98 protein-coding genes and 1 tRNA gene (2 of these 99 cut by a window edge) are annotated in these 115343 nt (G+C 53.7%); 36 read left to right on the top strand and 63 right to left on the bottom strand.

What is annotated here, in order from left to right:
- Positions 1 to 800, top strand: partial view of a 4-hydroxyphenylacetate catabolism regulatory protein HpaA gene (hpaA, locus tag BFW38_RS00760; protein ID WP_068996671.1) — the 3' portion only. Its footprint begins 100 nt before the window's first position; only the last 800 of its 900 coding nucleotides appear in the window; the start codon falls outside the window, past its left edge; the stop codon is at positions 798 to 800.
- Positions 801 to 849: 49 nt separating this feature from the next.
- On the opposite strand, the gene BFW38_RS00765 is transcribed toward hpaA, so the two are convergent.
- The 4 genes from BFW38_RS00765 to BFW38_RS00780 all read right to left on the bottom strand — a co-directional run bounded on the left by BFW38_RS00765 (position 850) and on the right by BFW38_RS00780 (position 4554).
- The gene (locus BFW38_RS00765) at positions 850 to 1650 is read right to left on the bottom strand and encodes an FAA hydrolase family protein (protein ID WP_068996672.1); all 801 of its coding nucleotides are present in this window, start codon (positions 1648 to 1650) and stop codon (positions 850 to 852) included.
- Complete coding sequence (locus tag BFW38_RS00770; protein ID WP_068996673.1) at positions 1637 to 2527, bottom strand: fumarylacetoacetate hydrolase family protein; 891 nt, start codon at positions 2525 to 2527, stop codon at positions 1637 to 1639. The genes BFW38_RS00765 and BFW38_RS00770 overlap by 14 nt, the downstream gene beginning before the upstream one ends.
- A 104-nt stretch (positions 2528 to 2631) precedes the next feature.
- Complete coding sequence (hpaE, locus tag BFW38_RS00775) at positions 2632 to 4140, bottom strand: 5-carboxymethyl-2-hydroxymuconate semialdehyde dehydrogenase (protein WP_068996674.1); 1509 nt, start codon at positions 4138 to 4140, stop codon at positions 2632 to 2634.
- A gap of 27 nt (positions 4141 to 4167) precedes the next feature.
- Positions 4168 to 4554, bottom strand: coding sequence for a 5-carboxymethyl-2-hydroxymuconate Delta-isomerase (locus tag BFW38_RS00780; protein WP_068996675.1), 387 nt, complete (start codon positions 4552 to 4554; stop codon positions 4168 to 4170).
- A gap of 489 nt (positions 4555 to 5043) precedes the next feature.
- On the opposite strand from BFW38_RS00780, the gene BFW38_RS00790 reads away from it, so the two are divergent.
- The 8 genes from BFW38_RS00790 (at position 5044) to BFW38_RS00825 (ending at position 16622) form a co-directional block, all read left to right on the top strand.
- Entirely contained in the window at positions 5044 to 6921 is a 1878-nt protein-coding gene (locus BFW38_RS00790; RefSeq protein WP_068996677.1) for an FAD-binding monooxygenase, read from the top strand.
- A gap of 249 nt (positions 6922 to 7170) precedes the next feature.
- Positions 7171 to 10197: a cytochrome P450 gene (locus BFW38_RS00795; protein WP_068996678.1), complete on the top strand. Its 3027-nt coding sequence runs from the start codon at positions 7171 to 7173 to the stop codon at positions 10195 to 10197.
- 80 nt (positions 10198 to 10277) lie between these two features.
- On the top strand, positions 10278 to 11360 hold the full coding sequence (locus BFW38_RS00800) for a TRAP transporter substrate-binding protein (RefSeq protein ID WP_245686043.1): 1083 nt from the start codon (positions 10278 to 10280) through the stop codon (positions 11358 to 11360).
- Positions 11361 to 11408: 48 nt separating this feature from the next.
- Positions 11409 to 11723, top strand: coding sequence for a TRAP transporter small permease (locus BFW38_RS00805; protein ID WP_068996679.1), 315 nt, complete (start codon positions 11409 to 11411; stop codon positions 11721 to 11723).
- 12 nt (positions 11724 to 11735) lie between these two features.
- The gene (locus BFW38_RS00810; protein WP_068996680.1) at positions 11736 to 11915 is read left to right on the top strand and encodes a hypothetical protein; all 180 of its coding nucleotides are present in this window, start codon (positions 11736 to 11738) and stop codon (positions 11913 to 11915) included.
- The gene (locus tag BFW38_RS00815) at positions 11915 to 13231 is read left to right on the top strand and encodes a TRAP transporter large permease (RefSeq protein WP_068996681.1); all 1317 of its coding nucleotides are present in this window, start codon (positions 11915 to 11917) and stop codon (positions 13229 to 13231) included. The genes BFW38_RS00810 and BFW38_RS00815 overlap by 1 nt, the downstream gene beginning before the upstream one ends.
- A gap of 248 nt (positions 13232 to 13479) precedes the next feature.
- Positions 13480 to 14820 carry an alginate export family protein gene (locus BFW38_RS00820; protein WP_139116529.1) on the top strand — a complete coding sequence of 447 codons (1341 nt, stop codon included), beginning with the start codon at positions 13480 to 13482 and terminating at the stop codon, positions 14818 to 14820.
- Between the two features lie 317 nt (positions 14821 to 15137).
- Positions 15138 to 16622: an aldehyde dehydrogenase family protein gene (locus BFW38_RS00825; protein WP_068996682.1), complete on the top strand. Its 1485-nt coding sequence runs from the start codon at positions 15138 to 15140 to the stop codon at positions 16620 to 16622.
- A gap of 211 nt (positions 16623 to 16833) precedes the next feature.
- On the opposite strand, the gene feaR is transcribed toward BFW38_RS00825, so the two are convergent.
- A complete protein-coding gene (feaR, locus tag BFW38_RS00830) occupies positions 16834 to 17772 on the bottom strand; it encodes a transcriptional regulator FeaR (RefSeq protein ID WP_068996683.1) in 939 nt (312 codons plus the stop codon).
- Positions 17773 to 17973: 201 nt separating this feature from the next.
- Between feaR and BFW38_RS00835 the strand changes: the two genes are divergently transcribed.
- Positions 17974 to 18903, top strand: a complete 930-nt coding sequence (locus tag BFW38_RS00835; RefSeq protein WP_068996684.1) for a helix-turn-helix domain-containing protein — start codon at positions 17974 to 17976, stop codon at positions 18901 to 18903.
- Positions 18904 to 18932: 29 nt separating this feature from the next.
- Here the strand turns inward: BFW38_RS00835 and BFW38_RS00840 are convergent, their stop codons facing one another.
- The 4 genes from BFW38_RS00840 to BFW38_RS00855 form a co-directional block, all read right to left on the bottom strand.
- Positions 18933 to 20222 (bottom strand): NAD(P)/FAD-dependent oxidoreductase, encoded by a 1290-nt coding sequence (locus BFW38_RS00840; RefSeq protein ID WP_068996685.1) that lies wholly within the window; start codon positions 20220 to 20222, stop codon positions 18933 to 18935.
- Between the two features lie 91 nt (positions 20223 to 20313).
- Complete coding sequence (locus BFW38_RS00845; RefSeq protein WP_068996686.1) at positions 20314 to 20739, bottom strand: Rid family hydrolase; 426 nt, start codon at positions 20737 to 20739, stop codon at positions 20314 to 20316.
- An 82-nt stretch (positions 20740 to 20821) separates the two neighbouring features.
- Positions 20822 to 21958 carry an ornithine cyclodeaminase family protein gene (locus BFW38_RS00850; protein ID WP_068996687.1) on the bottom strand — a complete coding sequence of 379 codons (1137 nt, stop codon included), beginning with the start codon at positions 21956 to 21958 and terminating at the stop codon, positions 20822 to 20824.
- Positions 21959 to 22260: 302 nt separating this feature from the next.
- Positions 22261 to 23181, bottom strand: a complete 921-nt coding sequence (locus BFW38_RS00855; protein ID WP_068996688.1) for a LysR family transcriptional regulator — start codon at positions 23179 to 23181, stop codon at positions 22261 to 22263.
- Positions 23182 to 23317: 136 nt separating this feature from the next.
- Here BFW38_RS00855 and BFW38_RS00860 point away from each other — a divergent pair, with 136 nt between their 5' ends.
- On the top strand, positions 23318 to 24058 hold the full coding sequence (locus tag BFW38_RS00860; protein ID WP_068996689.1) for an SDR family NAD(P)-dependent oxidoreductase: 741 nt from the start codon (positions 23318 to 23320) through the stop codon (positions 24056 to 24058).
- Between the two features lie 40 nt (positions 24059 to 24098).
- Here the strand turns inward: BFW38_RS00860 and BFW38_RS00865 are convergent, their stop codons facing one another.
- A complete protein-coding gene (locus BFW38_RS00865) occupies positions 24099 to 24575 on the bottom strand; it encodes a LabA-like NYN domain-containing protein (protein WP_068996690.1) in 477 nt (158 codons plus the stop codon).
- Between the two features lie 258 nt (positions 24576 to 24833).
- Here BFW38_RS00865 and acuR point away from each other — a divergent pair, with 258 nt between their 5' ends.
- The 5 genes from acuR to BFW38_RS17895 all read left to right on the top strand — a co-directional run bounded on the left by acuR (position 24834) and on the right by BFW38_RS17895 (position 29269).
- Entirely contained in the window at positions 24834 to 25478 is a 645-nt protein-coding gene (gene acuR / locus BFW38_RS00870) for an acrylate utilization transcriptional regulator AcuR (protein WP_175400910.1), read from the top strand.
- Positions 25479 to 25551: 73 nt separating this feature from the next.
- Positions 25552 to 26535 carry an acrylyl-CoA reductase (NADPH) gene (gene acuI / locus BFW38_RS00875; RefSeq protein WP_068996691.1) on the top strand — a complete coding sequence of 328 codons (984 nt, stop codon included), beginning with the start codon at positions 25552 to 25554 and terminating at the stop codon, positions 26533 to 26535.
- 163 nt (positions 26536 to 26698) lie between these two features.
- The gene (locus BFW38_RS00880) at positions 26699 to 28120 is read left to right on the top strand and encodes an MFS transporter (RefSeq protein ID WP_068996692.1); all 1422 of its coding nucleotides are present in this window, start codon (positions 26699 to 26701) and stop codon (positions 28118 to 28120) included.
- Between the two features lie 19 nt (positions 28121 to 28139).
- Positions 28140 to 28940, top strand: coding sequence for an SAM-dependent methyltransferase (locus tag BFW38_RS00885; protein WP_068996693.1), 801 nt, complete (start codon positions 28140 to 28142; stop codon positions 28938 to 28940).
- 164 nt (positions 28941 to 29104) lie between these two features.
- Entirely contained in the window at positions 29105 to 29269 is a 165-nt protein-coding gene (locus BFW38_RS17895; protein WP_175400911.1) for a hypothetical protein, read from the top strand.
- Positions 29270 to 29517: 248 nt separating this feature from the next.
- On the opposite strand, the gene BFW38_RS17900 is transcribed toward BFW38_RS17895, so the two are convergent.
- The 9 genes from BFW38_RS17900 to guaB all read right to left on the bottom strand — a co-directional run bounded on the left by BFW38_RS17900 (position 29518) and on the right by guaB (position 42903).
- Entirely contained in the window at positions 29518 to 29658 is a 141-nt protein-coding gene (locus BFW38_RS17900) for a hypothetical protein (RefSeq protein WP_175400912.1), read from the bottom strand.
- A 22-nt stretch (positions 29659 to 29680) separates the two neighbouring features.
- Positions 29681 to 32833 (bottom strand): type I restriction endonuclease subunit R, encoded by a 3153-nt coding sequence (locus BFW38_RS00890; protein ID WP_068996694.1) that lies wholly within the window; start codon positions 32831 to 32833, stop codon positions 29681 to 29683.
- 22 nt (positions 32834 to 32855) lie between these two features.
- Positions 32856 to 34970 carry an RNA-binding domain-containing protein gene (locus BFW38_RS00895; protein ID WP_068996695.1) on the bottom strand — a complete coding sequence of 705 codons (2115 nt, stop codon included), beginning with the start codon at positions 34968 to 34970 and terminating at the stop codon, positions 32856 to 32858.
- Positions 34963 to 36453 carry a restriction endonuclease subunit S domain-containing protein gene (locus BFW38_RS00900; protein WP_068996696.1) on the bottom strand — a complete coding sequence of 497 codons (1491 nt, stop codon included), beginning with the start codon at positions 36451 to 36453 and terminating at the stop codon, positions 34963 to 34965. Before BFW38_RS00900 ends, BFW38_RS00895 begins: the two co-directional genes overlap by 8 nt.
- Entirely contained in the window at positions 36443 to 38161 is a 1719-nt protein-coding gene (locus tag BFW38_RS00905; protein ID WP_068996697.1) for a class I SAM-dependent DNA methyltransferase, read from the bottom strand. The genes BFW38_RS00900 and BFW38_RS00905 overlap by 11 nt, the downstream gene beginning before the upstream one ends.
- 508 nt (positions 38162 to 38669) lie before the next feature.
- A complete protein-coding gene (locus BFW38_RS00915) occupies positions 38670 to 39086 on the bottom strand; it encodes a type II toxin-antitoxin system VapC family toxin (protein WP_068996699.1) in 417 nt (138 codons plus the stop codon).
- Positions 39083 to 39337 carry a FitA-like ribbon-helix-helix domain-containing protein gene (locus BFW38_RS00920; protein WP_068996700.1) on the bottom strand — a complete coding sequence of 85 codons (255 nt, stop codon included), beginning with the start codon at positions 39335 to 39337 and terminating at the stop codon, positions 39083 to 39085. The genes BFW38_RS00915 and BFW38_RS00920 overlap by 4 nt, the downstream gene beginning before the upstream one ends.
- Positions 39338 to 39746: 409 nt before the next feature.
- Positions 39747 to 41321: a glutamine-hydrolyzing GMP synthase gene (gene guaA, locus BFW38_RS00925; RefSeq protein ID WP_068996701.1), complete on the bottom strand. Its 1575-nt coding sequence runs from the start codon at positions 41319 to 41321 to the stop codon at positions 39747 to 39749.
- A 112-nt stretch (positions 41322 to 41433) separates the two neighbouring features.
- Positions 41434 to 42903: an IMP dehydrogenase gene (gene guaB / locus BFW38_RS00930; protein ID WP_068996702.1), complete on the bottom strand. Its 1470-nt coding sequence runs from the start codon at positions 42901 to 42903 to the stop codon at positions 41434 to 41436.
- A 261-nt stretch (positions 42904 to 43164) separates the two neighbouring features.
- Between guaB and xseA the strand changes: the two genes are divergently transcribed.
- The gene (xseA, locus tag BFW38_RS00935) at positions 43165 to 44637 is read left to right on the top strand and encodes an exodeoxyribonuclease VII large subunit (protein WP_084004369.1); all 1473 of its coding nucleotides are present in this window, start codon (positions 43165 to 43167) and stop codon (positions 44635 to 44637) included.
- A complete protein-coding gene (locus BFW38_RS00940) occupies positions 44612 to 45517 on the top strand; it encodes a peptidoglycan DD-metalloendopeptidase family protein (protein ID WP_084004370.1) in 906 nt (301 codons plus the stop codon). The genes xseA and BFW38_RS00940 overlap by 26 nt, the downstream gene beginning before the upstream one ends.
- A 45-nt stretch (positions 45518 to 45562) precedes the next feature.
- Here the strand turns inward: BFW38_RS00940 and der are convergent, their stop codons facing one another.
- The 14 genes from der to BFW38_RS01010 all read right to left on the bottom strand — a co-directional run bounded on the left by der (position 45563) and on the right by BFW38_RS01010 (position 60091).
- Entirely contained in the window at positions 45563 to 47056 is a 1494-nt protein-coding gene (gene der, locus BFW38_RS00945) for a ribosome biogenesis GTPase Der (protein WP_068996705.1), read from the bottom strand.
- A gap of 131 nt (positions 47057 to 47187) precedes the next feature.
- Positions 47188 to 48342 (bottom strand): outer membrane protein assembly factor BamB, encoded by a 1155-nt coding sequence (gene bamB, locus BFW38_RS00950; RefSeq protein ID WP_068996706.1) that lies wholly within the window; start codon positions 48340 to 48342, stop codon positions 47188 to 47190.
- Entirely contained in the window at positions 48342 to 48995 is a 654-nt protein-coding gene (locus BFW38_RS00955) for a YfgM family protein (protein ID WP_068996707.1), read from the bottom strand. Before BFW38_RS00955 ends, bamB begins: the two co-directional genes overlap by 1 nt.
- Positions 48996 to 49093: 98 nt before the next feature.
- Entirely contained in the window at positions 49094 to 50377 is a 1284-nt protein-coding gene (hisS, locus tag BFW38_RS00960; RefSeq protein WP_084004371.1) for a histidine--tRNA ligase, read from the bottom strand.
- Between the two features lie 62 nt (positions 50378 to 50439).
- Positions 50440 to 51555 carry a flavodoxin-dependent (E)-4-hydroxy-3-methylbut-2-enyl-diphosphate synthase gene (gene ispG, locus BFW38_RS00965; RefSeq protein ID WP_068996708.1) on the bottom strand — a complete coding sequence of 372 codons (1116 nt, stop codon included), beginning with the start codon at positions 51553 to 51555 and terminating at the stop codon, positions 50440 to 50442.
- Between the two features lie 131 nt (positions 51556 to 51686).
- Positions 51687 to 52772, bottom strand: coding sequence for a RodZ domain-containing protein (locus tag BFW38_RS00970; RefSeq protein ID WP_068996709.1), 1086 nt, complete (start codon positions 52770 to 52772; stop codon positions 51687 to 51689).
- Complete coding sequence (locus BFW38_RS00975) at positions 52765 to 53559, bottom strand: tetratricopeptide repeat protein (RefSeq protein WP_084004373.1); 795 nt, start codon at positions 53557 to 53559, stop codon at positions 52765 to 52767. Before BFW38_RS00975 ends, BFW38_RS00970 begins: the two co-directional genes overlap by 8 nt.
- Positions 53560 to 53562: 3 nt before the next feature.
- The gene (gene rlmN / locus BFW38_RS00980; protein ID WP_068996711.1) at positions 53563 to 54729 is read right to left on the bottom strand and encodes a dual-specificity RNA methyltransferase RlmN; all 1167 of its coding nucleotides are present in this window, start codon (positions 54727 to 54729) and stop codon (positions 53563 to 53565) included.
- A gap of 171 nt (positions 54730 to 54900) precedes the next feature.
- On the bottom strand, positions 54901 to 55329 hold the full coding sequence (ndk, locus tag BFW38_RS00985; RefSeq protein ID WP_068996712.1) for a nucleoside-diphosphate kinase: 429 nt from the start codon (positions 55327 to 55329) through the stop codon (positions 54901 to 54903).
- A 347-nt stretch (positions 55330 to 55676) separates the two neighbouring features.
- Positions 55677 to 56045, bottom strand: a complete 369-nt coding sequence (locus tag BFW38_RS00990) for a HesB/IscA family protein (RefSeq protein WP_068996713.1) — start codon at positions 56043 to 56045, stop codon at positions 55677 to 55679.
- A 74-nt stretch (positions 56046 to 56119) separates the two neighbouring features.
- Positions 56120 to 57277: an aminotransferase class V-fold PLP-dependent enzyme gene (locus BFW38_RS00995; protein WP_084004374.1), complete on the bottom strand. Its 1158-nt coding sequence runs from the start codon at positions 57275 to 57277 to the stop codon at positions 56120 to 56122.
- Positions 57278 to 57523: 246 nt separating this feature from the next.
- On the bottom strand, positions 57524 to 58000 hold the full coding sequence (gene iscR / locus BFW38_RS01000) for a Fe-S cluster assembly transcriptional regulator IscR (protein WP_068996714.1): 477 nt from the start codon (positions 57998 to 58000) through the stop codon (positions 57524 to 57526).
- Between the two features lie 104 nt (positions 58001 to 58104).
- Positions 58105 to 59115 carry a serine O-acetyltransferase gene (gene cysE / locus BFW38_RS01005; protein WP_084004375.1) on the bottom strand — a complete coding sequence of 337 codons (1011 nt, stop codon included), beginning with the start codon at positions 59113 to 59115 and terminating at the stop codon, positions 58105 to 58107.
- Between the two features lie 163 nt (positions 59116 to 59278).
- Positions 59279 to 60091, bottom strand: coding sequence for an RNA methyltransferase (locus BFW38_RS01010; RefSeq protein WP_068996715.1), 813 nt, complete (start codon positions 60089 to 60091; stop codon positions 59279 to 59281).
- A gap of 202 nt (positions 60092 to 60293) precedes the next feature.
- Between BFW38_RS01010 and BFW38_RS01015 the strand changes: the two genes are divergently transcribed.
- A complete protein-coding gene (locus BFW38_RS01015; RefSeq protein WP_069000119.1) occupies positions 60294 to 61076 on the top strand; it encodes an inositol monophosphatase family protein in 783 nt (260 codons plus the stop codon).
- A gap of 175 nt (positions 61077 to 61251) precedes the next feature.
- Here BFW38_RS01015 and secF read toward each other — a convergent pair whose 3' ends face one another.
- The 5 genes from secF to queA all read right to left on the bottom strand — a co-directional run bounded on the left by secF (position 61252) and on the right by queA (position 66915).
- Entirely contained in the window at positions 61252 to 62175 is a 924-nt protein-coding gene (gene secF, locus BFW38_RS01020; protein WP_068996716.1) for a protein translocase subunit SecF, read from the bottom strand.
- Between the two features lie 15 nt (positions 62176 to 62190).
- Positions 62191 to 64041 carry a protein translocase subunit SecD gene (gene secD, locus BFW38_RS01025; RefSeq protein ID WP_068996717.1) on the bottom strand — a complete coding sequence of 617 codons (1851 nt, stop codon included), beginning with the start codon at positions 64039 to 64041 and terminating at the stop codon, positions 62191 to 62193.
- A gap of 80 nt (positions 64042 to 64121) precedes the next feature.
- Positions 64122 to 64460: a preprotein translocase subunit YajC gene (gene yajC / locus BFW38_RS01030; protein WP_068996718.1), complete on the bottom strand. Its 339-nt coding sequence runs from the start codon at positions 64458 to 64460 to the stop codon at positions 64122 to 64124.
- Between the two features lie 252 nt (positions 64461 to 64712).
- Positions 64713 to 65831, bottom strand: a complete 1119-nt coding sequence (tgt, locus tag BFW38_RS01035) for a tRNA guanosine(34) transglycosylase Tgt (protein ID WP_069000120.1) — start codon at positions 65829 to 65831, stop codon at positions 64713 to 64715.
- Positions 65832 to 65838: 7 nt separating this feature from the next.
- Entirely contained in the window at positions 65839 to 66915 is a 1077-nt protein-coding gene (gene queA / locus BFW38_RS01040; protein ID WP_068996719.1) for a tRNA preQ1(34) S-adenosylmethionine ribosyltransferase-isomerase QueA, read from the bottom strand.
- A gap of 103 nt (positions 66916 to 67018) precedes the next feature.
- Between queA and BFW38_RS01045 the strand changes: the two genes are divergently transcribed.
- Positions 67019 to 67105, top strand: a tRNA-Leu gene (locus BFW38_RS01045).
- A 789-nt stretch (positions 67106 to 67894) separates the two neighbouring features.
- Positions 67895 to 68668, top strand: coding sequence for an RIO1 family regulatory kinase/ATPase domain-containing protein (locus BFW38_RS01050; RefSeq protein ID WP_068996720.1), 774 nt, complete (start codon positions 67895 to 67897; stop codon positions 68666 to 68668).
- Between the two features lie 43 nt (positions 68669 to 68711).
- Here the strand turns inward: BFW38_RS01050 and BFW38_RS01055 are convergent, their stop codons facing one another.
- A complete protein-coding gene (locus BFW38_RS01055) occupies positions 68712 to 69290 on the bottom strand; it encodes an HAD family hydrolase (protein WP_068996721.1) in 579 nt (192 codons plus the stop codon).
- A 398-nt stretch (positions 69291 to 69688) separates the two neighbouring features.
- On the opposite strand from BFW38_RS01055, the gene BFW38_RS01060 reads away from it, so the two are divergent.
- Positions 69689 to 70513, top strand: a complete 825-nt coding sequence (locus tag BFW38_RS01060; protein ID WP_068996722.1) for a hypothetical protein — start codon at positions 69689 to 69691, stop codon at positions 70511 to 70513.
- Positions 70514 to 70694: 181 nt separating this feature from the next.
- On the opposite strand, the gene BFW38_RS01065 is transcribed toward BFW38_RS01060, so the two are convergent.
- The 3 genes from BFW38_RS01065 to lptF are packed head-to-tail and all read right to left on the bottom strand — an operon-like array spanning position 70695 to position 73360.
- Positions 70695 to 71156 carry an RDD family protein gene (locus tag BFW38_RS01065; protein WP_068996723.1) on the bottom strand — a complete coding sequence of 154 codons (462 nt, stop codon included), beginning with the start codon at positions 71154 to 71156 and terminating at the stop codon, positions 70695 to 70697.
- A gap of 21 nt (positions 71157 to 71177) precedes the next feature.
- The gene (gene lptG, locus BFW38_RS01070; protein WP_068996724.1) at positions 71178 to 72254 is read right to left on the bottom strand and encodes an LPS export ABC transporter permease LptG; all 1077 of its coding nucleotides are present in this window, start codon (positions 72252 to 72254) and stop codon (positions 71178 to 71180) included.
- Positions 72251 to 73360, bottom strand: a complete 1110-nt coding sequence (gene lptF, locus BFW38_RS01075; RefSeq protein WP_084004377.1) for an LPS export ABC transporter permease LptF — start codon at positions 73358 to 73360, stop codon at positions 72251 to 72253. The genes lptG and lptF overlap by 4 nt, the downstream gene beginning before the upstream one ends.
- Positions 73361 to 73563: 203 nt before the next feature.
- On the opposite strand from lptF, the gene BFW38_RS01080 reads away from it, so the two are divergent.
- Together BFW38_RS01080 and BFW38_RS01085 are read left to right on the top strand one after the other, a co-directional pair.
- Positions 73564 to 75081, top strand: coding sequence for a leucyl aminopeptidase (locus BFW38_RS01080; RefSeq protein ID WP_068996725.1), 1518 nt, complete (start codon positions 73564 to 73566; stop codon positions 75079 to 75081).
- 152 nt (positions 75082 to 75233) lie between these two features.
- On the top strand, positions 75234 to 75659 hold the full coding sequence (locus BFW38_RS01085) for a DNA polymerase III subunit chi (protein WP_068996726.1): 426 nt from the start codon (positions 75234 to 75236) through the stop codon (positions 75657 to 75659).
- A 27-nt stretch (positions 75660 to 75686) separates the two neighbouring features.
- On the opposite strand, the gene BFW38_RS01090 is transcribed toward BFW38_RS01085, so the two are convergent.
- Positions 75687 to 76766 (bottom strand): HD domain-containing phosphohydrolase, encoded by a 1080-nt coding sequence (locus BFW38_RS01090; protein WP_068996727.1) that lies wholly within the window; start codon positions 76764 to 76766, stop codon positions 75687 to 75689.
- On the bottom strand, positions 76714 to 79632 hold the full coding sequence (locus BFW38_RS01095) for a sensor histidine kinase (RefSeq protein WP_068996728.1): 2919 nt from the start codon (positions 79630 to 79632) through the stop codon (positions 76714 to 76716). The genes BFW38_RS01090 and BFW38_RS01095 overlap by 53 nt, the downstream gene beginning before the upstream one ends.
- Positions 79633 to 80061: 429 nt before the next feature.
- Between BFW38_RS01095 and BFW38_RS01100 the strand changes: the two genes are divergently transcribed.
- From BFW38_RS01100 to BFW38_RS17905, 3 genes are all read left to right on the top strand, one after another.
- A complete protein-coding gene (locus BFW38_RS01100) occupies positions 80062 to 82917 on the top strand; it encodes a valine--tRNA ligase (RefSeq protein ID WP_069000122.1) in 2856 nt (951 codons plus the stop codon).
- Between the two features lie 151 nt (positions 82918 to 83068).
- Positions 83069 to 83680: a YitT family protein gene (locus BFW38_RS01105; RefSeq protein WP_068996729.1), complete on the top strand. Its 612-nt coding sequence runs from the start codon at positions 83069 to 83071 to the stop codon at positions 83678 to 83680.
- A gap of 306 nt (positions 83681 to 83986) precedes the next feature.
- Positions 83987 to 84148, top strand: a complete 162-nt coding sequence (locus BFW38_RS17905; RefSeq protein ID WP_175400913.1) for a hypothetical protein — start codon at positions 83987 to 83989, stop codon at positions 84146 to 84148.
- Between the two features lie 222 nt (positions 84149 to 84370).
- Here BFW38_RS17905 and BFW38_RS01110 read toward each other — a convergent pair whose 3' ends face one another.
- A complete protein-coding gene (locus BFW38_RS01110) occupies positions 84371 to 84574 on the bottom strand; it encodes a cold-shock protein (protein WP_068996730.1) in 204 nt (67 codons plus the stop codon).
- A 453-nt stretch (positions 84575 to 85027) separates the two neighbouring features.
- On the opposite strand from BFW38_RS01110, the gene BFW38_RS01115 reads away from it, so the two are divergent.
- The gene (locus BFW38_RS01115) at positions 85028 to 85846 is read left to right on the top strand and encodes a TraX family protein (RefSeq protein ID WP_084004379.1); all 819 of its coding nucleotides are present in this window, start codon (positions 85028 to 85030) and stop codon (positions 85844 to 85846) included.
- On the opposite strand, the gene BFW38_RS17575 is transcribed toward BFW38_RS01115, so the two are convergent.
- The 3 genes from BFW38_RS17575 to ilvD form a co-directional block, all read right to left on the bottom strand.
- On the bottom strand, positions 85750 to 86610 hold the full coding sequence (locus BFW38_RS17575; protein WP_139116530.1) for an alpha/beta fold hydrolase: 861 nt from the start codon (positions 86608 to 86610) through the stop codon (positions 85750 to 85752). The genes BFW38_RS01115 and BFW38_RS17575 overlap by 97 nt on opposite strands.
- The gene (locus tag BFW38_RS01130) at positions 86607 to 87266 is read right to left on the bottom strand and encodes a hypothetical protein (protein WP_068996733.1); all 660 of its coding nucleotides are present in this window, start codon (positions 87264 to 87266) and stop codon (positions 86607 to 86609) included. The genes BFW38_RS17575 and BFW38_RS01130 overlap by 4 nt, the downstream gene beginning before the upstream one ends.
- A gap of 124 nt (positions 87267 to 87390) precedes the next feature.
- Positions 87391 to 89229, bottom strand: coding sequence for a dihydroxy-acid dehydratase (ilvD, locus tag BFW38_RS01135; RefSeq protein ID WP_068996734.1), 1839 nt, complete (start codon positions 89227 to 89229; stop codon positions 87391 to 87393).
- A 779-nt stretch (positions 89230 to 90008) separates the two neighbouring features.
- On the opposite strand from ilvD, the gene BFW38_RS01140 reads away from it, so the two are divergent.
- The 3 genes from BFW38_RS01140 (at position 90009) to BFW38_RS01150 (ending at position 93785) form a co-directional block, all read left to right on the top strand.
- On the top strand, positions 90009 to 90491 hold the full coding sequence (locus BFW38_RS01140; RefSeq protein ID WP_068996735.1) for a DUF3015 family protein: 483 nt from the start codon (positions 90009 to 90011) through the stop codon (positions 90489 to 90491).
- Between the two features lie 381 nt (positions 90492 to 90872).
- Positions 90873 to 92768, top strand: a complete 1896-nt coding sequence (locus BFW38_RS01145) for an Lnb N-terminal periplasmic domain-containing protein (protein WP_139116531.1) — start codon at positions 90873 to 90875, stop codon at positions 92766 to 92768.
- Between the two features lie 93 nt (positions 92769 to 92861).
- The gene (locus tag BFW38_RS01150; protein ID WP_139116532.1) at positions 92862 to 93785 is read left to right on the top strand and encodes an alpha/beta hydrolase; all 924 of its coding nucleotides are present in this window, start codon (positions 92862 to 92864) and stop codon (positions 93783 to 93785) included.
- Positions 93786 to 93899: 114 nt separating this feature from the next.
- On the opposite strand, the gene BFW38_RS01155 is transcribed toward BFW38_RS01150, so the two are convergent.
- From BFW38_RS01155 to BFW38_RS01195, 9 genes are all read right to left on the bottom strand, one after another.
- The gene (locus tag BFW38_RS01155; protein WP_068996737.1) at positions 93900 to 94529 is read right to left on the bottom strand and encodes an outer membrane beta-barrel protein; all 630 of its coding nucleotides are present in this window, start codon (positions 94527 to 94529) and stop codon (positions 93900 to 93902) included.
- A 274-nt stretch (positions 94530 to 94803) separates the two neighbouring features.
- Entirely contained in the window at positions 94804 to 95466 is a 663-nt protein-coding gene (locus BFW38_RS01160; protein ID WP_068996738.1) for a TIGR04211 family SH3 domain-containing protein, read from the bottom strand.
- A gap of 34 nt (positions 95467 to 95500) precedes the next feature.
- Positions 95501 to 96850, bottom strand: coding sequence for a sigma 54-interacting transcriptional regulator (locus tag BFW38_RS01165; RefSeq protein WP_068996739.1), 1350 nt, complete (start codon positions 96848 to 96850; stop codon positions 95501 to 95503).
- Between the two features lie 64 nt (positions 96851 to 96914).
- Positions 96915 to 97478 (bottom strand): hypothetical protein, encoded by a 564-nt coding sequence (locus BFW38_RS01170; protein ID WP_139116533.1) that lies wholly within the window; start codon positions 97476 to 97478, stop codon positions 96915 to 96917.
- 48 nt (positions 97479 to 97526) lie between these two features.
- Complete coding sequence (locus BFW38_RS01175) at positions 97527 to 99008, bottom strand: sensor histidine kinase (RefSeq protein WP_139116534.1); 1482 nt, start codon at positions 99006 to 99008, stop codon at positions 97527 to 97529.
- Positions 99009 to 99662: 654 nt separating this feature from the next.
- Positions 99663 to 100979 carry an amino-acid N-acetyltransferase gene (gene argA / locus BFW38_RS01180; protein WP_068996742.1) on the bottom strand — a complete coding sequence of 439 codons (1317 nt, stop codon included), beginning with the start codon at positions 100977 to 100979 and terminating at the stop codon, positions 99663 to 99665.
- Between the two features lie 147 nt (positions 100980 to 101126).
- Positions 101127 to 102902, bottom strand: a complete 1776-nt coding sequence (locus tag BFW38_RS01185; protein ID WP_068996743.1) for a hypothetical protein — start codon at positions 102900 to 102902, stop codon at positions 101127 to 101129.
- Between the two features lie 129 nt (positions 102903 to 103031).
- The gene (locus tag BFW38_RS01190) at positions 103032 to 104309 is read right to left on the bottom strand and encodes an inorganic phosphate transporter (protein ID WP_068996744.1); all 1278 of its coding nucleotides are present in this window, start codon (positions 104307 to 104309) and stop codon (positions 103032 to 103034) included.
- A gap of 42 nt (positions 104310 to 104351) precedes the next feature.
- Entirely contained in the window at positions 104352 to 105032 is a 681-nt protein-coding gene (locus tag BFW38_RS01195) for a TIGR00153 family protein (protein ID WP_068996745.1), read from the bottom strand.
- 212 nt (positions 105033 to 105244) lie between these two features.
- Between BFW38_RS01195 and BFW38_RS01200 the strand changes: the two genes are divergently transcribed.
- Both BFW38_RS01200 and BFW38_RS01205 read left to right on the top strand, forming a co-directional pair.
- Positions 105245 to 106768, top strand: a complete 1524-nt coding sequence (locus BFW38_RS01200) for a CYTH domain-containing protein (RefSeq protein ID WP_068996746.1) — start codon at positions 105245 to 105247, stop codon at positions 106766 to 106768.
- Positions 106768 to 107589 carry an ion transporter gene (locus tag BFW38_RS01205; RefSeq protein ID WP_068996747.1) on the top strand — a complete coding sequence of 274 codons (822 nt, stop codon included), beginning with the start codon at positions 106768 to 106770 and terminating at the stop codon, positions 107587 to 107589. Before BFW38_RS01200 ends, BFW38_RS01205 begins: the two co-directional genes overlap by 1 nt.
- Before the next feature lie 78 nt (positions 107590 to 107667).
- Here BFW38_RS01205 and BFW38_RS01210 read toward each other — a convergent pair whose 3' ends face one another.
- On the bottom strand, positions 107668 to 108069 hold the full coding sequence (locus tag BFW38_RS01210) for a flagellar basal body-associated FliL family protein (protein ID WP_068996748.1): 402 nt from the start codon (positions 108067 to 108069) through the stop codon (positions 107668 to 107670).
- Positions 108070 to 108262: 193 nt separating this feature from the next.
- Between BFW38_RS01210 and BFW38_RS01215 the strand changes: the two genes are divergently transcribed.
- Complete coding sequence (locus BFW38_RS01215; protein ID WP_342668829.1) at positions 108263 to 108754, top strand: disulfide bond formation protein B; 492 nt, start codon at positions 108263 to 108265, stop codon at positions 108752 to 108754.
- A 134-nt stretch (positions 108755 to 108888) separates the two neighbouring features.
- Here BFW38_RS01215 and slmA read toward each other — a convergent pair whose 3' ends face one another.
- From slmA to coaBC, 5 genes are all read right to left on the bottom strand, one after another.
- Positions 108889 to 109512 carry a nucleoid occlusion factor SlmA gene (gene slmA / locus BFW38_RS01220; protein ID WP_068996749.1) on the bottom strand — a complete coding sequence of 208 codons (624 nt, stop codon included), beginning with the start codon at positions 109510 to 109512 and terminating at the stop codon, positions 108889 to 108891.
- Between the two features lie 201 nt (positions 109513 to 109713).
- A complete protein-coding gene (gene argB / locus BFW38_RS01225; protein WP_068996750.1) occupies positions 109714 to 110646 on the bottom strand; it encodes an acetylglutamate kinase in 933 nt (310 codons plus the stop codon).
- Positions 110647 to 110741: 95 nt separating this feature from the next.
- Positions 110742 to 112136, bottom strand: coding sequence for a phosphomannomutase/phosphoglucomutase (locus BFW38_RS01230; RefSeq protein WP_068996751.1), 1395 nt, complete (start codon positions 112134 to 112136; stop codon positions 110742 to 110744).
- Between the two features lie 148 nt (positions 112137 to 112284).
- Positions 112285 to 112746: a dUTP diphosphatase gene (gene dut, locus BFW38_RS01235; protein WP_068996752.1), complete on the bottom strand. Its 462-nt coding sequence runs from the start codon at positions 112744 to 112746 to the stop codon at positions 112285 to 112287.
- Positions 112747 to 112816: 70 nt separating this feature from the next.
- A complete protein-coding gene (coaBC, locus tag BFW38_RS01240) occupies positions 112817 to 114151 on the bottom strand; it encodes a bifunctional phosphopantothenoylcysteine decarboxylase/phosphopantothenate--cysteine ligase CoaBC (protein ID WP_068996753.1) in 1335 nt (444 codons plus the stop codon).
- A 147-nt stretch (positions 114152 to 114298) separates the two neighbouring features.
- Here coaBC and radC point away from each other — a divergent pair, with 147 nt between their 5' ends.
- Positions 114299 to 114973 (top strand): RadC family protein, encoded by a 675-nt coding sequence (gene radC, locus BFW38_RS01245; protein WP_068996754.1) that lies wholly within the window; start codon positions 114299 to 114301, stop codon positions 114971 to 114973.
- A gap of 193 nt (positions 114974 to 115166) precedes the next feature.
- Positions 115167 to 115343, top strand: the 5' portion of a protein-coding gene (rpmB, locus tag BFW38_RS01250) for a 50S ribosomal protein L28 (protein ID WP_068996755.1). It continues 60 nt past the right edge of the window; the window shows 177 of its 237 coding nt (coding positions 1–177); it begins with the start codon at positions 115167 to 115169; the stop codon falls past the right edge of the window.

Raw genomic sequence — 115343 nt, forward strand, 5'->3', positions numbered from 1 at the left:
ATTTCTATGGCCGCAACATGCCCGTGCATCATCACGACCGCTTCTTTCAAGTGCACTATGTCAAACGTGGCATGGTGCGGGTTTATCTGGATGAACGGCAGTTTCACCAGCAAGGCCCGCTGTTTTTCCTGACACCGCCGACCGTGCCGCACTCTTTTACCACGGAGGAGGGCAGTGACGGTCATGTTCTGACGGTCCGTCAGCAGCTGGTGTGGTCGCTGCTTGAGGAGCTGCCTGAGCTGGGCGATGCCTCGATGGTGGCGCCTGTCTGTGTCGCGACTGGCCGCGTGAGCGAGGCGTCGCGGCTTGATGTCAACCGCATCGAGCGGCTGTTTGATGAATTGCGTCTTGAATTCGAAGCCGACCGCCCGGGCCGTGAAGTGACGCTGATGATGTTGACGCGGCTGATTTTTGTGAGCCTGTTTCGGCTGTCGGCCAGTTCTCTGACCGCTCAGAGCGTGCGTCACGATGAGCTGTCGCTGTTTCATCGCTTCAATCTGGAGGTCGAGGCCCACTACACTGAGCACTGGACGCTGACCGACTATGCGCGTGCGCTCAACGTCACTGAAGCGCGTCTTAACAGTGTCTGCCGTCGTATCGCTGGCGTACCCAGCAAACGCGTGGTGCACGACCGTGTGATGCAGGAGGCACGACGACTTCTGACCTTCACTCGAATGGGCGTCAATGAGATCGGTTATCGGCTCGGGTTTCAGGATCCGGGCTATTTCTGTCGCTTCTTTGCACGTCATGCCAACACCACTCCCTCAAGTTACCGTCGAGCCCAGCCTGGCCATCGATAGCGGGCCTATTATCGATAGTGGACCTATTGCTCGACAGCGGGCCTGTTGCCTAGTCGAACGTCAACGATACGGTGCCGAACGCGCCGTAGTCTGCTTCGATCCGGCTGCCGGATGGGCATTCCACCGGGCCGATAAAAGAACCCGATAAAATCACTTGGCCGGCCTCAATGCGCTGGCCATAGGTGGCCATCCGCCGCGCCAGCCACACCAGCCCTGTGACCGGGTCGTCCAGTACGCCAGCGCCCAGGCCGGTGGCGACCACGTCGTCGTTGTGTTTGACAATGGCGCCGACCCAGCGTAGATCGAGTGCGTTCGGGTCGTGGCGCGCTGTCCCGAGCACGATGCCGGCATTGGCGGCGTTATCGGACACGGTGTCGAAGATCACCCGAGATTGGCCGGTCTCGGTGTCTTTTCGAACGATACGGGTGTCGAGGATCTCAAGGGCTGGCGTCACGTATTCGGTCGCGGCCAGCACCGCTTCGCGGGTGACCTCGCCCTCAAGCGGTGTCTTCATCACAAAAGCGATCTCGGCTTCGATGCGGGGGGCGATGAAGTGACCCTTCGGAATGACCGCACTCGTGTCATAGCGCATATAGTCGTAGAGCACACCGCTGTCCGGGGTGTCGATGCCGAGCGCGTCCTGCATCACTTTGGAGGTCAGCCCGATCTTCCAGCCGAGAATGGCGTGATCCTGGGTTTTGCGCGTCATCTGGGCTGTCTGGATCGCATAAGCATCGTCTAGCGTCATGTCCGGGTAGCGTTTGGACAGCAGCCCGATCTGCTTGCGGGTCGCTTCTGCCTCCAGCAGCGCCTCGGCGGCTTCAGCGATCTGGGTCTCAGTCAGTGCCATGTCGTTCGTCCTCCACACCGTTGATCAAGGTGCCAATGCCGTCGGCCTCGATCTCGATCACATCGCCCGGTTTGAGCCAGATCGGTGGATCGAAACGGGCCCCGGCGCCGGTAGGCGTACCGCAGACGATCACATCGCCTGGGACCAGGGTGGTGAAGGTCGAGACGTAATTCACGATGTAGCGGAAGTCGAATATCATCCGTGAGGTGCGGTCGTGCTGGCGTACCTCGCCGTTGACGCGGGTGGTCAGTTCGATGTCATCGAGCTGTTCGGCACGTTTGAACGGCACCAGCCACGGACCGATAGCACCGGTGGCGTCGAAGTTCTTGCCTTGGGTGACATTGAATTTGGCGTGGCGGACCCAGTCTCGAATCGTGCCCTCGTTGCACAGCGTCAGCGCGGCGATGTGCTCATAGGCCTTCTCGCGCGCAATCCGGCGGCCGCCCTTGCCAATGACGATGGTGATTTCGCCTTCGTAATCGAGCTGTTCGCTCTCCGGCGGGCGCACGATGTTCTCGTGATGACCGACGAAGCTGCGCGGAAAGCGGATGAACAACGACGGTTTGCTGGGCGCTGTTTGGCCGTCCTTGTACTCTTCGTTGCGCGAGGGGAAGTTGACGCCGACGCAGATCAGTTTTTCCGGGTGAGCGATGGGGATCAGGTAGGTCACGTCTTCTTCGCGGTAGCTTGGACTGCGGCCTTCGGCAACACTTAAAAGCTCATCCATGGCGCCCGCCTCAATGACTTCTTTAAGGCCCTTGAAGCGGCTGCCGAATTCGGGGGTTAGATCGACAATACCGTGATCGGTGACGACACCGAAGCGATCGGCGCCGTTGGCACGAAAGGACGCAAGGCGCGGGGGAAGAGGGGTACTCATAAGCATTCTCCTGACGACCCGAGTGATCTCGGGCCCTTTGAATCATGGGGTGATGCCTGCGGCGGATCGTTCAGGCCGCAGCGCATCGCGCTGTTCACCAGCGGTTAGCCGAGTTTCGGCACTGGGTGCACCTTACGTGGGAAGGAGACATTGACCGTCTCCATATAGAAATCGAACGACCAGTCGCCACCATCGCGGCCGATACCCGATGACTTCACGCCACCAAAGGGCGATTCCAGGTGGCGCACGTTTTCTGAGTTGACCCAGATCATGCCCGCTTCCAGCGCGTCGGTTAGGCGCATGGCGCGGTCGAGGTCATTGGTCCAGAGATATGCGGCCAAGCCGTACTGGGTGTCATTGGCTAAGCGCAATGCCTCTTCTTCATCCTTGAACGGAATGGCCGTGAGCACCGGGCCAAAGATCTCTTCTTGGGCGATGGTCATGTCGTTGCGTGCGTGAGTGAACAGGGTCGGGCGTACGAAGCAGCCTGCCTCACCGACTTTTTCACCCCCCGCGGCGATGGTCGCGCCCTCTTCGCGTGCCTTGGCGAAGTAGGACAGCACCTTCTGTTCGTGTTCGGGGTGGATCAGTGGGCCGACCACGGTTTCTGGGTCCAGCGGATGGCCGACTTTGACGCCGTTGGCGACTTCGGCGACGCGGCGGGTGACCTCGTCATAAATGCGCTCGTGCACCAGCAGGCGTGAGGACGATGTGCAACGCTCGCCGTTGAGCGAGTAAATCATGAAGGTGGCGGCGTTAACGGCGCGGTCGATGTCAGCGTCATCGAACACAATGACTGGATTCTTGCCGCCTAGCTCGAAGTGGAAGCGTTTCAGCGTCGGCGCGGCTTGGGCCATGATCAGCTGGCCGGTATGGCTTTCACCGACGAAGGCGATGGCCTTGATGCCAGGGTGTTCGGTCAGGGCCTTGCCCGCGCCTTCGCCCATGCCGTTGACGAGGTTCAACACGCCCTTGGGCAAACCGGCTTCCTCGGCGATCTCGACCAGTAGCTTGGCGGTCATTGGTGAGAACTCCGCCGGCTTGTGGACCACCGTGCAGCCCGAGGCCAGCGCCGGAGCAATCTTCCAGGTCGAGAGCATGAACGGCGTGTTCCAGGGAGTGATCACGCCGACCGGCCCCAATGGGCGTTTGGAGGTGACGTTCATCTGGGTGTCGTTGCGTAGTGCTTGGCCGTCTTCGGCTTGCGGAGCGCGGTCGGCAAAGAAGCGGAAATTGGCCGCGCCGCGAATCGCCGCCTTGGACATGAAGCGCAGTGATTGACCGGTGTCCATGCACTCAGTGAAGGCAATTTCTTCGGCACGCGCTTCGATCGCTTCGGCCACCTTGATCAGAATCGCACGACGCTCTTTGCCTGGTGTCTTGCTCCAGCTCTTGAACGCTTTTTCGGCGGCCTTGACGGCGCGGTCGATATCGCTGGCGTCACCATGAGCGACGTTGGCCAGTGGCGCCAGATCCACCGGCGACAGCGTCTCGAAGGTCTTGCCGGAGTCAGCGGCGACTGATTCACCGTTGATGTGGTTCAAGACGCCTTGCTCACGAAACCGCTGCATGTACTGCTGTGCGCGGTCGATGTTGTCGTTCAATTGACTCATCAAGCATCCTCCTGAAGGGATATAGGTTCACTGTTGGGAAAGTCGTGCGTGGATGGGCGTGTCTTTCCAGCTCAATACGGCGTCGATTTCGCGGATTTCCAGCGAGAGGGCGAAATGTGGTGTGGCCAGCGGGTCCGTCAGCACCTTCTGGACGGCAGCAAATAGCGCGTCACCGGCCGCTTTGAGATCACGCTGGGCGCGTCCGCTGCCGACACTCAACGTCATGGCCAGAAAGTCGTTTTGAGGATGGTCGTCGGCCACGATGCAATGATCGGCGGCAAAAGCGCGGATCCGAATCCCTGCCGTCGGAAAAAGTACGGATGCCACCATCACCTGATGGGCAGCGCGACAAACCTCTTGAATATCGACGCGCTGCTCGAGACTGGATGAGTATTCAATATGTAAATGGGGCACGTCGTTCTCCTGAGTCGTTTGAAGCCTTTGGTCGTCTGAAGCTGTTGATCACCTGAACCTGTTGATCACCTGAATCGTGATGTGGGCAAACGGCCAAAATTTCATTTCATTAATATATTAATCATATGTGGGGCGACTCCTGTCAAGCATTCTCATCTCATCATTTAGATGGGGGTGACATTGCAGTCTGTGACACCTAGTTGACTGTGTTAGACAATGGCTTGAATAAATTATTTATAGATTAACGAAATAATAAGTCGATTAGGGCATAAGCCGACCAAGGTAGGGGCTATATTGATGAAAAGTACAATTAAGTCGCTGTAAAACACATCCTCATTGATCTCTTGGGTCTGCAGCATGAAAAGGGTGAGGGCTTGAGGTCGTGTCGTTAGGCGTGAGCACTTTGTGTATTGCACTTCATTTGTGCCGCTTTGTGCCGCCGGGCCTGATTCAGTCCGTTTCGATTCAAACAATAATGAGGAGTCAGTCATGCAATTCCATCATCACGGCTATGTATCCGGCGATCCCCGTGTTCAACCCGCGCTCGGCGAAGGGCTTGATCGCCCTGAGACGTTGCCCGACGAGGTTGATGTGCTGATTGTAGGGACTGGGCCTGCCGGTATGATCATGGCCGCTCAGCTGGCGCAGTTTCCGCATATTCGTACTCGCATTATTGAGCGCCGAGCGGGCCGGCTCGAAATCGGTCATGCCGATGGTATTCAGGCGCGTAGCGTTGAAACGTTTCAGGCGTTCGGTTTTGCCGACCGGATCACCGCCGAGGCGTATCGGATCACCGAAATGGCCTTCTGGAAGCCAGACCCGGCGCGCCCGGAACACATTATGCGCGTGGCACGTACACCGGATGACCCTGAAGGCATCAGCGAGTTTCCCCATTTGATCGTCAACCAGGCGCGGGTGCTCGACTATTTGGCTGAGTCCGCTGCCAATGGCCCGGCACGCATACGCCCAGACTTCGGCATCGAATTCCAGGGGCTTGAGGTCGAGGGCTCGGGTGATTACCCCGTGCGCGTCTCACTCAAGCATGTGGCCGGGCCGGAAAGCGGCCGCGAGCGCACGATCCGCGCCCAATATGTCGTCGGTTGCGATGGTGCGCATAGCGGGGTGCGCCGCGCGATTGGCTGTACGTTAAGTGGCGACCAAGCCAATCATGCCTGGGGCGTGATGGATGTGATGGCCAAGACCGACTTTCCGGATATTCGCACCAAATGCGCCATTCAATCCCACGCCGGGGGCAGCATTCTGCTGATTCCTCGTGAGGGTGGGCATCTGTTTCGAATGTACGTCGATCTCGGCGAAGTGCCGGCCGACGGCACAAACGAGGTGCGCAATACCTCCATCGAGCAGATCATCGCCAAGGCCAATGCGATTCTCACGCCTTATACACTGGATGTACGCAATGTTGCTTGGCACAGTGTCTACGAAGTGGGGCACCGTCTTACCGACCGCTTCGACGATGTCGAAACCCCAGACTCTGGCCGCTTGCCCCGTGTGTTTATCACCGGTGATGCCTGTCATACCCATAGCGCCAAGGCAGGCCAGGGGATGAACGTTTCAATGCAAGATGGCTTTAATTTGGGCTGGAAGCTCGGCCACGTTTTGTCGGGACGCAGTCCCGCTACGCTGCTCTCCACTTATTCTGCCGAACGCCAGGTGGTGGCCAGGAACCTGATCGACTTCGATAAGCAGTGGTCGACGATGATGGCCAAGCGCCCGGAAGAGTTCGACACCCCTGATGAACTGGAGGCTTTCTATACCCGCACTATTGAGTTTCCCGCGGGCTTTATGACCGAGTATGAGCCGTCGCTGATTACCAATGACACTGATTACCAAGCCTTGGCGACGGGCTTCCCCGTGGGCAAACGCTTCAAGTCTGCGTGGGTTTCGAGGGTGTGCGATGGTAATCCGTTGCAGCTAGGCCACCAGGCCACAGCAGACGGCCGTTGGCGTCTCTACGTCTTTGCCGATGCTGCGCCCGGCCAAGCGGATTCGGCGACTCAGCGGCTTGCCGACTGGCTGGTGCAGGCGGCTGACTCGCCCCTCAATGCCCCCCAGCTCGGCGGTGCCTGGGTCGATGGGTTCGATATCAAAGTGATTTATCCAACGCCTCATGAGGAGGTCTCGATCACGGCGGTGCCTTCCGTGTTCACCCCAGACGTCGGTCCGTTTGCGTTGACCGATCTCGAAAACGTGTTCGGTGTGATCCCCAGTGATTCCATTTTCACGGCTCGTGGTATCGCGCGTGAAGGTGCTGTGGTCGTGGTCCGTCCCGATCAGTATGTGGCCGATGTGTTGGCGCTTTCCGATACCCCTCGTCTTGGCGCGTTCTTTAAGCGTTTGCAGGCATAGCGCGACCTTCCTTTTATTCATGTTTTTTATGAAAAATACAATGCTGAATCAGCCGACCCGCATAAGCGGGTCGGCTGATTCAGCTAAAAAAGCGGTTTCTTTACACAAAGTATAATAGTTAATTTATTAATAATTGGCGCAAAGTATATACATTAACTTATTAATGACTGATTTTTTTAATGGGTCGCCCATGCGTTAACTCTCGATCGATGACTTTTATTGAGCCGCTGTCCTTCTTCCGGAGATCGTATGAATCACGCCAATCCTTCTCGACCAGCTCCAGTCGCGGACTGGATCGATATCAAGACGCTCTACCACGACCCCTATCCGATCTACGAACGTCTGCGTCGTGAAGGAGGGGTTCACTGGGTACCCAGTGTCAATCGCTATCTAATCACCAGCTACGAGGCCGTGATCGCCACCGAACATGATCAGGAAACCTTCTCTGCCAACGAGCACGATTCGTTGCAGATCCGTGCCATGGGCCATTCGATGTTGCGCCGCGACGATCCTGAGCACTACCGCGAGCGTCGCCAGTGGCAGAGTGTGTTCAAGCCGAGTGTGGTCAAGAACGTCTGGACCCAGGCTTTCCATGAAAAGGCTCGGGAACAGCTTTCCAAACTTGTCGATAAGGAGTCGGGTGCGGATTTGATCTGGGATTTTGCGGCGCCTTTTGCGGCGGAGTGTTTGAAGGAGCTCCTTGGGCTCCACAACGTTTCGTCGGAGGATATGCAGCGCTGGTCACAGACGCTGATCGACGCCACCGGCAATTACGCCAACGATCCGGATGTTTGGGCTGCCGGCAAGCGTTCGTTTGACGAGGTCGATATCGCGCTCGATGAAATGCTCGAGTGGCACCGGCATAACCGCGACCATTCGCTGATATCGTCACTGCTTTCCTCGCCTGAGGAGCAGATGCCGATAGAGAAGATCCGCGCCAACATCAAGATGAGCATCGGTGGCGGGCTCAATGAGCCACGCGATGCGCTAGGCGTGGCGGCCTGGGCGATGCTGACCCACCCTGATCAACGCCGGGCCGCCGAGCGTGACCCGAGCCTCTGGTCGACGGTGTTCGATGAATCCATCCGTTGGATCGCGCCGATTGGGCTGTACTCGCGCCAAACGACTCAAAAGACTGTGCTGGCCGGTGTCGAGCTGCCCAAAGGTGCCCGCTTGGGTATTTGCATTTTGTCGGCTAACCGCGACGAGTCGGTATGGGAGCGCGCGGATGAGTTCGATATCTACCGCGAGGTCAAGCCTCATTTGGCCTTCAGCAAGGGCACCCACGTCTGTCTTGGTGCGCGGGCGGCGCGAGCCCAGATCGCCGACGTCGCCTTACCGCTATTATTCAACCACCTGAAAGGGCTACGAGTTCATCCTGATCGCGAGCCCACCATTGGCGGCTGGGTATTCCGAGGCATGCTCTCTCTGCCGGTCACTTGGGAGAGCGTCGTTCCCTTCAAGGGCAGCGGCGCTGACGCGGCCGCCTCTGCCATTACCTGCGAGGCTGAGGCAACGCACCACATCGCCATCGTTGGCTCGGGCCCGGCGGGCTGTTTCACGGCGAAAGAAATCCAGCGCTGCATGCGTGGTGCCCATATCGATCTGATCGATCGCTTGCCGGTACCTTACGGGCTCTTGCGCTACGGCGTGGCCGGCGACCATCAGGGCACCAAGGCCGTTTCGCGCCAGTTCGACCGGCTGTTCGATTCGCCTAAAGTACGCTTCATTGGCAATACCACTATCGGCGATCAGATCTCCTTCGAGGCGCTGCGCGCGGACTACGACGCTGTGGTCGTCGCCTCCGGAGTGTGTGCAGATCGTCGACTCCACATTAACGGTGAAGACCTGACCGGTGTGTTCGGTGCAGGCGGCATTACTCGACGGCTGAACGGTCACCCGTACGAAACGACCACCCCGACGTTAGGTCGGCGCGTGGCGATTATCGGCCAAGGCAACGTGGCCATCGATGTGCTTCGGCTATTGTCGATTGGATCAGAAGAACTCAAAGGCAGCGACATCGACGCCGCCGTTCATGAAGCGCTGACTCGTGACATCGACACGCTGCATATTATCGGCCGCTCGAGTGCCGAGAAGGCCCGCTTCGACCCGGTCATGATTCGCGAGCTGGGCCGCTTTGCGAGCATCGAACATCGTCTCCATGGCGTCGATCTCGACCGCGTGCCGGAAGGCAAGGATGCGCGGTTGGACGCGTTACGCACATTGCCAGGCGCCTACCAGGTTAAGGTTGAGGGCGCGCCATCCATGACGGTCGAATGGTGGTTCGAAGCCACCCCTGAGCAGATCAATGGACAGGGCAAAGTCGAAGGCGTTTCCTTGGGCCTCGGCGGCGAAACAATCTCGCTGGCGGTGGACTCGGTGATTACTGCCATCGGCTTCGTTCCCGATCCAGAAGATGTCATATCCAAAGCGCTGGCCCAGCTTCCCCGGGCCTCTGACACCGGGCGCGTGGAGGCGGGGCTTTATCTGGCCGGATGGTTGCGTCGTGGTGCCAGGGGCACGATTCCCGATCAGCGTACCGATGCTCGGGCGTTAGCGGGTGTGATCAGCGGTGACATCGCCGCCGGTGAGGTGACGTGTACTCGCAGTGGGATGACGCCTCCTGTGGATGCGACCGATATTGACGGCTGGTGGCGCATCGATCACCAGGAGCGCGATCAAACCGCGCCGGACCGGGTGCGTACCAAACTGACTACGCTCGAAGCGCTGCTCGAGTCAGCGCGGGACGAGTCGATCGTGTTCGAGCGTCGCACTCAAGGTGTGGTCGGTGACGGCAAAAGCCTAGGCGATTTGTCCGTGAGTGTACTGTTCGGCACCGAGTCGGGTAACGCCGAACTGGTGGCCGAGGAAATCGGGCAGATGCTTGACGGCCGCTGCGCGGTGGACGTGGCCGACCTGGGCGATGTCGACCCACACGCTCTCGATCCTAACCGGCTCTATCTGATTGTCTGCTCGACCTACGGTGACGGCGATGTGCCGGGCGGAGCGAACAACTTTTATCAGACGCTTCGCGATGGCGCCCCGGATATTTCCGGCATTCGCTTTGCGAGCTTGGCACTGGGTGATAGCAGCTACGCCCGCACCTACTCCCGTGGCGGCGAGCTACTTACCGAGGCGATGGTGGCCTGTGGCGCAATACGTATCGGCGAGTTCGGCCGCCATGATGCCAGCGGCCCGCTGATGGCCTCTGAGGTCGCACTGGATTGGGCCGAGGGGGTACTGAGTTTGGTGTTGAGCGAAGACCCGGCAACCTGAGCCCCGCGACGGGTTGAATCCTTCATTTTCATTCATCGCCCGAGGGCAAGACTTAAATCTAAAGCACCATGAGAGGGACAATGATCATTATGAAAACAATAATAAAACATGCTCCTGGCCGACTTCAGCGGCTACTCTTGGCCAACATCATCACCTTGCTCTGCGGGCTTGTAAGCGCTCAAGCCCTGGCCGCGACGACGCTGCGCATCACTCATTTTTTGCCCTCGGTGGCCAGTGTTCAACGCGGTGTTCTTGAGCCCTGGTGCGCCGATCTGGAAGCACGCGCCGAGCACACGATCCGCTGCCAGATCTATCCCGCCATGCAGCTGGGGGGAATCCCTTCGCAGTTGCCCGATATGGTGCGCAACGGTGTGGTCGACATTGCCTGGACGGCACTGGGCTACTCTGCCGGACGCTTTCCACGCAGCGAGGCGCTGGAACTACCTTTTATGCTGCCGGCTGGCGGTGTGACGGCTAGTCAGATCGCCTGGGACTTCGTCCAGGGCCCGGCGCGAGACGACTTTGCCGACTATCACGTGCTGGCCGTGCATAGCGATGGCGGCGCTGTTTTCCATTCTCGCCCTCGTGCCATTCACGGTATTGACGATATGGTCGGGTTGAAGCTTCGCGCGCCGACCCGAATGGCCTCGCGGCTGATCGATGCACTCGGCGCTTCGGCGGTGAGCATGCCGCCGGGCCAGATTGCCGATACGCTGGCCAAGGGCGTGATCGATGGCGCCTCGGCGGGCTGGGAGGTGGTGCCGCCGACCAAGCTCGACGAAGTCACTCACTACCACACTGAGTCGGCATCGGATCAAGCCACACCGACGGTAACCGTGCTGGCCTTTTTAATGAACAAGCAACGTTATGAGCAGCTGCCCGCGCAAGCCCGCGAGGCGCTGGATTCGCTCAGCGGTGAAACCCTCTCGCGCCGCTTTGGTCGTGCCTGGGACAACGCCATCGTGCCGGTGCGTATGCGGCTTGAAAACGACCCCGAGCAAACGGTTATTGCCCTGGACAATGCCGCTTACGAGGCCATGCGAGACGCCTCGCAAGGCGTGACGGATGACTGGATGGCCTCTTCTGCGGGCGACATTGACCGAGCCGCGTTGGTGGATTCGCTGCGCGCGATCGTGGATCGCTACGTCAATCTACGCCATTAAACGCTGCGCGATTACCGCTACGATCACTGTGACCAGGGAGAGCCACCCATGATTCAACCTTTTTTAAAACGACTCTCAGCAGGGCTTGCGCTTATGGGCGGCTTGCTGTTGTTGGGCGCCATCACATTGTCACTTTTCTCTATGGTGGGGCGTCGGCTCTGGGCGACGCCCATCACCGGCGATATGGAGCTGTTGCAGATGACTATGGCGGTTGCCGTGGCCTGTTTTCTACCGTTATGTGAAATCAACGACCGCCATATCCGCGTCGATATCATCGCCTCAGCACTGCCTGCGAGGGTCAATCGGGGACTGCTGGCGATCTCGCATCTGGTGTTGGCCGTCGTCAGCGCGCTTCTGCTATAGCGCACAGCACTGATGACCGAAGACAGCTTTCTTTATCACGCGCAAAGCGTTCAGCTGGGGTTGCCCGAAGGCGCTTTTCAGGTCGCCATGCTGCCAGGGCTTGCGCTCATGAGCCTGTGTGCGCTGTATCAGAGCCTGCATCATCTGACCCACGATGAGGCCACGATCCTGACTGATGAGGAGGGCATCTGATGGAAGGACTGACGATGGGGGCTGTGGCACTCGGAGGTATGCTGGCGCTGCTGGGATGCAGACTGCACGTTGGCGTGGCGATGATGATGGCTGGAGCCCTGTGCTATTGGCTGGTTTATGACGGCGATACCCACGCGCTGTTGTATACGTTGAACAATCTCGTATATGCGCGGTTTTCGAGCTATGACCTCGCTGTCATTCCTATCTTCGTGCTGATGGGGCAGTTTGCCATTCATGGCGGGCTCTCGGCGACCCTCTTTCAAGCCAGCGCCAAGTGGATTGGACATTGGCGCGGTGGCCTTGCGATGTCGGCGGCGGGGGCTTGTGCTGGGTTTGGCGCCATCTGCGGCTCATCGCTGGCCACCGCGACCACCATGAGTCAGGTGGCCCTGCCTGAGCTCGAACGCCATCGCTACAGCAAACGCCTCGCCACGGGGACCATCGCGGCGGCCGGGACACTAGGTATTCTGATCCCGCCCTCGGTGCCGTTGATCGTTTACGCCGTACTGACCAATTCGTCGATCACCACGCTGTTCATGGCGGCCGTCTTGCCGGGGCTGCTCGCTGTGGCAGGCTACTTCGTGGTGATTCGGCTGCTGGCCGTGCGCGCCATGGGCGGTGTCGAGGCCTCTCCGCGCTACAGTTGGGCCGAGCGGTGGGCAAGTTTGCGCGATATTGCGCCGGTTCTGGTGATCTTCTTCGTGGTGATCTTTGGCCTCTACGGGGGCTGGGCGAATCTGACCGAGGCGGCGTCACTCGGCGCAGCGGCCTGCGGGGTCTATGCCATGTGGCAGGGGATGCGCTGGCCCGGGCTTGCCAAAAGTTTGCTGGGCACCGCTGAGGCCAGTGCGATGATTTACCTCGTCGTCATCGGCGCTGATCTACTCAACAGCGGGCTGGCTTTGGGGCAAATGCCCACTGCGCTGGCTGACTGGGTCTTGGGTAGTGGACTCGCGCCACTGGCGATTCTCATGGTGGTGTTGGCGATCTATCTGGTGCTTGGGTGCATGATGGATTCGCTGTCGATGATTTTGCTGACGATTCCGATCTTCTTCCCGATCATCATGCAGCTTGAGCTGTTCGGGCTGACTGGGCCGGAGAAGGCGATCTGGTTCGGTATCGTCGCCTTGATGGTGGTCGAGATCGGCCTGATCACGCCCCCCATGGGGATGAATCTGTTCATCGTGCAGAAGTACAGTCAGGGCGCGACGTTGGGTACCGTTAGCCGGGGCATCCTGCCCTTTCTCGGTGCCGACATGGTGCGCATCGCCATCGTCGTGTTCGTCCCGGCGCTGTCGCTGGTATGGCTCGGCTAAGTGACGCGCCCAGGGATGGACGCTTGATCGTCATCGTCGAGCCGTTCGAAAGTGTTCGGCTGGACGAAGAGGAACATTTGGATTAAGCGGATAGCGGCAGTGTCAGACAGGTTTTCGTCAAAGGGAGGCAAGAGCGACGGGTGGAGGCTCGCTAGCCTGTGAATAGAGACCGTACAGCTTGTGCGTGCGGTCCATTATCACGGGTTCTAAAAACAAGCATAACGACAATAACAATGGACGATGACTTCATGACTCACTTGCCCTCTCGACCGATGCTGTCAGCACTTGCTACAGGCACGTTTGTTTCGCTCGCCTTGTGTGGAAACGCTTCTGCAGTTGAGCTTCACAAGTCAGCGGATACGACCCTCAACCTCAATGTCAACGGTGTCGCCGGGGCATTTCACAGCCAGAAAGGTTATGCCCAGTCGGAAACGGCGAAGGCGGAAGGCCGTGACTGGCAGGAAGGCTTCATTACCTACGGTATTGACCTGACGCATACGCTGTCGCCCAAGGCAGGGTCGCTTTATGCCGATGTGGCCTGGACCTCCAGTGGTACTTGGGGGCAGGGCGATGCGGCAGGCTTTACCACTGGCGATGAGCGTCATACCCATATTGAGCATTTATTCGCTGGCTGGAAGTCTGGTGAGCTGATTCCGGCGTTTGGCACTGACGGGCTCGATGTGTCGGTGGGTCGGCAATATATTCAGATCGGCGACGGGTTCCTGATTGCCGGTGACGCGCTCAATTTCGGTGAGGGCGTCTTAGGCGGAGATTTAGATAGAGGCGGGGCTTACTATCTGGCCGCGCGGCAGTCCTTTGACAACACCGCCGTCATTCGACTCGGCGGCGACCAGGGCTGGCGGGGTGACTTGATGTGGTTGAAATCTGACAACCCGGCACAGGCCAAACCTGAGATGGCGGTCGGCACGTTTGAGCATGTCACCGATGATGCCACACTTGGGGCCACCTACATTAAGGTGCTCGATACCGATCGTGACTTCGCGTTTCTTTATCCCGACCGGGAAGATACCCAGGTCTATAGCCTCTATGGTCACGGCAATGCGGGAATCAAAAACCTGTTCCTATCCGGCCAGTATGCTTGGCAGGAAAAAGGCGACGATAGCGATGAAAACGCTTGGTATCTGGAGGCTGGCTGGACCTTTGACGAAGTCGCCGGATCACCCTACATCAGCTATCGCTTCAGCCGTTATTCCGACGGCTATGACCCACTGCTTTACGGCAACGGCCGTGCGCTCGGTACCTGGTTCCAAGGTGAAGTAGCGGCTAACTACGCTGGGCCGTTTTCCACGAATGCACGCATTCATCAGGTCACACTGTCGGTCACGCCGAGCGAACAATTCAACATCGGTCTGCTGATGTACCGCTTCGATACGCTGAATACCGACTCAGGTCATCTCGATGGTCACGAGATTGATCTCTACGGCAGTTGGACAATCAACGATCACTGGTGGGTGATGCCGCTTTTGGGTCGTTATGATCCTGATCAATCGACTTCTGGCGGCGGTTCACAGCTCGGTGACAGTAGCGCCAACTATTATACCCAGCTGCTGGTTGGATTTAACTTTTAGCGCTTGGTCAACGCTGTCTGTTGATCGTGAGCGTCTTTTGGCAGGCGGCGTTTTGGGCAGACGGCGTTTTGGGCAGACGGCGTTTTGGGCAGACAAAGTCATGCTCCTGGCAGACACGCACAAGCCGTTGGGGGCTTGGCGCATTAGCCTGAACCGCAGACAACGCTTTTCAGTACAGAACCCTTTTCCGGCGTCGAGCTTTTGTGCACTGTCGTTTGTACTCTATAGAGAGCACTTACAGAGCCTACAGAGAGACTCTGCTGGGAGATCCCTCAGTGCCGCATGACTCGACGTTTCGCAAGCGCAGGAGATCGTTTATGAGTCAGGATGCTGTATCACAGGCGGTAGAAGACTTTTTAGCAAGGGCGACAGGCTCGTTCATTGACGGTGCTTTCTTAAAAGAAGGCGCCTCCCGTAATGTGCTTGATCCCTCTACCGGTCAACCGCTGACCCAAGTGGCCGAAGGTGATATCACCCTTGCCAATAGTGCGGTCGCATTAACCCAACAGAGCTTCGAGGATGGTCGTTGGCGCAATATGACGTCGGCGGCGCGTGAACGGATTTTATTGCGCTTTGCCGATCTTGTGGAAGCCCATGCCGATGAGCTGGCTCGGATTGAAACGCTCAATCAGGGTAAGTCGATCAACATTGCCCGGGGTGTTGATGTTGGTTTCTCGATCGATTTTATTCGCTATATGGCGGGCTGGACCACCAAGCTCGAAGGCCGTACTCGTGACGTCTCCATCGGGATGCCAGAAGGCGCCAAGTTTAACGTCTACACACTGCGTCAGCCGATCGGTGTCGTCGCCGCTATCGTGCCATGGAACTTTCCCATGATGATTGCGCTCTGGAAGGTCGTTCCAGCGCTGGCCGCAGGATGCTCTGTCGTGCTGAAACCCGCCTCCGAAACGCCGCTCAGCGTGCTGCGTCTGGCCGAGCTGGCCATCAAGGCAGGTGTACCGAAGGGGGTGTTCAACGTGGTCTTGGGGCCGGGCTCTACGGTCGGCACCTGTCTGTCCGAACACCCGGATGTCAATAAAGTCACATTTACCGGTAGTACTGAGATTGGTAAGCAGATTGGTCATGCCGCGGTCGAGCATATGGCGCACTTTTCGTTGGAACTGGGCGGCAAGAATCCGATGCTGGTACTCGAAGATGCCGATGTTGAGAAAGCCGTTAATGGGGCCCTCATGGGGGGGCTGCTCAACCAGGGACAGGTCTGCGCCGCGGCATCACGTTTCTATGTGCATCGTCGCTTGCATGATCGTTTCTGCGAGCTGTTGGCCAAGGCGATCGATACCATGCAGGCAGGTCCTGGCATCGACCCCGAGGCGCAGGTGAATCCCTTGGTGTCTAAGCGTCAGCAGCAGAGCGTGCAGGGCTATATCGATCGCGCACGTGCTCAAGGTGCCCAAGTGCATGTTGGCAACCCGGTACCGGCCGAAGGCTTTTATGTGTCGCCCACCTTGGTCAGCGGCGCGACCCATGACATGGAAATCGCTCGGGAAGAAGTGTTCGGCCCTGTCTTGACGGTGATCGCTTTCGATGATGACGAAGAAGCACTGAAGATGGTCAATGATAGCGACTTTGGTCTGGCCGCAAGCCTTTGGACTGAGAGCTTGTCCAAAACCATGGCGATGACGCCACGCATTGAGGCTGGCACTGTCTGGGTGAACACTCACGTGACGCTCGATCCGGCGATGCCGTTCGGTGGGCTCAAGATGTCGGGTATCGGCAAGGAGTTTGGCCCGGAAGCGGTCAATGCCTACACCGAACTCAAGTCAATTTGCATCGCTTACTGACCGAGTGCTCGATTTAACTAACAGGCTATTGCTTCAGTTAACAGGGCTATTGCTTCAGCTAACAGCGTACTCGAGCCTGCCAGTGAACACTGGGCCTGGCTCGAGTAGGTTGCGTTCACTGATGGTCTGAACTGAGTTCGCCTCTGGGCATGGTGGCCTTGCCATTGTTTGCTTTGAGCCATTGTTTGCTTTGAGCCATTGTTTGCTTTGATCAGACGGCATATGCCAAGCGCATTCGGCGATATTCCCGGGGTGAGCTTGCAAACTCGCGTTTGAAGGCGCGGCTGAAGTGGGCCGAATCAGTAAAGCCCCATTTGTAAGCAATCTGGGTGATCGAGCGTTTGGCCAGCGTCGGGCTTGATAATTCCTCGGCACAGCGGGTCAACCGGCGACGTTGAACGTAGCGGCAGACGGTTTCACCGTGTTGTTCGAACAGGCGATAGAGCTGGCGCACCGACATGTGAAAGACTTCCGCTAGACGTTCTGGGCTGATGTTCTCTTCATGTAGATGCTGATCGATAAATTGTTGAATACAAACGAAAAGCGTGCCGTCAGCCTGTGCCATGAATGAGGGTGAGAGCGCCTGATGCTGATGGATCGCGGGTAACAGGGCGACCAATGACTCGGGGATACCGCCTTCGCACTCACCCGCAGTCGCGAGCGGCTCGGTCACCATCCGATTGACGACCAATTGCAGAATCTGGCTACTGGCACAGTCCGCAGTGATTTTCATGAACGGAATCGAAGTATCGCCGAAGCGATCGGCGACTTCGCTGCGACAGAGATGCAGGGAGTCATGTTCGATCAGGCCATGGGGAATGATGTCGCAGGCCTTGACTGAATCCATCAGCGCCATCTCGCCCGGACGTAATGTGATGGCCTCATCGTTTTGAACCAGTGTCGCATGACCTTGTTTTTGCACCACTAGGAAGCAGTGGCGGTCCTCATGGTGGCGTTGGGCACGACAACTCGTCATCTTTTCTGCGTTGGTGACGATGTTGGCAATATCGATCCCGCCATTAGATCGCATTGAAATGCTGCCTTGAAAGTTGCGCCGGTCTCGGGGGATTGAGTCGAAATCGCCACATGTTTGCCGTAGGGCGCCAAGCCAGACATCGAAAGGCAGCGAGGTTGCATTTTGAGTTAGCATTGGGTCACCATATTTATTAATATTTTAATGACTTGGTCGACACTAAAGAAAAATATACCTGGGCACCACTATCCATTGGTCAAGCATTCAGTGGTCAAACATCCATTGATCAAGCATTCCCTGGTGAGCCCCTGTATTGATGACAATAATGAATGCAATTCCCACGCCATGAGGCGATCGATGTGTGGGAAGGAGTCAACCATGACGATTATGTTGCACCGCTGCTCTGATGCTGCCGATCACGCCAATCGTTTAGAGGGCTGGCAGCAGGAGTCAAGCCAGATTGAGGCGGGCGCTTTTGTTGGCGAGATTGTTGATGTTGCCAGCCATGAAGTGCGTCTCTTTCGGGAAAGTGCCAATTTGGGGATACACCAGCAGATGCATTTTCCCGAATCGCAGTGGCACCTTGTTACGCCGATACGTTGGTCCAACAACGGGCTGTTTAGTCCTGATGTTGTGACTGTACTGCCAAGCTGTGATCAGTTTTGGAGTGTGGCGCCGTCGAACTACGACTTGCTGGTGGCTTCAATTGATCGGGAGCGTCATGCGTGGCTCAGCCGCGATGAGCATCGGTTGCGGCGGCTCGAGGTACCGCGCGGGTTTGTCACTCAAGTCCGTGGACAGTGGCAGGGGATGACCGATTATCTGCGCCAGCGCCCCGCCCATGAGCTGATGACACCTGCGCTTAAGCAATCTCTGGTGCGCCAGATTGCGGACAGTATCGAACTGCTGTTGAATGAGTGTGAATTGGCTTTGGAGCCGGACATTAGCAATTATCGGACACGACGCTATATTGTCGACCGCTGCCAAGCCATGATCCGCAGCCAGCCCGAGGCGCCACCTTCGTTAATGGCGTTGTGTGCTCAGTTGAAAATTTCACGGCGTACGCTTCAATACAGTTTTCAGACCGAAGTGGGGCAGTCACCGGTCCATTACCTGCGTGCGTTGCGGCTCAACGCTGTGCGCCGGAACCTTCTACAAAACCCGACGCAGCGTCTGGCTGACGTTGCCGCCAGCCAAGGTTTTTTTCATCAAAGTTATTTTTGCCGCGAATACCGACGTCTTTTTCAAGAATTGCCTTCCGCCACTCGCGACCGGGCGCTCAAAGCGATCCGGTCTGAGGTGGCTTGATTAAAAAGCGTGGTGTCGCCTGCGTGATCTCAGAAGCGGCCAAACCGATAGGGATGGGGATCGATAATCGGCTTGTTGTTCATGACCAGATCTGCAGCAAGTTGACCGGCGGCTGGTGAGGTGCCGAAGCCGTGACCAGAGAAGCCGGTCGCCAGTGTCAGGCCCGGCACGTTGGGGACGGCATCAATGACCGGATTCGAATCTGGCGTGATGTCGATCATCCCCGCCCATGATTCTTCGATCGTCATGTTCTGGAACACCGGCCAAGCGGCGGACAAATTACGATACGCCTCTTGATTGAGCCCTTCGTTGATGGGCGGGTCGATGGTACGCACCTGTTCAAAGGGTGATGGACCATTTTTCCAGTGTCTTGATTGCATCAGATCCCGCCAGAAGTGTTTGCCCAACGAAATTCGCAATAACCCTCGTTGTGAGCGGAGCGCGCTCAGATACTTGGCGCCGATTTTCAGGTGATCGAGCGTCAGTGGGGCGTCCAGCGCGCCGCGCTGGGTCACGATAAACCCGCCATCCTTGTGTTTTCTGAACGAGAAGTCCGGTCCGCCGACGGCGGCGTCAGTGGGGCCGTTCATGGCGCCGGTACGAAAGACTGACAGCACCAACGGCAAGGTCGGTAGGGAGATGCCGATGTTGCCCAGGAATCGTCGGGAGCCCATACCGCCGGCTAACAATACTTGGTCGCAGCGGATCTCGCCGCGTTCGGTCACTACGCCGCTCACTTTGCCACCAGAGCGTGTGATATTACGTACGGCGCAGTGCTCGATAATGACCGCACCGCGAGTCATAGCGGCTTGGGCGATGGCACTGGAGGCCAGCGTCGGCTCGGCGTAGCCATCGGAGGGTGTGAAAAGGGCGCCAGCCCAATGCCCTTGGCCACCGGGCACCTGAGCCTCAATTTCGCGGGCACTCAAAATTCTCGAATCCAATGAGAGACTCGAAACTGAGTCAAGCCAGGCTTGATGCTCGGCCAGCTGTTCTGGTGTGCGAGAGAGAAACATGATGCCCGATTGACGGTAGCCTACGTCGCAGCCGGTGCGCTCAGCCATGGCGGCCCAAAGCCGGTCAGACGCCAGTGCCAGCGGGACATCCTCGCCATGTCGGTTGGTTTTCCGGATCCACCCCAAGTTACGGGATGACTGTTCTCCGGCGATGCGTCCCTTTTCTAGCACGGTGACGGCGACGCCGCGCTCAGCGAGTGTCAGTGCGGCGGTTAGACCGATGATTCCACCACCAATAATGACGACGGTGGTTGAGGTAGGACAGTCGGTTGAAGTCTCGATGGGAGCGATTGTGGGTGCCATGAACGCGTCCTGATGAGTCGGTGACCCAAGGCAATACGATCGGGTTGAGCGGTCGCACTACCTTGACTCGAATTAAGGGACGAACTCCGCCTCACTGAACAGAGGTGTCAATCCGTGTGGTTTCGGCGCGTCCGGCGCCGCGGTAGGCGGTCACTTCCAGCTCGACCTTATAGATTTCAGAGCCTAGCGGTGGGCAGGTCACGGTAATGACGGGATCGATCCCCCGCATCGTTTCACCGAACAGTGTCATGACGGTTTCGGTATCGGCTGGATTCTGGATAAAGATCTTCGCCGACACGACGTCGGATAGATCACTGTCGACGGCGGCCAGGCCCCGTTCAATGTTGGCGAACACCTGCTTCAACTGCTCACTGACGTCATCAGCAATGGTCTGAGTGTCTGGGTTACGCCCGGCGGTATTGGACACAAGAATCCAGTTGTCGACGGCCACTACGCGGGAGTAGCTGGCGTGTTCTTCGAATTTGGAACCGGTTTTAACTTTGGTGATCGTCGTCATGGTAGAACGCTCGTGTTGAAGTCAATGAGAAACGGAGGGCACCGGCGCTAGTCCCGATGCCCGAAAAAAGGCGCCGTGACGCTTACTTGAGCGCGGGCTCATCCCACAGATTGAGTGACACGCCGATGCCCTGTTCCACGGCCTTGCGGTAGACGACGGTGGCCCAGGCAACGTCTTCCACGGGCATACCGCCCACCGACATCATGATGATTTCGTCATCGCTTTGACGTCCTGGACTGTCGCCGGAGACGATCGCGCCAAGATCTTCGAGCGCACTGGCTTCCAGCGTACCGGCATGGACCATGTCCATAAACTTCACGCCGACCAGCGGAATGCAGTTGTGGGCGGGCTTGGGGACTTCTTCGTACCAAGCTTCGTAGAGGCCTGTGTTATCAAGTACCTTGCGAACGTCAGGGGCTTCCATACCCGCATCGAAGTTGCACGGTGCGGGCATGGCCATAAACGCCCCAGGTTTGACCCACTCGCGCTTGACCACCGGGTATTGATCAGGATTGCCGACTTCGCCGGAGGCGCAGTAGGTCACGATGTCGGAGCCGCGTACCACGGCTTCTTCGGTGTCGACGATCTCGACGCTGACCTGCGGGTAGTGCTCGCTTGCCCACTCGACAAAGCCGTTGATGTTCTTTTCGCTGCGGCCTTTGAGCTTGATGGTGTCGATGTCAGGGCAGACCGCCATGAACGCCGCCACGCTGGTGCGCCCCATCACGCCCGGGCCCAGCAGGCCAATGACGCGGGAATCTTTGCGCGCCAGGTGACGCGCGCCGACGCCTGGTACCGCACCGGTGCGGTAGGCCGACAGCAGGTTGGCTGACATGTACGCCAGCGGTGCGGCAGTGTCGGGGTCTGTCAGCGTGAACATCAGAATCGAGCGAGGCAGGCCCTTTTCGCGGTTGGCGATGTTGGAGCCGTACCATTTCACGCCGGAGGTGCAGAAGCTGCCGCCGAGGTAGGCCGGCATCGCCATCATACGGCGATCCGCCGTCGGCTTTGGCATCGTCGGGAAGGGCGACTCTTCCGGGAACATGATCATCGCGCCGTGCGAGTCATTGTTTGGCCCGGCCATGCGGTAATCGCCGGTATGGAGCAGGTTGAAGACCTCTTCCATGGTGTCCACGCAGGCGGCCATATCGGTCACACCCGCACGGATCATGTCTTGCTCGGAGAGGTAGATGAAATCGATTTTTGTATTATTGTTCATTGTTAGGCTCTCGATGCGTAGCTTTCGATGTGTAGCTCTCGATAAATGCGTATTCGAATGCAACACAGTTTATAGTGCGTATCGGCACGCACAGGTGTTAGCACAGATCGGCAATTCGGTCTGAATATCGGTCGATAGCGACAATCGTCGCCCCTCTTTTCACCATGCTTTCGATTGGAGTCGCCATGCTTTCCATTGGAGTTGCCATGCTTTCGATTGGAAAAGCAGGGTCATCTCCGGTTATGGATGGGGCTTTGTTTGGCTTTCACGCGGGCCTTGTCAGCTTTGATCCGGTCGCCAGATCAAAGCGCCGATCCCTGGCTGATGGGGCTTGGTGTTTGCCGTAAAAAATTGAGTAATGCTTTAAAGGCTGGCGGGTGTTGGTGGTGACTGGGGTAATACATAAAAAAGCCGGGGAAGGGGGGAGTCCAATCGGCTAATAGCTGGACCAGTTGGCCTGAATCGATCAACTCGTCCACTTGATGGGCAAACTGATAAGCCACTCCCGTTCCGGCCACGGCTAAGGTCGGCAGCATGGCGGGCTCATCGACAATGATCGGCCCCGTCACGGTGACTTCTCGATGGTCTGTGCCGTGCTCAAATTCCCACCGATATGGTGAAGCATCACTTGGATTGCGATAACACAAGCAGCGGTGAGCCAATAAATCAGCGGGATGCTCGGGGGTTCCATAGTGGGCGAGGTAGCTCGGGGAGGCCACGACTTTCATTTCCAGATCGCCACTGATCGGTACGGCAATCATATCCTGGTGTAACTTTTCACCCAGCCGGATCCCCCCATCAAAGCCTTGGTCGACGACATCGACTAACTGATCTTGCACAACCACATCGACCTGTACCTCGGGATATTGCTGTAGAAAATCGGCGAGGATAGGTGCGAGATACTGGGTCGCTGCAATGCGTGATGCATTCAGTCGAATCCGGCCGGAAACACGCCCCACGGCAGCTGCCGCTTCGGTTTCGACATCTTCCAGTACCGATAAGGCCGGGGCGATCCGTTGATACAGTCGTTGCCCAGCCTCCGTCACCGACACGCTCCGAGTGGTGCGATTAAACAGTCTTAAGCCCAGGCGAGTTTCCAGCGTTTTCACAATTTGGCTCAGGGACGAAGCCGGTAACCCGAGATGGGCTGCGGCACGGGTAAAACTGCCATGTTCTACAACCGCACAAAAGGCTTTGAACTGATAGAGCTGGCGGCCACGCATTTATGTCTCCTTTTCAACATAGTTCATGTTCATTATGGCGTATAAAACTTATAGCCCCTAGCCGTTACAGTGAGGTCATCTCGAATCGTTTCCACACCGAGAAGGTCATCAACCTCAACGAGGAAAAGGCATTGTTATGAACCGTTTTGAAGGCAAACGTATCTTGATTACTGGCGCCACCCGAGGCGTTGGGCGGGCAGGGGCGCTTAGAATGGCGGCTGAGGGCGGCGAAATTATTGCGACCGGGCGGGATGCGGCTGAACTTGATCGGCTGCGCCAATCCCTGCCTAGCCATGCCACTGTGCTGCACAATGATGCTGCTGACCCCGCTGCGGCTGAAGCGTTAGCGATGCAAGTTGCCCAAATCGGCCCTTTAGATGGCCTTTGGTTGAATGCCGGGTTTGCTTGTGTGGGGGAGATTGATGCGGTGACGTCGGAAAGTTTTGATCACTTGATGAATGCCAATCTTAAAGGACCTGTGCTGCAAATGGCGGCGCTTAAACAGCATCTGAAAAGCGGGGCCTCAGTTGTCTTGACCAGCTCGACATCCACTTATGAAGGCGCGGCTGCGGCAAGCCTTTATACCGCAGCTAAAGGTGCGCTTGTCGCTGTTGCTCGATGCTGGGCCAGTGCATTGGGGCCAGAACAGATCCGTGTGAATACCCTTGTGCCCGGCCCCATTGATACCGGATTTCGCGACTTTATGCCCGCTGACTTTCGCGCTGATTTTGAAACCGGTGTCCTGAGCCGGTTGGCGCTGCCGCGCATAGGCACTGCTGAAGAAGCCGCGGCCGTTGCCGCCTTCCTGCTTTCTGATGATGCGGCTTTTGTGACCGGTAGCCAATATGCGGTGGATGGTGGTTTGACCATGATCTAGTGATGTCGGGCGGGGATCTAGCGGGAGGTCACTGACCTTGTCACCCTAACAACAGCTCACTTTCGATGGGGTTAAATTGGCTGGCCGCGTGAATCAGTGACTGGGCGGTTAATTTAGGCACGCCGTAAACCTCCACACGTTTGCCGTGGACTTCACGAATCTTGCGGGCCAGCAAGTCGAAGTCGCCATCGCCAGAGGCCAGCACGACCACATCGGCTTGCGCCGCATACTCAATGGCGTCGAGGGTGATGCCGACATCCCAATCGCCTTTGGCCGAGCCATCGGCGCGCTGGATGAATGGCTTCAGTTTGACTTCAAAGCCAATCGTGCGCAGCGTATTTTGAAACCCTCGTTGTTTAGCATCGCCTCGGTCGATGGCATAGCAGCGTGCGGCCAGCACTTCTCGACCCGCGGTGACTTTGGTCCAGAAACGACGGTAATTGAACTGCTTGCCGTAAGCATCGCGCACGGTGTAATAGATATTCTGAGTGTCGACGAAAATCGCGACGGTGGTCATGGATTACGTTCCCGTAGTGGTCGGTCATGGCCGATTGATCGTCGGTTGTGATTGAGTCGTATTTGAGTGCTTGAGCTCAGTGCCTTTAGCTTGCCCCGCAGCGGTTGTCGAGACAAGAGCTTTGTTTCCTCTGCACGATAGGCGATACGACGTGAGGCTTCTTTCTCGTTCGCGGCTGCGGACAGGTCAGCTGATCAGCAAGGAATTAAGAGGATATCGCGAATTTGACATTATAGACGGTCGGTCTAATATGTGACTATGATTAATTCTAAGCCCAGACGCGGTCGCCCTCCCAAGGTTGCGCGCAGTTTTGATGACACTCGTGAAGCACTGCTGCAATGCGGTATGGAAGTACTGACGGAGCAGGGGTTTGCCTCTACCGGTATCGATGCCGTGCTGAAACGCGTTGGCGTTCCCAAGGGTTCTTTCTATCACTATTTCGACAGCAAGGAGGCTTTCGTCCAAGAGGTGATCAAATGCTATGCCGACTACTTCGCGCGTAAGCTGGATCGCTGGTTGCTGGACGAGAAAGTGCCGCCCCTGCAGCGTATTAGCAACTTTATCGAAGATGCTAAGACAGGCATGACAAAACACCAGTTTCGTCGCGGATGCCTAGTCGGTAACTTGGGGCAAGATGTCGCTGTTCTGCCCGCTGCTTTTCGCCAACAGCTGGAGAGCATTTTGCTCGACTGGCAAAAACGACTCGCCCAATGCTTGACTCAAGCCGATGATCAAGGGCAGCTCCGGGAGGGGAGCCACTGTGATGCGCTGGCTGCTTTTTTCTGGGTGGGCTGGGAAGGCGCCGTACTGCGCGCAAAACTGGTTCAGAATACACAACCGCTTGATACATTTGCGGCCGGTTTTTGGGCCGCTGCGACAACGCCATCATGTGTTAACGGGTGATGTTGAACTCGTGAATTTTATCGAGTTATTTTTTTAATTATTTATAGACGATCGGTCTAAAAAGGAGGCGCTTATGTTTAAGGCAGTGTTGATTGATAAGAGTGAAGACAACTATCAAACGAGTCTGACCGAGCTGGACGATACTCAACTCCCTGAGGGGGACGTGACGGTTAAAGTGGACTACAGCACCTTGAACTATAAGGATGCACTTGCCATCACTGGCCGCAGCCCGATCGTCCGAAAATTTCCGCTGGTGCCGGGGATCGATCTCGCTGGCACTGTCGAAGCCAGTAGCCATAAAAGCTATAAAGCGGGAGATCGCGTATTACTCAATGGCTGGGGTGTGGGTGAAAGTTATTGGGGCGGGCTGTCTCAGAAAGCTCGGCTGAACGGTGACTGGTTGATTCCAATGCCCGATCAATTGAGCTCGCGTCAGGCCATGGCCATCGGGACTGCGGGTTACACCGCCATGCTCTGTTTGTTGGCCTTGGAACGTCACGGCGTGTCCCCAAGTCATGGTGAGGTCCTCGTGACCGGTGCCAATGGAGGCGTCGGGAGTTTCGCCATTGCGTTGTTGGCCGATCTAGGTTATTCGGTGACAGCCTCAACGGGCCGTCTTGATGAAGCGGATTATCTGAAGCGCCTGGGGGCTACTACGATTATTGATCGAGCAGAACTGAGTGGTCCTGGTCGTCCTTTGGCCAAGGAACGGTGGGCGGGTGCGATTGACTCTGTGGGCAGCCATACTCTAGCCAATGTGTGTGCTAGTACGCGTGCCGATGGTGCTGTGGCGGCTTGTGGTCTTGCCCAAGGGATGGATTTTCCGGCGACCGTCGCGCCCTTCATCTTGCGCGGCGTGAGCTTGCTGGGTATCAACAGTGTGACCCGCCCCTATGAAGAACGGATCACCGCTTGGCAACGCCTGTGCTCTGATTTGGACCTGGCTCGACTGGATGAGATCACACGAGAGGTTGCGCTTAGTGAGGTCATCGATGCTGCCGATGAGCTGCTCAACGGCAAAGTGCGAGGACGCCTGGTCGTCGATGTGAATCGCTGAACCCTCAATACCGCGCTCAATATGCTCCGGGGAAGAAGGGATTGCTCTGACATTGCCTCTTCCCTGTAGTGCATAGGTCACTGTAATGAAATTCAGGCTTGACTTGAAGTCGACTTGAAGTTGCATAGTCGTTGGCAACTTCACTTCAATCAGGATCAAGCCCATGAAAGCAGTGGCTCACCCGTTGGATAATCAATTGGCTTTAGTCGCACTGGCTGGCTCCATGCTACTGGCCTCACTTGGGATCAGCGTCACAACAGTGGCACTGCCAACGCTGGCTTCGGTTTTCTCAGCATCGATACAGCAGGTGCAGTGGGTCGTGCTCGCCTACCTGGTATCGCTGACGGTGGCTATCGTCTCCGTAGGGCGTATGGGGGATCTGTACGGAAATCGTCGTGTACTGCTTTCTGGCCTGTTGCTTTTCACCTTGGCCACGGTCGTTTGTGTGGTCGCTCCGAACCTAGGTTGGCTCGTTGCGGGCCGGGTGGGACAAGGTTTGGCTGCTGCAGTCCTGATGGCATTGCCAATGTCGCTTACCAAAGGCCTGGTCGCCAAGGAGCGTATGGGGACGGTGATGGGGTTGCTGGGCACTATGTCGGCAATCGGTACGGCGCTGGGGCCTTCGCTCGGAGGGGGGTTAATTGACCTGCTGGGTTGGCGTTCGATCTTTGTTTTGTTATGCCTGTGCGCACTGGGTGTGATGTTCATTGTGGTGGTGGGCATCCCCAAGGAAAAAGGATCGACTACCGCGACAGTCCGTATGGATTCAGTCCGTATGGATTGGGCGGGCAACCTATGGTTGTGCTTGGCGCTGTTGCTTTTCGCGATGTCTGCCACCGGGGGACAAATGGGCATGGCGCTCCCGATCTGGGGGCTACTGATCTTGGCCGCCATTGCGCTGGCAGTGTTTGTCGGCGTCGAGAGGCGAGCCGACCATCCGTTGGTGCCCTTGGCCTTGCTCGGTCGCCGAACGCTTGCCTCTTCGTTGATCATGAATCTCATTGTCAGCGCCATCATGATGTCAACGCTGATAGTCGGCCCCTTCTACCTGGTGTATGGCTTGGGATTGAGCGAACTGATGACCGGCATTGTGATGGCCTTAGGCCCTGCTGCTGCGGCGCTATCGGGTATCCCCGCAGGCCAACTCACTGACCGGTTTGGCCCTGATCGAACTCTACTTACGGGGCTGGTGCTGGCAACAGGGGGATTGATCAGCTTCGCACTGCTGCCTATTCGAATCGGGGTGCCCGGCTATGTGATGGCGCTCATATTGACAACGCCAGGCTTTCAACTGTTCTTGGCCGCCAACAACACCGCCATGATGGCCGATGCGCCAGACACGCAACGGGGCATGATCTCCGGCCTACTGGGTCTGTCGCGTCACTTGGGTTTTATGACCGGTGCATCACTGATGCCACTGCTTTTTGCCTCACTGTTGGGTGATCAGGGTGTGACCTTAAGTACTTCCTTTGCCATTGGTGAAGCCTTCACCTTTACCTTTCTTTTGGCAGCAGCCTCGCTCGGATTTGCCATGGTGGCCTTCTTCATGGGGAAGAAGCGCCCAATATCCATGTCGATTTCATGAACTCATCAAGGAGAGCATCATGACTGACACAAGCTCACACCCTCTTGCAACTCAAGTGGTTGGTGAACCTCTGCCTACCTACCTCAGCGGTCAATTCCATCTCGTCAGCACGGGTATCGGCGATGCAGGCAACATTACCGTGAACGCCCAGGAGGTGCTCCGCCGCGCCGATGTTGTCTTTGGAACCTCTCGTTTGCTGGAGACCTTTGCGGATCTCCTCAAGGGCAAGGCGCTTCACGATGCCGGACATGGCCTCTTTATGGATTTGGTCCGCAGAGACACGCCAGCCGAGCACGCCGACGCGATGGAAGCCGAAGTGAGGCAAATCATTCGTCACGCCGCGGCGCAAGGCAAGCGCATCGCTGTGATTGACTATGGTGACAGCATGATTTTTGGACCGCAGGCTGGCTTCATCCAAGAGTTCCGCGACCTCAACCCGATCGTCATCCCGGGCGTATCGAGCTTCAACGCCGCCAACGCGGCTTTAGCATGCGATCTCATGAGCGGCAGCGCGAGCCGGTCAGTCATACTCTCATCTGCTTTTGATGCCCTCAACGACGATGCCGACACCCTACAGCGCCAAGCGCAAACCGGTGCCACCCTGGTCTTTTTTACGATGCGATCACAGTTCGAATCATTGATCGAGCGCTTGAAGCGTGTACTGCCTGGCGACACCCCCCTCGCAGTCGTCTGCCACGCTGGCCGAAGTGAACAGCACACCGCCGTGCGTGCAACTTTAGACACCGCTGTCGCTGCACTCGAAGGGCAGAAACTGCCATTCGAACACCTCGTTTACGTGGGTGACTTCTTGATGGATTGAGAGGAGAGGAAAACACCGACGCCGAATCCTCCTGGCACCGGGTAATCCTCGCGCTGTAACCGATGCGCTGGAGGGCCGCGGGTGATCAGGGCCGAACGACAGACACGATAGAATAGCGAGGCCGCTGCTATAATCATGTTTTTGGAATTCTGAGGGGCCTTGTGATGGTTCGTAAAACCTCAACCGGCAAAGTCACTGTGTCACGCGAGCGTATTTTGCGCGCCGCGGCCAGCTCAAGTGCGATTGAAACCGGAGAGCGTACCTCTGTGATCGAGCAACGTCTCAAGCGCCGCTCGCGTCGTTTTGCTAAGTTGCCCCTGGCTTTCTGAGGCATTTTGTAGGCTACCGCTCCCCCTTACTGCGCCTCCAAAACATCTTGAACCAAGCGCTTAATGTACTGATAGTCACCATCCCGACCGGTCTGAATCGCTTTAAAATAGTCATCTTTATGCTCATTCCGAAGGCCGTAATCCAGTGGTTGAGCCCACGCTTTTACGCATATAACGTCCAGCGCCCTCACTGCCTGCCACCACGTAACGCTTCATCAATAGTCCTGCCGGAATGCTTTTGACATAGCTTATACTTGTGGATGTACCACGAAACCATCGGCGACTTCTCGGCCTGTGGCTTGTGCCCCACGCTCGTTCAGGTAAAGCGTGGGCGTGTCGTCAGTAAGGAAGACGCGGATAGACGTTGGGCGGACCTGAGGCGATGTCATACACACTCCAAAACGGTGATGATCAGGATGACCATTGATTCGACAGCAGCTCGGCCTGCCGGAGAATCAACTCGATGACTTCGGACGATTTGTCCGGTGGGTATTTGTAGCGCTGCAGCGTTCGGCGTACCAGAATCCGCAGCTTGGCACGCACGCTTTCGCGCACCTGCCAATCGACGGTGGTCGAGCCGCGCAGCTTGTGGGTGACTTCAACCGCCAGTGCCCGCAACTTATCGTCACCCAGCTCTCGTACCGCGCTTTCGTTGGTGATCAAAGCGTCGTAAAACGCGATCTCGTCGGGGTTCAGGCCCAGCGCCTCGTCGCGCTCCATATCGGCCTTGAACTGCTTGGCCATGGCGATCAGTTCTTCGATCACCTGGGCCGTTTCGATGCCGCGGTTGTTGTACTTGCGCAGCGTCTCCTGAAGGCGATCAGAGTACTTTTTCTCCTGCACGGCGTTAGTGCGCGTTTTGGCCTTGATGTCATCCTTGAGCAGTTTCTCCAACAGCTCAACAGCCAGGTTGCGATACGGCATCTGGCGCACGTCTTCGAGAAACTCATCGGAGAGCAGCCCGATATTGGGCTTGTCTAGCCCGCAGAGCGCGAACACATCCGTCACATCGTCGGCCACCACAGCGTTATCGAGGATCTGCTTGAGCGCGGAGTTCTTCTGCTCCTCGCTCAGCGAGCGGTTTGTGCTGGTGTGCTTGACCAGCGCCGCCTTGATCGCCGAGAGAAACGCAATTTCTTTGTGCAGCGCCTTGGCTTCATCCAGCGTGCTGCAAAGCGAGTACGCCTTGGTGAGCTGCAGCACGGTATCGAGAAAGCGCTTTTTGCCATCGTCCAGGCTCAGAATATAGTTGGCCGCTGGCGGCAGCAGTTTATGCGGCGCCTCTTCAAAGCCGCTGTAGTCGAAGCCATCGCGGTTGGCGCCCTTGGCCAACATTCCATGGATGATATCGAGCTTCTCTTCCAGCACCGCGAAGGCTTCCTCGGCGCTGTAGGTGGGCTGGCCCTTGCCGCGGGAGTCGGTGTAGGTCTTGAGCGCGTTTTTCAGCTCGTTGGCGATGCCGATGTAATCTACCACCAGCCCGCCCGGCTTATCCTTGAACACCCGGTTCACCCGGGCGATGGCCTGCATCAGGTTGTGCCCCTTCATGGGCTTGTCGACGTACATGGTATGGCAGCACGGCGCGTCGAAGCCGGTCAGCCACATATCGCGCACGATCACCAGCTTCAGTGAATCAGCCGGGTTCTTGAAGCGCTTCTCCAGCCGTTTCTTGGTTTTCTTGTTATAGATGTGGGGCGTTAGCAGCGGGCTGTCGGCGGCCGAGCCGGTCATGATGACCTTGATCGCGCCCTTTTCCGGATCGTCGTCGTGCCACTCGGGGCGCAGTTTGACGATTTCGTTATAGAGCTGCGCGCAGATGCTACGGCTCATGGCAACGATCATCGCCTTGCCCTCGACGATCTCGTTGCGCGTCTCGAAGTGCTCGACAAGATCCGCTGCGATGCGCTGCAAACGTGGCTCGGTGCCCATCAGCTTTTCGAGGCGGCTCCACTCGCCCTTGGTGCGCTCCCGCGCGCCGGTATCCTCTTCGTCCTCGATGACCTCGTCGACCTGCTCGGAGAGCCGGTTGATCTCGTCGCGGTTGATATCGAGCCGCGCCAGGCGGGATTCGTAAAAGATGGGTACAGTGGCTCCATCGTCCACGGCGTCCTGGATGTCGTAGATCGAGACGTAATCGCCGAAGACGGCTCGGGTATCCTTGTCTTCATTGGCAATCGGCGTGCCGGTAAAGCCGATGAACGAGGCGTTGGGCAGCGCATCGCGCATATGCTTGGCGAAGCCGAATTTATAGGTGCCATCCTGCTTGAGCGTGGCTTTCAGGCCGTACTGGCTGCGGTGGGCCTCGTCCGAAATCACCACGATATTGTGGCGGTCATTGAGGCTCGGGTGGTCGCGCTCGTCGTCTAGCAGGGCAAACTTCTGCACCGTGGTGAAAAGGATACCGCCAGATTCACGCTCGGCGAGCTTCTGGCGCAGGCTCTCGCGGTCTTCGGCCTGGATTGGGTCCTGCTTGAGCAGGTCGCGGGCGCTGCTGAAGGTGCCAAACAGCTGACCGTCCAGATCGTTACGGTCGGTCACCACAATCAGCGTCGGGTTGTGCATCGCCGGTTGCTGCAACAGCTTACCTGCATAGCAGACCATCGAAATGCTTTTGCCTGAGCCTTGGGTATGCCACACCACCCCGGCCTTCTTGCTGCCGGGTGTGACCTCGTCACCGTAAGTCGCGCGTTTCTCGCCCACGCCTGCCGCAGGCGCTTCAGCGGCGATCACTGTCGCCTTCACCGCCTCGCGTACGGCGTGGAACTGGTGATACCCGGCGATCTTCTTGATCACCCGCTCGGCGTCGGTCTCGAACAGCACGAAGTAGCGCAGATAATCGAGAAACAGCGCCCGGTCGAAAAAGCCGCGCACCAAAGTTTCCAACTGCCACTCCAGCAGCGGCTTATCGTCTTCATCCTTGATGGTGCGCCACGGCATGAAGCGCTCCTGATCCGCCGTCAGCGACCCCACCCGCGCGGTGTAGCCATCACTGATGATGAGCGCTTCGTTGGTGACGAACAGATCAGGGGTTTCCGTCTTGTAGGTCTGCAGCTGATTGAAGGCACCGGAGATATCGGCGGTTTCGCTGCTCGGGCTTTTCAGCTCGATCACCGCCAGCGGCAGGCCGTTGATAAAGCAGACAATATCAGGTCTACGGGGCTGCTTGCTGCCCTGAATCGTGAACTGATTGATGGCGCGGAAACGGTTGGTTTTGAGGCGCTCGAAATCGATCAGAAAAGCGTGGTCATACACGACCTTGTCATCGCGCTTGTACTGCACCGGCACACCATTGAGCAGCCACTGATGGAAGGTACGGTTACTGAGCACCAGATCAGGGCTTTGCGGTTTACTGACCTGCGCCACGGCTTGTTGCACGGCGTCATCCGGCAGCTGCGGATTGAGCGTTCTAATGGCCTTTTCGAGATCACCGGGCAGCAATACCTGCTGGTAATCGTCGCGCTCCGGCGTGGCGCCATCGTGGGCGATGTTCGGCCCGTGTGCAGTTTCCCAGCCGTTTTCGGCGAACCATTCAAGGCAGAGCTGCTCCAGTTGATCTTCGGTCATTCATGGCACCTTCGACGGCATCTCAAAGGTCGCGACTTGATGCCCGCGTCATATACGCCTGCATCATGTGAGTCGGAACTTGAGGAAAAGCTTGAATCAGTAGTCGGTTCTGAAGCATTTTCTTCAGATACTGATTGCGTAATGTATCCGGTTCTCTTTTTACTAGTTCAGCCAGGCACGCGCGCGTGATGTAGTGGCCACTGCACAAGTCCAGAAGAACCTTTTCGAACTCCTCGGGGGCTACCCGTTTTTTCTGACGCGGGAAGCGGGCCATGTATTCCAGTTCATTTCTGAAAGCGGGAGACAACTTTTCAAGGTCATGGATCATTGGCGCTGGAAGGTCAGGCGTCAGCAACCGCCCGTATTCATCGTAGTGTTCGTGATCTACGTTGGTCTCGTTACCTACAGAGCTCTCCGTACTATCTACGGAGCTTGCTTCGTTATCTACGGAGCTTGCTTCGTTATCTAAAGAGCTCGCCGCGTTATCTACGAAGCTTGCTTCGTTATCTACAGAGCTGGCGTCGAAAGAGGGTGATGCAGAATTTTGAGCGCAATCAGCGGTCCCGTATTCGCTGTCGTGATCTTCTACCAGTGTGGATGCCACGACGCCGCCAAACACCTGCTCTGGTGTAGGCAAGCTTTCCCCCGGCAATTGGTAGACCGTGCCACGGCCATGCCCGGTAGGGGTCAAGAAGTCCTGTTTTGCCAACTGTTGCAACGTCGCGGTTACATCACGGGCATGCTGCGTAGTGATTTCACAAATTCTGGTATGCGTGATGACTTGCTCTGTGACGGCCGTCGCCAGAATCAGTCTTTCAAATTTGGAAAGACGCAGAAAAGTCTCGCCAAATATCCCGCTCAGCTGATCCAGCACTCCCTCGGGGAATAGCTCCAGCATTCTCAGTTCCAGGAGCGTCTGCTGAGGCTCCAGCTTTTGATAGAGCGCCGGGCGCCGCCAATGGCGCCAGTCCCAACCGCTGTAAATCTTAGGTAATCCTGAACCTGCGCGCTCCCCAAGACCGATCATCAAAAACATCTGGTGCATGATTCTGTTACGGCAATCCGACAAACCGCCTCGCACAGCGTCTTCCTGCGGAATGCGCATATCACCAGGGTTACGGAATCCGAACATATCCGGGCGCTTGACGACCAATACCGGTACGTTACCCGAATAATCGGCGTGCACCAGTGTATTAATAAGGGCTTCTCGAATGGCCTCGTGGACGGGCGTATCTTCCCGACGCTGCCCTTCCGAGAGTTTGAAAGGCACCTTGAGGTCTTCAGTCAGCTTTCGGTAAACACGTCGATAAAAGTCAAACAGGTTACCTGACCAGCTGCCATCCGGTACCAGACGGTCCACCCAGCGAAGCTCCGTCTTGGCCTCGGGTCGCTCCTGGTAGTCCACAAAATAGTGCGGGGCGGCTTCCTGAATGGCTGGCCAGCACCCAAACATGAGCAGCCCCGCCAGTGTCAGCCCTTCTTCTCCCGTTGAGCGGTCTTTCCGCCAGCCGCGCAGCTTTTGCAAGAAGGTTTTGTCGTCGAGTTCGAGGTAAGGGTGGCCCGGCTTGGCATCCATGAGCATCTGGCGGTAGACACGCAAACTATCCGGCTCGATGTCCTCCATACCGAACCCCTGCAAAATACGGGCGTCGCGTTCGTCCTCGGCCTGCTCGGCCAGCATTCGCCGCACCACCTCACTGCTTTGCAACTGATCGGTACTGTTAAGGCGCCGGTACGTTCCAACCAGAGGGTTGCCCTTGATAAAAACAGGCTTGTTTTTGCGGGTGGCCACCGGTACGTGAACCTGAACCAGCGTTTTTCCGTCAATTTGCAGCGTCTTTACATACTGACTCTGCAAGATATTGGCGCTGGCTTTTTGAGGGTTGTTAAGCCCGGTCCACAACTCATCAATGACTTTCTGGGGATCAGCGACCCCCGCCAGCTCGAAACGATGCCCCGACTTTTCGGCCACGCCAAGGAGAATATCGCCACCCTGCGTATTGGCGAACGCGCTATAGGTTTCCCAGAAATCCTTGGGTAGCGCACCCTTACCATCACGCCCCTGAGCCAGCTTGCACTCGACATCCACGCTTTCACGCAGCGCAATGATGTCTTCCAGCGAGGCGATCTCAAGCATCGGCCACCTCGGCCATTCGCGCTTCGGCGTCGGAAATTGTCAGCTCGCCGGAGAGGAGTTTGGTGAGGAGGGTGTCGCGTAATTCGGCTAGTTTTTGAGACTGGTTAATATTTTTAGCTTGTGCGGTGAAAAGTGGTTGCGCTTGGCGCGCGTAACGAAGTGCCAATGCTTCGCAAGGTGCCACCACGTCCATTCTTGCAACCTGCTTGGGCTGTGCCCTTTGTCTACTGCCTGTAGAACCAGTGACGCTGGCTATAACGCCTTCCTGAAAAGGGGAGGAGGAGATCACTCCAGCGATGAAAGCTCTTAGCTCCTCAGACTTTGGGACAAACTGCATAAACTCTGTTGAACAAATAGCAGACTCGTTATCCAGAGGCTCGGGCCACCATACCCGAGAGGTGCCCGGGTTGAGCTTTGAGATAAGAACGGAAGTCTTTTTAACTTTATATTTTCCACTTTTAATGCTTATACCTGCATCCAAAGCGGGCGCTTTTCCTGCATCAAAGGCCGGAATGCTGTAATGCTCCCATATCTTTTCTGGGTTATCTGAAGGCTTAATAGAGCTGGAATCTAACTTGGCGAGTTTATCGAACGGTGTTACTTCCCACCCCTCCGGTATCTCCCCCAGCTCACTCGCCTGCATCGCCGAGGGAAACAGCGCGGCAGTTTCATACAGCTCGTTGTAGCGCTTGGGGTCTGCCACGCGCAGAGCATCCAGCTTATCCACCGTCTTGCCTGAAATCACCTGCATCGCGGCGCGGTTCATGTAAGATTCCAGATCACCCAACGCGGGCGACTGGTCAAACTCGGCGGCGTAGCAGACGGGGGAGGCGGGTTCATTCTCCGGCTGGAGCGCCTGCCAGCGCTGGCGCGCGGCGATCTTGGCCTTGACCGGCTCGAAATCAACAAACCAGCTTTTGAAGAGGGCCTGGGCCATCTCCTCGAGGGTTTGGTTGATTTGGTGGTTGAGAGTGACCTTTTCCTCAACTGCTTCAAGCACTGCCACCAAATTTTCCCTAGCCGGAGTTAACTTAGGCACAGGATATGAGAGAAAGTCCTCCCTACTTAAAGAGAGATTGGTTGTCCCCATAGCTCTAGCACGACAGTAGGCTTTGTATTGAGGAGAACGAAGAACCCAGTAAAGGTAGTTTTTTGGCGCATCATTTTCTTTGAAAACCAGCTTTACCGTATCTTGAGTCATGCGCCCTAAGGAGATTCTGTCGGGAACGCGTGCGACAGAGCCTAGGAGATCTCCAGACTGGGTAACATCCTTTAAAGACACATAAATGTCGCCTGGATAAACTAGAAGCTTTTCCGAAGTATGGCCGCCGTAAGTTCTTAATTTATCATCACGAAAACCTCCCTCCCGTGCGATCGACGCAAGCCCCAAAAGATACGGCCCAGGCTGATCAAGAAGGGCACTTTTGTATGTGTTTCCACGCTGAAGAGTCACAAAGTCATCGATACATTGATCAGATGCCATAACCCAGCCCCCCAAGATTCCGTTTGATCTCTGCTTCCAGCCGGTCACTTTCCTCGAACTGGTCTTTCAGTTGCGCGGTCAGTCGCGCCATCTTGTCGGCAAAGGGCTCGTCGTCCTCTTCCTGCGCGGCGGCGCCCACGTAGCGACCCGGCGTCAGCACGAAGTCGTGCTTCTCGATGGCGGCGAGATCTTTTGAGGCACAGAAACCGGGGACGTTTTCAAAGGCGTCGGTGCGCTGCCAGGTATGGAAGGTATCGGAGATCCTGGCGATATCTTCACGGGTGAAATCGCGCAGTACGCGGTCGCGCATGTAGCCCTGCTGGCGGGCGTCAATAAATAGCACTTCGCCTTTACGTCGACGTTTCTCGACGCCGTTGGGGGAGAGACCGCCGGTCTTGTCGCGGGTCAGAAACCAGATGCAGGCGGGAATCTGGGTGTTGGTAAAGAGCTGGCCCGGCAGGGCGACGATGCACTCGACGAGATCCTGTTCGACCAGGCGGCGGCGAATCTCGCCCTCACCGCCGCTGTTGGAACTCATTGAGCCGTTGGCGAGCAGCAGTGCCATGCTGCCCACCGGGGCGAGGTGGTGCAGCATGTGCTGCAGCCAGGCGAAGTTGGCATTGCCCTTGGGTGGGGTGCCGTACTGCCAGCGTACATCCTCGGCCAGCGATTGGTGCCACCAGTCCTTGACGTTGAACGGCGGGTTGGCCATGACGAAGTCGGCGCGCAGGTCGGGGTGTTGGTCATCGAGGAAGCTGTCGGCGTTTTTCTTGCCGAAGTTGAAGTCGATGCCGCGAATGGCCATGTTCATGGCCGCCAACCGCCAGGTGGTGGGGTTGGATTCCTGCCCATAGATAGAAACGTGTTTTTTCTGCTCGGCAGGGTCGTAGTGGTGCTCGCGGGCGTGCTCTTCGATGAACTTGTCCGATGAAACAAAAAAGCCGCCGGACCCCATCGCCGGGTCATACACCCGGCCTTTGTAGGGCTCCAGCATCTCGACGATCAGCGAGACGATGCTTTTGGGCGTGTAGTACTGCCCGCCCTGCTTGCCTTCGGCCAGGGCGAACTGGCCGAGGAAATACTCGTAAACATGGCCGAGAATGTCCTTGCTGCGCAAGCTGAGCGGCTCGCCATCGAGCGTCGGCTGGGTAAAGGAGGTGTCCGAGAAGGAGTTGATCAGCCCGATCAGCTTGTCGTTATCGACCTGGAAGCGGCTGATGCCTTCCAGTACGCCCTTGAGCTTGTCGTTGCTTTTCTCGATGGCCTCCAGGGCGTTGTCGATCAGCCAGCCGACCGAGCGCAGGCGCACGTCTTCGCCCTTGCTGTTCTGCCATAGCACCGAGCCGGTGGGCAGTGCTGCTTTTTCTTTCAGCGTGCTCCAGCGCGACTCTTTCGGCACCCAGAACACGTTGGCCTCGCGGTAGTAGTCAAGAATTTCCAGCTCATCATTGAGCGCCTGCTCATACTCGGCGTCGCTGTCGAAATCCTCGCGCGGCAGGGAGTAGATGTTGTCGTCGGCATCGTTCTTGAACAGTTCGAGCAGCTCGCGTTGGCGCTCTTCAAACGCATCGGAGACGTACTTCAAAAAGATCAGCCCCAGCACCACGTGCTTGTAGTTGGCGGCGTCCAGGTTGTTACGCAGCTTGTCCGCGGCTTTCCAGAGCTTCTCATCCAGTTCGTGCAAAAATTGTTGTTCAACGCTTGGCATGAATTACTGACTCCCGTTCAATCATGTCGTTATGTTACTGCAGTGCTGTATGTGGTGCCATGAGTCAGGGGCGCGAGTGAATCGATAAAAGGTTAATGGCCCCATTATTGGGCCCGTTTCTCGGCATGTACGGCCTGCCATACTTAAACCGCCAGAAAAGAGGTATAAAACAGAAAGCCCGCTCATAAGCGGGCCAGGGGGATGCGGCTGCTCAGTGCCCGTATGGCGTTGTGAATTCGATCCACGAGTATCGACACCGTGCCTTGGAACAACCGGAAATTGCTGCCTATATAGCCTAGGAGCTCTTCTCTTAAGTCGTCAGAATCAATACGCAGTATCCTGCCCAGCCCTTCGAATCCTTGGGTCTCTAAGTCATCCAACGCTGCAACATATTCTTTGGCTCTCCGTCTTTCCTGTCTCAGGAGAGCCCGGCGTCCAGACCAGCGCGACACCGTTCAAACGCGTGGCCTCTTTGGTTAAACATCGGTGTTATTGTCCCGGGGAACGGTTAGGATTCCCAAGGGTTAATTACGTCTACATTGGCCGCTTCAAAGGGGGCCATGTCGCAGGATGCAACCTGGTAGCCTTGTGATGCAGCAATGGCAGCAATGTAGCCATCCGGTACAGGGAAACCACGCCCAGCGGTTCTGGCGGTTACGGCCAGATCGGCGTACTTGCGGGCCGCATCCGTGTCAAAGGGCAATATTCGCTCCCTGAACAACTGCATAAGGCCGTCTAGGGTCTCGCTTAGCAGGTCCTTGCGCTTCCCATTCGGCAGCGCCGCAATGTCAAACAACAGTTCAGCCAGCGTCACGCTGGATAGATACAGCGTTTCGGCTGACTGCTGATTAAGCCAGGCTCTCACGGCTGGATCTGGTTCGGGCTTCATCGCCTCGGAAACGACGTTGGTATCCAGAACGATCATTCAAACCTCATAGGCTCAGCCGGTGTTTTGTCGCGCACCTGCTCGAAGACTGCAAAGTCTTCATTGGTCAGCCCAACCTTACGGCCCAGCTCAGCCAAGGCGTCCCCCATTTTGAGGCGAGTTTCTGGCCGCGTGGCCTCTTCCAGGATGGCCCGCACCTCAGCCTCAGCGCTGCGGTGATGCCGCTTGGCCCGCGCTTTCAGTGCATTGTGTACTTCGTCAGGAATGCTCCTGATGGTCATCATGCCCATAGCTTTAACCTCCTATTGCATGTGATAGGCGCTTGTGCGCTCTATATGCATTCAATATAACAAAATGAATGCATTGAGCAAGTTTGACCAGCGTCAGCCGGTAGCGGTGATTTTCAACCCCGTTGTCCAAATGACGGCCTCTAAGCCGCCTGTTTATGACGCTCAACTTCCTTCAGATTGCCAGGGTTGAGCGGTACTGAACCGGGGACCTCCCAATTTCGGGTTTTGCTCGATCAACCCGTTTTGGAATATCGCTACTTTGTCGGCAATGGCTTTCATCTTCGGGCCTTGTGCGTTGTTATGCAGCCATAACGACAAAAGTGATGACTAACATGACCATAAAAAATGCCAGTCAGAAACTGACTGGCATCTTAGTGAGTTGGAAAGCTTAATCGCTATCTAGCGAGCCCTACTCCCACTCAATCGTTGCAGGCGGTTTGCTGCTGACGTCGTAGGTGACGCGGGAGACGTGTTCGATTTCGTTGATGATGCGGTTGGAGACTTTTTCCAACAGGTCGTAGGGCAGGTGGGCCCAACGGGCGGTCATGAAGTCGATGGTTTCAACGGCGCGTAGGGCGATGACCCATTCGTAGCGACGGCCGTCGCCGACGACGCCAACGGATTTCACCGGTAGGAAGACGGCGAAGGCTTGGCTGGTTTTGTGGTACCAGTCGGCGTTATGCAGTTCTTCTATGAAGATGGCGTCGGCTTCACGCAGGATGTCGGCGTATTCTTTTTTCACTTCGCCGAGAATGCGTACGCCCAGGCCGGGCCCCGGGAAGGGGTGACGGTAGACCATGTCGTAGGGGAGGCCGAGTTCGAGGCCGATTTTGCGCACTTCGTCTTTGAAGAGTTCACGCAGGGGCTCGACCAAGTCCATTTTCATGTCGTCAGGGAGGCCACCGACATTGTGGTGAGATTTGATGACGTGGGCTTTGCCGGTTTTGGAGGCGGCGGATTCGATGACATCCGGGTAGATGGTGCCTTGGGCCAGGAAGTCGACATCGGTCAGTTTGACGGCTTCGGCATCGAAGACGTCGATAAAGGTATTGCCGATGACTTTACGTTTGGCTTCCGGGTCGTCGATACCGTTGAGACGGCTGATGAAGAGGTCTTCAGCGTCAACACGGATGACTTTGACGCCCATGTTCTGAGCGAACATTTCCATCACCTGGTCGCCTTCGTTTTTCCGCAGCAGGCCGTTATCGACGAATACGCAGGTCAGTTGATCGCCAATGGCTTTGTGCAGCAGGGCAGCAACAACGGAGGAGTCAACTCCCCCTGAGAGGCCTAGCAGTACTTTGCGGTCGCCCACTTGTGCTTGTACGCGAGCGGATAAGTCTTCGATGATGCGGGCTGGTGTCCAGAGGGCTTCACAGCCACACATGTCACGCACAAAGCGTTCCAGCAGGCGCATGCCCTGCAGCGTATGGGTGACTTCGGGGTGGAATTGAACGCCATAGAATTGCTTCTCGACGCAAGCCATGGCGGCAATCGGGCAGCTTGGCGTGGAGGCAATGACTTCAAAGCCTTCAGGAATACGGGCCACTTTGTCGCCGTGGCTCATCCAGACATCCAGCAGGGCTTTGCCGTTGTCGCCCATGTGATCTTTGATGTCTTTAAATAACGGCGAGGTGGGCTCTACTTCGATTTGCGCGTAACCAAACTCACGCTTCTGGGAGCCTTCAACGGCGCCGCCCAGTTGTTCAGACATGGTTTGCATGCCGTAGCAGATGCCTAAAATCGGCAGCCCCATTTCGAAAATACCCTGAGGCGCGCGGGGAGAGCCGAGTTCGGTGACTGATTCTGGGCCGCCGGCCAGGATAATACCTTTGGGATTGAATTCGCGGATTTCCGCTTCGCTCATATCAAAGGCGCGGATTTCAGAAAAAACACCCAGCTCACGAACACGGCGGGCAATCAGCTGTGTATATTGAGAGCCAAAATCAAGAATCAAAATCTTATGCGCGTGAATATCGGTCATGAGAGGTCTCGCTGCCAGTCAGGGCCTAAAATGGCGGTTTAAAAAACGGTGTAACGTTCAAAAAACAACGGGAGGCCTTGTGCGGCCTCCCGTATCTGATCACCGACCCAATTTAGCTGCCCCGGTAGTTGGGCGCTTCTTTGGTGATCTGGACGTCATGGACGTGTGATTCTCGCATCCCGGCGCCGGTCACTTTGACGAAACTGGGCTTGGTGCGCATTTCGTTGATATCCCGGCAACCCGTGTAGCCCATGGAGGCGCGTAAGCCGCCCATCAGCTGGTGGACGATCGCGCCCATGCTGCCTTTGTAAGGTACGCGGCCTTCGATGCCTTCCGGAACCAGCTTTTCAACGCCTTCGTCTTTGTCCTGGAAGTAACGGTCAGAAGAGCCTTGCGTTTGGGACATAGCACCCATGGAGCCCATGCCACGATAAGCTTTATAAGTTCGGCCTTGATACAGTTCAACTTCACCAGGGGCTTCTTCAGTACCGGCCAGCAGGCTGCCGACCATGACCACATTGGCCCCTGCGACAATGGCTTTGGCTAAATCGCCGGAGAAGCGAATACCGCCGTCAGCGATCATCGGAATGCCATAAGGTTTGATAGCCTCAGAGACATTGGAGATGGCTGTGATCTGCGGTACACCGACACCGGCGACGATACGTGTGGTGCAGATTGAGCCCGGGCCAATGCCCACTTTGACCGCATCAGCCCCGGCTTCTGCCAGCGCAACAGCGGCATCAGCAGTGGCGATATTGCCGCCGATAACTTGAATCTGTGGGTAGTTTTCTTTCACCCAGCGCACGCGGTCGATGACGCCTTTGGAGTGACCGTGGGCCGTGTCGACGACGATAACGTCAACGCCGGCTTCGGCCAGAGCGGCGACGCGCTCGGGGGTTTCCGGCCCAGTACCGACTGCTGCGCCGACTAATAGGCGGCCATCTTCATCTTTGGCGGCATTGGGGTAGGTTTTGGCTTTTTCGAGGTCGCGGAAAGTCACCAAGCCTTGCAGCGTGAAGTTGTCATCGACCATCAGCATTTTTTCAACGCGATGCTCGTACAACTTGGCTTTGATGGCTTTCAGTGGGGTACCGATACGGCTGGTGATCAGCTTGTCTTCAGGCGTCATGATCGCCGCAACGGTGTCACCGGCATCAGGCTTGACGCGTAGATCTCGGCCGGTCACGATGCCGACCAGTTTGCCGTTTTCAACCACAGGGAAGCCCGAAAAGCCGTACTCTCGGGACATCGCCATGATTTCATGAATCTTGGCATCGGAGGACACCGTCACGGGGTCTTTTACAACAACGGATTCATGTTTTTTGACCTTGCGAACTTCTGCGGCTTGTTGTGCCACTGTCATGCTTTTATGGATGATGCCGATGCCACCTTCTTGGGCCATGGCAATGGCCAGGCGCGCTTCAGTGACGGTATCCATTGCAGCAGAAATGACAGGCAGATTTAATTCGATATTTCGTGTCAGGCGGGTTTTTAACGAGACTTCTTTGGGGAGAACTTCGGAATAACCCGGAATTAGAAGCACGTCATCGAAGGTGAGGGCTTCTTCAACAATACGCAACATAGCAAGTGGCCTGCGAAGTTTGGATCGGGAAGGAGAGAAAAGATTAATCCCCTATTTTAACTGTCTTCAGGTTTTGCGTAAACTGCCGAAAGCGTGTCTTGCGTAAGCCCGTGTCTTGCGTAAGCCCGTGTCTTGCGTAAGCCCGTGTCTTGCGTAAGCCCGTGTCTTGCGCCAACAACTCATACCGGTTTGAAGTGAGCGTATGGGCATCCTCATGGTGATGGTGCTGTTTAACCTGCTGATAAGCTGAGCCTCTTCTTTATGTCTGCTTCTACTCCTCTTGCGCCTCATGAACGTTCCAGCCTTGAGCGTCCGTTATCTGTCTCACAATTAATGGGACGCTTGAACCGCCTTTTGGAGTTAAAAGTTCCTTCTTTTTGGGTTGAAGGCGAGGTGACGGATTTTAAAGCCATGCGCTCGGGCCATTGGTATTTTGCGCTGAAAGATGAACGGTCACGTATTCAGTGTGTGATGTTTCGAGGGCGTAATCAGTTATTGCCGCGGCCGTTGCGTGAAGGGGATTTAGTGCGTGCTTCGGCCCAGGCCGGGATCTATGAGCCTCGTGGCCAGCTCCAAGTAGTGATTGAAGGTATCGAATTGTCGGGAGATGGGGCTTTACTGGCCGCTTTGGAAGCCCTCAAGCAGAAACTGGCTGGCGAAGGTTTATTTGACCCCGCGCGGCGTCGGCCGTTACCGCCTTGTCCTCAGGTCATTGGGGTGGTGACGTCGGCTCAGGCGGCGGCACTCCGCGATATTCTACATGTGTTGGAACGGCGTTGGCCGGTGGCTGAGGTTCGGGTTTTTCCAGCCCAGGTTCAAGGGGAGGAGGCGCCGGTTGAGTTACGCCGCGCTTTGGCCTTGGCCCAGCGTGAGGAGGCGGGGCAGGCTTGTGATGTGCTGATTTTGGCGCGAGGGGGTGGGTCTTTAGCCGATTTACAGGCGTTTAATGATGAGTGGTTGGCCCGCATGGTCGCCGCTTGTCGTATTCCTATTGTGACGGGCGTGGGCCATGAAACGGATACGACGCTGGTGGATTACGCGGCCGATCTGCGGGCCCCAACGCCGTCGGCCGCCGCTGAAGCAGTCTCGCCTAGTCGGGATGAGTATCTGAGCCGGTTGCAGTATGCCGCTGGACGTTTGCAACAGGCGGTCGCGCGGGGTTTGCAGCAGCGGATACAGCGTCTGGATGAGCTCAGTCGGCGATTTAGCAATCCTTTGGATCGACAAGGCCCGCAACAACAGCGTTTACAACAGCTATCACGGCGTTTGATGTCGGCGGGTCAGCGTTATTTAGTGTTGGAGCAGCAGCGCTTGGGGCAGCTTCAACAGCGCCTGGAAGCGGCGAACCCTGTACGCTATTTACAGCATGCGGAACAACAGTTGATAGGGTTGCAAGCGCGGTTATGGCGTCATTCGCCTGAACGGCAGGTGCAACAAGGGCAAGCGGCGTTGACGCAGCTGTCACAACGATTGGCGCGTGCGATCACGCAATGTTGTGATCAGCGCCAGATGCATTTAGCTCACCTGGGGCAGCGCTTACATCTGGTGAGCCCGCTGGCCACCTTAGGTCGTGGCTATGCGCTGGTTCAGGATGATCAGCAGCGTATTGTGCAAACGGCAGGTGCTGTTCAAGTGGGCGATCAATTAACGGTCCGTTTGGGCGAAGGAGGGTTGAGCTGCTGTGTGGAAGATACTTGGGAGTCGTTGGATGATGAGTATAAGGTTTCCCCTTAATCATAACGGGGCCTTCCGGTCAGTGTTGAGGCGCCGTCTGTTCGGCCGTCTGTTCGGCCGCCTGTTCTTGTGTTTGCTGGCTATGGGCGCGGGGTCCGCTGTCGCGGATGGGTTTAGACCTGAACAAGGGCGTTATCCCGGGGGTGTGGCCATCATTGAGGTGCCTCAGCATAGTCAATCGGCCCCTTTGGTGACGTTTCAAGGCAAACGTTTGTATACCCAACGCACGCCAGCGGGTGATTGGGAAGCTTGGGTGGGGCTGCCGTTATCACTTCAACCGGGTGACTATCAGGTGGATTGGGCGGTGAAGGCGGGCAGTTTGCCGCTGCGCTTTACCGTTGAGCCGAAACAGTATCGTGAGCAGCGTTTAAACGTCGATCGCAAACATGTGGATTTATCCGCTGAAAATTTGGCGCGTTATCAACGAGAAAAGCCAGAAATACTCGGCGCTTTGGATGGTTGGCGGCCGACCCAGACGCCATTAGGCGAACAGGCTTTTGTGCCGGTGATGGGGGAGCGCAGTGATAGCTTTGGGTTTCGCCGTATTTTTAATGGTGAGGCTCGTAAACCACATTCTGGGATGGATATTGCCGCGCCAAAAGGCATGCCGGTGTATAGCCTCTTGCCGGGTCGAGTGGCGGCCATTGGGGATTATTTCTTCAATGGTAAGACAGTCATTCTCGATCACGGTCAAGGGTTGACCAGTTTGTATTGCCACTTGTCGTCGATTGAGGATCTGCGTATTGGCCAGACGTTGCCGGGCGGGACCCCGTTGGGAGAGGTGGGGGCGACCGGGCGTGTTACCGGACCTCATTTACACCTGACGGTGTCGCTCAATGGGGCCCGTGTCAACCCGGCGCTTTTTTTGCCGAAACCGTAATGTTGCCCAAGCCGTAATGCACCTGGGCTGATGACTTGAACGCGTTTAGCGGCGTTTACGACGCTCATCACGAGCTTCTTTGGTTTTACGCAGCTGGCGTGCTTTAGCGGCTTCGCGGCTATCTTTGTGGTTAGGATCGAAGGGGTTTTCGCCGCTGCGGAATTCAAAACGCATCGGTGTGCCTCGAACCTTGAGCACCTTGCGGAAGGTGTTCATCAGATAACGTTTGTAGTTATCCGGCAATCGGTTGGTCTGATTGCCGTGCACCACAATGATGGGCGGGTTAACCCCGCCTTGGTGAGCGTAACGCAGTTTAATTCGACGGCCTTGAGTGACGGGTGGCTGGTGTTCGGCCACGGCATCAATCAGGAGGTTGGTCAGGCGGTTGGTTGACCAGTGCGTGGTCGCTGAGGCGTAAGCCTTTTCGATCGACTTGAAGACATTGCCGACCCCGGTGCCGTGAAGGGCCGAGATGAAATGTATGTCAGCATAGTCGACAAAGCCTAGGCGGCGTTCGATGTCTTGCTTGATCGCCTGTTTGTCATCCTGGGTCATGCCATCCCATTTATTGATCGCTAAGACCAGGGCGCGGCCGGATTCGAGCACGAAATCGAGCAGGTGTAGATCCTGTTCGACCAAGCCGGTGCGGGCATCCATCACCATCACCGCCACGTTACATTCGCGAATCGATTGCAGCGTTTTGACGATAGAGAATTTTTCTGCGGTTTCGCTGACATTCTTGCGACGACGAATACCCGCTGTATCCACTAGGGTGTAGCCTTTGCCGTTACGCTCAAAGGGAATGCTAATGGCATCTCGTGTTGTGCCCGGTTGGTCAAAGACGACGACGCGCTCTTCGCCCAAAATTCGATTGACCAGGGTGGACTTGCCCACATTCGGGCGCCCGATTACGCCGATTTTTAGGTCGCGAGCGGGGCGTTGATCGGATTCAGTGCCATCGCTTTCCTGTTCCGTACCTTCCTGTTCCGTACCTTCCTGTTCGGCGTCTTCAGGGTGTGCTAACAGTGCCGCATCATCATCTTCTTCACTGTCGACGGCTTCCAACAGGTCGCTGATCATGCCGGTGACGCCACGGTTATGGGCGGCGGCAATCTGGTAGGGGGCATTCATGGCTAGGCTGTAGAATTCGGCCAGTGCCATATCCGGGTCTAGGCCGTCTAGTTTATTGACGACGAGGTGGGCTTGCTTACCATTTTGGCGCAGGTAGGTTGCGATGGATTCATCCGCAGCCGTGAGCCCGGCACGAGCATCGACCAGAAACAGTACGATATCGGCTTCATCAATCGCCAGTAGTGATTGACGTGCCATGGCGGCATCAATGCCGGTTTCATCTCCGCTGATACCGCCGGTATCAATCAGGATATAAGGTTTGCCGCCAACGCGTCCCTGGCCATATTGGCGGTCGCGGGTTAGGCCCGGGAAGTCCGCCACCAGGGCATCCCGGGATCGGGTAAGGCGGTTGAATAAAGTGGACTTGCCCACATTGGGGCGGCCGACCAAGGCAATTACAGGGATCATGATAGCGCTGTGTACTCTGTGGGGGCGCTCACGCGCGCCCGTCAATGAAATAAGAATAGGGTCAGGTTGATCTAACCGACACAGGGCCGGTCAGTGACCAGCCCTGTTATCTACGGTCATACCCGTATCTATTAATTATCGCGTATTGGGTGTAGTTCAAACAAGCCAAGATCACCACGAACGGAGTTGAAAATAACGCTTTTCCCATCCGTTACGGGGGGCGCTTTGACGCCGTCATAGTCGAATGCCGTTTGACCAACAATCTCACCGGTTTTGGGATCAATCGCGTGAATATAACCTTCTTCATCAGCGACGACGATATAGCCATTGACCAAGGCCGGTGAGGTCAAGTTACGACCAAATAAACCTTCTTGCTGCCATAGCGTATTGCCTCCAGAAAGTGACAAGGCCCGGATACGGCTGGCTTCATCAATCACAATCACTTCGCGACCGACAATGACCGGTGAGCGGTAGCTGGAGAGCTTTTTCTCCCAGCGACTGCGACCGCTGTATGGGTCTAGCGCCATGACATTGCCTTGGAAGCTGGTTGCAACCAAAGCACTGCCTTGCATCGCCGGTTGTCCATCGATATCGACCAATCGTTCGATATCGGTACGGCCTTGGGGTACAGCGATGGTGGCGCGCCAACGCACTTGACCGGTGCGATTGTCCAGCGCCACCAATTGCCCATCGGCAAAGCCCACATAGGTCATGGTGGCGGTGACGACCGGTGTACTGGTGCCACGCAGTGTCAGCAAGGGCTCGTTATGATCATATTGCCAGCGGACTCGACCATCAATCCGTGAGAGGGCTTGTACATGCCCATCACTGGTGTACTGAATGATCTGGTCATCGCGGATAATGGGCGGGCTCAGTGCTTCACTGGAGAGCTGGTGACGCCAGCGCTCGTTTCCGGTTTGGGCATCCAGGGCAACCAGTTCACCATTTTGCGTCGGTATCAGCACCAGCCGACTATCAGCGGCTGGGCTGGCACTGGCTCCTGCGTCAAGCGTCTTCCACCAGAGCGCTTTATCTTCTTTTAAATCGAAAGCTTGTACATAACCTTCAAGGTCAACGCTATAAAGGTGATGACCTTGTAATGCAGGTGCTAGCTGGTAGCCTCGCCATTTCTGACCAAAGCCGCCACTATCACTCCACGTTTGATCAATCTCAACCGTGCCTTTGTCATCTGGCAGCGGTGCTGGGGGATATTCGGGCTCAGGAATGCCGCTACAACCGGTGAGCCATAAAAGGCCTGTTAACCCCAGAATTGGCGCCAGACGCATCAGGCATCTCCCTGGGAACCGAGGTTATCAATTTTCATCTGGAGCGTGGGGTCACTCTGCCCTTGCTCGCGAGATGCCGTGAGCGCTTTATTGTAAGCTGCTCGGGCTTCTTCTTCTTTGCCGGTGGCGACAAGAAGATCACCTTTCAGCGCATCGTATTCGGCTTCAAAGCTGCCCGTCTCAACGCCGTTCAAGAGCGCCAGAGCTTCATCGGGTTTTGCTTGGGCTTTGAGTACCCGGGCCAAGCGTAAACGAGCGACCAGCTGGATCGTATCGACCTGACTATGCTTGAGCGCATGGCGCAGGTAGCCGGTGGCCGCGGCATAGTCCTTCTGTTCAACAGCAATACGTGCAGCAAATAAATCCGCATAGTCGGCATAGATGCTGCCGTCATATTCACCGGTCAGTTTCTCGACTAGGGCGTTGGCTTCTTTATTGCGTTGATCGCTGGCGGGCTGCTGAATGACGGTTGTCAGTTGTTGATACAGCGCCGACGCGGCTTCGGCACGCTGGGTATTATAAGTTTCCCAGGCTTTCCAGCCGCCAATACCGGCCACGGCAATCGTGATACCGGCAATCAGCGATTTGCCGTTGCTTTGCCACCAATGTTTAAACGCTTCTAGCTGTTCTTCTTCGCTGCGCAGATCTGCCACTTATGCCTCCGCTGGGGGCGTCTGGTCACGCCCCGGTATCGACTGAGCTGAATGAAAGCGATGGCCATGCGATCTGATCGTCATGGCCGGATGGGCTTTCAAAGTGCAGTGTTTTCTTTTAGATAAGACGCGAGATCTCCTAAAGCGACGGAGACTTGGTCGCGCGCCTCACGCAAATATTTGATACTGACCTGTCCCTGAGCCACTTCATCTTCACCCAGCAGCAGCGCGATGGCGGCGCCAGATCGATCCGCTTTTTTCATCTGGGATTTGAAACTACCGCCACCACAATGGGTTTGTAGCCGCAGTTCTGGGAGCTCGCTACGTAAGCGCTCGGCTAACAGCAAGGCTTGATGGTCAATATCCTGACCCACGGCCAGCAGATAAACATCAATGTGTTGGTCTAAGGTGGCGGGGAACGCTTCGAGCGTCTCCAATAGTAGGATCAAGCGTTCCACCCCCATGGCAAAGCCGACGGCGGGAGTGGGTTTGCCTCCAAGCTGTTCAACCAGGCCATCATAGCGGCCACCGGCACAGACGGTGCCTTGGGCGCCCAGTGCTGTGGTGGTCCATTCAAAGACCGTTTTACCGTAATAATCCAGGCCACGCACCAGTGTCGGATTGACAACATAGTCAACGCCAGCATCATCGAGCATCGCTTTTAAGCGGTTAAAGTGCTCAAGACTTTCGGCGTCTATATAGTCATAAAAGCTCGGTGCGCCTTGCAGGACCTGACGCGTGCTTTCGTCTTTGCTATCCAGAATACGTAACGGGTTGCTGCTCAGTCGACGACGGCTGTCATCATCTAACTGATCCAGATGTTGTTCCAAATAGGCAACCAGTGCTGTCCGGTAGGCTTGACGAGCCTCACTAGAGCCAAGTGTGTTGAGCTCCAGAGTGAGGTGCGACAGGATTCCTAGTTGGCGCCACAGGCGAGCGCTCAGAAGGATGAGCTCGGCATCAATATCCGGGCCCGTCATGCCAAAAGTTTCAACCCCAATTTGATGGAATTGGCGGTAGCGTCCTTTTTGCGGGCGTTCATGTCGGAACATGGGCCCCATGTAATAAAGCCGCTGTTGTTGGTTGTAGGTCAGGCCATGTTCTTCACAGGCGCGCACACAGCCTGCCGTGCCTTCGGGGCGCAATGTCAGGCTATCGCCGTTGCGGTCTTCGAAGGTATACATTTCCTTTTCGACAATATCGGTGACTTCACCGATTGAGCGTTTGAACAATGCGGTTTGTTCAACAATCGGCATGCGAATTTCGCGATAGCCATAGCTGTTGAGCAGTTGTTTGACGGTACCTTCAAAATATTGCCAGCGGGCTGATACATCCGGGAGGATGTCGTTCATTCCGCGAATGGCTTGTATCTTCTGTGCCACGAGTGGATATCCTGTACTTTTCGCTGAAACATCAATTTTGACGCGGCTATAATTTTGCGCGGCTATTCGCTACGTGCAATGACCAGCCTTTCCTGCGCTTCTTTTTCGGCCACTTTTTCTCTAATCACGCTTTCTAGATCATCGACCAGATGGCTGGAATCCAGTTTGGATGCGGGTTTGCCATCGATATAGACCAGATGCTTCGGCGAGCCTCCGGTAAGCCCCAAATCGGCTTCCCGTGCTTCTCCTGGACCATTAACGACACAGCCAATCACAGCGACATCCAGAGGGGTCAGAATGTCATCAACGCGGGCTTCCAGGGCGTTCATGGTGCCGATCACATCAAAGTTCTGGCGTGAGCAGCTTGGGCAAGCGATAAAGTTAATGCCCTTACTGCGCAGACGCAGGCTTTTTAGGATGTCAAAGCCAACCTTCACTTCTTCCACCGGGTCTGCGGCCAGAGATACGCGCAAGGTGTCGCCAATGCCATCCATCAGCAACATACCAAGGCCAACAGACGACTTCACTGTACCGGAGCGCAGACCACCCGCTTCGGTGATACCCAGATGCAAGGGTTGCTCAATTTGTTCTGCAATTTGCCGATAAGCGGCCACGGCCATAAAGACATCGGAAGCCTTAAGGCTGACTTTGAACTCTTGGAAGTCCAGCCGATCCAGAATATCAATGTGACGTAATGCCGATTCGACCAACGCGGCAGGCGTTGGTTCACCATATTTTTTCTGCAAATCTTTTTCTAACGAGCCTGCGTTGACGCCAATTCGGATCGAAATATCTCGATCACGGGCGGCTGCGACCACTTCTCGGACGCGGTCTTCTCGACCAATGTTACCGGGGTTAATACGCAGGCAATCAACGCCTAATTCGGCAACGCGTAAGGCAATCTTGTAATCAAAGTGGATGTCCGCAATCAGCGGCAAGTTAACGGCCTGGCGAATTCGGCCGAAAGCCTCGGCGGCTTCCATACTGGGGACTGAAACACGGACCATATCTGCCCCAGCCGCTTCCAGCCGCTTAATTTGAGCGACGGTGGCTTCGACATCACAGGTCTCAGTGTTGGTCATGCTTTGGACGGAGATGGGCGCATCCCCGCCTACCAGCACATTGCCGACGCGAATCTGGCGAGATTGACGTCGTTGAATCGGGGAAGCATGTTGCATGGCGGTATCGCTGCACAGTTCGTCAATGAAAGATGGCGGACAGGGTAACTTACCCTGTCCGTTTTGTATCGTGTTGTGTTATGTCCGCTGACTCAATATTCAGTCAATCTTGAAGTCAGTCAACTGTAAAATCAGTCAACCGTAACGGTGGCATAGCCGTTACTGCGAATACGATCACTAATGTCTAGCTTTTTGCCCTGATGGTAGAGCGAGGCGCCGGGCGCATAACCGAGTCTGATATGGTAAGGCGTCGGGCCAGAGACCTGAAGTGATGAGCCTTTTGCAGCCACTTTAGAGACCAGAATTTTATCGTTGGCATCTTTCACTTCCAGCCAACATTTTTCGCTGAAACGGATGATCAGAGCATTCGGTGCGGCTGCTGAAGCGACTTCGGGCGTTGATGCACTATTGCTTCCAGCCGTGTCAGAGGGGCTCGTGTTTTCAGGCGTACCCGCCACTACTGAAGCTGGAGATTCAACCTGTGGGGCTTGAACCTCGGTGATCTCTGAGTTTTCAGTCGTTGCACTACCTTGATCATTGTGTGCCTGTGGCGCGGCCTCACGATTTGACGATGCTGTCTCTTGAGCCTCGTTATTTTGTGAACCTTTTACGGAGCGTTCGACCAGCGGAGCTGTTTTATCACGCGCCATTTGAGGTGTCGTTTGCTCTGCATCCCGGGCCTCTTGGTCACCCGAGTTGGCAATCACCGTGGTGCCGTCAGCCGTTTCTACTTTGACTTCTTCTGAAGAGAGTAGGCTGAGAGGCTCATCGGTTCGGCTTTGCCACCAGTTCACGGCTAAGGCCATGAGTGCGGCGATCACCATGAGTGTAAATAGGGTGAATAAGCGCTTACCCCAACGGCGCTTCGGGGCATTTAGCGGCTTAACTGAGGTGACTTTATAATGGTGCGTATCAGGTTCCTGATACTGCTCGGAGTATGCCGCTAGAATGTCTTGACTGTTGAGGCCCAGGAAGTTGGCATAGGCACGTAAATAGCCTTTGACAAAGGTGCTGCCATGCAGCTGACTATAGTCATCGTTTTCAAGGGCCGGAATATAAAAAGGTAGAAAGTTGAGCTTACGTGCAGCTTCTTCCTGAGAGAGACCTCGTTTTTCACGGGCCTGCCGCAATGCTTGGCCTGGAGAGGCCATTGCCTGTCCTGATTCTACCGAAGTGTTGGCCCCCTCGGTTGACTGTTCGGCGGTCTGATCAGTCATGATACTGGGAATCCTTGTCACTGAGGTGGTTCGTCGAAGATATCGGGTCATTGTGCTGACGACTCTTCAGCTCTGCTTCCATGACCTGATCCCCCCGGGCCTTCGCAATTTGAAGCCCAATTTTTTGAGCGCGCTCATTTAATTGAGTCCGTCCAGCATCAAAAAGTTGCCAATGATGCTGGGCTTTCGTCAATTGCTGCGTTTTAAGATACCACGTCGCCAGCTCTAAATGGACATCATAGGCCATAGGGTTCAGGTCCAGAGCACGCTGAAAGTGGTCTAAGGCCGCCTGGGTCTGCCCCAGTTTGAGCTCGCATCGCCCGAGATTAAGCAGGATGCGGTCCCGGTGCGGATAGCGAATATCCTGCACGGCCACTTGCAGTTGGCTCCGAGCTTCATCATAACGGCTTTGTTTAAATAGGAAAGCCGCATAATTGTTGCGGGCAATGGTTGAATCAGTATCTGACTGCAATGTTTCAATAAAATAGTGTTCGGCCAGACGCCTTTCGTTTTGTCGGGCAAAAATCAGTGCCAAGCCATGTAATGCTTTTGGGTCATGGGCATTTAAGGCTAAGGCCTGATGAAAATATTTCTGTGCACGGCCCAGTTGGTTCGAGCGTAAATAAGTGTAACCAAGCTGTTGGTAGGTGTCGATGGCTTGGTTTTTTTCTGGGGAGGGGCGCTGGTGACTGCAAGCCGTGAGGGTGAGAGCCGAGAGGGCAAAGAGCATCAGGAATACCCCAATGCTCTGTCGCCGTGTCCTGATGATGCGTCGCGCCTTAGGCATCGGTTAGCCTTCAGCCGCATTCCGAACTTCAGGGGCGGGTGTTGCTGGAATCGGGTCACCGGCGATATTCACCGCTTCTATTTTCCGGTAGCGTTCGCTGCGACGCGTTTTATCTTGTACGCGACCGACCAATTGGCCACAGGCCGCATCAATGTCATCGCCACGTGTCATGCGCAATGGCGCGATATACCCTAACTCGTAAAGCCATTGCTGAAACCGCATGACTTGATTGCGTGAAGGGCGTTCATAACCCGAGTTGGGGAAGGGGTTAAACGGAATCAAATTAATTTTGCAGGGGAGCCCGTTAAGCACTTGGGCCAATTCCTGCGCATGTTCGTGTTGGTCGTTGATGCCTGCAATCAGTGTGTATTCTACGGTGATGGTCCGCTTATCATCACATTTGGCAAGATAGCGGTGGCAGGCCTCTAGCAGGCTTTGAATGTTGTACTTCCGATTGACCGGCACCAGTTGATTGCGCAGGGCATCATTAGGCGCATGAAGTGAGATCGCCAGGGATACATCAATTTCATCGCCCATGCGATCAATTTGGGGAACCAACCCCGAAGTCGATAGCGTGACGCGACGCTTGGATAGGCCATAGCCATAATCATCCAGCATCAGCTTCATGGCCGGCACCGCATTATCATAGTTCATCAGCGGCTCGCCCATGCCCATCATCACGACATTGGTGACTGGACGCTGGGTGGTATCTGTGCGTGGACCAAAAGAGCGCTGCGCGATCCAGACTTGGCCGATGATTTCTGCTGCTGTCAGATTACGTTGAAAGCCTTGCTTGCCCGTCGAGCAAAATGAGCAATCTAGTGAGCACCCCACTTGGGATGAAACACAAAGTGTGCGGCGGTTGTCTCCAGCGGGAATCAAGACCGTTTCGACATGGCTGCCATCACCGACTTCCAACACCCATTTACGGGTACCGTCATTCGAAATATCTTCTAGTACAACTTTGGGGCCACGGATTTCGGCGGTTTCGTTTAATCGAGCCCGCAGTTTTTTGCCGAGGTTGGTCATGTCGTCAAATTGATCGACATTCATGTGGTGAATCCAGCGCATGACCTGGCTGGCACGGAATTTCTTTTCACCGATGGACTCAAAAAAGGCTTCCATTTCGGTGCGGGTCATGCCCAGCAGGTTGGTTTTGGTCTCACTCATGGGTCGTTACTCAAGGCATCAAAAAAGGGCGCGGAAGATAGACGAAGGGGTGAGCGGCCGCTCACCCCTCCTGGGCGACATTATAACGCTTGGATCATGATTCCGCGAAGGTCATGATGTGGTCGCTCTACTCGTCTGAGCGCCTTATGTTGATTAGGCGTCCAGCGTCACTTAGCCGCGCGGGCAGATTTCGTCGTCGCTGAAGAAGTAAGCCACTTCACGCTCAGCTGCTGCCGGGCTATCAGAGCCATGTACCGCATTGGCATCGATTGAGTTAGCGAAGTCTGCGCGAATGGTGCCTGCAGCTGCTTCTTTCGGGTTGGTGGCGCCCATCAGGTCACGGTTTTGACTGATGGCATTTTCGCCTTCCAGTACTTGAACAACGACCGGACCAGAAGTCATGAAGCCAACCAGCTCACCAAAGAAAGGACGTTCTTTATGCTCAGCATAGAAGCCTTCTGCCTGTTCGCGAGAGAGATGCAGCATTTTGGCCGCAACCACTTGCAGATTCGCTTTTTCGAAGCGTGCAATGATTTCACCGATTACATTTTTGGCAACAGCATCGGGCTTGATAATGGATAAAGTACGTTCTACGGCCATGTAACTCTCCTGATAGGCCACCTGTTATAGGGGTGGCTTGGCTCATCGACAAATATCGCAGCACTTGAACAGTGCACATAAAGAATGCAAAGCCGATGGCAGGCATCGGCTTTAAACGCCTGCATTATACGCATGCAAATGCAGGCTGAGTAGCCTTAAGCCATGATCTTCGATATAAATGTGCTATTTATACGCGATCTATGCAGCTTTGGTTCTTAACTTCTCGGTTCTTAACTTCTCAGTTCTTAACTTCTGGGTTCTTGACTTCTGGGTTCTTAACTTCTCGGTGCTTCACTTTACGTTCTGGGATGATCTCCCCTGAGGTGTGCGTGCCTGGAGAAGCCTGCTTAGAGGTTAGCTTCTACGCTGAAGCTTTCACCACAACCGCACTCATCAACGGCCCGAGGGTTGTTGAATTTAAATAAACGGTTAAGCCCTTCGCTAATATAGTCGACTTCGGTACCGGCCATCAGGGCAACGCTGTCCCGGTCAACGATCAGTCGTGCGCCATGGGCGTTAATCACTAAATCCTGCGGATCGACTTGGTCGGCAAAGTCCAGAGCATAGGCGTAACCGGAGCATCCGCTCGGTTTAATCGCTACGCGCAGGCCTTCGCCTTGGCCTCGTTGTTCGATACAGCGACGAATATGAGCGGCTGCCGCTTCAGTCAAGCGGATGCCGGCGGTGTCATCGACGTTGACGGCATGTACTGTCATGGTGTTCTCCTTCATATCTGCACGGTTTTTCAGGTCGCGCACGATAGATGTGATCAGTTCAGTATGGCACGCCCTTAAGGGGTGCGCAGTCGAGTGACGGCTTCAGCCACCCATTGGCCTGCTCGTGATGCCTCTTCCACTTCGGTGAAACGTCCGAAACTAAAGCGCACCGATGACAAGGCCTGTTCCCTAGAAATGCCAATGCCTGTCAGTACAAAAGAGGGATCAACACTTGCCGAGTTACAGGCTGAACCTGTGGAAACAGCGAGGTCTGGTAGTGCCATTAATAAGGTTTCACCCTCGATGCCTGTAAAGCCTAAATTCAACAGGTTGGGGACCTGATGTGCTTGGCCTCCGTGATGAATATACTCAATCGGCTCTAGTGCCTTTAAAAAAGCGTCTCGGCATGCTTGAAGGTGATCGTGATCCTGACTCATGCGTTGCGCCGCGATTTCAAAAGCTTTGCCCATGCCCGCTAATTGATGCGTGGCCAGTGTGCCTGAGCGCATGCCGCGCTCGTGTCCGCCGCCATGGATTAAAGGCTCAATTAGGGCTTGGGGTTCGCGGCGAACAAAAAGTGCGCCAACCCCTTTGGGGCCATAAACTTTGTGGGCTGAGAGGCTGAGTAGATCAACCGGGACCTGTTGCATATCAATAGGCAGCTTGCCCGCGGCTTGGGCGGCATCGACATGAAATAACGCCGGATGCGATTGCAGCCGCTCAGCAATGGCCGGAATCGGATTGATCGTGCCCAACTCGTTATTGACCCACATGAGTGAGACCAAAATCGTATCGTCACGAAGCGCTTCGATCACTTGCTCTGGATGTATCACGCCTTGTGCATCGGGTTGAAGATAAGTGACTTCAAACCCTTCTTGCGCCAGCCAGTGAGCACTGTCGAGCACAGCCTTATGTTCAATGGCGCTGGTGATGATGTGTTGGCCCTGATGCCGATAGGCCCGTGCTGCGCCAATCAGCGCCAAGTTATCCGATTCAGTGGCGCCTGATGTCCAGACGATTTCTCTCGGATTCGCCTTGATCAAGTCAGCGACTTGGCGCCTGGCTTGCTCAACCACTTGTTCTGCCTGCCAACCGAGAAGGTGCGATCGTGAGGCTGGGTTCGCAAATAATCCTTCGGGCGTGAGGTATTCCATCATGACCTCTGCAACTGCGGGGTCACAGGGGGTGGTGGCTGCATTGTCGAGATAAATAGGCGCCATATCAGTTGCCATGTCGATGATGATTAATCTATGTGGTGTGAATGTGGGTGATCAGCCAAACTGTGAGGGTCTCAGCGGCGTGATCAATGGATGCTGACCACCTGTGAGCCTCTATTCAGTGAGCGGTTCATTCACCCCAGATCAGTCTCTAAAAGCGCAGGCTCTAGAGATCAACCTTTAGCCCTTCGCCGTTAGAGAAATAAGCCGGTCGCTATCAGCCTTATTGTCACGCTTGTGATACCGCTCACCTTCTTGAGGTCATATTACGGATAACTCAATTTTACCGTCCTCAGAGGGGGACAGGGGCTGACGCTGTTCCTGCTTTTGCGCGGTGGTTTCTCGTACCAGTTCGGCCAGTGTGATGGCGCTTAAAAAGTCATGAATCTGATCGGAGAGTCGGCACCAAAGGTGGTGTGTCAGGCAGGTTGTACCGTCGAGTTGACAGTCCCCTTGGCCTCTGCAACGAGTTGCATCAATCGATTCATTGACCGCATCAATCACTTCGGCTACTGAAATGGCTTCTTTCTCGCGAGCTAAGCGATAACCGCCGCCGGGGCCGCGCACACTGGAAACCAGATCATTTCGGCGCAACCGTGAGAACAATTGCTCTAAGTAGGAGAGCGAGATCTCCTGGCGGCGCGAAATGTCGGCGAGGGAGACTGGCCCATCGTTCGCATTGAGGGCCAGGTCAAGCATAGCGGTGACTGCATACCGCCCCTTGGTGGTCAATCGCATGGGCGCACCCTTCTGAATTCATGAAAGCGAATCAGGATTATGCAAAGACCTAGTAAAATGGTCAAGAAATCTCGGTATTCACTTTGGCGCGCGGAGACGATGACTCACTCATTGGAGTGGATTTTATCCGGTTTTTCCTGGCGATCTAAGTCATGGCGATCCAGCGCCTCTGTGCTTGTTGTCGCCAAGGGGGCTTCCGTTGCCGCTGTGTCAGTTAGACCCGTTTCAGTTGAACTTATTTCCGCGGTGTCAGCGAGGGCTTGATCAAGACTCGGATCAACGGGTGCTTGTGTTTTGTCTGCTCGGCGGCCAATGCGATCGAGCCCTTCTTTGCTGCAAGGGGCGACGGCTTCTTGAAAGTCTTCTTCACGCAGTTCCGGCATGGCGTGAGAGCGGAAGCTATTGTCTAGGCGGTTGAGTGCACCACAGATCTGGTTCAATCGACCATCAACGGCATGCATATGATCAAGCAAGCCTCGAATCGATTTAGCGACGGGATCAGGCATCTCTTCACTGACCCCGTAAGCATCAAAGCCGAATTTATCCTGAATCGCTTGGCGTTTAGCCGGATCATAAGTGGGCTTTTCTTCCTGATCCGGATCAGCGCGTTTTACAATTCGCGCAGGAATGCCGACTAAAGTGGCGCCTGGCGGGACTTCTTTAGTGACAACAGCATTGGAACCAATTTTGGCCCCGGCACCCACCGTAAAGGGACCGAGTATTTTGGCACCGGCACCGACAATGACACCGTTGCCCAGCGTCGGGTGTCGTTTGCCATTTTGCCAGCTGGTACCACCGAGTGTCACGCTGTGGTAAAGGGTGACATCATCGCCAATTTCGGCCGTTTCGCCAATCACCACGCCCATACCGTGATCAATAAAGAAGCGCCGCCCGATATGAGCACCAGGGTGAATTTCAATACCGGTGAACCAGCGTGCGAAGGATGCGATTATTTTGGCAGGCCACTTGATATTACGGCGCCACAATGCATGACTTAAACGGTGCATCAACAGGGCATGCACACCGGGATAAGTGGTGAGCACTTCAAAGAAGTTTCGGGCTGCGGGGTCACGGTGGAAGACGCTATTCACATCTTCTCTTAAGCGTTCAAACATGGACTACTCCTGCAATCGAAAGGTGCGCCATCATCGAAAGGTGTGCCATCGTCCAGCTATCAGTTGATAGACTTTGTCGGCATGGCGATAAAGGGATCAGTCAGTGTCCTTTCGACAGCGATCAGTGATGCCGCCACGAGCTTCTTTGTTCATGATGCTGACCTTATTCGTGATGCGGATCCGTGTCGGAGTGCCCTTGATGTTGCGTTTGGCCTGCGCTCTTAGAAGTCGATGCTGTTGCTGCGCATTTCTCGGTAGCCGATAAAATGCCGCGCAGAATATTCAGCTCCATCGTATCAGGCTGGGCCCTTAGATAAAGTCGGCGTAATCGCGCCATGAGCTGTCTCGGATTATTGGGGTTGTGAAAGTCGATATCAACTAGGGTTTTTTCTAAATGAACGAAGAAGCGTTCAAGATCTTCTCCGGTGGCAAAAGGCACATCCCATTCAGTACCAAATGGGGGCTGTTGCGCTTCGGCTTCTTCATGAAGTGCCAGTCGCGCTTCGTAGGCCAATACCTGAACTGCTGCGGCCAGGTTCAGTGAGCTGAAGTCTGGATTGGTCGGGATATTGACGTGCAAATGGCACTGGTGCAGCTCTTCGTTAGATAACCCTCGGTCTTCACGGCCAAAGACCAATGCCGCTTGTGCCTGGGGGTTGGGCAGCGTGGCTTTGAGCTGCTCGCCTAATGCCCGAGGCTTGATTAAAGGCCAGGGCATATTGCGGTTGCGCGCACTGGCGCCCGCAATCAATGTGCAGTCAGTCGTGGCGTCGGCCAAGGTGTCGTAGACGTTCACTCGGGACAGAATATCCGTTGCACCGGTCGCCCGATGTTCTGCTTCCGGGTGGGGGAATTGTGCCCGAGGGGCAACTAGGGCTAAATCACTTAACCCCATGTTTTTCATGGCCCTTGCAGCTCCTCCAATATTGCCGGGATGGGAGGTGCCTACCAGGATGATGCGAATGCGCTCAAGCATAACCCTTGTCATTCCTGTAAAACGGTCTATGATACCCGCCCAGCTGACTGCTGTCAGTGAACCCACCTGATTGACTTTAAGTTTGTTGTGAATTTCTTTCATTAGGGGGTTATACAGGCAGCCGAGGTATTGCATTCTTTATCCGGGTGACGTGAGACGTCATCCGCGTTCTTTAACAGTGACGACCAACTGGCAGATCACCATGCATCCAATGATTCAATTGGCGTTGCGTGCCGCACGCAGCGTTATCGAACACTATGACCACGTTATCGAGCGACTGGACATTGCCCGTCAAGATCGCAATGTCGATGAATTAATTGACCACTGTGCCTTCCGTGTTGAGCAGGCATTACAGCGTCAATTAAAACGAGGTTATCCTGATTTTAGTTTTAATGGCACACATATTCGTGAAGAAGCCCAAGGCGATAGTACCTGGGTGGTGAATCCGTTAGTCGGTCGTGACAATCTGGCGCGAGGCTATCCTGCCTGCGCCTTATCGGTCGCCCTTTATGCGGCCGGCCGCCTTGAACATGTCGTGATAATTAATCCCTTATCTGGCCAGGAATTTATCGCTGGTCGTGGTCGTGGTGCCAGCTTGAATGGTCGACGTATTCGAGTGCTGACGAGCTGGCATGCTGAGCAAGCGCATGTGGCGATGCCATTGCCTGAAATGGGTGTGCGGATGCGTATGTTGCCGACTTATTTGGACGTTCAGCAGTATTTGGGTCAGCAAGTTGCCCATTTGAATACAATGAATGAGCCGGTGTTGGATTTGCTTGCGGTGGCCGCAGGGCAGTTGGATGCTGCGATTATCCTCGGGGCCGATATGGATGCCTTAGCACCGGCGCTTATGGTGTTGAAGGAGGCAGGCGGCCTCTATGGCGATGTCAGCGGTGCCCCCAATTTAGGGTCTGATGCACGCTTATTGGCGGCCAATCCAAAGACCTTTAAAGCGCTTGTCTCAGGTATTCGCCCGGTATTATGAGCCCCTGTTTTACGTGATCGTATGATTTGAGGCTTATGACCTAAAAAGCCATCTGCATTGAATGCAGATGGCTTTTTTAGTGTTCTTTTTTAGTGTTCTTTCTTAATACTATTCTGAGGTGCTTTGAGCTGAATAAAGCGCCTTGAATTAACAAGACGCCTTGAGCGTAATGAGCTTAAGGACGCCCATCATCTTCAGCCCCTTCTTTTACCGGCAGCATCATGTCTTGGCGTTGCAGGTTGAGACGCAGCAACAGGGTGCCGGCAACGTAGATCGAAGAATAAGTCCCTACGCCGATGCCAATGATCAATGCCAATGCGAAGTTATGAATCATTTCGCCGCCAAACAAGAACAATGCGACCAGCACCATCAAAGTGGTTAAAGAGGTGATGGTGGTTCGGCTCAATGTTTGGTTAATCGACAGGTTGATCAAGTCGGCAGGGCCGCCTTCACGGGTCATGCGGAAGTTCTCTCGAATACGGTCATAGACAACGATCGTATCGTTCAGAGAGTAACCAATCACGGCCAGTACTGCCGCCAGCACAGTGAGATCAAAATCCAGTTGGAAGAGCGAGAAGACCCCCAGCAGAATGATGACGTCATGGGCCAGCGATAAGACAGCGCCGAGTGCAAATTTATACTGGAAGCGGAAAGCGACATAGAGCATGACGCCTGCCAGCGCTACCAGCATTCCGATGCCCCCTTGCTCTTTCAGTTCATCCCCGACCTGTGAGCCGACAAATTCAGCACGCTGCAAGTGCACATTCGGCGTGTCTTGCGCCAGGACATCACGGACTTCCTGGCCGACATCAGCGGTAAAGCCTTGATTCAGCCTCACCATGACATCCCGCTCTGTGCCAAAGTGCTGGACGACAATATCTTCGTAGCCGGCTTGCTCCAGCCGGTTGCGGACTTGATCCAGTGACGGGGCCTGTTCATAAGTCAGCTCGACCAATGTGCCGCCGGTGAAATCCAGACCGAATTTCAGTTGTTGGGCGACCAGTGATCCCAATGAGATGACGACCAGGAGCAGGGACAAGGCAAACGCCCAGCGGCGTTTACCCATAAAGTCGAGGTTCAGTTGTATCAGTTTAGACATCTTAGTCTCCGCACCTTACATCGGTAGCCGGGTGAGCTTGCGTCGGCCCAATGTCCAGTTGACCTGCATGCGGGTCACCATTAACGCTGTGAACATGGACGTGAGAATCCCTAATGAGAGCGTGACAGCAAAGCCTTTGACGGGTCCTGTTCCGATAGAGAACAGAATCAGCGCCACCAGTAAGGTGGTCAAGTTGGCATCCAAAATAGTGGCAAAAGCACGTTCATAGCCGGCATGTATCGCGCTGTGAGGTGACATGCCACGGTGATGCTCTTCTTTGATGCGGGCATTAATCAGCACGTTGGCATCGACCGCCATCCCCAGGGTCAGGACGATACCGGCAATCCCAGGTAGGGTCAGTGTTGCCCCCATCAGAGACATCAAGGCCACCAGCAGTGTCAGGTTGAAGAAGAGACCAATGTTGGCAAATATGCCAAAGAGGCGATACCAGGCCAGCATAAAGAGCACAACCGCCACTAAGCCGATTTCAACCGAGAGAATGCCTTGATCAATATTTTTTTGCCCCAGGCTCGGCCCAATCGTGCGCTCTTCTACGAAGTAGATCGGTGCTGCCAGTGCCCCTGCGCGCAACAGCAATGACAGCTCTGAAGCTTCTTGCACCGTGCCTGCACCCGTAATTCGGAAGCTGGAGCCCAGCTCACTCTGAATTGTGGCCAGTGAGATGATATTGCGCTCGGTATAAGGCACCCGAGACTCCATCTTTTCACCTTTGGCATTAGTGGTGATGCGCGTTCGGGTTTTATGCTCGATAAAGAGTACCGCCATTTGCCGACCGACATTATGCCGAGTCGCTTGGCTCATCAAGCGGCCACCTTGGCCATCCAGGCGAATGTTAACTTGGGGCTGGTTGTTTTCATCGAAGCCGACAGAGGCGCTGGAGACGTTGTTCCCGGTGGTAATAATGTCGCGCTCAAGCGTGGCGCTCCGGTTGGGGTTATCACGGAAGCTGAAAGATTCCGTCTCCATGGGGTTGGCCCCGGGTTTTGCCGCTAATCGGAATTCCAGATTGGCGGTGGCCCCCAGAACACGTTTGGCCGCAGCCGTATCTTGTACACCGGGCAGTTCGACGACGATACGGTTGCGTCCCTGACGTTGGACCAAGGGTTCAGCGACACCAAGCTCATTGACGCGGTTACGTAGCGTTGTCAGGTTCTGCTTGATGGCATAGTTTTCGATCTCTCGGGTGGCCACTTCCGTGAGAGAAAAGGTGAGTGTGCCGCTGTCTTCGTCGATTTCGCTGGTATATTCGTTGCCCAGGGCTTTAGACAGGACTCGTGCGGCGTCTGACATTTGTTCGGCGCGTGCCATACGAATGTTAAGCGCACCATTTTCAACAATGACTTGGCGGTAGCGCAGACGTGCTTGGCGAAGCTCTGTGCGTGCTTGGCCGGCAGCGACTTCCAGACGTTGTTTGACCGCAGCAGGCATGTCAACTTCGAGGAGGAAGTGGACGCCACCTCGGAGGTCAAGGCCCAGCTTCATGGGCTTGGCGCCCATGTCTTTCAGCCATTTCGGGGTGTTTTCTGCCAAGTTTAGGGCGACAACATAGTCTTGGCCCAGTTGTTGTTGAATCAGTTCTTTGGCCGCTCTCTGATCTTGATCAGAATTGAAGCGAACCAGTAACCCTTTGCCGCTATCATCGATACGTTTAGGGGTGATGTTATTGGCTTGAAGTACCGCTTGAATGCGGGTTTCAGCTTGAGCCCCCACCTCGGTCGAACTGCGGGCGCCGCTGATCTGAACGGCAGGGTCTTCAGAATAAAAATTCGGCAGTGAGTAAATCACACCAAAGGCGAGAATCGCCAGGATCAGCAGATTTTTCCAAAGTGGATAACGGTTGAGCATGAGCTCGGTTCCTTCACAGGCGTTCAGGCGCCAGATTCGTGGAGAAACGAAAGCGGCGCCGGTCGGCGCCGCTGACAGGATCAGTCGTTTTCTACAGCTTTCAGTGTGCCTTTGGGCAGCTCAGCGGTGATCGCCTGCTTTTGCACGGTGATTTCAACGCCGTTGCTGATTTCCAATACGCAGAAATCATCTTTCACCTTGGTGATACGGCCCATAACGCCACCGGCCAGGGCGACTTCGCTCCCTTTTTGCAGGTTGCCGATCAGGTTTTTGTGTTCCTTGGCGCGTTTTTGCTGCGGACGAATCAGCAGGAAGTAGAAGATGACTACAAAGCCCACCAGCATGATGATGCTGGAGATTGGGCTTGCCTGGCCAGCACCGCCTTCGGCATATGCGGAAGAAATCAATTCAAGGCTCATTCACAGCTCCTGTCGAGGTATCGTTTTATCAAAGTGTTTTGATAACACAGTTTTTTGAATCAAAACAATTGCTTAACCTGTTTGGTTGAACCGTATTGGGTTGAACCGCAGTGGGTGAAACAAGTTGTTAAACCATTAACTCTGTTGTTAAACAACACATCAGCGTTGAGTGCCGGGCTGATGTGCGTTCGAATCAGTTCTTTTTTATGCCTGTCGTTCTTTGGCGCTAAGCGTGCCTTGTGAGTGGCGACATCACTCGGACAACGGCGGCGTGACCAAGTTGCGCCGGGCATAAAAGTCATCGACGAAGTCAGCCAATTTACCCGCTTCCAGAGCCCCGCGCAAACCGGCCATCAGCTGTTGATAATGGCGCAGGTTGTGGATGGTGGCTAACATGGCGCCTAACATCTCGCCACACTTGTCCAGATGGTGCAGATAACTGCGAGAAAAGTTCTGGCAGGTATAGCAATCACAGTGTGGGTCCAGTGGGTTGGTGTCATGTCGATGCTTGGCGTTACGAATTTTTATCACGCCATCGTGGACAAAATAATGACCGTTCCGTGCGTTGCGAGTAGGCATCACGCAATCAAACATATCGACCCCTCGACGAACGCCTTCGACCAGATCTTCCGGTTTGCCGACGCCCATTAGGTAGCGCGGTTTGTCGGCGGGCATCAAATCTGGAAGATAATCCAGCACTTTAATCATTTCTTCTTTGGGTTCGCCGACGGAGAGGCCGCCGATGGCCATGCCGTCAAAGCCAATATCATTCAGTGCGGCCAATGATTGTTCACGCAAGTCTCGATACATGCCGCCCTGGATGATGCCAAATAATGCTGAAGGGCTGTCGCCATGGGCTTCTCTGGAACGCTTAGCCCAGCGTAATGACATTTCCATCGATTTACGGGCTTCATCATGGGTCGCCGGATAAGGGGTGCACTCATCAAAGATCATGACGATATCTGAGCCCAGCGCTTTTTGTACCGCCATTGACTCTTCTGGCCCCATAAAGACTTTGCTACCGTCGATGGGCGATTTAAAGGTGACCCCTTGTTCAGTGATTTTCCGCATCTCACCCAGTGAAAAGACCTGAAAGCCGCCTGAGTCAGTCAGGATCGGCCCCTGCCATTGCATGAAATCATGCAGGTCGCCGTGTTCTGCAATCACCTCGGTGCCAGGGCGTAGCATCAAGTGGAAGGTGTTACCCAAAATAATATGAGCGCCGATATCCTGAATATCACGAGGTGTCATGCCTTTTACCGTGCCATAAGTGCCGACAGGCATAAAAGCGGGTGTCTCGACATCGCCGCGCGGGAAGCGTAAACGGCCTCGGCGTGCTTTGCCTTCAGTATTGAGCAGTTCAAACTGCATAAAACATTCAGAACGCATGGTGATCTCTTGTCTCTGGGGCCATATCGTCGGCGCTCGAAGGCCGTCGTGTTAAGAACATGGCGTCGCCATAACTGAAAAAGCGATAACGTTGTGCCACCGCCTCATGATAAGCCTTCATCACGGTGTCGTACCCTGCAAAGCTGGACACCAGCATGAGCAGCGTGGATTCGGGGAGGTGGAAGTTGGTGATGAGTGCATCCACGACCTGCCACTGATACCCCGGATAAATAAAAATACTGGTATCCCCGCTAAAGGGCTGGACCTGGCCACTGGAGGCTGCTGTTTCCAAGCTGCGTACGCTGGTGGTGCCGACAGCGATGACGCGTCCACCCGAAGCGCGTGTTGATCTAACAAGTTCGGCTGTTTCTGCTGAAACTTGCAGCCACTCTTTATGCATTTGGTGTTCTTGAATATTGTCGACGCGCACGGGTTGGAAGGTGCCTGCGCCCACATGGAGGGTGACAAATGCAGTATTCACCCCTTTAGCACGAATTTGATTGAGCAGCGCTTCGTCGAAATGCAGGCCCGCTGTCGGCGCTGCGACGGCGCCAGGGGTGCGGTTATAAACTGTTTGATAGCGCTCGCGATCACTACCGGCATCAGGGCGGTCAATGTACGGCGGCAGTGGCATATGACCATGCTGCTCAAGCAGTTCAATGAGCGGTGTTGGAGACTCAAAGCGGAGTAGGAATAGTGTCTCTTCACGGCCCTCACAGGTGGCCTCGATGCCGCCTTCAAGATAGAGGCGAGCGCCTGCCTTTGGCGCCTTGCTGGCGCGAACATGGGCCAGGGCTCGATGCTCATCAAGTGGGCGCTCAATCAGGATTTCTACTTTGCCTCCAGAGGCTTTTTGACCAAATAAGCGGGCAGGAATCACTCGTGTGTCATTAAAGACCATCAAGTCGCCTGGCTGTAAGTGGTCAAGAATGTCTGGGAATTGTTGATGTGCGAGTTCGCCCGAAGAGCCTTCCACAACCAGTAATCTTGAACCGGTTCTTTCGGGGGCAGGTTGGCGGGCAATCAATTCATCCGGAAGGTCAAAATCAAAGTCGCTGCGTTGCATGTTAGCTCGCTATTGTCGAGGATGGCGGCATTGTAACGCAGAGGATTGAAATCGTCATTGACGAATGATTTTTTGTCCGTATAATACGCCTCCATCTCACCCAGCCCGGGTGGCGAAATTGGTAGACGCAGTGGATTCAAAATCCACCGATGGCAACATCGTGTCGGTTCGAGTCCGACCCCGGGCACCATTTCCTGTTTTTTCTTTTTTCTCCTGTCATTACTTGCTTTCTCGATTGAGCTTTTCGCTTTTATCATCGATATCCCTATATGATTGCGATGTATCTCCATTGGATATAGGTCCATTGTGAGCGCGGCTGTATCGTGAGTGCGCCCTGGTTTAAGTGCGTCTAAGCTTTTCTCTCGACCCTGCTCTCTCAGTTCTGTCCTCTCGATCCTGTCCTCTCGATTCTGTTCCTTCTTCGCTCGTCGCTGACCTCGGTCACGTTGACTTTTTTCTATATTGAATATCTTTTCATTCGTCTCGGCGGGCGTCTCATCTTTATGGTGACGTTTTATGATGAAATGGATTTTGGACGAACGGCATTCAATTTTTTTGTCTAAGACGGGCGCTTTGGGCGTGGGTCGGGGCGACGTTCTGATGCTTATGTTGATTTCATCTTGTTTTGATAGCACCCTATTTGTTAATATTAATTTAACAATGTTGTGAGTTGGGTTCCATTGTTACGGTATGGCGATCATGCCATGCCGTTTTTTCTACCGGCTCTCTGATGCGTTTTGAGCACATAACGAGTTGATCAGTGGTGAGTAACGGATTGATTAAATGGTTATTTTTTCGTTATGGCGAGAGAGTGAGTAGAGTACACGGTGTTAATGGCTTTTGAGGTATTCGAAAATACTTATTAAGTCTTTTCTCATCAATATTTTCATTTATTCAATATTCTTCATTCAACACAGGGTGACTCGCCCTTGTTTGGAATTGAGGCGCCAGCGCTCAATTATTTGAATCGACAACCATCATGACATCATCCCGCTTAAATGTTGCCCAGCAGAACTTGATTCAGTTGCTGGGAGAACGGTTTCCTCGCCACGAGTTCTCTGTTCAGTGCCTTAAGGTGCTGCACAAAGGACGTTTTGCGAATGCCATGGTGTATCGCTACCACGATGACCAATATGATTGGGTGATTAAAGATTTTAGTCATAGCCCTTTCTGGATTCGCTGGTCTCTGGGCCGCTTGATCACCGCTCAAGAAACTCGGGCTTTTGATTGTTTGCAAGGCTTAAAAGGCGTGAGCCCGCACCACTATGCGCTTTCACCTGTCACCTTAGCGTATGACTTTATCCCTGGAACGCCATTGAGAACTTTAAGCCAGGAAGACAAGCAGTTACCCGCGCATTTTTTCTTACAGCTGGAGCGGATGGTGGCCGCGCTCCACCGTCGCGGCATGGTGCATTTAGATCTGCGCAACATGGGGAATATTCTATGTGGCCGTGATGGCGAGCCTTACTTTATTGATTTTGGTTCTGCGATTCGTTATCGCCGATTTCCCCGTTGGGCACGCCAGTTTATGCGCGGTGCCGACTTGACCGGGGTCTACAAAGGCTGGCGTTCTCTTGGACGAGATTCTTTTCCAGACTCTCGTCAGGCTTTCCTGAAACGCTACAACCAAGTGCGTAAGCGCTGGATCTTCAGGGGATATCCGCTTCGACGCTTGTCTGCTTACCTGAATTTGATATTGGCACCGCTATTAAGTCATCAGATTTTATTGAGTATTTTGGAAAAATTAGTGTGAAAATCGTTAAATGCGAGAAGCGTTCATCGGACAAAAGTGAATATCAGGCTTCCATTTTGTGGAGAAGATCGGGGAGTTGATCAATGACCCAGTCAGCAAGATGGCTGAATTGATGATTTTTCCCATAGCGGTATAAGCATGCAATGGCCCCCGCATTGTGTGCGGTTTCCAAGTCATAAATAAAATCGCCCACATAAACCAGTTGATTCACCGGGTGCTCAAAATGTTGAGCAATGCGATGCAACCCTTCCGGATCCGGTTTGGGTGCACAATCTTCTCGTGTCAGCATCAAGTCCGCACTCAGGCCGAGCCGACTTAAGCTGAGTGTCGCTGCTTCTCGTGTGTTTCGGGTCAAAATGACAATCGGATGAGCCTGCTGCTGTAAAGCTGAGACCAGTTGTTGCGCCCCTGGCATCCAACAGGCTTGTGCTGCTCCGGCCATTTCATATTGATGAATCACTGCGGCGGCCTGTTGGGCTTCCCGTGGGGGCAAAGTGGTCATGTGCTCTAGTAATCCGATGCGATCGGGAAATCCCAATGCCTGACGTATGGCCTGAAAGTCGAGTTGTGAATCCACCAGGGTGCCGTCTAAATCAAAGCTGACCAACCAGGGTGAGGTCATAACGATGTCCTTATGTGATTGAAAGGTGTCGGTTGTGGTTGATTGTGCTTGATAAGAGTCGGTGCAGGCGAATTGTACGATTCATATAAGACTCACTCGAAATCAATAGACATACCGCATGCAGCAGTTGCATTAGCAGGTCTCTAGCCGCTATTGTTAATAGGCTGTGGAGGTTAAACACTGTTGTTTGACTGACCCTCAATTTTAGATTCTCTATCTTTTAGACCCACTATCTTAGATCGATTACTTTAGATCGATCATTTAGACCCACGGAGATGCCGCCATGATGCGCACTATTATGATTACGATGACCCCTACGATGATTAAACGAATTAAACCCATGATCGCTGTGAATTCTTCGCCGTCTTGTGTTTTCTCTCATCTGGAGTCCTCCTACCATGGCCTTGTCCGTCGCTACAGTTGATGCTGATCTGAGTACTGCTCAGGTTTTAGCTTTTGATGTTGAGTCTTATCTGGACCCCGTTGATGAGGGTCTTGCTCGCCTCCCCCTGAAATATCTTCATGATGCTGCGCTCGATACCTGTCCTCGATTATCTCATTATCGACAGGATTGGCTGGATCACCTGACTTTTGAAACCCCTTTTCTTGTCAGTCATGAATTTCATGACCGTATTTGGCGTTATCGTGTTCGTCATGATCAGCCCTGGTCCGGTGCGGGCACTCAGTTAAAACGCCTTTTTCAACACTCTCATTTATTGCAGCTGCCTCAGCGAGAAGGTCGTTATTTGGCCCCTTTGGCAGAGCGTTGGCTTTATGTGCCGCATCGTGCGGGGCAAACGTTTACTTTATCAGCCCACTGGCAGCCAGGGGCTTTGTATGGATATCGTGCCTTGAAAGAAGTTTGTCATTGGTTGCAAGGATTACAGGCTGAACAGCCTGCGGAGGTCTCTGATGCTCATTGGGTGGCGGCACCGTTGGAAAGTCTTCCTTTGACGCTGGCACCCGTGGTAAACGTTGAGCAAGTGTTTCGGCGCTGGCGTCGTTTAGCGTTACAAACCGGTGAGCGGCCATTAGTTGAATTAGATTGGATTCACTTACGCCATGGCCAGGTGCAAGCGGGGATGGGCTGCTTGTTTGATCATCCTGACTGGGCTAACTTGCGCGATCGGGTCAATCAGTCTGCCTGGGCGCAAGGGGATTGGCTGTTGTTGTCGCGACGAGATATTGAACAGACCTTGTCGCGGTTATTAACAGTTGTTTAATTGACAGTCGTTTAATCGACTCTCAGGCTAACTCTCGGCCGCGATTGATTAACGATAGCCACTGTTTGGCCATACGAAGCCCAGGCGACATCCGGTCGCCTGGGCTTTTTGATGGGCGCTGTCATCACACAGTCACGTGTCGGCGTTGATTCTGCTGTTGTTCGGTTTGGTTAATCGTTGTTCAGTTCGTCTGTTTTTTATGTTTTTGGGCAGGAATGACCATGATCCGTGTACCCGAAAGTAAGTCGGGCCAGGCGCGTTTTTCTGGATCCCAGAGTAGCCAAAAAAAGCCTAACCCTAAGCAAGCCCAGGCCGCCAATCCCCCCACCAAACGTAGCACGGTTTGTCGAAAGTTAATGGGTTGGGCCTGATCGGTTTGCACTCTTAGACGCCATGCCTGCATGCCCAGTGTCTGTCCGTTTTTGCGCCAGAAAAAAGCAAAAAATAAGCTAATACTCATCCAGATTACGGCGCTAAAAGCGGGATGTTGGACCGCCTCGCCATGGTTGAGCAGAACGCCTATACCGGAAATGACCATGGCCAAAGCAATAATCAGTAGGCCATCGTAAATCATGGCGCCTAGGCGGCGTAACAGGCCTGCGGGGTAAACATCATCGGCCTGTGGGAATTGGTGCACTGCCATTACTTAATTCTCCTGCGCTCTTTAGCCTGCCCGGCGGATAAGATGAAGTGCCCAGAGTATACATAGACCACTGGGAAGTAATACTGACAGGGCTGGGGTGAATCCCCATAAAAGTGTGGCCGGACCGAGCAAATCTTGTGCAAACTTCAACAGTAGGCCGATAACGATCCCGTGAAAAATACGGGTGCTCGCTGGAATGCTGCGCATTGAGCCAAAGGTAAACGAAGCACCTAGCAAGACGACGCTGAATATCGTGATGGGCAATAGTGTTTTACGCCAGAAGGCGAGCCAGTAATAGCCGCTATCGAGCCCCTTCTCATCCAAATAGTGCGCGTAGCGCCAAAGTGTCGGCGCTGAGAGATCGGGCGGATCGTAAGCTTGAAGTGCTATGAATTCAGGCGCGACGGGCAAAGATAAGGTAGCCTGATCAAGGTCATGGCTGATAATTTTGTCGTCACTGAGTACAAGGTCATGGGCCTTCTGAAGACGCCATTGCTGTTGGTCATCCAACGTCGCTTTGGGGGCCGTGATCATCCGGATGAGGTCCCATTGATCATCCAATTGATAAACGGTGATACCCAGTAGAATACCGTCATCTCGGGCGACGTTGATACGGATGAAATTGTGTTCGTCTCTCAGCCATAAATCCTGAGTGACATTATGGGCGCTCGCCTCTTGTCCATTCATCTTTTCCCAACGCCATGTCTCCGCAAACTGAATCGTGTTAAACATGAAGACTTCGCTAAAAATCATCAGCACAATCAAAAGACCGGCGATCGGCCGCATGGCCAATGAAATAAGGCGTGGGATAGAGAGCCCGGAAGCGCGCATCACGGTGAGTTCACTGGTGGCGGCTAGGCCACCTAAACCCACCAGGGTCCCGATTAATACAGCAATGGGGAAAAAGAGATATAAGCGCTCGGGTAGGCGCATCCCCATATAGAGTAAAACATCCACGAAGCGGTATTGGCTGGAAATATCGCCCAAGCTATCAATGATGGTGAAAGTCAAATCCAGCCCGAGAATCACAACCAGACTGGCGAGTGTGGCTTTGAGCACGGCTGAAGAGAGATAGCGGCTTAAATGAGAGGTCTTCATCTGCGCACCCCTCCTGCGCGAAAGACGCCTCTTCGCCAGCACATCAGTAGGCCAATCACGGTGAATAGGCCATGTAGAATCCACAACCCAGGCATTAAGGGCCAGCCGCCATCATTAATCACTTTTTGTAATGACAGCATGCCAAATAAGAAAACCAGCAGCATCATGACGACGGGTAAGAGGGCGCCAAAGCGTCCTTGGCGTGGGGCGACTTGGCTCATGGGGAGTGCAATCAGCATCATCACTGGCAACATCAAGGGAAGTGCTAGGCGCCATTGAAGCTGCGCTTTAGCCGCTAAATCATCGCGTTTGAGTAGGTTGCGAGTGCTGAGCATCTCCGCTTCATCCGGTACGCTGGGGGGCGTGAAGACGGCGATTCGCTGGGCGAACTGGTCAAAGGTGAGTGCTTCAACCGCTTGCCCTTGTGCCGGCAGGATATAACGGTGTCCTTGCTGTAATACCAGAAACCGGCTGAGTGTTTGCGGGGCCACCTGTTGAGTGCCTTTTTTTGCCAAGATCAGCGTATTGCGCCCTTGCTCGTCTACCGAAGCGATCAATACATGCTCCAGCTGTGTTTTATCGTCACTTAACGCTTGTGCATAAATGCCTTGCTGGCCTAAGTGGGTAAATCGTCCAGGGGTGAGCAATTCAAAACTGGAGCGTTGTTTTTGGGTTTGGATGACTTCTTCACTTAACGCTTGCGTGTAGGGCGTAATATAAAGTGAACACATGCTGGCGAGTAAAGCCATGGCCAGCGAGAGCACCATGACACCGCTTAATAGTTGACGTTGGCCGACTCCGCTGGATTGAATGACCGCCATCTCGTTTTCCATATACAAGCGGCTAAAGGTCAGCATGACGCCGAGGATGAAACTCAAAGGGAGAATCAATTGAATGGCATATGGCATGTACAGGAGCGTCAATTGCCCGAGCACATTCAGACCTATTTCGCCTTCTGCGGCATTATTCAAATAACGGGCAAAACGGCTGCCTGTAATAATCAGGAGCAGCACGCCGCCGATAGTCAGCGTTGAAAGCAGGATTTCACGTGCGATATAACGATACAGTATCAAGGGCATCCCCAGCTGCAATGCAAAACGGGCCACGATTCCTTACACTGACCCAGGACCGGCGGTGAGGGTAACGGCAGGGGATTATCCTATATTCCATGCTTGAATATCCATGCCGTCGACTCGATCTTAATCATGAGTATTCTGATTGCAGTGATTTTCTTGCTCTGCAGCTTCTTTCATTTTACAGGTGCCGGGCTTTGAAGCCGGCTTCTCTGTCATTGCCATGTGGAGTTCCTATGGAGTTTAAGCTCTTATCTCAATCACCCGCGAACCAAAGTACGGCGTGTCTGGTGATCCCGGTTGGCCAGGATGGCCAATTAACCGCTGTGGGTGAGCAGGTTGATAAAGCCACTGAATCCCTTGTGCGCCAGACCTTAGACCGGGGAGATTTCAAGGGCAAGCTGGGGCAGACTTTTTTACTGCCTTTTGCCCCAGGCCTCAAAGCCGAGCGTCTATTGCTGGTGGGCTATGGTGATGCAGACAAGTTGACTGAATCACGGTTCCGTAAAATGGTTCAAGCGTCTGCCTCTGCGTTACTGGCCCTTAACATTCACGACGCCTTGGTTACGCTGGCAGATACGCCTGTTTTAGAGCGTGCGGTTGATTGGCGGATTCGCTTAATCAGTGAGACTTTCCTGACCAGTCGTTATCGCTTTACTGAGTTCAAAAGCCAGCCCGAGCCCGAGCCTGGCTTGACCGAGGTCGCATTATGGCTGCCTGCTGGTGAAGATGAAGCGATTGTCGCCCAAGGGTTGGCGATTGGTGAGGCGATTGGTTCAGGACGTAATTTTACCCGCACCTTAGCGGATCGACCCGCTAATCTCTGTACGCCACGCCATTTGGCCGATGTCGCCGCCGAACTGGTTGAGGGCGATGACCGTTTCAAGCTGACGGTTCTAGATGAAGCGCAAATGGCTGAACTAGGAATGAATTCTCTGCTGGCGGTAGGCCAAGGCAGTGATGAACCCTCACGATTGGTGGTGATTGAGTATCGTGGCGCCGATGACCCTGAGGCCGCACCTCATGCTCTGGTGGGTAAGGGCATTACGTTTGACTCCGGCGGGATCAGTCTGAAGCCTGGCGCGGGTATGGATGAAATGAAGTACGACATGGGCGGGGCCGCTTCCGTATTAGGCACTTGTGCGGCAGTGAAAGCCTTGGCGCCCAAAATCAACTTGGTGGCGGTATTAGCGTGCGCTGAGAATATGCCTTCCGGTCGAGCCAATAAGCCGGGTGATATTTTGAAGACCATGTCCGGCAAGACGGTTGAAGTTCTGAATACTGATGCGGAAGGACGCTTGGTCTTGTGTGATGCGTTGACTTATGTCGAGCGATATCAGCCGACCACGGTGGTCGATATTGCCACGCTCACCGGTGCTTGTATTATGGCATTGGGCCATCATGCAACAGGCTTATTGGCGAATGATGATGACTTGGCGCTGTCTCTGCTGGAAGCCGGTGAAATGGCTGAAGATCGTGCCTGGCATTTACCGCTATGGGAAGAATTCCAAGAGCAGTTGGACTCTAACTTTGCGGATATGCAAAACATTGGTGGGCGTCCGGCGGGGACCATTACGGCGGGCTGCTTTTTGTCTCGCTTTGCTGAAAACTTTACTTGGGCACACTTGGATATCGCTGGAACGGCTTGGGTGTCTGGGAAGGCTAAAGGCGCAACTGGGCGTCCGGTAGGTTTGCTGACCCAGCATCTGCTTGACCGGGCTCAGGAAGAGAATACGGCCGAAGAGAAAGCCTAGTCTTATGCCCCCGTAGCGCTTGCATGGCCTTCGGGGGTGTTGCCCTAGTCGCAAGTTAGTTCTCGTCAGGCTTTAAGCCCCAGTGATGCGTTGCTGGGGCTTCTTGATGGCCTTATCAACTTTGTCGTTCCCGTCAGGAATTGATGCGACTCATGACACAAATTGATTTTTATACGTTAGCCGATGAGCAAGAAGCCGCCCGGCTGGACTTTGCTTGTCGCTTGATTGAAACCATCTGGCGCAAAGGGCATCAGCTCTATGTGTTCGTCGATGATGACGTGGCAGTCGCCCACTTGGATGAATTACTTTGGGCCTTTCGTGCGGATAGCTTTGTGCCTCATGCCCGGCTGGATAGCCAAGTTCAGGCACCTATTCATGTTGGGTGTGACGAAGCCGGTGGTACACATCATGATGTGCTGGTGAATTTGGCGGCCCAGATTCCAGCTTGTTTTTCACGCTTTGAGCGCGTCACTGAGATCATCACTGCCGATGAGCAGGTGTTGCAGAATAAGCGTGAGGCTTGGCGTTTCTATCGACAACGCGGCTACCCGCTCAAACATCATGATATGCGGCGCTAAGCGCTAATGCTGACTCTGAATGCTTATTTAATGCTTATGTTTTTGATGTTTGAATTCTTTCTGCTTGAATGAGGCAATTTGCGGCTCTATCTCCAGAAAGCAAGCTGTGAGAGAGGGGTCAAAGTGACTGCCGCTTTCGGTGTGGATGAGCTGACAAGCATCTTCACGCGTCCAGGCTTTTTTATAAGGGCGTGGGGATGTCAGAGCATCATAAACATCACAGAGCGCGACGATACGCGCGGATAGTGGAATCTCTTCACCTTTGATCTGCTGCGGGTAACCGCTGCCATCCCACTTTTCATGGTGATGCAATGCAATTTCTGCGGCCATTTCAATGACAGGAGCATGCTGCTCAACTGACAGAATGGCATGACCAATTTGTACATGGGCGCGCATGGACTCGAGTTCTTCTTCAGTTAATCTCCCGGGCTTCAGTAGAATTTGATCAGGCACGCCAATTTTGCCGACATCATGCATGGGGGCGGCGAGTCGAATACGTTCGACGTATTCAGCGGGTTGGCCAATATGTTGCGCCAGCAAGGCAGCGCTTTCGCCGATGCGCATGACGTGAGCACCGGTATCATCGTCACGATATTCTGCTGCCGCGCTGAGTGCATTAATAATGGCGTTGCGCGAGTGCTCTAATAAATGCGTTCTTTCTTTGACCTCTTGCTCCAGTTGCCGCCGATGTTGTTGAAGCTGTCGAAAGCTGAAACTGGCTTGAAGGTTATTACGAACGCGCAACAACAGTTCAAGGTGGTCAAACGGCTTGCTAATAAAATCACGCGCGCCTGCGGCTAATGCTTGATGCCGGGTTTCGGTATCTTGAAGGGCCGTTAGCGCAATCACCGGCGGGTTTTCTAGCGAAGGAAGTCCAATGGCTTGCATGAATGCAAATCCATTCATTCCCGGCATATTGATATCCAATAACACCAGATCAAAAGGCGCTTGCTGATGCATTGATAAGGCCTCTTGGGGCGACTCCTGCAAGGTGATATCGGTTAATCCTGCTCCCTTTAAAATTGCACTCATTAAGCGCAGGTTGGTTGCAATGTCATCCACCACGAGAATACGGCTGGCTGTCAGATGAGGTGGAATGACGATCATAAGCAACTCCCGACAAATCAGAGATAAAAGTGTCCATTTCGGCAGCGGTTATGGGTAGATGAAGGCGTGGCAGTAATGCTAACAGTGGATCATTGGGGCCTTCATCGAGCCTTATACAGCCGGTTTGGGTGATCAGCTGATGCCAGTCTTCCGTGATGGGGAAGGGGAGCAACTGTGTTTCGATCATTAATAATGGGGGTGCTCCCTGTTGACTCATGGCTTCTATTAATTCGAGGCCATCTTCAGGGTGATCACAGACCAATAAAATATAGCCCAAGGTTTGAGCGGCTGCTTGAAGTTGGTTGATGGTGTTATGGTCTTGAGTGATCGCCAGCCAAGTGTCTGTGCTCCAATGGCTATGTTCATCTGAGGTCTGAGGCGTTTGGCTTAAAGGTAAGGTAAACCAGAAATGAGCCCCTTGCCCCTCCTCACTGTCGAGCCCGATGTCTCCTCCCATACTCAATACCAGTTCATGACATAAGCTGAGCCCGATACCGCTACCTGGAATCGGGCTATGCTCCATCCCCAGGCGATTAAAAGGCGTAAATAGCTCGGCTTGGCGAGCGCGGGGAATACCTGTGCCGTTGTCTTTGACTTCAATACGAACCCAGCGCTCTTCGGGGATTAACGAGACCGCCACATGACCACCTGGCCAGTTGTATTTAATCGCGTTAGAAATCAAATTGTGCAAGATCTGTCTGAGTCGCGTCGCATCCGCTCTGACGAGCAATGAGTCTATGTGGGGGCATGAGGTGAGCTGGCATTCAATTTGATGCGCTTGGGCGATGACCTGCATTTGGTTGACCACACTTTTGACCAATGCGATCAGGTCTATGGGGGTGAGTTGAAGCCTCAGTGTGTTGTTGTGTGCCTGAGGTTGATCCAGCAAGTCATTGATTAAGGCATTCAGATGTTGGCCCGCAACCAGCACTTCTTTGACTTGGTGTAGGTGCTGCCCGGTTAATTCCTGCGAGAGAAGCTGGCTAAACCCTATGATGCTATTTAAGGGTGTTTTGAGTTCATGGTTCATCCGCGCCATGAATTCGGCCTTTGCTTGATTGGCTTCTTCGGCCACTTTTACGGCTATTTCAAGCGCTTCTTGTTGGCGCTTCAGTAGGCTGATATCGACATCCGTACCCATCAATTCGACAGGCTGGTGACGTAGATCTCGTTGATTGGTTTTGCCTTGAGTCATGACCCAAAACCACTGCCCATGAGCATCTTTAAGCCGGTAGTCGCAGATAAACTGCTCGATCCTGCCGCTGCGAATCTGCTGGCGCAAGTGGTCCAGTCGGGCTTGGTCTTCTGGATGGATCAAAGGATTTAAATCTTCCCAGTGAGTGAGCTCATCTGGTGTCAGCCCTAATCTATGCGCAAAGCCCGGGCTGCACTGATAGCGATCGTGGACTAAGTCGATGTGCCAAATGTTTTCTGTTGTCGTTTCTAACACTTGCTGTAAACGAAGATGCTGCTGTTCGGCGGCCGCAGCACTTTGGGCCAATAAGTGCCCCATCCGTTGTACCGCTTGGCCCGCTTGTTGTATTTCAAAAATAGGGCTCTGGAGGACAGGCTGTTGATATTGCCCGGCACCGATTAGGCCGAGTTGATCATGTAACTGATGAAGCGGGGAGGCGATGTTATTGGCGATGACACGACTATGGCGCCAGATATAACCCAAAAAACCGATATAGAAGAGAAGCAAACCGGTAATCATGACATAGCCCAGCTGCTGGTATGAGGCATAGAGCTGATCTGTGCTGGCATAAAGGTTTTGATCTTTGGCCAGGGTGAGCAGTTGCCATTGGGTATGGGGTATTTGTGCCCAGGCCACGGTAAAGGCCTGTTGGTTTAAAGTGATATGAAGCGCACCATTCTCTGGGGCGTTTTGAATGGCCTCCATTAAATTCTGTTTCATGTGTTGGTGATGGCCCGCCTCATGAGTCTTTAACAACACATTCTTGTTTAACGTTGAGCGGGTCGGCAGGTTTGGCGTAGAGGGAGCGTTTAAATCCAGCCGTCCCTGTGGGGGCACGGCTAATAAATTGCCATTTGAGTCCATTAACGCGGCATAGCCGGACCAGGGCACTTTAAGTTGCTCTATGTGCTCAACCAGTGTTTCTGCGGAGATATCAATGCCTACAACGCCACTCATTGGAGCGTTGGGCTCAAGGTAAATTGGGGCGACGAGTGAAATTGTCCAGCCTTGTCCTGCCGGGTCCAGGTAGGTTTCGGTCCAGATGGTTTGACGTTCAGGGTTGTGAGTGGGGTCGGCTTGGTAGTAAAAGTTGAATGCTGTGATATCCACTTGATCAGGGTATTGCTGGTGCGTATCCATCCAGGGATAAATACGGTGATAGTTGTCTGCGGTATTGAAGTAAAGCGCGGTAATCCATGGATTTAATGCATAGAAATCCTGCATCAGCGGGTCTAGCTTGGCCATATGGAGAGCCATTCGGTGATCTTGTTGGCTGAGCGGTGTTCGGGCTGAATAAAAGGCCGCTGCTCCGCCTTGGTCGCGGTCGGTATAAAACACACCATTTTCAGTGGTGCGGTACCGTTGCGCTTCTTCTGAGTGAAGAATTGAAGCCTCGATGGGCGTATTTAAAATTCGCTGGGTATCGCGCTGTAATACCGTCAGGGTTTGTTCCAAGTGATTTAACTCTTGCTGAACAATCAAAGCCTCACGCTGGGCACTGTGTTTTAAGGTGTACTCTGCCTCCGAATGGGTTTGTGCCATGCTGTCTTGCTGCATCATGGATTGTGTCAAAAAATAAACGGTCACGAGCACCGCCTCTACCAGCATCAGGGGTAGCAAGGCATTGCGAATGAAGCCGCGGTACATCCATTGACGGGCTGATAACAACACAGATCGACTCCCTCGGGTTGTGCACGAGGAATCAACTCAGCCTATGAGGCTGACGGTTTTGAGATCCCTCTTTTTAGATATAGTGAATTTTTCGCGACTTTTCTGTGTTTAATGAATCATGGTGCTGTGCTGGGGGCGACGGCGAGGCGGTGTTTTTACTTGGACAAAATCGCTATACTGTTACGCCTTTCTTGATCGCTTGATGTTGATGCTGATCACGCGGAGCAGGTGGGCGCTTTAGCACGCGGTATACACGTTCTGTGCGGTGCTACGTTCATGCGTAGTGATCAGCATAAGCTTGGCGGATATCAGTTCAGCATTCCCCTTATTTTTTGATTAGCGGTTCGGGCTTATTACATAGTCCCGCCCGGTCTCAACGATGGCATAGACGGCATGGATAAAACTTCACAGACATCTGAGCAAAATTCCCTGGATAAGACCTACCAACCGGCTGATATTGAACGACGCTGGGCGCCGCATTGGGAGGCTCAGGGTTATTTTCGTCCTTCTGGCCAGGGCCCTTCATTCAGCCAGATGATCCCCCCCCCGAATGTGACCGGTAGTCTGCATATGGGGCATGCATTCCAGGATACGATTATGGATATCCTGACGCGTTGGCATCGTATGAAAGGGCATAACACCCTTTGGCAAGTGGGCACCGATCATGCCGGTATTGCGACTCAGATGTTGGTTGAGCGCAAGCTGGAGGCCGAAGAAGGTAAAACGCGCCATGATCTTGGGCGTGAAGCTTTTCTCGATAAAGTCTGGGAATGGAAAGCTGAATCGGGCGGCAATATTACCCGTCAATTGCGTCGCTTGGGGGCCTCTGTTGATTGGGAGCGTGAACGCTTTACGATGGATGACGGCTTTTATAAAGCGGTCCAGCAGGTCTTCATTCGGCTGTATGACGATGGCTTGATTTATCGCGGTAAGCGTTTGGTCAATTGGGACCCTAAACTGCACACGGCTATTTCTGACTTGGAAGTTGAAAACAAGGATCAGCAGGGCCAGTTTTGGCACTTTCGTTACCCGCTGGCCGATGGTCTGAAAACACGTGATGGCCAAGATCATTTGGTGGTGGCGACGACTCGCCCGGAAACACTGCTGGGTGATACTTGTGTCGCCGTTAACCCTGATGATGAGCGATATGCTGATTTGGTCGGTCAGCATGTGATCCTGCCTTTGGTTGGGCGCCGCTTGGAAATTGTCGCGGATGAACACGCCGACATGGAGAAAGGCTCTGGCTGCGTCAAGATCACGCCGGCTCATGATTTTAATGACTATGAGGTTGGTAAGCGGCATCAGCAGCCGCTGATTAATGTCATGAGCTTGAGTGCAGCGATTTTGGATCAAGCCCAAGCCTTTGATCTGAAAGGTCAGCCGTTGAGCGGTATCGATACATCTATTCCAGAAGCGTATCGTGGATTGGACCGCTATGAAGCGCGTCGTTTGATTGTGGCGGATATGGAGGCGGCTGGCTTGCTGGAGCAGGTTGAGCCGATCAGTAATACCTTGCCTTATGGCGACCGCTCCGGAGTGGTGATTGAACCGTTATTAACGGATCAGTGGTTTGTCCGTATTCAGCCTTTAGCTGAGCCGGCGATTCAGGCTGTTGAGGCTGGGGATATCCGGTTTGTCCCTAAACAATATGAAAATATGTATTTCGCCTGGATGCGCGACATTCAGGATTGGTGTATTTCTCGCCAGCTTTGGTGGGGCCACCGTATTCCCGCTTGGTATGACGATCAAGGGAATGTCTATGTGGGGAGTGACGAGGCCGATGTCCGCGCCAAATATGGGTTAGCCGATGATCTGACCCTGAATCAGGACGAAGATGTATTGGATACCTGGTTCAGTTCTGGCTTGTGGACGTTCGGCACTTTGGGTTGGCCCGAATCCACCGAAGCGCTGAAAGCCTTTCACCCAACCAATGTCTTGGTGACCGGGTTTGACATCATTTTCTTCTGGGTCGCCCGGATGATTATGCTGACGCTGCACTTTATGAAAGATGAGCAGGGCAAACCTCAGGTGCCTTTCCGGGATGTCTATGTGACCGGCCTGATTCGTGATGAGCAAGGCCAGAAAATGTCTAAATCCAAGGGTAATGTGTTGGATCCGCTGGACATGGTGGACGGTATCAGCCTTGAGGATCTGTTGGCTAAACGCACCGGCAACATGATGCAGCCACAGATGGCGGAAAAAATTGCCAAGCGGACACAGAAAGCTTTCCCCGACGGGATTGCCGCACATGGTACCGATGCACTTCGCTTTACGCTGGCGGCGCTGGCTTCCACTGGGCGTGATATCAACTGGGATATGAAGCGTCTGGAAGGGTATCGTAATTTCTGTAACAAGCTATGGAATGCCGCGCGTTACGTGCTCTCTAATGCCGAAGGCGAGGATTGTGGCCAGCATGGTGGTGAGGTCGAGCTGACACTGGCGGATCGTTGGATTATCAGTCGTTTGCAGCAAACTGAGCAAAGTGTCACTCAACATCTGGAGCAATATCGCTTCGATCTGGCGGCCAATACCCTGTATGAGTTCATTTGGAATGAATACTGTGATTGGTATTTAGAATTGTCTAAGCCTGTCCTTTGGGATGAAAATGCGAGTGCGGCACGTTTGCGAGGCACACGTCAGACGCTTGTCCGAGTATTGGAAGTGACCTTACGTTTGGCTCACCCCATTATGCCGTTTATCACTGAAGAAATTTGGCAGCGCGTGGCGCCGTTGGCGGGCTTAGCGGGCGAAACGATTATGTTGCAGCCTTGGCCTCAAGCCGATCAATCACGTATTGATGCTGCGGCAGAGCAAGATATTGAATGGGTGAAAGGCATCATTGTGGCGATCCGTAATCTGCGTGCGGAGATGAATATTGCCCCCGGAAAACCTCTGCCGATTCTGCTTTATAAAGGGCATTCTGAAGACCTGCGTCGATTGAATGACAATCGTGTGTTCTTGCAGAAGCTAGCCAAGTTGGAGTCTGTGACTTGGGTTGAGCATGAAGCTGACTTGCCGATGAGCGCCATGCAGCTGGTGGGTGAGATGGAAGTTCGTCTCCCCATGGCCGGTTTTATCGACAAAGAAGCAGAAATTACACGCCTGAGCAAAGAGGTCGATCGTCTGGGGCAAGATATTAAGCGCACTGAAGGCAAGCTCAGTAACGAGGCCTTTGTGAGTAAGGCGCCTGAAGCGGTTGTCCAGAAGGAGCAAACCAAATTAGCTGAGGCGCGCCAGGCTCAAGCGACACTGCAAGAGCAAATTGAGCAGCTCAAAGCACTGTAATGAGGATGCTGCTGGTGACCACTTGTTCAGCGAGTGGTTTCCAGCATGAACCCCTGTGTTTCTCTGGCCGCTGTTAAAGGCCTCAATATGAAGCCCTGTCTGGGTCGATGGCAGGGCTTTTTTTATGTCGAATGTTCTGGAGTGTTTAACAATGACAACAGTGGATCCAGTGCAGCACTCTTTGCTTGAAGATATGGTGGCGATGCTGCTAGGTACCGCCTTAGTGGCATTAGGGATCGCCTTTTATACTCATGCCCAGTTGCTCACAGGCAGTACGGCGGGGATGGCCTTCTTGCTGACCTATGCTTCAGATTGGCGTTTTGGCCCCTTATTCTTTTTGATTAACATCCCTTTTTATATTTTTGGGGTGATGCAGATGGGGTGGCGATTCACTTGCCGGACTTTTGTGGCGGTGGGTCTTGTCTCACTTTTTTCAGAACTCACGCCCCAATGGGTGACTTTTTCGACGTTAGCACCGGCTTATGCCGCCATTCTGGGCGGTTTGATGATGGGCGTCGGTTTTTTGATTCTGTTTCGTCATAAAGCGAGCCTGGGCGGTGTGAATATTTTGTCGTTGTACTTGCAGGATCGCTATGGCATTCGGGCGGGTAAGTTTCAGATGGGGGTTGATGTCTGTATTGTCGCTATGGCCTTTTGGGTCGTGCCTTGGCCGCAAGTGCTTCTATCCGTATTAGGCGCGGTTGCGATGAACTTGGTCGTCGCCTTGAATCATCGATCTGGACGTTATATCGGTGTGAGCTAATCAGCCGCTTTTGTGTCGAATAGACAGACATATCCCCTTTTTGTTTGTAGCGTCTTTGTATGTGGCTTCATCCTGACCTATGATGGATAAAGGTGACAGACAGAAAAGGGGCTTTTCACCGAGAGATTGAGCGCTGACCAAGAGACTTGCAAGTGGAACTTTTGAACATGTGAATGTTCTGATTGTGGTAAGAGTTCTTGTGTTAAGACGTTGCGGTAGGCGAGCCGATGTGCTGAGAGTGTGATATTTGATCACTGGCGCTCATCTGTTTGTTTTTTGTCACTCCCGACTGACCGGAGGGCTGCTATGACCTTAGAAGGTTTAACTGTTGTAATGTGGTTGGCGGCGTTGCTGGCTGGCACTAGTTTGCTATTGAATCAGTGGCGGCAAATCCAAGCAGCACGTCAAATGAAGCGTGTGCCCATCCGGATTGATGACGAACAGCCACGTCGGCGAGAACGTTTCTGACGTTGGTTGGGATGATTTGATGAGCGTGATTTGATTGAAATGACCTAATCGAAACGCCTTAATCAAAATAATCTAATCCAAGTCACATGGTCCAAATAACATAAAACCCGGCAACGATCGTTGCCGGGTTTTTTGATCACCGCGTGGTCATCTGAGTGTTGATCCCCATGGCTATGGCATGGCGATCAATATGAATGGGTCACGCTGTGATCGCCGAGTGCCTTAGGAAACAGTGACTTTAGCCGCCTGCAGTCCTTTTTTGCCCTGAGCCACTTCGTAGGATACCTGCTGCCCTTCCTGCAGGGTTTTGAAGCCGTCGGCTTGGATTTCAGAGAAATGAACGAAGAGGTCATCACCTCCGTCCGCCGGAGTGATAAATCCAAAACCTTTGGCGTCGTTAAACCATTTAACTGTACCGGTTGCCATCTTGCTTTCCTTTACTTTTCCAATCGTTCTTACCAAGAGCCCGGATAGGCCCATCCTTCCGGGTTGAGGTTCTACAAGTGAGACTTCAGCGGACGATCGAAAAGCTCAGGTGGCACTGTCATGATGTCACGTCGCCTCGATGACACTGATGTACTGCTTTGGACTTGCGACCTTCAAAATGAAGACTGGGATATTTTGCAGGCTTTGTCGAGTGCTTTTTAATTGATATTTACATTTCGATTTAATGACAACTTAGTGGGAGGTCGCGTCATATCGCGTTTATAGCATACAAAAACTGGCTGAACTGCGTTTGTAGAAATACCGTGAGCGTTTAAGTGAATAGCTTTCGATCTAGGCTTGTCGCTAAAAAGTATCAGTCGTTATCCCGGGGAAGTCTGGTTAAGGTTTAGCCAACGTTGGGTCTGGTTCCGCGTGTGACATAGGAGACGTGATATGTTGAAAACTTGGCTCGACAACGACACGGCTGAAGCGACGAAGGATCTCGATATGCAGGCAAGCCCGCAGGTGCAGGTGGATAACCGATGGTCGCTATGGGGGCAATGGTTGGCCATGATCACGATGACCCTTGATCATGGGGTCCGTTTTTGGCCGGGTCTTTGGCCCGATTTAGCTTGGGTATCATCGAGTTTTGGCCGTGTGGCTTTTCCACTGTTTGCCTTCATGGTGGCTTGGCATGGCACTTTTAACACGCGTGACCCGTTACATCAGTCCAGTCGTATTTTGCTCATCGGGCTTTTGGCACAACTACCTTTTGTATTGCTGCCGCGCTCCACTCCCACTGAAATTTGGGATTTGAATGTTTGCTTCACCTTGGCGGCAGGCCTTGCGCTCTCGGAGTATGTCATACGAGTGGCTCATCAGTGGCGTCGCTTGCCGATCATGTCCGCTTGTCAGCTGGTCGCGATGTTGGCTGCGCTTGTTTTTTTAGGGCCTTTGATGGATTACGGCATGATTGGCATCGTGGTGTTAATCGTCATGCGGTTGGGCCTTTTAGGGCTGCGTGATGGGCATAAAGCTCAGGCAGGTTTGCTGTTGTTGGTGCCTGTTATTGCGGGCCTGCTGAATAGCTCTGTGATGGCTAAGAGTATTACGGTGGCCACTTGTGTGGTTTTGATCCTGATTGCTTGGCGCTTGGGCGGTCATATTCCCAAACCTCAATGGCGCGTTCCCCGTTGGTTGTGGCGCAGTTGGTACCCGCTGCACTTGGCGTTATTGGCTGTTGTGAGCCATATTCCCGCTTGGATGGCATAGGGGCTGTTTTTATCGCCCGCTTTTATTGTGATGATGCGAGTGCTGAATGTTGTGGGGATGTGAGTGCTGGAGAATAAACTGGGCATTGCGCTCAATGGCTTCATCCCAGCAATCCTTGGTCGTGCGACCACTGCGTTTGGTGGGAATAAAGCTATGGTCTCCGGCTTCGATCCAATGTATTTGAAGAGGGCTCGGAAGCTCATAGCTTGCGACGTCATCAGGCCGACCAAAAGGATCCCCTGTGTGCCTTGGGTAATCAGTAGCGGGTGTGATGCGTTGTGAAGGGGGAGTAAACGAGTTTTGTCCGGCTTTCCCGGTGGGTGAAAAGGGTAGCCCAGTGCAATGACCCCAGTAATGTGGGCCTGTGCTTGACTCGCGATGACGGCCATTCGCCCGCCCATGGATTTGCCTCCGATCCAAAGCGGCGGCTCTTTCGGGGCTTGATCAATCATCTGATGCCAATAATCGATCAGTATGGGTTGGCGGTCAGGGGGGCGCCGCTGACCTTCAAGGCAGGCACGCTGCATATAGGGGAAGTTAAAGCGAATGACTTGAATGCCCTGTTGTGCGAGCCCTTCAGCCATTGCTGTCATGAAAGGGCTATGCATACTTTCGCCCGCCCCATGAGCCAAAAGGAGTGTCGCTTGGCAGGGTTGGCGAGCGGGCGTGAGTAACGGCGTACTGACTTCGACCTGCGTTGATGCCGTTTGAGCCGATGTCGTTTGAGTTGATATCGGCTGAGCCGATGTTGATAACACTGTCATGGTATTGATTGGGGCTTGTTACGCCCACACCCCACCCATTCTTGGTCGTTGTGGTCCAGTAACACTCGGATTGGCCAACGTTGACCGCTTACGGGGTCCATACAGCCCACATGCTCCTGGGTCAGTATTGGGGCTTGGTTTCCGTTTAACTTAAAACGTTTAACCAGCATGCCTTGCTCCAATGGGCGCCAGCCGGAAAAGTGACGAAGTTGTTGGCCTGTTTTCAAGGTCAAGCTACCATCACTGTACATGTCCAGTTGCCAGGCCGGGCTTTGCCCACGGGCTTCCCAAATAACCGGCTGGTCGGGAGTGGCTTGAGCGGTGGTGCCTATCGGGGCGACGGTTTCTCTGCAATAAGTGGGCTGGTTGCCTTCCAGCTGTAAGCGGGCCTGATGAGGGCGGTAGAGAAAGTTATTATGCTTGCCTTCGGCATAGAGTCGCCCAGAGATAGAACGAGCACGTTCCATCTCGATCCATTGCTGCTGTTTCGCTGGGCTAATCCACGCTTTTTGGTCTGTGAGCCGTGCCTCATAAGTACCGGCTTTACCGCAATCGTACCAAGTCGATGAAGCTTCTTCAGCGGGCTGAATATGGGTACAGCCAGACAGTACGATCACACCGACCAGTGATAAAGCGTAAGTACAGAATAACCGCATGAAATACAACCTCGAGGCTCATCATTAAGTGGGGCAGTATTGGCTCTAGAGCCCAGGGACGATCATTCGATCATCGCCCCTGGTGGTTTGACATGAATCGTTCTAAGCCGAGTTTGGCGCTCTATCAGTCAGGTAACTTGCTGACATCTCGTACTGCACCTTTATCCGCCGACGTGGCCAACATTGCATAAGCCTTCAAGGCCGTGGAGACTTTACGCGGACGAGGCTGTGCGGGTTTCCAACCCAGCGCTTCTTGGGCTTTGCGGCGTTCGGCCAATGTGGCTTCATCGACTTGAAGTTCAATCTTGCGATTGGGGATATCGATTAAAATCGAGTCGCCATCTTGAACCAGGCCAATCGTGCCACCGGCGGCAGCTTCAGGTGACGCATGACCAATAGATAGGCCAGAAGTCCCACCAGAGAAGCGTCCATCAGTCAAAAGTGCACAGGCCTTGCCCAGCCCTTTCGATTTCAGGTAGCTGGTGGGGTACAGCATTTCTTGCATGCCTGGCCCGCCTTGAGGGCCTTCGTAGCGGATGATGACGACATCGCCCGCTTTGACTTGGTCATTGAGGATGTGCTGTACCGCTTCCTCTTGAGATTCAGTGACATGGGCTGTGCCTTGGAAGACCAGGATAGAGTCATCCACCCCAGCGCTTTTAACCACGCAACCATCTTCAGCTAAGTTGCCATAAAGCACGGCAAGACCACCTTCACTTGAAAAGGCATGCTCAAGGCTACGAATACAGCCTTGGGCTCGATCGCCATCCAAGGTGGGCCAGCGAGTCGACTGGCTGAAGGCTTCTTGAGAGGGGATACCCGCAGGGCCTGCCTTATAAAACTCAATAACAGCTTCACTGGGTTGGCGCATGATGTCCCATTGCGCTAGCGCTTCTGCCAATGTTTTGGCATGTACCGTGGGCATTTGAGTATTGATCAGGCCTGCTCGGTCCAGCTCGCCCAAAATACCGTAGATCCCGCCCGCGCGGTGAACATCTTCAATATGGTATTTCTGAGTGTTCGGCGCGACCTTGCATAGCTGTGGGACTTGGCGTGATAGGGCATCAATATCGCTTAAGGTGTAATTCACCTCGGCTTCTTGTGCGATGGCCAATAGATGCAAAATCGTATTGGTGGAGCCGCCCATGGCGATATCTAACGCCATGGCATTACGAAAAGCCCCTTCGTTGGCGATATTACGTGGCAGCACTTGAGCATCATCCTGCTCATAGTAGCGCTTGGCCAGTTCAACGATTCTGTGGCCGGCTTCTTCAAATAACCGACGACGGTCGCTATGAGTGGCTAATGTTGTGCCGTTGCCGGGTAGCGATAGACCCAGGGCTTCGGTCAAGCAGTTCATTGAGTTAGCGGTGAACATACCAGAACAAGAGCCACATGTCGGGCAGGCGCTCCGCTCATATTCAGCGACGGTGTCATCATCGACACTGTCGTCGGCGGCGATCACCATGGCATCCACGAGGTCGAGGCCATGTGAAGCCAGCTTCGTCTTACCCGCTTCCATGGGGCCGCCGGAGACAAAGATAACCGGAATGTTCAAGCGCATAGCGGCCATCAGCATGCCGGGTGTGATCTTATCGCAGTTGGAAATACAGACCATGGCATCGGCGCAGTGGGCATTGACCATATACTCAACGGAGTCTGCGATCAGATCACGAGAGGGTAAAGAATACAGCATGCCGTCATGGCCCATCGCAATGCCATCATCAACGGCGATGGTGTTGAACTCTTTGGCGACCCCACCGGCTTTTTCAATCTCGCGCGCCACCAGTTGTCCCATGTCTTTGAGGTGGACATGGCCTGGTACAAATTGAGTAAAAGAGTTAACAACAGCGATAATGGGTTTTTGAAAATCATCATCTTTCATGCCAGTGGCGCGCCATAAAGCACGGGCCCCGGCCATGTTACGGCCTTGTGTGGTCGTATGAGAGCGATACGCGGGCATTTTAACCTCAATCATTCTTGTGAAAGCCTCTGGTGGGCTTTGCACGGCGTCTCAGTCGTGAATACTCAACGATGATGACCCTATCGAGTCGTGGCTTAAACGATCAAGCCTGTTTCGCATCATGGGCTTCATCATCAGTGCTATCTCGATCATCAGTGCTATCTAGATTATTAGTACTATCTAAATCATCAGTACGATCTAAATAGCTGCTATCGAAATCGAAATAGGAACTGTCGAATATTCATGAAATTTTTCGTGTCCAGCGGCTTAAAGCCGTCCGCTCATTCTACACGCATACGCCGAATACACACATCCCTGGTTGAGGTATGAACTTCTGGGCTGGTGGTGATCGGCGGTGGTGTATTACGGGTATTGCGATGTTTCTAAAGTGCGACGGTTGTGGTCGGTTGGGTTAGTTTAATTAAATAGGGTTCAGCCGTACTGAGTATCGTTTTATGATGCTTTTTTATGGCTGCTTTTAACTATTGGTATTATTAATGCCATTGGTATTATTAATGCCATTAAATCAGTTTTTTAAAGGCATCTTAGCTAGTGGCCATATTGTTGGATCTTATTGGAAGAGTTCGCGATATGTTCGGCGCATTTTCAGATACTGATGTGTTTATTGATATCAAGATTCATCTGATTGAATATTGAACATGGGTATTATTGAACGTTTGTGACATTGACGTTGAATGTAGGCTAAGATGATTTAGTGCTGTGAATGCAGTGCTTCGGGATCGGGTTCCGTAATTAATAAATAAGAAGGATTGACTATTATGAAAAAGATGATTGCTGCTGCGGTTCTAGCTGCCATGCCCTTTACAGCTGCTCAGGCTGATCCTGATGCCGGTTGTGGTCTGGGGTCTATGATTTTTGCCGGTAAAACAGGTCTGACCTTTAAAGTGCTGGCCGCAACGACTAATGGTTCTTCTGGTAACCAAACGTTTGGGATGAGTTTCGGCACCTTGGGTTGTGATGGTAAAGGTACTGTGAGCTCCCGTGAAAAAATCTCCATGTTTATTGATAATAACCTGGATAATCTGGCCCGTGATATGTCTCGTGGCGAAGGTGAATCTCTGGATACGCTGGCTGCACTATGGGGTATGGATTCTGCCGAAAAAGCACAGCTGTCCACGCTGGCCAAAAATAACTTTGGTCAGGTGTTCTCTTCTGAAAGCGTCACCGCTCAGGATGTTGTGAACAACCTGAATGCACTGATGGCCGATGATCAAGCGCTGAGCCAGTACACTCTGAGCTAAATCACGCTTGATGAACCATCCATTCTCCATGCCGATGAGCACGAGAGATTAACTTTGGTGCTGATTTAATGGCGGTGGGCGGTTTAAAAGAGTTAAAGATGAGGGGCGCTTAGGCGCCCCTTGTTTGTATCTAGTGTTTTATTATTGAGCATTATGTGAGTCCTATCAGGAACTTCCTTGTTTTGAGGGGGCTCATTATGCTCAAGACAACACGGTGATGGACTTGGCGTGTTGGGGTTGTAACAGGATAGATATTGATATGATGCTATTTAAATCATGGTTATGATGTGAGTCCGCTTAACGCCTATTGAATAGGGTGATATATAAAGTGATTCAGGGCGGGACACTTTTATTGATTAATTGGAATGGGGCGAGGTGATTTTGCGCGTTTTTCAATCTGGACTGACGGTTGTGGTCGGGTGGTTATTCAGCCAGTGGGTGTTAGCCAGTGGGCTACCCAACTTTACGATGCTGGCGCAAGAAAACGCCTGGCAGCAATTGGGTCATTATCATCAGACTTTATCGGGATGGGAAAGCCAAGTCGATGACCCTGATTTCTTTCTCGCCCCTGATGGTCAACATAACCCCGAAGCGGAACTCCGTGCGACTTGGGACTCTCTGCAAGGAGCGCTTCGAACATCGCTTGATGAAGCTGAGGATATTCGCTGTCATTGGCCCGCGCGAGTGCATTGGCTAGAACGACGGCTGAGTCTGGATATTCCCGAACGTGCTTGCCCTGAGATGGATCGCTGGTTGTCGGCGGTGGCTGCATACAATATGACGCTAGTCTTCCCTGGGGGCTATATGAATAGCCCGTCCTCAATGTTTGGTCATACCTTATTACGTTTGGATGCCCAAGATCGTAGCCGTAACCCTGATCTAACGGCTTATGCGGTGAATTTTGCAGCCAATGTGGCCGCCGATCAGCAGGATGCCCTTTATGCCATTAAAGGGATTTTTGGCGCTTATGGTGGCTTTTTCTCGTTAATGCCTTATTACAAAAAGGTCAATGAATATAATGACCTGGAAAGCCGGGATTTGTGGGAGTATCGGCTAAATCTCTCGCCTGAAATGTTACAGCGTGTGCTGTGGCACCTTTGGGAGCTGAATGATATTCGCTTTGATTACTGGTTCTTTGATGAAAACTGCTCCTACCAGTTGTTGGCATTACTCTCTGTTGCCCGAGATGATTTAAACCTGACTCAAGGCTTTGATCTTTATGCGATTCCGGTGGACACCATTCGTCGCTTACGTGAAGAGGGTTTATTGGGGCAAGTGCATTATCGGCCGTCTTTTGCGACTCGTTTAAACGCGATGAGTGAACAGATGCCTGCTGAGGCGGTGTCCGTAGCGAATCAGTTGGCGCAACCGCAGGCGCCCACCGCGCCGGTGGATCGTTTGACTCGCGATCGTCAAAAAGCGGAAGCCCTTGAGTTGGCCTATGAATGGATGAACTTCCGGTTTCAGCATCAACCGTTACCGCGTGAAGAGGCTGCGCCGCAATTGAGGCGCTTACTGTTGGCGCGTGCTCGGGTGCCGGGTGGAAGCCCATTTGAATCGGTTCAAACGCCTGAAGTGACCCCTGATGAGGGGCATGCTTCATCCCGCTGGACGGTAGGGGCGGGTCATTATGAGGGCAACTCTTATTTGGATCTAAGGTTGCGGCCGTCTTATCACGATATGTTGGATGATCCCGCTGGATACTTGCCAACCGCTGAGTTGAACTTCCTTGAGCTGGATATGCGTTATTGGGCTGAAGATGCGCGTTTGGAGCCTTGGCGCCTGACGGTGATGGAGTTGGCCAATTACGCGCCGCGTACGCCCATTTTTAAGCCCCTGGCCTGGCGTCTGAAAATAGACGGTACACAGGTGGGCGAACCGGGTGAGGGATACTGGCGTGGGCGCTTTGCGGTCGATGCCGGTCAAGTGGTGGGCCAGATGAATGGCCTCTATGGTTTTGCATTTGCTGGGATTGAAGCACAAGCGGGTCATGCCAGTGGTGGGCTCGATCAGCCCGGCCATGACCAAGCATGGGGTTTGGCTCCCAGCGTCTCTTTAGGTAGCGGTTGGCAGCCACTGGACCGGTTGCGTTTACGTCTGGAAGCACGCTGGTTGCCCTTTGTGAGCGGTAACCAGGGGGATGTCTTTCAAGGTCAGGTCGGTGCTAATTGGCGCCTTTCCCGTGAACAGGCGATTCGTCTTGAATGGCAAGCTGAGCACCAAGCGCAAGGAGAGACTCGGGATGATATCCGAGTCAGCTGGTTACATTACTTTTAATTCATGACCGGTCATGGGCGACATGAGTGATCAGTTGAATCGATGGTCGGTTATGCGGCTGTTTGTATGACCATGGTGATGAGGATGGTGTGAGTGAGAAGACAATATGGAACCTTCGCGATATTGGGAGTGATGCTCAGCTTTCTCAGCGGTTGTAGCAGCTTGTTTTATTGGCCTGAATCGAAATGGGTGCGTACGCCTGATGATGTTGGCTTAACGTTTCAAACGCTCGATTTTGAAAGCACTGATGGCACGCCGCTCAGTGGTTGGTGGTTACCGGCACAAAATGGTGAACCGGCTTTAGGCGTTGTGCTCCACCTTCATGGCAATGCGGAAAATATCAGCACTCATTTTGGTAATGTGTATTGGCTGGCTGAACAAGGCTGGCATGTAATGGAGTTTGACTATCGTGGCTTTGGTCATTCACAAGGTTCACCAGATATTATTGGTGTTCATCGCGATGCCAGGGCTGCGTTAGCACTGGCTGCTCAACGAGCAGAAGCGCTAGGTTTACCGTTGATTGTCTTTGGGCAGAGCATCGGCGGGGCCACCGCCATTACGGTACTGGGGCGCGCACCAGAAGCGCAGTATGTACGGGGGGTTCTGATTGACAGTGCTTTCTCTAGTTATCGCGACATTGCGCGAGAAAAGCTGGGAGATATTTGGCTGACATGGCCCTTTCAGTATCCGCTGTCTTGGCTATTTAGTGACGATTTAAGCCCCATTCGCTATGTGGATCGAATCAGCCCCACACCGCTGGTGCTTGTGGCCAGTCGCGATGATACCGTCGTGCCTGCCCATCACAGTGAGCGTTTATTCGAGAAAGCTCATTCCCCCGTGGCCCTTTGGTTACTGGATGACCATCGGCACATCGTTTTCCCCAGCACGCTTGTTGGGCGACGTAAGATCTCTGCGCTTTTCCAATGCTGGGCGGCAACGCCTCAGCCTCAAGGCGAATGCATCCAGCAAGCCGATCAAGAGAGTGGCACAAGAGTACTCGGCAGTGAGGTCCGTTAATCGTGTGCGTGAGCGGGATAGGTCAGTGAAGTGAATCCATGTTGATCAATCATGAGCCCTACCATCATGAGGTATGGCAGGGCTTGAAATCGCCAGCTTAAATGAGTCGCCCGCTTAAAAGTGATAGTAGGCGCCAAGGTAGCCGTACGATAGGTGGTTCAGGGTATATTTGCGGTTGTAGTAATAATCATCGTCTTCAGATTCGGCATCGGTTTTGCTGTAGCGGTAGCCGAGTTCGAGTGTGACGGGGCTGTCACCTAATTGGACGATGCCACCGACTTGCCCTCCAAAGGCTGCACTTGCATCGGTATCATCATCGGCATCGTCATGACTGAAGCCTGCTGTTCCGACATGGCCACCGACAAACAGCTGAACACCGTCAGCTAAAGGCAGCAGAAAATCGGCATTGGCCGTGATCGTTACTGCGGCGGCGTTATCCCAGACCACTCCCCCCAGTTCACCATAGAGGCGAAAGTGCTCGGAGGGCTTATAGCCAAAACGCCCTGACAAGGCGGTCGTGGTGTCACTATCGACCTCTCCTTCATATTGACGGGACCAGGGTGTGCGGCGTTGTGAGTAATCGATGTCACCATCACCTGCGCCCAAAGCCCCCCCTACGAACAAATTAAGCTCTTCGGCTTGTGCGTGTTGCACAGGCACAAATGATAGCCCTGCGAGGAGTGTTAACGAGGCGGTGAGTGTGAAGAATGGATGCCGTGCCTTATGGTGCTGGAGAGGGTGCATGATCAAATCCCTGATATGAGATGGTGATAGTGTATCGCTCGATACGAACGTGTTGAGTATGGTGAATTACGTTATTAGTGAAGAGCGTCCCAGGTGCACGATATGTTAATACATCAAATTGACGCTTACTGGCCTGATTTTCTCTAATTTTTTGTAGGATAAACAAATATGGCGCTTGGGTCAGCCTCCCAAACGCCATAAGTTTATTCACCGACATGTCTTGAATTCAGCAGCAGGCTCAACCCTAGAGGCGGCTAAAAGTGTTGGCCATTGGTTAGGCCCAGTCGGTTTTTTTACGTCGTTTCAGCATGGGTAATAATAAGCCTAAGAGCATACCCACAATCAGAATACCGGCGCCGACAATTAAGCAGTCCCGGATGATGTTGGTGCGTAACACCACATTCTGTGTGCTGAGATCCTCAGTTTGTGTTTCAAGTTTGCTGAGACGTTGTTTTAACGTCTTATTTTCATCCACGATTTGCGGCAAGTTGCCTGTCGACTCACGCAGTTTCTTGTGCTCGCTCTGTAAGTCATCGTATCGCGTTTGCAAATCACTCAGAGATTTTTTGAGTTCATCACGGGTGGTTCGGGTTTCAGTTAGTGATGACTCTAAAGATTGGTTCTCTTCTTTGAGTTGGGTCACGGTTCTTTCAGCAGAGGCCAAGCGGGCTTTGGCTGAAGGCGTGTCGCTGATTTGGTCTGCCAGCATCCAGCCTTCACCAAAGGGTGTACTGACTTTCGCCCAGCCTTGCTGGGTATCTTGTACATCAATACGGGTGCCCGCTGGCATCAGCTTGGTAATCCGGTACTGGGTGCCTGGGCCCGTGCGTAGATTGACCGACAGATCATCAGTCACATAGGCCGCCTGCGCCACAGCTGAGACACTCAGCAGGACGAGAAGCAATAAGCGGGACAGTACGGATAGCGGGTTCTGCATTTGAGCCTCTTAACTAAATCATGCGCACCAGCGGTTAGCCGGCCGACTTGCTTTCTTTGAACATGGCCGCTTCAAGATCATGCCGATTAAGGAGTTTATAGAAATCGGTCCGGTTACGCCCAGCGATTTTAGCGGCTTGAGTGACATTACCTTCAGTGAGTTTCAGTACTTTGCTGAGGTATGTTTTTTCAAACTCAGCCCGGGCATCATTAAACGACGGAATGCCTTGAGCTTCATGACTCAGCGCTTGAGCCACTTGGGCTTCACTGATCATGGGTGTTGGGGTGAGCGCGACACACTGCTCAACCACATTCACCAGCTGGCGTACGTTACCCGGCCAAGGTGCACTGGCGAGCATGGCCATGGCATCACGTGAGAACCCTTTGACCGAGGGCTTGTGACGCTCAGCGGCTCTGGCCAGGTGGTGCCTTGCCAACATCGGAATATCTTCCGGTCGTTCCTGAAGAGAGGGTAACCGAAGATTGACGACGTTCAAGCGATAGTAAAGATCTTCACGAAATTCCGTGTTTTCCATCGCTGTTTCAAGATCTCGATGGGTGGCCGAGATAATGCGAACATCAATATCGACGTGATGAGTGGCACCGAGTGGCCTGATTTGACGTTCTTGCAAGGCGCGTAGCAACTTGACCTGAACGGCTAATGGCATGTCGCCGACTTCATCCAGGAACAGGGTGCCGCCATTGGCCGCTTGAAATAAACCCTCATGCTCACTGGTAGCGCCGGTGAAGGCGCCCTTGGCGTGGCCAAAGAGTTCAGATTCAAGCAGTTGCTCGGGTAAAGCACCGCAGTTGATGGCGACAAACGGCTTATCTCGGCGTGTGCTGGCCTTGTGAATCGCTCGTGCTAGGAGCTCTTTCCCGGCACCGGATGGGCCTGTCACCAGTACGCTGACATCAGAAACCGCAACCCGGCGTGCCTGTTCTAAGATCTGTTCCATTTTGGCGCTGTGGGTAATGATCTCCCGGCGCCAGGTATCATCGCATTGCGGCGCGCTTTGCGATAAGGCCTCTTCGATAATACGGAACAGTTCTTGCTTTTCGACCGGTTTGGGCAGGAAGCCAAAGACTCCCTGACGGGTTGCACTCACGGCTTCAGGAATGCTGCCGTGCGCGGTGATGATAATTACCGGGAGTCCTGGATTTGCTTGCTGGATATGGCCAAAAAGATCCATGCCATCCATCTCATCCATTCGAAGGTCGCTAATCACCAAATCAGGTGGATAACGCTTCAGGCACTCTAGTGCTGAGCGCCCATCGTGAGCGCAAGTCACTTGGTAACCACCGCTCTCAAGCCTGAGCGAGAGCAGTTTGAGCAGGCTGGGATCGTCGTCAACCAGAAGGATATGAGCCTTGTCTGCCGTCATGTTAGGGACCTTTCATGATCGATTATCGAATGTCCGCCTCAGCCGGCGCTTTTCGCTTTGTGGCTTACTGGCGGACTTCTTGCTTACGCAAATTAATACTGCGTTCGATATCGGTCAGTGCCTGTAGTTTCTCTTCCAGCTGGTCACGTTGGCGCTCGAGATCCTGAATTTGATCCAGGGTATTGGCATGACGTGCTTGCAAATGCTCAAGCGTGGCATGCCACTCCAGTTGCATCGTGAGCCAGCCCCGAAGTGTGGGCGGCATTTGATCCGATACCGATGTCATCAGGGTGCGTGCCTGATTGGCCTGTGCCGAAGATGCGCCCGGTTGGCTCAGCAGTGCGATACGCTGCACTTGGCCGACCAATGTTTTGGGCAGTGTTGAAACTTCGGCTGCTCGCTCATGGCTATCTTGCCCCCTATGCTCTTCTAGCCAACGATTCCAGGCCCTCATTTGGCAAGTGTCGTCCTTGAGAGACAGCGATGTTTGGATCGGGCAGGAGCGCTCAACCATGGCAGATTTCGCATTGCTCGTTGGCCATTGGCTACAACCTGTCATCAGTAATACAGTACTTAAAACAAGGGCACTCACGCGCAGTGCGTGATGATAAGGCCTTAAGATTTTCATTAGTTCCCATTCCAATTCATAGCGTGACCAACTTCGCCTGCGCCATTTTTAGGCGGTTGGTAAAATAATTTCAAAGCACACATCAACATCATCACGGTCGATTAAATGGATCTGGCCACCTTGCACGCGTGCGCAATCTGCCGCGACCGACAGGCCGATTCCTGAGCCTTTTACCGGGCCATTTCGTTTGGCGCTTCCTTGACGAAATGGCTCAAAAATATGTTGTGCGTCGGCAGGCGGAATCTTGGGGCCTGTATTGCCTACTCTTACTTTTTGATTATCGTTTTGTCGTTCGATTTCAACACGAATGATACCTTGCTCATCACCGTAAAAGACCGCATTTGAGATTAAATTATCTAAGCTCCGGCGGATGAGACGGCGATCACCAAAACATAATGTTTCTGGGTCTGGCAAAATCACCTCAATCGCTTTTTGTCTGACCGTCAGACGGTAGCCTACCAAGACTTCATCCAATAACGCTCGCAAATCAAAATCTCGTTTATCGACGTCTTGGTGCCCCTGAAGCAGGTTGTAGTCTAGCAGTTGCTCAATCAATGCTTGCAGTTGTCGGCTGTTTTCGCTGAGTAGGTCGGTGATATCTCGCTGTTCATCTGTCAGTGGCCCGAGGACTTGATCATGCAGCAAATCCCCCGCTTCCCGAATACTGGCAAGGGGGGTTTTCAGTTCGTGAGACATATGCCGGAGAAACTGACGTTTTTGAGCATCAACTTCATCCAAACGTTCCGTCAACCAGTCGAGCCGTTCTCCCAACATCACCAGCTCGGCCGGACCTCGAAGAGGGGTTTTTTCCTCTGGAGCATCGGGGTCGCCAATGCTTCGAATCCTGCGTTCAAGACGATGGATGGGACGTACAATTAAATAACTGAATAGGACGACCAGCAACAGCGATAAACCAATCAGCAAGGCGGCCTGCCACCAGATCCGCTGGCGAACATGCAAGGTATGTTGACGCATTTGTTCCAGCGCCTGATCCACCTGCTGGCGGCTACTGTTTTGGTATTCTTGTGATAAGGGGACCAGTTCCGTCAGCGCTTCAAGCGCGGCGTCTGGTGTTGGGTCTTGGCCTGCGCCTAGTGTGGCCAGCTTCGGCATGAGCGCTTGTAGCATAGGCTCAGTTTCAGGTGTCGGCAATGTCTCAAAACGCATGCTTAAAAGACGAATAAATTGCGCCTGCTGTTGCTGGAGAACATCGAGCAGGTCGGCATCTTCGACAACCTGGTACTGGCGCGCCGTGCGTTCGATATCCAGTGCGAGGCTGGAAATACTTTGGGCGCGGCGAGTGTACTCAACGGCTTGACGAGCGCTTTCATCGGCCAATACCGATAATTGTTTTAAGGCTTGTGATGATTGGCCCAGCAAGATGCCTAGCGGCAGCATGACCATGCCGAAACCAATCAATACCAATTGCAGTAGCGAGCGTGGCCGCCAGCGAGTACGCGCCATATCAATCCAATTACGAGGGCTTTGCCATTGCCAGGCTCGCCTTTTGAGTTGTCCGATAAAGATCACAAGGTTACCAGAAGTCAGTAATTATCGCTGTAATAGCGCTGAATGGGTATCTATTTCTGTCACGTGATACTCACAACCCAGAGCAGCATGAACCCGTGCGTTAAGGCAAAAAAGTTGAGGCAAAAAAAACGGGCCGACTGGGTCGGCCCGCAATTACGCAGGGAACTGAAGGGAAAAGAGCTCTCGTAACATTCTGCCTGGTCATGAGAATTTTACGAGTCGTCCGGTGACTGGGTCGCTCCCGGACTGGCAGTGTCAATGGGTGACTGCTTGATTAAGGTATTGCGAAAGGCATGCCAATTTTTATAAAAATCATTTTAAAACAGATTGTTATGATTTTTGTTGTGCGTGGTTTGGCTAAAATTTATGTCGCTGAGCCTGTAAAGTGTAAAAGAATGTTTATGAATGGAGACAGTATTTGAGGTGATTTGATAGAAGCGCCTATTCAAGGCTGTTCTGGCGTCTCTGAATCGCGACTTTGATTTGACGCCTAGTCGCATCAATACGTACATTTATTTGTTTTCAGGCGAAGATCGAGGAGGGGGCGCTCAGGTCTTGATGGTCTTCGCGCTTTTAATCGAAGCTCGTTAATGGATCAAAATCGATTATTGCGTTCGCTAAAATAGGCCCATGACCACTTCTGAGTCCTATGAATTATAGCCACTTCACAAAAATGCGAGAGTTGCGTTGCCAGTTGTAGAGGGCGCGCCTGGCCATAGGCAGGCTTTCCACCGAGGCGGGCTCAAACCCGTGTTCTCGAAACCAATGGGCAGTATGCGTTGTTAATACGAAGAGTTGGTCTAAGCCTTGGGCTCGGGCTTGGCGTTGGATGTGGGCTAGGAGTGCATCTCCGCGTTGCCCTCGGCGGTACTCTGGGGCAATCACAACACATGCCAGTTCTCCTGCTCTTTGCTCCGGATAAGGGTAAAGTGCTGCACAGCCAATAATGCTGCCATCGCGATCAATGACGGTAAAGCGCTCTATTTCAGCTTCAAGCAGTTCGCGTGAACGTCTGACCAGAATGCCTTGGTCTTCAAAGGGTTTTAAGAGGGCCAGCAGGCCGCCGACATCTTCGATGGTTGCCCCGCGCAATGTCTCATAGCCCTGCTGAGTCAACATGGTGCCATCACCATCACGGGTAAAGAGCTCTTGTAACAGAGCGCCATCTCGTAAATAACTCAATAAATGGGCGCGTTTCACGCCTCGACGACAGGCCCAGCAGGCCGCTCTCAGGTGACGTGATAGGGTCGTGTGGCTATCTAAGCGGGCAAGGTGAGGATCGGCTTCTCTTGGCGCTAACTCTCGAATCAACTGATCTTCTGTGTTCTTAAGCCCAGCATCTTGGCCAAGTAAGATGAGCTTATCGGCGTTGAGGTGAGTGGCGGCGGCCATCGCCACGCTTTCGGCATCCAAGTCGAAGGCCTCCCCTGTGGCGGAATAACCTAAGGGTGACATCAGCACAATGGCGCCCTTGTCGAGTAGGTCTTGAATGGCTTCTGTTTGGACTTTGCGGACTTCACCGGAAAAGTGAAAGTCGATGCCGTCGCGTACACCCATCGGGCGTGCGGTAATCAGGTTGCCGCTCATGACGCGCAGCGCTGCACCGTGCATCGGTGAGTTAGGGAGTCCCATGGAAAGACGGGCTTCCAGTTCACTCCGGACAGCGCCCACGCTTGCCAAAAGGTGAGGCATGAGATCGGGGTGAGCGATCAGCCTATCTTGATGGGTGTGCCAATGGAGGCCTGCTTCGGTGAGGCGTTGATGGAGTTGGGGGCGGGCACCATGCACCAGCACCAACTTCACGCCTAGTGAGTGCAGCAGCGCGATATCGGCAATGAGATTCTCAAGCGTATCACTGAGAAAGGCATCACCCTCAAGCAGCAAAACAAAAGTTTTGCCTCGATGCGCGTTGATATAGGGAGATGATTGACGAAACCAGTGAACAAACTGGTGGCTGCTGATGTCGGCCAAGGCCTGCCTCTCATAACATGAGCTCTGTTGCCCGACTGCTATGTTAACAGTCGGGCACAGTGCTGTCAGGCCTTTACGGTGTTAATCCGTAAACTGAAGACAGTTTTCAAGCACTTGTTTCAGACGCTTGGCCGAACCCTAGGCTAATTACTGGCGAAAATAGAGGGTATCGTCAGCTTCAAAGCCTTGATCTGTGACTTTAATGACGGACACCTGACGCAGCCCGGACATGCTCTCCATCAGTGCTTTTGAGTTGGCGAGTGCCTCTGTCGCGTCCTCATCGCGGTAGCTCATTTGCCTCATGACATCATCATTTTCTGTCATGGTTTTCATGGCTTGAGCAATAAAGCCAAGGTCTTGAGAAACGCGCATTAGGCCTTGCTCAAATTTTGGGCTTTCAGGCAGCTCACGCATCAATGTTTCTGCCGGTTTACCGGTATACACATTGAGCATTTGATCATGTCGCATTAATTTTAATGCAACGGGAGCTCCGGGGATCGGTAATGCCATCGCTTCGCCTTTGGGCGGCAACGTCTGATTCTTCAGCATCGGTAGCATGACGCTAGCTTGTGCCCACAGGTTTTGCGGATTGTCAGCGGCAATACTTACGGTCGCGGAAAGATCCTTGGGTTGGCCTGTTTGTATCATGGCACTTAAATCAGCATCGTAGAGACTGAAACCGAGTCCGTTAACGCCTTGGGCCATCGCCGCACCCATGCCAATCATGGCGGGGTTTGCTTGAGCCAGTTGGGCTTGCATCTGCTGTAGGGGAGCACACTGCCACTGAGCTTCCATGGCGCGTCCCCATAAGCTTGATAAGGTGTTACCCAGCTCAGAGACTTTCAAGCCCAGCTGTATGCCGAACTTTTCTCCTTGGTGATCATTAAGCGCCGGCCATTGCCCTTGCAGAGCCATCAAGCTGTCTAGTGTCGCTTGGTCGTTGCTCTCAATAATCGTCCGGCTTTTAATGCTCATCGGATACTCTTGGAGCTGCAAAGAGGTGTAGCCCCCAACAGTACGTGGCCATGCGGCAGCGATGGCGCCCATTTCATCTTGGCAGGCTTGGGTATATTGCGGCGCATTGGCCATATCTAGGCGATTATGCTTCTGCTCGTCCATAGCGGCCAGCAATTGGCTGAACTCGCTATCACGATGGGTAATCGCCTCAACGATAGCCTGATGGTCAATCACAAACATGCTTTGACCGGTCAGGTCGTATTTTTTGGCAAGATCTTGCAGACGGCGAGTATCCGCTAGCGCCTTCTGAGGATCTTTGGTGCCCAAGGCGATCGCCAAGTTATCGCTGTCCACTAAGTCGCTGCTGTCAACGGTCATGACCATCTGGTCACCGTCGAGGGTAATAGCAAGATAAAGCTTAGGCGTTTCATTCTCTGGGGTGAGCGGCAGACGTTGATACTCATGCTCGCCTAGCTTGACTGTTTCAGTGGAAACGTCAGCATTTTTGATCTGTGCACTTAACCACTGCTGAAATTTTTCAGTGTCTGCAAGCTGGAGACGGAATACAGGATGCGGGCCTACGCTGTAAAGTGCGTCATTGAGCGGTGCTGCGATGCCCATTTCAGTCAACTTTTGTGCTTGGTCTCCAGACAGGCTGTCATTAAGCATGGTCAGCAGGAGCTTAGCGCCTGGTGTCCAGTCGTTGACATCTTCCTCTGCCATTACTTGAGCCAGAGCCTGTTTCATCGCACTGGCAACGGGTGTGACCATGGCGCTCAATTTATCCAGGTCTGCTGTATCCAGTGGTGTCATGTTGCCAGCAAACAAAGCGGTGTCTGCAGGAATATGGGATAGGATGGGATTATCGCCACCTTTCTGGCCAAAGCCGGTCAGCCAACCTGCTGCACCTGCCCCGAGAACTCCAATTGCCAGAATAGATACGCCCAGCTTGGCGCCTTTTTGCATCGCCCTAACCTCCTTATGTGAATGGTCTGCGCCGTCCGACGCGAGAGCATCATCGCACATCCGTGTGCCAGGGTATTGAGTCTCTTTTTGGCGACGTTAAATGTCCGTGCCTGGGATCATCTGGTGTGATCAGTACTCGAACTCAGTACCGAAAGTCAGTTTCAGGATAAAGAAGAAGATAATCGCTAAGGTTGCACCGGCTGGAAGTGTGACGAGCCAGGAGGCAAAAATACTGCCGATGACGCGTAGGTTTAAAGCGGCAATGCCTCGGGCTAATCCAACACCCAGTACGGCGCCGACCAGCGTATGAGTCGTTGAGATGGGGAGGCCCGTTCCTGAAGCAATGACCACCGTTGCCGCTGTTGCGAGCGTCGCAGCAAAGCCACGGCTGGGGGTGAGCTCGGTGATGTTGTTACCGACAGTCGCAATGACTTTGTGCCCGTACATGGCGAGCCCTGCCACGATGCCCATACCGCCTAACAGGAGTACCCAAACGGGCATATTCGCGCTGGCGCCGACGGTGCCTGCATTCGAAACAACGCTGACGACTGCCGCCAGAGGGCCGACAGCATTGGCGACATCATTGGAGCCATGAGCAAAGGCCATGGCACATGCCGTGAACATCATTAACAGGGCAAAAATGCGTTCAACACTGGCGATCTGCATTTTACCACCCGATTGACCCCGATGAATGCGGCGTTCGAGCCAAGCCCCGAGTATTGCCATGGCGATACCGATCAGGGCGGCAATAGCGGTACTCAACTGGGTCGAGAGGTCAAGCCCGATATGTTTGAGCCCTTTGATCATGGTGACCATGGCAACCAGAAAGCCGACGAGGAAAATATAGACCGGGACATAGCGCTTGGCGTTGGCAAATGGGTCTTTGGCATCAAAAATCAGTTTTTGCACACTGACAAACAGTAAGAATCCGATAATGCCTGAGAGCAGTGGAGAGGTGACCCAGCTCAAGGCGATCGTACCGACCTTGCCCCATTGAACGGCGTCTGGAGAGATGCCTACTGAGGCGAAGCCAACAATAGCCCCCACAATCGAGTGAGTTGTGGATACCGGCCAGCCATAGTGGGTGGCGATCATTAGCCAAGTGCCGGCTGCCAAGAGTGCCGCAAGCATGCCGTATACGAGGAGTTCAGGATGACCGGTAAAAATACTGGGATCAACAATACCTTTTCGAATGGTCGACGTGACTTCGCCGCCCGCTAGCCACGCGCCAGCGAACTCGAAAATCATAGCTATGACGATGGCTTGGCGAATGGTGATCGCTTTGGAGCCAACGGAGGTGCCCATGGCGTTGGCGACATCGTTAGCCCCCACCCCCCAGGCCATAAAGAAACCAAAAACGCAAGCGAGAATCAGCAGAATGTCCGCATGCTGCATGACGATGGACATGAGGTAAAACCCTGAAACAGTTCGATGAAAGATGGAGGTGGGTTAGCGCGCCAGAATAATCTGGAGGCGACCACCAACGCTTTGAGCGCGATCTGAGAGATCGCCTGTCCAATCGATGATCTTGTATAAAAACATCACATCAACGGGATACATGTCTTTTTCGAGCTGGAATAGTTGGGCTCGGATACTGACCTGAAGGCGGTCGGCATCATGTTCTAGTTTATCCAACTGCTGAATCATGCGATTGAGCAAATCACTGACTTGACGGCCAAAGCCGGATTCGATCAATTCGTCCAGTTCGGTGATGGCTTGTCGAGCTTGGTCGACGGCCAGGACGCCGCTGCGCACATAAGCGAGCATGGCTTCGGCCATCGTTTTTGGAATGCCCATTTTTCGGCCCAGCATCAGGCCGGCGATATCTTTGGCTCGGTTGGCGATTTTATCTTGCAGGCTGACCAGTTGTAGCAGCTCACTGCGAGGAACCGCTGTAAACAGGCTATTGGGCAGGCTAATTCGAATTTCTCGTTTCAGTTCGTCGGCCTCATGCTCCAGCTGACTGATTTGGTCACGAATTTTCTGTGCTTCATCCCAATCATTGGCAATGGTGGCGGCGAAGAAAGGAATAAGTTGCTCGGCACAGGCATAAGTGCGCTCAATATGGTCCTGTAATGGACCAAAGGGAGAGCGTCCAAAAAGCTGAGAGAGCGGGTTGCTTGTCGGCATGGGTACACCCTGTGGTTGACGTCAGAGACGACACTTCAAGCTTGGTGGTTGTCAAAGTGGTGCTGAGTATAAAAGCCATGTTGCCGGATGTCATAAAAAGTTCAGCTCAATGACTAATTTTTGACACTTGTATTGTGCTTCTCATGGCTTTGGGGGGTGCTTGTGTCTACCTCCAGGGCAGGTGACAATCCAATTTAAAGTGAGGAGCGTCTATGGCTAACGAAATTGAACTGAAACTCGCGATTCAAAAAGAGCGGGCTGAGCAGTGGATGCGTTCGGCTTGGTTGGACAATATCAACGCGAAAGCGCGTCCTGTTCAGCGCCTTGAAAATGATTATTACGATACGCCGGATCTGGCCTTGCAGCAGGCGCGTATGGCCTTGCGTATTCGCCGTGCGGGAGATCAGTGGATTCAGACGCTCAAAACCAGCGGAGAGCAACAGGCGGGGTTGAGTCGCCGTGGGGAGTGGGAAAGCGCGCTTAGTCAGCCCGTATTAGATCTTTCTTTGCTGCCTGAAGGTGTTTTGCCCGAGGGCGTGGGCGATCGCCTGGCACTGAGCTTTACGACTCATTTTACTCGTCAAGCATGGGATGTGCACACGTCTTCTGGTAGCCATATTGAGATCGTATTGGATCAAGGTGAAGTGGCGGTGCCGCCGGGTTCAGGAGGCCGTCGTCGCCAAGACCCTTTATGTGAGTTGGAGTTTGAGCTGAAATCAGGTCATGCCTTTGATTTGTTAATGTTAGCTCAAGATTTGGCACTGCATTTTCCTGTACAGCTATTAACTATCAGCAAAGCTGAACGCGGCTTGCGCTTACTAAGGCCCCAGGAGACCGCTCGTGAAAAATCCCTGGGACGACTTGATGAGGGGATGAGTCTGCTCTCACTTGCCCAGCAGTTGACAGGCCATTGGCTGGATTGTTGGGCTCGAGCTCATGAGGCCTTTGCTTTTGATGGTCAGGAAGTGCACTTGCTAGAGGCTGAACGCTACCTTTCCCGTCTACATGCTCTTTCGGTCTTGCTGGCGCGTCAACAGACCTCATGTGGCTTAGGAGACTTGCGTCCTAATTTAAGTTGGTTGCGTCAGCACTTGGCACCCATTGGGCATCAGATGAGGCGAGATCGTTGCTTGCAGTCATTGAGCTTGTCCGGTCGTGATGCGCTATGGCGGCAAGGCCACCTTGATTATGCGCGACGACGTCAAGAGTATCGCCAGCGCTGGTGGCAACGAGAAGTGGGTGAAGCCACGGTGGCTTGTATGGTATGGGCTCATCAGGCGGGGCCTGAGTGCCGAGGTGAGCTGGACAAACCTTGGCGGCAGGTGGCGATTAATTTACTGGATGAGCAGGTGAAGCGTTTGCAGTTACCTAAACAGCCACTGGTGATCGAAGGCTGGACGCATCGTTTGGGTGCCTTGATGCGATTAGAGACCCTCTTATTGCTATTGGCCCCTGAAAGTGGTGGATATCGCCAGGCGGTTGAGCTTCGTGAGGGGGTCGAGTGGTTGACTGGATTCAGCATTTTATTAGATGAGGATAATTTGCCCGAGTCGCTCCATCATCATTTGCTGCAACAGTCTCGCCAATGGATGTTACAGCTGGGACGTCAGGGACAAGCACTCTCTGCGCAATTAGATCAGTGGTGTCATCAAGTCGTGCCTTCAAGCTCTCTTGAGGGCGCCAGTGATTTTGCGCCCCCTCATTTGACGACTGATTCAAACCCGGTGGCAGAGTAATGCCTTCTCGACGTGAGCGTATTTACGACATTATTTTCGAGGCCGATACGCCTTTGGGTAAGGCTTTTGATGTCGTGCTCATTATCAGTATTTTACTGAGTGTCTTGGCCGTCATGTTGGACTCCGTTCCAGCCCTTCATGCGCGTTGGGGGGCGTTTTTTTACTTTCTGGAATGGTTGTTCACGGTGTTGTTTACCGTTGAGTACCTGGTGCGGCTGTGGTGTATTGGCAAGCCGTGGGCTTATGCTCGGAGTTTTTATGGCATTGTTGATCTGCTCGGGGTTTTACCTGCATATATCAGCCTATTATTAGCGGGCAGCCAGTATATGCTGGTGATTCGTTTGTTGCGTGTTTTACGGGTGTTTCGCGTGCTACGGCTTATGCGCTATGTCGGTGAGGCTCAAGCCTTGACTGAAGCGATGCGGGCTAGTCGTCGCAAAATCACGGTGTTTTTGTTTACGGTCGCAACGCTGGTGGTCATTTTTGGTTCTCTGATGTTTCTGATTGAATCGCCAGAGGCGGGTTTCACCAGCATTCCTCGTTCTGTGTATTGGGCGGTGGTTACATTAACCACTGTGGGATATGGGGATATCTCGCCATTAACGCCTCTGGGACAAGCGGTCTCATCGGTGGTGATGATTTTAGGTTACGCCATTATCGCGGTTCCGACCGGCATTGTGACCGTGGAACTTTCTCGGTCAATGCGGTATCAGACAGGGCGAGTTTGTCCGGGGTGTGGTAAAGAAGGGCATGATGATAATGCCCGTTTTTGCAAGTTTTGTGGGGCTGAGCTAGACCCCGGCCATCCCTCTGGTGAGTAGGCCGGGTTTCACGGCTAGAGTTTTAAATTGGCCTTGTGACGGGGTGTTCGGTTTGCCCTTTAGGCAAAACTGAACGCTTTATTTCTGATAAATCAGATTGGTGAAGAGTACGTCTTGAACGACCGGATCATTGACCAGCTCTTTAAAGCGGTCTTGAAGCGCTTTAAGGGCTTTCGCTCGCAGATCATCCTGCCCATCTGGCGTGGTGACTTCAGCATCCGATTGTTGGGAAAAAAGCATCACCAGAATATTGCGGGCTTCAGGCATCTCGTGTTCAAGGGCTGCCTGCTGTTCTGGAGTCTCTGTCACCAAGGTGACGTCAACCTTCAGGTACTTCAAGCGCCCGGGGCCGCCATAATTCGTAACAAACGATGGCTCCAGCGCCACATAGTGGATGTTGTTTTCCCCTTCTTCTTCCGCGTGGGCCGGTACGACCGGCAGCAGAAGGGCGATCAAGCCCAACAGCAGCAGCTTGCGCATTCTCGTCTCCCTGTAGACGTTCGACTTCATTTTATTCAACAGCAAGATAACCGATGTCAAAACACATGGCGAGCACGCTTTGGTAAAAGAATGCCCTCATGCGTCAACGTCTTGTATCTTGATTTCACCGTTTTTACACGGCCATACCTATACAATATGGCCTCATTTTAGCCTTTGAGCAGGGATTTTTAACATGATGCTGTCTTCCAGAAGCCTAAATCTTCTCGGATTTTTGATGTGTGCCGGCATGCTGACCTTTGCCCTTTACTTACAACATGTGGTTGGGCTTGATCCGTGTCCTTTGTGCATCTTCCAACGCGTTGCCGTGATGGCCGCAGGGCTTTTATTCCTTGTGGCTTTTTTACATGGCGCAGGTGCGCTCGGCAGCCGTTTTCATGGTGTCCTGACGTTAGGGGCTTCCTTGGTGGGTATCGGTCTTGCGCTCAGGCACTTATGGTTACAAAGCTTACCGGCCGATCAAGTGCCGAGCTGTGGACCCGGCCTTGATTATATGATGGATGTTTTACCGCTGATGCAGGTATTCAAAGAAGTGCTCAGTGGCAGTGGTGAGTGTGCCGAAATTGAAGGCATCTTTATGGGGATTACGTTGCCAGGGTGGACTCTGATGGGGTTTGCCGTATTGGCATTGCTTGCGTTGATGAATATCGTCAAATTTCGTCGCTAGCCGACTCGATGATATCCGTTCGAGGACGTCGCTTTTTATACATGCTGTGGTTGGTTATGCATGATGTGGCCGGTGGCAAACCCCATGCACGCTTTTCATTGAAGCATGATGCATGGGGTTGACCGGCATTTTAATTAAGCTGGGACATCTTTTTTGGATTCGCTACACAAAAGGCTCTGGGACAGGAATTGCCACTGGTTTGACCAGTCATCGGTAGGCTTGCGGCGGAAGCCGCTGCGCACAAATTGAATAATCCTGCCCTCAATAACGGCTAATAACATACTGGCAGCGGTTGAGACGGGTAATGCGACTGAAAGCCCTTCACGAAGCTCACTTTCGCGGAGCACTTGTTTGAGCTGAGCCTCTAGCCGGTCAAAAAACTGCACCATGCGATTTCTCAAGCGGTCATCTTTCTCTCCTGCCAGGGCATCGCCGGTCATTAAGCGACACATGCCTGGGTTGCGCTCTGCAAAGGCTAAGACCAGTGTCAGTAAATGTTCACAGCGGGCCAGTGTTGTATCTTCTTCCTGCAAGATCAAGCTGATGCGGGTGAAAATAGTGTCTTCGATGAACTCGATCAGTCCTTCGAACATCTTGGCTTTGCTGGGGAAATGCCGGTACAACGCGGCTTCTGACACGCCAACTTCGCGAGCCAGTGCGGAGGTTGTGATGCGAGCTCCTGGTCGTGTTTCCAACATCTGGGCCAGGGCCTGGAGGATCTGCTCCCGGCGTGAAAGGCTTTGAGTTTCCTGCGTCATAGGTCCATTCTAATTATCGGCTTGCCGTGCCTATCCTACCCCCCGGAAAGCAGGTCGACAATCGTTGCGACACTTGACTCTGCACTCCGGGGGCGGAGTCGTGATATTGGGGCTATGGCTTCCACTTCGGTGAGTCAATCTGCCAAAGGGGTTGCCCGAATAAGGTCTTAATGAAAGGCCTGAGTGTCTTTGGGTTATCGCTTAAATGGCCTGACTCTCTCGGTTCGTGATCATGGTGCCAACCCCCGCTTTGGTAAAGATTTCGAGCAGAGTGGCATGGGGTACGCGGCCATCAATGATCTGTGCACTGGTCACCCCCGCTTTGACGGCATTCAGGGCGCAGCTGATTTTGGGCAACATGCCACCATAAATTGTGCCGTCGGTAATCAGTCCGTCGACTTGTTCAGTGGTGAGCCCAGTTAAGACCTGTCCGGTCTTATCCATCAAGCCCGAAACATTTGTCAGCAGCATCAATTTCTCAGCTTGCAAGGCTTCGGCCACTTTTCCGGCGACTAAATCCGCATTGATATTATAAGACGCTCCCTGTGCATCAACGCCAATAGGTGCGATCACGGGAATGTAGTGCTGTTCGCTCAGCATGCGGATTAACGTTGTGTCGATATGATCGACTTCACCGACATGGCCAATATCGATGATTTCGGGCGCGGTCATCTCCGCACTTTGATGCTCAACCTGCAATTTTCTAGCACGGATCAGTTGTGCATCTTTACCGGTGAGGCCAATGGCTTTGCCGCCTGCAAGGTTTAACTGGGTCACAATTTCTTTATTGACCAGCCCGCCTAAAACCATCTGCACGACATCCATCGTATCATTATCGGTGACGCGCATGCCGTTGACAAAACGTGACTCAATATTAAGTTTATTCAACAGCTGGCCGATTTGTGGGCCGCCGCCATGCACCACGACTGGATTTAAGCCGACTTCTTTGAGTAACACGATATCACGGCAAAAGGAGTCAATCAGGGTGTCTTCAGTCATGGCATTGCCGCCGTATTTAACGACGATGGTTTTGCCGGAAAACTTTTGAATGTAAGGCAGCGCTTCAGCCAGTACTTGAACCACCTGGTTGGGGTCGCGGGCTAATGTGCGAGCCAGTGTGTCGTGATCACTCATTCATAAATCCTTGACCCGAGCACATCGCTCGGGGTTTCAATTCGGTGTTAGTGAGACCGTTACAGTTCTGCTGATGTGAATTCAATTGAGTGAATTCAATCGTGGCCTAAATCGCTGACATCAAGGTGGCTGTCAATGCGCTGTAAGGCGTGTTTGAAGCGTTTTTGAATGGCATTCAGCGCTTGCTGAGTTTTCCCTTCAAATCGCAACACCAGCACAGGGGTTGTGTTTGAGGCGCGACATAGCCCCCAGCCATCTTCATAGTCTACCCTAATCCCATCAATCGTGGTTTTTTGTCCTTCCCCAAAGTCGCCTTCTCGGGCGAGACGCTCGACCAGCGCGAACTTTTGTTCATCCGTGACGGCGATATTGATCTCAGGTGTGCTTTGTGCGCTGGGAAAGTGATCGAAGAAGGTGTCGGCATCATCGGGCTGTGCGGCGAGAATTTCGAGCAATCGGGCTGCCGCATAGAGGCCATCATCAAAACCATACCAGCGTTCTTTAAAGAAAATGTGACCGCTCATTTCCCCAGCTAAGGCCGCTTGTGTTTCTTTCATTCGGGCTTTGATTAATGAGTGTCCTGTGCGCCACATTTCAGGCTGTCCGCCCGCACGCTGAATGACCTCTGCCAGCTGGCCTGTGCATTTGACATCAAAGATGATACGAGCCCCGGGGTTATGCTGTAGCAAGGCTTCACTAAAGGCCATCATGAGGCGGTCTGGGTAGATGAGCTGGCCTTTAGGTGTGATCACTCCGACGCGATCCCCGTCGCCATCAAAAGCGAGCCCGATATCGGCGCCGGTCTCTTGAACCGTACGGATCAAATCCTTCAAATTTTCGGGCTTGCCCGGGTCGGGGTGGTGATGAGGGAAGTGGCCATCAATATCGGTAAATAATGGAGTCATCTGCATCCCCAGATCCTGAATCAGGGCTGGGGCTAACTCACCTGTAACGCCATTGCCGCAATCGACAACCACCTTCAGTGGGCGTGCAGGTCGGACGTCGTCTAGAATGCGCTTCAAATAGGCTTCACGGACATCGGTTGTACTCTGCTCACCTTCACCTTCAACCAGATTGTGCTCGATAATGCGCTGATACAGGGCCGTAATGGCATCGCCTGACAAGGTTTCACCGGCTAAGACAATTTTAAAGCCATTATAGTCGGGCGGATTATGGCTTCCGGTGACCATGACACCTGAGGTCGTCCCCTCCAATATGTGAGTCGCAAAATACAAGGTGGGGGTTGGCACCATACCGATATCGATGACGTGGCGGCCGCTGCGGCGTAAGCCGGTGATCAACGCTTGGCTCATATCTGGCCCAGAGAGGCGACCGTCGCGAGCGACGATAATGGTATCTTCGCCGCGTGCGGCCGCTTCGGAGCCAATGGATTGGCCAATTTGAATCACGATCTCAGTGGTCAGTGTTTGTCCCACAATGCCGCGAATATCATAAGCACGAAAGATGGAGGCCGGGATTGAAGTCGTCATGGGCAACCTGTATGTGTGTGAATCCTGTCGGTGTGCGAATCTTGCGCTTGTGCAAATTTTGTACTTGTGAGAACCCCTAATGCCCTGCGTCTTTTCAACGGAATCAAGATTGACGAGGGCGACTAAAAGCCATCATAAGGGGGGATCTTTAATGCCGTCCTGAACTGCCGAAGCCACCTGCTCCTCGTTGGCTGTCTTCAAATGCTTCGACCACTTGAAGCTCCGCCTGGACGACAGGCACCAGTATATATTGCGCTAACCGTTCTCCCGGCTCTAGGGTGAAGGTGGATTGGCCTCTATTCCAGACAGAGATCATGAGTTCACCTTGGTAGTCTGAATCGATCAGCCCAACTAAGTTGCCCAATACAATGCCATGTTTATGTCCTAAGCCAGAGCGAGGCAGAATCATGCCCGCTAAAGACGGATCTTGGATATGAATGGCGAGACCCGTTTTAACCAGTGTGGTTTCGCCGGGAGCGAGTGTTAAGGGGTGATCCAGCAGTGCACGCAAATCCATGCCGGCAGAACCTTCTGTGGCATAACTGGGCATGGGAATCTCATGGCCGATGCGTGAATCTAGGACTTTAACGGCCAGTTGCGGACGATTCATTACAGGGGGTCTCCGTGATCGGATAACATCAGTATTAAAGTGAGTCGTGTGCGATTTGGGCACAAGCGCGTCACGATGAGTGGTGTTGATCGTACAGTGATATGAGCTGTTGGATCAGGGTGTCACTCAATGCGGCTTTGCTCGCTTGGGGGAGGGGCTGACGTATGATGTGCTCTCCCCGGCGTGATAGTAAGGTGACTCTGTTTTCATCGCTGCCAAACCCTATTGTGGGGTCTGAGACATCATTAGCCACAATGGCGTTCAGTTTTTTGCGTATCAGCTTGTCTTCGGCATAGGCTTCGACATCTTGTGTTTCCGCCGCAAAGCCCACCACAAACTTGGCCTGACCCCGTGCTGCAGCAGTGGCGATAATATCGGGGTTTTTGACTAAGTGTAAGGTCAGCTCATCACCATTTTGAGACTGTTTTTTGATCTTATGTTCAGCCACTGTCGCGGCACGATAATCGGCGACGGCAGCACAACCAATCAGCATGTGGGTTGACGGTAGTGCTTTGAGTACGGCATCCAACATTTGCTCTGCAGTATCCACATCCAGTCGAGTAACGCCTTCCGGTGTAGGTAAATGAACCGGGCCGGAAATTAAAGTGACATCCGCCCCTTGTTGCACTGCCGCTTCGGCTAGAGCAAACCCCATTTTCCCTGAGCTGTGATTGGATAAGTACCGGACCGGGTCCAGAGGTTCACGCGTGGGTCCTGCGGTGATGGTGATTCGCAGTTTGTCGCGGGTTTGGTCGACATTATCTTGAACGGTGGCTTGCGAGGAAGCACATGATAATCGCGTTTGGTGCCCCCCTGTTGTGGGGGAGGAGGCTTGCGCATAGTGGTGTTGGAGATGTGCTACCAGGGCCTCAGGTTCTGGCATGCGCCCGGAACCGGTATCACCGCAAGCTTGCAGTCCCGCCTCAGGTTGAATCAGGTGATAACCCAGGGTGGATAAGGTGGCCTGATTGCGTTGTGTCGCAGGGTGTGCCCACATGGCTTGATTCATCGCCGGTGCCACCCAGATGTCGGCTTGTGTGGCCAGGCAGAGGGTGGTGAGGAGGTCATCGGCCAGCCCTGCGGCTAACTTGGCCATGACGTCGGCGGTTGTGGGTGCGATCAGGATAATCTCTGCCCAGCGGGCCAGTTCAATATGCCCCATACCGGCTTCTGCTTCTGGGTTTAACAGGTGTTCGTGAGGCTGATGTCCTGTCAATGCCTGAAACGTGAGCGGCTGGATAAAGGCCTTAGCGCCGGCGGTCATGACGACGCGGACTTCCGCTCCGGCCCGAATCAAGGCTCGTGCTAATACGGCACTCTTGTAAGCGGCAATACCGCCGCTGACGCCTAAAAGTAGGCGTCGCCCTTGAAGCGCTGACTTGCAGTTCATGTCGTGACCTGTCATGAATAATTCCTGGCTGGGAAAGCCGCTTAACCTTATCACTGGACAAGGTTGGCTGCCATGTGTTGTCACATGGTCGGTATCGCGCCATGCACATTACTCAGTGCGATATCTAGATTCAATGGGATATTGGAGCTCAAGGAGGAGCTTATGGGGATTCGAGATTGGCCTGAGGGTGAGCGCCCTCGAGAAAAATTATTGCAACTCGGTGCTGAGGCTTTGTCTGATGCCGAGTTGCTGGCTATTTTTCTACGTACTGGTGTCGTGGGGTTGTCGGCGGTGGATTTAGCTCGCCAGCTATTGTCCCGTTTTGATGGTTTACGTGCTTTGTTGACCTCTTCGCAACAACAATTTTGTGCTGAGCATGGGCTGGGACCGGCCAAGTATGTTCAGCTTCAGGCCGTGCTGGAAATGTCTCGGCGTCATCTCGCTGCTGAGCTGAATCGTGCCGAGGCGTTGCGCAACCCTGCGGCGGCCGGTGATTTCTTTAAAGCGAAATTAAGAGATTTGCCCCACGAAGTATTTGCGATGCTGCTGCTCGATAATCAACATCGTGTTTTACATTACGAAACGTTATTTCGAGGGACTTTGGATGGTGCCAGTGTTCACCCACGAGAAGTGGTTAAGCTGGTCTTAGCGCATAATGCCGCTGCAGTGATTGTGGCTCATAACCATCCTTCGGGTGTGCGTGAGCCCAGTCGTGCGGATTTGACGATCACGCGTCAGTTGAAAGAGGCTCTTGCACTGATTGAGGTGCGATTACTGGATCACTTGTTGATTGCAGATGGCGAACCAGTATCCTTTGCCACCCAAGGCTTGCTATAATGCCCGGGAATTTACATTTTTGCTTGCGGGGCGACTTGCCCGGCGGGCGGCTTTTTGCTATAACATGCCGCCTTTCTGGTAGGGGGTAACGGCTAACGCCTCGCCATGCTGCCGGTCTGCCCCGAAAGTGCTCATTTTTGAGCATTCATTGTCTGGAATATCACGCCATAGCGAGCGGCTGGAGGCTTAATCAATGTCCATGGTTTGTCAGGTGACCGGTAAGCGCCCGATCACTGGTAATAATGTATCTCACTCGAATCGCAAAACGCGTCGTCGTTTTTCGCCGAATCTGCACACCCACCGTTTTTGGGTTGAAGCAGAAAAGCGTTTCGTAAAACTGCGCGTATCCACTAAAGGTCTGCGCATTATC

The sequence above is a fragment of the Terasakiispira papahanaumokuakeensis genome (assembly GCF_001709345.1).
Lineage (GTDB): Bacteria > Pseudomonadota > Gammaproteobacteria > Pseudomonadales > Halomonadaceae > Terasakiispira > Terasakiispira papahanaumokuakeensis.

Coding starts and splice junctions, on each gene's coding strand:
- BFW38_RS00765 (WP_068996672.1), bottom strand. CDS start 1,650: ATGGCACTGACTGAGACCCAGATCGCTGAAGCCGCCGAGGCGCTGCTG.
- BFW38_RS00770 (WP_068996673.1), bottom strand. CDS start 2,527: ATGAGTACCCCTCTTCCCCCGCGCCTTGCGTCCTTTCGTGCCAACGGC.
- hpaE (WP_068996674.1), bottom strand. CDS start 4,140: ATGAGTCAATTGAACGACAACATCGACCGCGCACAGCAGTACATGCAG.
- BFW38_RS00790 (WP_068996677.1), top strand. CDS start 5,044: ATGCAATTCCATCATCACGGCTATGTATCCGGCGATCCCCGTGTTCAA.
- BFW38_RS00795 (WP_068996678.1), top strand. CDS start 7,171: ATGAATCACGCCAATCCTTCTCGACCAGCTCCAGTCGCGGACTGGATC.
- BFW38_RS00800 (WP_245686043.1), top strand. CDS start 10,278: ATGATCATTATGAAAACAATAATAAAACATGCTCCTGGCCGACTTCAG.
- BFW38_RS00805 (WP_068996679.1), top strand. CDS start 11,409: ATGATTCAACCTTTTTTAAAACGACTCTCAGCAGGGCTTGCGCTTATG.
- BFW38_RS00810 (WP_068996680.1), top strand. CDS start 11,736: ATGACCGAAGACAGCTTTCTTTATCACGCGCAAAGCGTTCAGCTGGGG.
- BFW38_RS00815 (WP_068996681.1), top strand. CDS start 11,915: ATGGAAGGACTGACGATGGGGGCTGTGGCACTCGGAGGTATGCTGGCG.
- BFW38_RS00820 (WP_139116529.1), top strand. CDS start 13,480: ATGACTCACTTGCCCTCTCGACCGATGCTGTCAGCACTTGCTACAGGC.
- BFW38_RS00825 (WP_068996682.1), top strand. CDS start 15,138: ATGAGTCAGGATGCTGTATCACAGGCGGTAGAAGACTTTTTAGCAAGG.
- feaR (WP_068996683.1), bottom strand. CDS start 17,772: ATGCTAACTCAAAATGCAACCTCGCTGCCTTTCGATGTCTGGCTTGGC.
- BFW38_RS00835 (WP_068996684.1), top strand. CDS start 17,974: ATGACGATTATGTTGCACCGCTGCTCTGATGCTGCCGATCACGCCAAT.
- BFW38_RS00840 (WP_068996685.1), bottom strand. CDS start 20,222: ATGGCACCCACAATCGCTCCCATCGAGACTTCAACCGACTGTCCTACC.
- BFW38_RS00845 (WP_068996686.1), bottom strand. CDS start 20,739: ATGACGACGATCACCAAAGTTAAAACCGGTTCCAAATTCGAAGAACAC.
- BFW38_RS00850 (WP_068996687.1), bottom strand. CDS start 21,958: ATGAACAATAATACAAAAATCGATTTCATCTACCTCTCCGAGCAAGAC.
- BFW38_RS00855 (WP_068996688.1), bottom strand. CDS start 23,181: ATGCGTGGCCGCCAGCTCTATCAGTTCAAAGCCTTTTGTGCGGTTGTA.
- BFW38_RS00860 (WP_068996689.1), top strand. CDS start 23,318: ATGAACCGTTTTGAAGGCAAACGTATCTTGATTACTGGCGCCACCCGA.
- BFW38_RS00865 (WP_068996690.1), bottom strand. CDS start 24,575: ATGACCACCGTCGCGATTTTCGTCGACACTCAGAATATCTATTACACC.
- acuR (WP_175400910.1), top strand. CDS start 24,834: ATGATTAATTCTAAGCCCAGACGCGGTCGCCCTCCCAAGGTTGCGCGC.
- acuI (WP_068996691.1), top strand. CDS start 25,552: ATGTTTAAGGCAGTGTTGATTGATAAGAGTGAAGACAACTATCAAACG.
- BFW38_RS00880 (WP_068996692.1), top strand. CDS start 26,699: ATGAAAGCAGTGGCTCACCCGTTGGATAATCAATTGGCTTTAGTCGCA.
- BFW38_RS00885 (WP_068996693.1), top strand. CDS start 28,140: ATGACTGACACAAGCTCACACCCTCTTGCAACTCAAGTGGTTGGTGAA.
- BFW38_RS17895 (WP_175400911.1), top strand. CDS start 29,105: ATGGTTCGTAAAACCTCAACCGGCAAAGTCACTGTGTCACGCGAGCGT.
- BFW38_RS17900 (WP_175400912.1), bottom strand. CDS start 29,658: ATGACATCGCCTCAGGTCCGCCCAACGTCTATCCGCGTCTTCCTTACT.
- BFW38_RS00890 (WP_068996694.1), bottom strand. CDS start 32,833: ATGACCGAAGATCAACTGGAGCAGCTCTGCCTTGAATGGTTCGCCGAA.
- BFW38_RS00895 (WP_068996695.1), bottom strand. CDS start 34,970: ATGCTTGAGATCGCCTCGCTGGAAGACATCATTGCGCTGCGTGAAAGC.
- BFW38_RS00900 (WP_068996696.1), bottom strand. CDS start 36,453: ATGGCATCTGATCAATGTATCGATGACTTTGTGACTCTTCAGCGTGGA.
- BFW38_RS00905 (WP_068996697.1), bottom strand. CDS start 38,161: ATGCCAAGCGTTGAACAACAATTTTTGCACGAACTGGATGAGAAGCTC.
- BFW38_RS00915 (WP_068996699.1), bottom strand. CDS start 39,086: ATGATCGTTCTGGATACCAACGTCGTTTCCGAGGCGATGAAGCCCGAA.
- BFW38_RS00920 (WP_068996700.1), bottom strand. CDS start 39,337: ATGGGCATGATGACCATCAGGAGCATTCCTGACGAAGTACACAATGCA.
- guaA (WP_068996701.1), bottom strand. CDS start 41,321: ATGACCGATATTCACGCGCATAAGATTTTGATTCTTGATTTTGGCTCT.
- guaB (WP_068996702.1), bottom strand. CDS start 42,903: ATGTTGCGTATTGTTGAAGAAGCCCTCACCTTCGATGACGTGCTTCTA.
- xseA (WP_084004369.1), top strand. CDS start 43,165: ATGTCTGCTTCTACTCCTCTTGCGCCTCATGAACGTTCCAGCCTTGAG.
- BFW38_RS00940 (WP_084004370.1), top strand. CDS start 44,612: ATGATGAGTATAAGGTTTCCCCTTAATCATAACGGGGCCTTCCGGTCA.
- der (WP_068996705.1), bottom strand. CDS start 47,056: ATGATCCCTGTAATTGCCTTGGTCGGCCGCCCCAATGTGGGCAAGTCC.
- bamB (WP_068996706.1), bottom strand. CDS start 48,342: ATGCGTCTGGCGCCAATTCTGGGGTTAACAGGCCTTTTATGGCTCACC.
- ispG (WP_068996708.1), bottom strand. CDS start 51,555: ATGCAACATGCTTCCCCGATTCAACGACGTCAATCTCGCCAGATTCGC.
- BFW38_RS00970 (WP_068996709.1), bottom strand. CDS start 52,772: ATGACTGATCAGACCGCCGAACAGTCAACCGAGGGGGCCAACACTTCG.
- BFW38_RS00975 (WP_084004373.1), bottom strand. CDS start 53,559: ATGCCTAAGGCGCGACGCATCATCAGGACACGGCGACAGAGCATTGGG.
- rlmN (WP_068996711.1), bottom strand. CDS start 54,729: ATGAGTGAGACCAAAACCAACCTGCTGGGCATGACCCGCACCGAAATG.
- ndk (WP_068996712.1), bottom strand. CDS start 55,329: ATGGCCGTAGAACGTACTTTATCCATTATCAAGCCCGATGCTGTTGCC.
- BFW38_RS00990 (WP_068996713.1), bottom strand. CDS start 56,045: ATGACAGTACATGCCGTCAACGTCGATGACACCGCCGGCATCCGCTTG.
- BFW38_RS00995 (WP_084004374.1), bottom strand. CDS start 57,277: ATGGCAACTGATATGGCGCCTATTTATCTCGACAATGCAGCCACCACC.
- iscR (WP_068996714.1), bottom strand. CDS start 58,000: ATGCGATTGACCACCAAGGGGCGGTATGCAGTCACCGCTATGCTTGAC.
- cysE (WP_084004375.1), bottom strand. CDS start 59,115: ATGTTTGAACGCTTAAGAGAAGATGTGAATAGCGTCTTCCACCGTGAC.
- BFW38_RS01010 (WP_068996715.1), bottom strand. CDS start 60,091: ATGCTTGAGCGCATTCGCATCATCCTGGTAGGCACCTCCCATCCCGGC.
- BFW38_RS01015 (WP_069000119.1), top strand. CDS start 60,294: ATGCATCCAATGATTCAATTGGCGTTGCGTGCCGCACGCAGCGTTATC.
- secF (WP_068996716.1), bottom strand. CDS start 62,175: ATGTCTAAACTGATACAACTGAACCTCGACTTTATGGGTAAACGCCGC.
- secD (WP_068996717.1), bottom strand. CDS start 64,041: ATGCTCAACCGTTATCCACTTTGGAAAAATCTGCTGATCCTGGCGATT.
- yajC (WP_068996718.1), bottom strand. CDS start 64,460: ATGAGCCTTGAATTGATTTCTTCCGCATATGCCGAAGGCGGTGCTGGC.
- tgt (WP_069000120.1), bottom strand. CDS start 65,831: ATGCAGTTTGAACTGCTCAATACTGAAGGCAAAGCACGCCGAGGCCGT.
- queA (WP_068996719.1), bottom strand. CDS start 66,915: ATGCAACGCAGCGACTTTGATTTTGACCTTCCGGATGAATTGATTGCC.
- BFW38_RS01050 (WP_068996720.1), top strand. CDS start 67,895: ATGACATCATCCCGCTTAAATGTTGCCCAGCAGAACTTGATTCAGTTG.
- BFW38_RS01055 (WP_068996721.1), bottom strand. CDS start 69,290: ATGACCTCACCCTGGTTGGTCAGCTTTGATTTAGACGGCACCCTGGTG.
- BFW38_RS01060 (WP_068996722.1), top strand. CDS start 69,689: ATGGCCTTGTCCGTCGCTACAGTTGATGCTGATCTGAGTACTGCTCAG.
- BFW38_RS01065 (WP_068996723.1), bottom strand. CDS start 71,156: ATGGCAGTGCACCAATTCCCACAGGCCGATGATGTTTACCCCGCAGGC.
- lptG (WP_068996724.1), bottom strand. CDS start 72,254: ATGAAGACCTCTCATTTAAGCCGCTATCTCTCTTCAGCCGTGCTCAAA.
- BFW38_RS01080 (WP_068996725.1), top strand. CDS start 73,564: ATGGAGTTTAAGCTCTTATCTCAATCACCCGCGAACCAAAGTACGGCG.
- BFW38_RS01085 (WP_068996726.1), top strand. CDS start 75,234: ATGACACAAATTGATTTTTATACGTTAGCCGATGAGCAAGAAGCCGCC.
- BFW38_RS01090 (WP_068996727.1), bottom strand. CDS start 76,766: ATGATCGTCATTCCACCTCATCTGACAGCCAGCCGTATTCTCGTGGTG.
- BFW38_RS01105 (WP_068996729.1), top strand. CDS start 83,069: ATGACAACAGTGGATCCAGTGCAGCACTCTTTGCTTGAAGATATGGTG.
- BFW38_RS17905 (WP_175400913.1), top strand. CDS start 83,987: ATGACCTTAGAAGGTTTAACTGTTGTAATGTGGTTGGCGGCGTTGCTG.
- BFW38_RS01110 (WP_068996730.1), bottom strand. CDS start 84,574: ATGGCAACCGGTACAGTTAAATGGTTTAACGACGCCAAAGGTTTTGGA.
- BFW38_RS01115 (WP_084004379.1), top strand. CDS start 85,028: ATGTTGAAAACTTGGCTCGACAACGACACGGCTGAAGCGACGAAGGAT.
- BFW38_RS17575 (WP_139116530.1), bottom strand. CDS start 86,610: ATGACAGTGTTATCAACATCGGCTCAGCCGATATCAACTCAAACGACA.
- BFW38_RS01130 (WP_068996733.1), bottom strand. CDS start 87,266: ATGCGGTTATTCTGTACTTACGCTTTATCACTGGTCGGTGTGATCGTA.
- ilvD (WP_068996734.1), bottom strand. CDS start 89,229: ATGCCCGCGTATCGCTCTCATACGACCACACAAGGCCGTAACATGGCC.
- BFW38_RS01140 (WP_068996735.1), top strand. CDS start 90,009: ATGAAAAAGATGATTGCTGCTGCGGTTCTAGCTGCCATGCCCTTTACA.
- BFW38_RS01155 (WP_068996737.1), bottom strand. CDS start 94,529: ATGCACCCTCTCCAGCACCATAAGGCACGGCATCCATTCTTCACACTC.
- BFW38_RS01160 (WP_068996738.1), bottom strand. CDS start 95,466: ATGCAGAACCCGCTATCCGTACTGTCCCGCTTATTGCTTCTCGTCCTG.
- BFW38_RS01165 (WP_068996739.1), bottom strand. CDS start 96,850: ATGACGGCAGACAAGGCTCATATCCTTCTGGTTGACGACGATCCCAGC.
- BFW38_RS01170 (WP_139116533.1), bottom strand. CDS start 97,478: ATGAAAATCTTAAGGCCTTATCATCACGCACTGCGCGTGAGTGCCCTT.
- BFW38_RS01185 (WP_068996743.1), bottom strand. CDS start 102,902: ATGCAAAAAGGCGCCAAGCTGGGCGTATCTATTCTGGCAATTGGAGTT.
- BFW38_RS01190 (WP_068996744.1), bottom strand. CDS start 104,309: ATGTCCATCGTCATGCAGCATGCGGACATTCTGCTGATTCTCGCTTGC.
- BFW38_RS01195 (WP_068996745.1), bottom strand. CDS start 105,032: ATGCCGACAAGCAACCCGCTCTCTCAGCTTTTTGGACGCTCTCCCTTT.
- BFW38_RS01200 (WP_068996746.1), top strand. CDS start 105,245: ATGGCTAACGAAATTGAACTGAAACTCGCGATTCAAAAAGAGCGGGCT.
- BFW38_RS01205 (WP_068996747.1), top strand. CDS start 106,768: ATGCCTTCTCGACGTGAGCGTATTTACGACATTATTTTCGAGGCCGAT.
- BFW38_RS01210 (WP_068996748.1), bottom strand. CDS start 108,069: ATGCGCAAGCTGCTGCTGTTGGGCTTGATCGCCCTTCTGCTGCCGGTC.
- BFW38_RS01215 (WP_342668829.1), top strand. CDS start 108,263: ATGATGCTGTCTTCCAGAAGCCTAAATCTTCTCGGATTTTTGATGTGT.
- slmA (WP_068996749.1), bottom strand. CDS start 109,512: ATGACGCAGGAAACTCAAAGCCTTTCACGCCGGGAGCAGATCCTCCAG.
- argB (WP_068996750.1), bottom strand. CDS start 110,646: ATGAGTGATCACGACACACTGGCTCGCACATTAGCCCGCGACCCCAAC.
- BFW38_RS01230 (WP_068996751.1), bottom strand. CDS start 112,136: ATGACGACTTCAATCCCGGCCTCCATCTTTCGTGCTTATGATATTCGC.
- dut (WP_068996752.1), bottom strand. CDS start 112,746: ATGAATCGTCCGCAACTGGCCGTTAAAGTCCTAGATTCACGCATCGGC.
- coaBC (WP_068996753.1), bottom strand. CDS start 114,151: ATGACAGGTCACGACATGAACTGCAAGTCAGCGCTTCAAGGGCGACGC.
- radC (WP_068996754.1), top strand. CDS start 114,299: ATGGGGATTCGAGATTGGCCTGAGGGTGAGCGCCCTCGAGAAAAATTA.